The organism is Mycobacterium sp. NPDC049093 (assembly GCF_040704635.1).
GTDB lineage: Bacteria > Actinomycetota > Actinomycetes > Mycobacteriales > Mycobacteriaceae > Mycobacterium.
The window spans coordinates 1-115,343 of record NZ_JBEZJS010000007.1; the positions used below are offsets into that span (position 1 = coordinate 1).

The window sequence follows — 115,343 nt, forward strand, 5'->3', positions numbered from 1 at the left end:
TTCAGGGTGTGGCGCTCGGTGTTCTGCGGGTGCTTCTCTTTACCCACCGCGGCGGGGGGCCCCCCCCCCCCCCCCCCACCGCTCCATATCAAGTTGTCGGTAGCGCGTATTAGCCGCGCTTGCCGCACACCGGCCACGCGCCGATGCCCTGGCTGCGCAGGACGTTCTCGGCGACCCGGATCTGCTCCGAGCGCGAAGCCTGATGCGGCGAACCGGAACCACCGTTGGCGCGCCAGGTGCCCATGTTGAACTGCAGGCCACCGTAGTACCCGTTACCGGTGTTGATCGCCCAGTTGCCACCCGACTCGCAGGCGGCGACGGCGTCCCAGTTGACGCTGTCCGCATTGGCGGTACCGGCACCCAGTGCCATGGGAGCGACAGCGAGCGCTCCGGCGATGATGCCCAGCCCAAACGTCTTGCGGATGTTCTTCACTTGATTCCTCTCGCCAAGCGCGCACCATCAACACCCGCGCAAGGCGGGTGCGGCAGCCTGAATCCAGGCCGGAAGGGTTGGTTCGCGCCGTCTCGGTCAGGCACGAAAGGGAGGGCCACAGTGCCCGGCCCGGGATCAGACCCAGGCCCCCGCATCGGGCGTAATCGCCACCGCGGCCCCACTCACACGCAGGTTCTTGGTGTTGAAATTATTTGCTCCGTGTCGGAGACGCTTTGGACCGTACAAAGGTCTCGAACAGAAGTCATCTCGATGTAGAAGCGATCGCGGAAATATCACGGACAGATAACGAGACACTGAACGAATCGTTTGTGCAGGTCAGCGCGGGATGGCCGTCGTTACCGTTTCGTGATCGACGCAAACAGAACGTGAGGCAGATCACGCATTTTTTGTGAACTGGCCCACTTGTTTCGGGTCCGACATCGCGAGCAAACAACGCCTGAGACAACAAATGTGCAGGTAGATGCCATCGACGAGTGTCATCCAACGCTTCGCCGAGCGATTCTGTTCGCTGCAGACGCAGAACTCTCACTACCCGGTCGCACGTCGGATCACCCTGGTGCACAAGGGATATCGCGCCCGCATGTCAGCGCAACCGGGCCGAACCGCAGCGCGCCCGAGGGCCGTCCGGATGGTAACTGGTGGGTCAAAACTAATGAACTACAAGACTTTTCGCTGACACCAGCAGAATCGTCAGTCCACTCGGCCAACTCTGGGGCGCGGCCCAGAGTCGGCCGCCTCCGACAAACTGAGCGGTCAGGAGTCTTTTAGTACAAATTTAGACAGACTGAACACATGCCGGAGCGAATAACGGGAGAAGTTTCCGCGCTACGCAGAACGATGGATTCTATTGAACACCAGCAACTTTCGCTCCAGCCTGGCGTTCACCTGCTGATGACGTTTCCTGAATTGACCCGGCCCCTGGAGGCCCGAATACGGTTGAATAACCGGTCAATTATCTCGAAACGGTAAATTGCGTCGAGTTACAGTGCGAATTCGCAATTTGCTGCGCCGTATCCGACCATTAGTTTCAGGCTCCGGCCAGGTCGCCCGCGGTGTTGACATTGGTGAGCGCGCGCTGCGGTGCCATCACGATCTGCTGCGTGTCGACGGACTCGGCCAGCACCCGCATGCTGCGCCGGCCGTCGTGCACCAGGGCGGAGATCTTCGAGGTAAGCGCACTGCGGTAGACCCCCGCCAGGTAGTGAGTCCTGCCGTCCCAGGGCAGCACGATGTCGGCGGGTACCCGCTCGGCGGAGGCGGCCAGGACGTCGATCAGGTCGGTCGTCAGATACGGCATGTCGACCGCGCAGACGAACGCGTGGTCCAGGCCGGCCTCGGCGACGGCCCGCAACCCACGGCCCGTCGCCACCAGCGGTCCGACCCCGCGCACCTCGTCGCGCAACACCTCGGCGCTCAATTCGGGCAGCGGCTGGCCGGGCGCGGCGATCACAAACACCGGTGAACACCGCCTACTCACGGCGGCGATCACATGCTCGACCATCGTCGAGCCGTCGAACGGCAGCGTCGCCTTGTCGCGCCCCATACGGCGCGAAGCCCCGCCCGCCAGAACTACCGCGGCGAGCGGGGCTGTGCTCAGTTCGTGTCGGTCGACGAGGTCAGTCCGATCAGTCGACAGTCCAGGTGTCTTTGCCACGCAGCAAGGATTGCAGAGCTGCGGTGTCATGGGGCTTGGATTCGATGGCCGTGTTGACCTGCTGACGCGCGGCGTCGTCGTAGGTGGGTCGGCTGACCTTCCGGAAGATGCCCATCACCATGTGATCGAGGTTCTGCTCGCTCAAGCGCGACAGTGCGAAAGCGTAAGCGGGATCGTCGATCTCGGCGTTGTGGACCACGATGTCCTCGGCTGCGACCTCGGCCGTCTTGGCGACCTCGAGGCCGTACCCGGACTTGACCACGCAGTACTCGCCATCGGTGCCGAACTTGATCGGCTCACCGTGGCTGACGTTGATCAGCCGCTCCTCGGCGCCTTCCTTGCGCAGCGCGTCGAACGATCCGTCGTTGAAGATCGGGCAATCCTGCATGATCTCCACCAGCGCGGCACCGCGGTGCTCGGCCGCGCCGCGCAGCACCTCGGACAGGCCCTTGCGGTCGGAGTCCAGAGCGCGGCCGACGAACGTGGCCTCGGCGCCCAGTGCCAGCGATACCGGGTTGAACGGGTAGTCCAGGGAGCCCATCGGAGTGGACTTGGTGACCTTGCCGACCTCCGAGGTCGGCGAGTACTGCCCCTTGGTCAAGCCGTAGATCCGGTTGTTGAACAGCAGGATCGTGATGTTGATGTTGCGGCGCAACGCGTGGATCAGGTGGTTACCACCGATCGACAGCGAGTCACCGTCGCCGGTGACGACCCACACCGACAGGTCAGGACGGGCCAGCGCCAGGCCGGTCGCGATGGTCGGGGCGCGCCCGTGGATCGAGTGGAACCCGTAGGTCTCCAGGTAGTACGGGAATCGGCTGGAGCAGCCGATTCCGCTGATGAACGCGATGTTCTCGCGCTTGAGGCCCAACTCCGGCAGGAAGTTGCGGATGGTGTTGAGGATGACGTAGTCACCGCAACCGGGGCACCAGCGGACCTCCTGGTCACTGGTGAAGTCCTTGCCCTTCTGCGGCTGGTCGGTGGTGGGCACCAGGGCGTTCTTGGTCAGAGCATCTGTCAGCCCCAGGTCTGCGCCGATCAGGTCAGTCATGCGTTCGCTCCCACAGCATTCGACTCAGTTGGTTCCTCGATGGTGGCTGCCGCCAGCCTCGCGAACTTGGCCTTGTCCGCTTCCTTCTCACCGAGCGTGCCGTCCAGCGCCGCATCGATGATGCCCTCGACCTCGTCGGCGAGGAAGGCCATGCCCTCCACCTTGGTCACCGACTGGACGTCGACCAGGTACTTGCCGCGCAGCAGCAGCGCCAGCTGACCGAGGTTCATCTCCGGCACCACCACCTTCGGGTAGCGGCGCAGCACCTCCCCGAGATTGGCCGGGAAGGGATTGAGGTGGCGCAGATGGGCCTGGGCCACCTTGATGCCCTTGCGCCGGGCGCGCCGGCACGCCTCACCGATGGGGCCGTAGCTGCTCCCCCAGCCCAGCATCAGCAGTTCGGCGTCCCCCGTGGGGTCGTCGACCTCCAGATCGGGCACCGTGATGCCGGCGATCTTCTCCTGGCGCAACCGCACCATCAGGTCGTGGTTCTTGGGCTCGTAGGAAATGTTGCCCGAACCGTTGGCGGCCTCAAGGCCGCCGATCCGGTGCTCCAGACCGGGGGTACCGGGCACCGCGAACTGGCGGGCCAGGGTCTCGGGGTCGCGGGCGTACGGCGCGAAGGGCTCGCCGGACTTGGCGAAGTTGTGCTCGATCGCCGGGTAGGTGCTGATGTCCGGGATCTGCCAGGGCTCAGAGCCGTTGGCGATCGCACCGTCGGACAGGATGATGACCGGGGTGTGGTAGTCGATCGCGATCCGCGAGGCCTCTACTGCGATGTCGAAGCAGTCCGACGGCGACTTCGGCGCCAAGACCGCGACCGGCGACTCGCCGTTGCGGCCGAACAGCGCCTGCAGCAGGTCGGCCTGCTCGGTCTTGGTCGGCAGTCCCGTCGACGGGCCACCGCGCTGCACATCGACGATGAGCAACGGCAGTTCAGTCATCACAGCCAGGCCGATCGCCTCGGACTTGAGCGAGACGCCCGGGCCCGAGGTGCTGGTGACACCCAGCGCACCGCCGTAGGAGGCGCCGATGGCGGCGCCGATGCCGGCGATCTCGTCCTCGGCCTGGAAGGTCAGGACGTTGAAGTTCTTGTGCTTGGACAGCTCGTGGAGGATGTCCGACGCCGGGGTGATCGGGTAGGTGCCGAGCACCACCTGGATTTCGGCCAGGTGTCCGGCGGCCACGATGCCGTAGGCCAGCGCGGTGTTGCCCGAGATCTGGCGGTATTCACCGGACTTGAGCTTCGCCGGCGACACCTCGTAGGTGGTGGCGAACGCCTCGGTGGTCTCGCCGTAGTTCCAGCCGGCCTTCAGGGCCAGGACGTTGGCCTCGGCCACGTCGGGCTTGCGGGAGAACTTCTCGCGGATGAACCCCTCGCTGTGCTCGAGCTCGCGGCCGTACATCCACGACAGCAGACCGAGGGCGAACATGTTCTTGGCGCGCTGGCCGTCCTTCTTGGTGGCGCCGATCGCCTCGACGGCGCCCAGGGTCAGCGTCGTCATCGCGACGGACGTCACCACGTAGTCCGACAACGTGTCATCCTCTAGCGGATTGCTGTCGTACCCGACCTTGGCGAGGTTGCGCTTGGTGAATTCATCGGAGTTGGCGATGATCAGACCGCCGCGGGGCAGATCCGAGACATTGGCCTTGAGCGCGGCGGGGTTCATGGCCACGAGCACGTCGGGGCGGTCACCGGCGGTGAGGATGTCGTAGTCGGCGATCTGGATCTGGAACGACGACACACCGGGCAGGGTGCCCTGTGGCGCGCGGATCTCGGCCGGGTAATTCGGCTGGGTCGCCAAGTCGTTGCCGAACAGTGCAGCTTCAGAAGTGAAGCGGTCACCGGTCAGCTGCATACCGTCGCCGGAGTCGCCGGCGAAGCGGATGACGACCTTCTCGAGCTTCTGCCGCGGCGCGGCGCCATTGCCGTTGCCGTTCTCACCCACGGCTACCGCCTTTCACACTGCTTTGACCACGTCTTTCCGGGCCGCTGTCTCGTAACCTGCCGCCGGATCGAACGTCCACCGAATTTTGATGTCACTACCAGTACCGATTATTGCACTGCTCTTAGGCTGCGCTTCACCCCGTTGGGCCCCGACACGCGGGTGAGATCCCGACGAAGATGCTGTTCACCGACGTGAACAAGCCCCATTTGAGACAAAACTGTGGTTTTCGTCACGTTTAGGAGAATGTCATTCTCTAAGGAAAAGGCTACTGGCCGGTAGCTCTCCGCTAGCACCGGCAAGCACGAACTTGACACCTGTCGAGTCTAACCCCTGCGGCCAACTACCCACGATCGGCGTGCGCCCGCTTGTCCAACTCCCCCGCCACGAGTGCGCTCGCCGCCTCGGCGGCGCGATGCGGATCGTGCCCCGCCGCGCGGTGTGCGACGTAACAGGCGGTGAACATGTCCCCCGCCCCCGTGGTCTGGACATCCAGCACCCGCCAGGCGGCCGGCACCCGTTGCACGGCGCCGTCGATATAGATGTCACACCCCTCGGAGCCGTAGGTCACCAGGATCTCCGCGACACCGAGTCGTTCTGCGGCCGATTCGTCGAACACCCCGTCGGCGACGATCACCGCCTCGTCCTCGGCGAGTTTGAGGATGTCGACGTTGACGAGCTGGTCTGCGGCAAAGTGACGATCCTCGACCAGCGGCCCCAATCGGTCGGCCCGCACCAGACCTTGCCCGTCATAGGCGACCCGGTGGCCACGTGCCGCCAGGGCAGCGAGCGTCTCGGCCGGGAAATCGGTGCGCAGCAACGGAGCCAGGTGCACCCACGTCGTCGCTGGATCGGCCACCTCGATGTCCGCGGCCGTCCACACCGGCCCGATCGACCGCACGCCCATGTGCCGGTGATCGGTGTCGTCGTAGTCGAGGCTGAACGAACTCGTCTCCTCCGAGGGCAGGATCTGCACCAGCGAGCCGAACCGCGCACGAAGCCCGTCGAACAGGACGTGATCACGTTCCGCACCCATTGCGATGATCCGGCCGGGACCGCCCGCGGCCTGCAGGGCCACTCCGGCGAACGAGGCGCATCCCCCCGGACTCGGCGGTGCCCCGTTGATGATGTCGATCGCGAGGTTGCCGAGCACGGTCACCCCGGCGGCTAGCTCTCGTGGCATGGATGAAGTCTCCCGGTCAGAGCAGTCGCCCCGCTCGTCGGCCCCACCCGGTCCCCGACCCGAGATCGAAATGTGACCCAGGTCTCACCCGCTGATATGGAATGCCCCGCGGCGGATGCGCATTGGAGAACACATAGGCAACCGATGTGACGATGAAGGGTATTGCGAAATGCGCATGGATTCGAGAATCAAGCTTCTCCTCTGTACCGCCGGATTTGCAGCAGTAGCAGCCATGGCCGTAGTCGGCCTCGAAACGACCCAGACCGACACCGCACCCCAAATGTCCGTGCCCGCAGCCGAACCCACCATGCACTTCGGTGAGACCGTCACCCAATCCGTACCGCCATCGGCACCCGACACACCTGCCGCCACCCCTCCGGTCAAGGCCCAACCCGCCCCCACCGCAGAGCCCGGCTGAGCCGGCAGGCTCCACAGCGGCCTACACGGGCCCGGCGCCCGTCTGCCCCGTCTCCTCCCACCCGCCGTCGAGGCGACTCCCGAGGTCGAGATCGGCGGCCACCTCGACGAGCGCCGCGGCCACGATCGAGGCGGGCGCACGGTCGAGCACCACGAGTCCGATCGCCGGGCGCGGACCGTGCTGCACCATCGGCCTCGCGGCGAAACCCGGAGGCACTCCCAGCTGGGGTAACCATGCAGTGGAGGCGATGGTCGCGCGCGGCGAGTTCGTCAGGTGCGCGTACAGCGCGTCGACCGAATCCGCCTCCACCACAGGCCGATACCGCACCCCTTCGGCGGCCATGTTGGCATCGAGGATGCGCCGGTTGCGCATCGTGGTGGTCAGTACGCAGAGCTGCAGACCAGCTGCGTCCGCCCACGCGATCTCCGGCTGACTCATCAACGCATGATCGGCCGGTGCCACCAGGACATAGCACTCCCGGTACATCTCCACCGACCGCGTACCGGGCGGGGCTTCGTCGTCGAGATACGTCAACCCGGCGTCGATCTCGAAATCGGCCAGCCGCCGGGCGATCTCGCGGGATGACAAGGCCTCGAAGCGCACCGACGCCGCCGGATTGCGGCGCAGAAACTCCGTGGTGATGAACGGACCCGTCGGCACCGCCGTCGGTATCGCACCGATCCGGGCCGTGACGGTCAACCGTCCGCGCATCCGGTCGATGTCGGCGAGCATGTCATCGCGTTCCGCGACGATCCGCTGGGCCCACGTCACGACCCGCTGCCCCTCTTCGGTGAACCCTTCGAACCGCTGTCCCCGCTGCACGATGACAATGCCCAGCTCGCGCTCGAGTCGCTGGATCGCCACCGACAGCGTCGGTTGACTCACGTGACATCGTGCGGCCGCCCGGCCGAAATGCCGCTCGGTCGCGAGCGCCAGCAGGTAGTCGAGCTGCTGTAGCAGCACATCGCTCGCCATGGCTCCCCGCATTCTTCGCCGTTCGATAGAAAGCATCTATCACTGCATGTGAAATATCGAATATGGAGGCCCGCCAAGCGGCGGGTCCGGCGGTTTTCGGGGACTAGATTGGGTTCATGACCAGCGCCAGGGACATCGATGCCGATTACGACGAGCACCACGTCATCAGCACCGGCGCCAAAGACGAGGCCGCCGGCGTCAAGGCAGTCCTGGTCAGCATGCAGCGCGGGTTCGAGCAGATGGGTCCGCTGCGCACCGCCGCCGCGTTGACCAAGCTCAATCAGCGTCACGGGTTCGACTGCCCGGGCTGTGCGTGGCCCGAGGAGCACGGTGGCCGCAAGCTGGCCGAGTTCTGCGAGAACGGCGCGAAGGCGGTCGCCGAGGAAGCCACCAAGCGGGTGGTGACGCCGGAGTTTTTCGCCCGGCACACCATCGCCGAACTCGAGACCAAACCCGAGTACTGGCTGTCCCAGCAGGGCCGACTCGCCCAGCCGATGGTGCTCGCGCCCGGCGAGTCGCACTACCGGCCCATCGAGTGGGACGACGCCTACCGGTTGATCGCCGAACATCTCAATGCGCTGGCCACTCCGGACGAGGCGCTGTTCTACACGTCCGGGCGCACCAGCAACGAAGCGGCGTTCCTCTACCAACTGATGGTCCGCAGCTTCGGCACCAACAACCTGCCGGACTGCTCGAACATGTGTCACGAATCCTCGGGCACGGCACTGACCGAGTCGATCGGCATCGGTAAAGGCTCGGTCACGGTCGAGGACGTCACCGAGGCCGATCTGATCCTGATCGCCGGGCAGAATCCCGGCACCAACCACCCCCGCATGCTGTCGGTCCTGGAGAAGGCAAAAGCCAACGGCGCCAAGATCGTTGCGATCAACCCTCTGCCCGAGGCCGGCCTGATCCGGTTCAAGGACCCGCAGAAGGTGCACGGTGTGGTCGGGCACGGAATCCCGATCGCCGACGAATTCGTCCAGATCCGCCTCGGTGGCGACATGGCTCTGTTCGCCGGCCTGGGCCGGTTGCTACTCGAAGCCGAGGAGGCAGCGCCGGGCACGGTGTTGGACCGGGACTTCATCGACGCCCATTGCGCAGGCTTCGACGACTACGCCCGGCAGACCCGCGCGGTCGACCTCGCCACCGTGACCGAGGCCAGCGGTATCGACGAGACTCAACTGCGCCGGGTCGCCGACATGCTGATCGCCTCGCAGCGCACGGTGATCTGCTGGGCGATGGGCCTGACCCAGCACCGCCACGCCGTGGCCACCATCGGTGAGGCCACCAACCTGCTGTTCATGCGGGGCATGATCGGCAAGCCGGGCGCCGGAGTGTGTCCGGTGCGCGGGCACTCCAACGTGCAGGGCGACCGCACCATGGGCATCTGGGAGAAGATGCCCGAGAAGTTTCTGGCTGCGCTGGACGGCAGGTTCGGCATCTGCAGCCCCCGCAAGCCCGGCTACGACACCGTCGATGCGATCCGCGCGATGCGCGACGGCCGCGCCAAGGTGTTCATCGGAATGGGCGGCAACTTCGTCTCGGCCACCCCCGACACCGAGGTCACCGAGGCCGGACTACGCAGTTGCGCTCTGACCGTTCAGATTTCGACGAAGCTGAACCGCAGTCACCTGGTCCACGGCCGCACCGCGCTCATCCTGCCCACGCTGGGCCGCACCGACAAGGATTTCCAGGCCGGCGGAAAACAGATGGTGTCCGTCGAGGATTCGATGTCGATGGTGCACCTGTCCCGCGGCAGCCTGACCCCGCCGAGCGAGCACCTGCGCAGCGAGGTCGCGATCGTCTGTCAGCTGGCCCGCGAACTGCTGGGCCCGGAGCACCCGGTGCCGTGGGAGCAGTTCAACGGCGACTACGACCGCATCCGTGATGCCATCGCCGATGTGGTGCCCGGCTGCGAGGACTACAACCGCAAGGTGCGTCAGCCCGATGGATTCCAGTTGCCCCACCCGCCGCGCGATTCCCGCGAATTCCGCACCACCACAGGTAAAGCCAACTTCTCGGTGCAGCCGCTGGAATGGGTGCAGGTACCGCAGGGCCGCCTGGTGTTGCAGACCCTGCGCAGCCACGACCAGTACAACACCACCATCTACGGCCTGGACGACCGCTACCGCGGTGTGAAGGGTGGCCGCCGGGTGGTGTTCGTCAACCCCGCCGACCTCCAGGCCATGGGCTTGGCCGCCGGAAACCGGGTGGATCTCGTGTCGGAGTTCGACGGGCAGGAGCGCCGCGCGAAGGACTTCCTGATCATCGAGTACTCCACCCCGAGGGGCAACGCCGCCGCCTACTACCCGGAGACCAATCCCCTGGTCCCGCTTGATCACACGGCCGAGAAATCGAACACACCGGTATCGAAGGCCGTCGTCATCCGGTTGGAGAAGGTCTAGTGGGCCGGGTGACCGCCCGGCGTCGCGCCCACCACGTCACCGGCGCGACGGCCGAAGCCCGGCCGGAAACCCTGGTGGTCGAGGAACCGCTGGAGATCCGGGTCGACGGCACTCCCATCACCGTCACGATGCGGACACCCGGCGCCGATGTCGAATTGGCCCAAGGGTTTCTGCTGACCGAGGGGTTGATCCGACAGCGCGAGGACCTGGTGTCGGTGCGCTACTGCCGGGGTGCCGACGAAGACGGGGTCAATACCTACAACGTCTTGGACGCGACCTTGGCCCAGGATGTGCCCAAGCCCGAGGTCGACGTGACCCGCAACTTCTACACCACCTCGTCATGCGGGGTGTGCGGCAAGGCATCGCTGGAGGCGGTGCGGCTGAGCAGCAGGCACTGCCCGGGTGATGACCCGTCCACAGTCCCTGCGCCGGTGCTCTCGGCGATGCCCGCGACACTGCGCGAGGCCCAGAAGGTGTTCGCCAGCACCGGCGGCCTGCACGCGGCGGCGCTGTTCACCGTCGACGGCACCATGCTCGTCGTCCGTGAGGACATCGGCAGACACAACGCCGTCGACAAGGTCATCGGTTGGGCGCTGGAGCACAACCGGGTTCCGTCAAGCGGCACAGTGCTTCTGGTGAGTGGACGGGCCTCGTTCGAGCTCACCCAGAAGGCGGTGATGGCGGGCATCCCGATCCTGGCCGCCGTCTCGGCGCCGTCCTCGCTCGCGGTCGATCTGGCCAGCCAATCGGGGCTGACCCTGGTGGCCTTCCTGCGCGGCGACTCGATGAACGTCTACACCCGCCCCGATCGCGTCACCCGCTGAGAACTCCTCGAAAATGCACTCAGGGTCGTGATCCGGCTGGGATCACGACCCTGAGTGCTATCTCGACGAAGGGACTTATGCGGTCTTGTCGCGGCGCTCCGAACGCGACGGCTTACGCGGCACGATGGTCGGCAGCACGTTGTCCTGCACGGTCTCCTTCGTGACGACCACCTTGGCGACGTCGTCGCGGCTGGGGATGTCGTACATCACCGGCAGCAGGACTTCCTCCATGATGGCGCGCAGGCCGCGGGCACCGGTGCCGCGGTGGATGGCCTGATCGGCGATGGCCTCCAAGGCCTCGTCGGTGAACTCCAGCTCGACGCCGTCCATCTCGAACAAGCGGACATACTGCTTGACCAGCGCGTTCTTGGGCTCCGAGAGGATCTTGACCAGGGATTCCTTGTCCAGGTTGGTCACCGAGGCGACGACCGGCAGACGGCCGATGAACTCGGGGATCAGACCGAACTTGATCAGGTCCTCGGGCATGACCTCGGCGAAGTGGTCCTGGGTGTCGATCTCGGCCTTGGACCGCACCTCGGCACCGAAGCCCAAGCCGCGCTTGCCGACACGGTCGGACACGATCTTCTCCAGGCCGGCGAACGCACCCGCAACGATGAACAACACGTTGGTGGTGTCGATCTGGATGAATTCCTGGTGCGGATGCTTACGCCCGCCCTGCGGCGGAACCGAGGCCTGGGTGCCCTCCAGGATCTTCAGCAGGGCCTGCTGCACGCCTTCCCCGGAGACATCGCGGGTGATCGACGGGTTCTCGCTCTTACGGGCGATCTTGTCGACCTCGTCGATGTAGATGATGCCGGTCTCGGCGCGCTTGACGTCGTAGTCGGCGGCCTGAATCAGCTTGAGCAGAATGTTCTCGACATCCTCGCCCACATACCCGGCTTCGGTCAGCGCGGTGGCGTCGGCGATGGCGAACGGCACGTTGAGCATCTTGGCCAGCGTCTGGGCCAGGTAGGTCTTACCGCAACCGGTGGGACCCAGCATCAGGATGTTGGACTTGGTCAGCTCGACGGGCTCGGACCGGGAGTCACGGGACTTCTCCTGCGCCTGGATCCGCTTGTAGTGGTTGTAGACGGCCACGGCCAGCGTGCGCTTCGCCGTGTCCTGACCGATGACGTAGCCCTCGAGGAAGTCCCGGATCTCAGCCGGTTTGGGCAGCTCGTCGAGCTTGACGTCGTCAGCGTCGGCGAGTTCCTCCTCGATGATCTCGTTGCACAGGTCTATGCACTCGTCGCAGATGTACACGCCCGGACCCGCAATGAGCTTTTTGACTTGCTTCTGGCTCTTGCCGCAGAACGAGCACTTCAGCAGGTCACCGCCGTCTCCGATGCGCGCCATATGGGGAGGTCCTACTTCCTGTTCGCAGGTCGGTCGTCACGCCACTTGCTCGGTTACCTCGGGCGTAAACCCGACGCTACCCGTTCGTTCCGTCGCGGTGCGACCGATAAGGCCGAATCGCTCCGGTGGTATTTGTTCGTGTGCAGGAGAACATATCTCTCCTGGCCGCTCGTCACCCGTCGGCGCGCTGACCGTGTCCCTGGCGTGTCGTTGGGGAACACCGACGAATAGTCCAGCGCCGCGGTCCTAGCCCGGCATTTATCGTGGTCAACGATACCGGGCGCCTCTCGGAGGCCGGCGTAAACGCAGGTCAACACGGTTCCCGCCGCTGCCCTGACGACGCACGCCCCGCACCGGAGTGACCGGGCAGGGCGTGTGTCGTCAGGCGGGACGTTGTCACCGAAAGGGTGGCGCTAGGCCTGCGCGGACAGCTTGCGGTACTCCAGCACGGTGTCGATGATCCCGTATTCCTTGGCCTGCTCGGCGGTGAGGATCTTGTCCCGGTCGGTGTCCTTGCGGACCTGCTCGGGATCCTTGCCGGTGTGGCGGGCCAGGGTGGTCTCCATCAGGGTGCGCATCCGCTCGATCTCTGCGGCCTGGATCTCCAGGTCCGAGAACTGCCCCTGGATCACCCCGCCCAGCGACGGCTGGTGGATCAGCACCCGGGCGTTGGGCAGGGCCAGACGCTTACCCGGGGTACCCGCGGCCAGCAGCACCGCGGCGGCCGAGGCGGCCTGACCGAGGCACACCGTCTGGATGTCGGCACGCACGTACTGCATGGTGTCGTAGATCGCCATCAACGAGGTGAACGAGCCACCGGGCGAGTTGATGTACATCGTGATGTCACGGTCGGGATCCAGCGACTCCAGCACGAGCAGCTGGGCCATGATGTCGTTGGCCGACGCGTCGTCCACCTGCACGCCGAGGAAGATGATGCGTTCCTCGAACAGCTTGTTGTACGGGTTGGATTCCTTGACACCGAAGCTGCTGTGCTCGATGAACGACGGCAGGATGTAGCGAGCCTGCGGCTGCACGCGGGGGTCCAATGACGGATGAATGCGATCGGTCACTTGTCCAGTCCTGCCGTCGGGCCCGAACCATTGAGGTTGGCGCTGGTGATGATGTGGTCGACGAAGCCGTACTCCAGAGCCTCCTGCGCGGTGAACCAGCGGTCACGGTCGGAGTCGGCCTCGATCTGCTCGACGGACTTGCCGGTGAACTCCGCGTTGAGCCGGAACATTTCCTTCTTGATGACGTGGAACTGCTCGGCCTGGATGGCGATGTCCGCGGCACTGCCGGTGACGCCACCGAGTGGCTGGTGCATCAGGACCCGGGCGTGCGGCAGGGCGTGACGCTTGCCCTTGGTGCCCGCGGCGAGCAGGAATTCACCCATCGAGGCCGCCATGCCCATCGCGTAGGTGGCGACATCGCAGGGGGCCAGGACCATCGTGTCGTAGATGGCCATCCCGGCGCTGATCGAGCCGCCCGGCGAGTTGATGTAGAGGTGGATGTCCTTGGTCGGATCCTCCGCCGACAGCAACAGGATCTGCGCGCACAGCTTGTTGGCGATGTCGTCGTCCACTTGGGAACCCAGGAAGATGATGCGCTCGGCAAGCAAGCGCTCATAGACGGAGTCGACGAGGCTGAACCCGCTCCCGTTCGAACGCATGTCAGTCACGACTGGATACCTGCTTTCTCTCACGCGTTGGTACTGACGACACTAACGAAACTGGGGCATCACGCACTCCCGTACGGGGGCGCGTTCGCTCACAGCGTCATTCAGCGGCGTCAGTGTCGGTTTCGGCGGACTCAGCGGCCGACTCGTCGTCCTGCTCGCCCTCGGCCTGTGCAGCCTCGGCCGGGCCGAAGAACTCCGTGGTGTCGATCACGGTGCCGTCGGTGTCGGTCACGGTGGCGGCGTGCACCACAGCGGCGATGGTCAGGCCGCGACGCACGTCGGCGAACATGGCCGGCAGCTGGTTGTTCTGCTGCAGGATCTGGATCAGCTGCTGGGGCTCGATGCCGTACTGACGTGACATCAGCACCAGACGCTCGGTGAGGTCGTTCTGGCCGACCTGGATGTCGAGCTTGTCGGCGACGGCGTCCATCAAAAGCTGGGTCTTGACGGCCTTTTCGGCGTTCGTCTTGTTGTCGGCGTCGAATTCCTCACGGCTGCTGCCCTGTTCGGTCAGCTGCTCGGCGAACTTGTCCTCGTCGTGGTCGAGACCGTGGATCGCGTTGTGCAGCGCGTCGTCGATCTGGGCCTGAACGATCTTCTCCGGCAACGGAACCTCGGTCTGCTCAAGCAGCGCCTCGATCGCCTTGTCGCGGATCTGCTCGGCCTGCTGCACGCTCTTGACCCGCTTGACCTGGTCGGTGAGGCTCTCCTTGAGCTCGCCGATGGTGTCGAATTCGCTTGCCAGCTGGGCGAAGTCGTCGTCGGCCTCGGGCAGCTCACGCTCCTTGACCGACTTCACGGTCACCGTCACGTCGGCGTCCTGGCCGGCGTACTCACCGGCGGCCAGCTTGGTGGTGAAGACCTTGGACTCGCCGACCTTCAGACCGGTGATCGCATCGTCGAGGCCCTCGATCAGCTGACCGGAACCGACCTCGTGCGACAGGCCCTCGGTGGCGGCCTCGGGCACCTCGGTGCCGTCGACGGTGGCCGACAGGTCGATCGAGACGAAGTCGCCTTCCTGCGCACCACGCTCGACGCCGGTCAGGGTGCCGAAACGGGCCCGCAGCGACTGCAGCTCGGCGTCGACCTCGTCGTCCTCGACCTGGATCGGGTCGACGGTGATCTTGAGCGCGTCGAACTCGGGCAGGGTGATCTCGGGACGCACGTCGACCTCAGCGGTGAACGCCAGTTCCTGGCCGTCTTCCAACTTGGTCACCTCGATCTCGGGCTGACCCAGCGGCTTGACGTCGGAGGCCGTGACGGCCTCGCTGTAGCGGCTCGGCAGCGCGTCGTTGACGACCTGCTCCAGCACCGCGCCGCGGCCGACACGGGCCTCCAGCAACTTGCGCGGGGCCTTGCCCGGACGGAATCCGGGCAGGCGGACCTGCTGGGCCAGCGCCTTGAACGCGCGATCGAAATCGGGCTCAAGCTCGGTGAAGGGCACCTCCACATTGATGCGCACCCGGGTGGGGCTCAACTGCTCAACCGTGCTCTTCACTCTTGTGCTCCTAGATATCTTTCTCTGGATGTCTTTGTCGTACCGGCGGTCGCGTCGGGGAGACAGGATGTGGTCTCTCGAACGACGCCCGTAGTTCGCGACCAGGGTAGTTGACTCGGCGCAACCCCCAGTAATCGGCATCCTTCCTCGTTACCGTCGTTACCGTCCAGGGGTACGGCCGGTTTACGGCCGGTGGTCCGGAAGCCACCGACGGCCAGGACGGTCAGCGCGACCGCGAGCAGTGCGTACACCACCACGTCGAGCCCGGTCAGCCGCTCACCGAGCACCAATGCCACCCCGAAGAGCAGCACCGGTTCGACGTAGGTCAACAGCCCGAAGACCGGCATGCTCAGCAGGGTCGAGGCGGCGACGTACGCCGCCATCGCCACCGTTCCCGCGAGCCCTACCGCCGCCACGGCCGCGTAACCGCTCCACGAGGACGCACCGCGGCAGACGACGATGAGCAGCACCGACACCGGAACCGTCAGCGCAACCTCGAGACCGAACGCAGCGGAGCTGTCCAGGCCCAGGCGGCGCCGCACCCCGAAGTACAGCGCGTACCCGATGCACACCGCGAACGTGACCCACGAAACCGCGCTGGTGGCAACCACTTTCAACGCCACCGCGGCCAGCGCCAGGGCGGCCGCCATCCACTGCAAACCCGACACCGACTCCTTGAAGCCGAACCGACCCACAAGTACGAGAACGATCGGCAACAGCAGGTAGCCCAGTGACGCGTCGAGGGCATGCCCGTGCACGGGAGCCCAGCTGAACAGCCACATCTGCGCGGAAACCAGGAAGCTCGTCGTGGCGAAGATCATCGGCATCCACCAGGCCCGGGTGAGGGTGCGCCACACCTCGGCGAGTGAGCGGCGGCCGGCCGGGCTGATCAGCACGAGGCCGTAGCAGGCCGTCATGGTGAGCATGCGCCAGCCGAACACCGCCTCCGGCGAGGCGTCGACCACGCCCGAGAGGTAGAAGATCACTCCGAACAGCCCGCTGGCCAGCAAGGAATAGCCGACACCGCGGGCCGGAGGCCCGCCCGAGCCGGGCATCTACATCACCGCCACGGCAGGCAGGGCTGACACTGAATCACTCGATTGCTTGGGATCGGATCGGGAGCCGAGGTCAGGCTCTTGCCGGATGGTCGGGGTGACAGGATTTGAACCTGCGGCCTTCCGCTCCCAAAGCGGATGCGCTACCAAGCTGCGCTACACCCCGTAATGCGTGGTCGATCCGCGGGCGACAACCTGCAAAAGGACCACGCGAGATACTACGGCCTCGACACGGGAAGCCTCCAATTGGATTTGATCGGGGGCACCCCGGTACAGTGCTGATGCTGCACATGCGGGCGTAGCTCAATGGTAGAGCCCTAGTCTTCCAAACTAGCTACGCGGGTTCGATTCCCGTCGCCCGCTCCATTGAACCGCCCCGATGGGGCGGTTTTTTGTTTGTGGGAGCACCGGTCACGGTGCCTCGATCGGTGTCAGCGATATCGGCAGCCGATGGGTACCTGGTCCCTCACCGGGGCAACCGGGTCCCTCGGTGATGAGGGTGCGTTCTCCGAAGAAACTGCCGTCCGGGTTCGGGATCCAGTGATCCGAGCGCCGGGCCTGCACTGCGCTGTTCGGGTCACTGCGATCGCAGAAGTAGGGATACTCACCGCTCGTCTCCCAGCGGTTGCCGTTCCAGCGGTACTCATATGCCACCGGGGCACCCGGGTTGCGAGCGTGATCGTCCGAATTGTCCATGCGCGCAACGCATCCGTTCACGTCGCAGTCGGTGGTGAATTCGACGGGCACCGTCATCGGATTCATCGGTGTCGACATACCGTTGAACGTCTGCTTCGAGAAGTCGATGAACAGGTTGTAGTGCCCGTACAGCGGCGGTGGTTCGACTCGATCCGCATGAGCGACCGGATACCCGATCGCTACAGCCCCGGCCGCGAACGCACCGACGAGGGCCATCCTCACGGCGCTAGTCGTCTTTGTCGTCATCACGGTGCGCAGCCTCGATCACTTCGGGTGGCACGGGCTTGGCGAGCCAGGCACGAATCCGCAGCAACCCACCGGCGACGGCCCCGATGGCGAACACCGCGGCAAGCACCCAGAGCGCAACGGACACGAGGCCGATTATCGCGCGGTCATAGCGGTCTACGTGCGGTTTCGGACCCGACGGGCCCGACCGGTTTACCGACGGGTAGGCGACTGCTGGGTATCGACTACATCTCGGCGCGGGCCGACAACCGAATTTCGGAGGACAGTGGTGTACATCACACCGACGAAAAGGAAGTCGGCTTGAACGAAAGGCAGCGAGATGATCGGAGCAATTATCAGCGCAATCGTCGTCGGCGCGATTATCGGCGTCCTTGCGCGACTCATCATGCCCGGTAGGCAGAACTTGAGCACACTCATGACCGTTTTGCTCGGGATCGCCGGAGCCCTGCTCGGCTCCTGGATCACTTCGGCCTTCGGATACAGCAACGCGAACGGCGGGTTCCAGATCATCCCGTTCGTCGTGGGCGTCGTGGTGGCCATCGTGCTGATCGCGGTCTACACCGGCCTTTCGGGCCGACGTGGCACGCCCGTCGGTCACTGAAGCAGGGCACCTGGGCTCCGCCGATCCCTCCCAGGATCGGCGGAGCCTCCTTTTGCGTAAAGGTCACCTGGCGCGGGACGAGTTCGCCCCGGCGCCTGTTTAGATTCTGTTGACTGACTCGGGTTTACGAGCGACGGAGAAGCGAATGAACTACCGCGCGCTAGCCCGTCGGGAACGTGAGGAATTCGCCGATCTGCTGGAAGGTTTGGCCCCGCACGAATGGAAAGCTGCGACGTTGTGCGCAGGCTGGACTGTCCGCGACGTCGCCGCCCACACCGTCGCCTATCTCGGGCAGACCCGGCTGGGACTCACCGCCGCGATGCTGGCCGCACGAGGTCAGGTGGACCGGATCAACGACCGCGCCCTGCGGGCCGGGGCGGGGCTCGGACCTGACGAACTGTGCACCCTGATGCGGGCCGGCGCGGATCCGTCGGGCGTGGGCGCCCTCTACGGCTGCCGGGTGGCGCTCATCGAGTGCCTCGTCCACCAGCAGGACATCCGGCGCCCGCTCGGACGGCCCCGCACCATCCCAGCCGCCGCGCTGCTGGCATCCCTGACGTTTGCCCGTCACAGCCCGGTCATCGGCGGGGCCCGGCGGACCCGCGGTCTGCGGCTGATCGCCACCGACGTCGACTGGTCGGCCGGCCGCGGGACCGAGATCCACGGACCGGGCGAGGCCCTGCTGCTGGCGATGACGGGACGGGTCGGTGCGGTCGCTGCCGAGTTACAAGGTCCGGGCCTGGCGTACCTGCGCAGACGATGACACCCAGCCAGAACTTCCCCTCGTCGATTTCCACCTGAGGGTCGTCACCACGCGCAATCTGCGACCCTGGGGTAGAAATCGGCGCGCAGCGGCTCGCAGGGTCGAGAAGCGGCACCGACCATCACGACCCCGTCTCGAACGGCTTGCGATCTGTGCCGCAGGGATGCTCCAAGGTTGCCATCCGCCTACCGTGAGTAACAGGTGCGGACCGTCGACCGATCTTGAAGATGGCAGCGCAAGCAGACAACCACGCGCACCGCTGCCGTAAAAGCCACCGCACTTGTGCAGGAGACGAATGCCCGCTACGACCCTGATCGCAGGCACCTGCGCACCGGAATTCGCCCGGGTGCGCGATGCCTTCGCGGACAACTTCGCCCACCACAATGAGGTCGGCGCCGCTGTCGCGGTCTGGGTTGAGGGCGATCTGGTGGTCAACCTGTGGGGCGGATCGGCCGATGCCGCAGGCAGCCGGCCATGGCAGCAGGACACCCTGGCCAGCGTGTACTCGGGATCCAAGGGGTTGTTGAGCACCTGCATCCACCTGTTGGCCGACCGCGGTGAGATCGATCTGGATGCACCGATCGCGCGGTACTGGCCCGAGTTCGGCCAGGCCGGAAAGCAGAACATCACCGTCGCGATGGTGCTGGGCCATCGCTCGGGTGTGATCGGTCCGCGCGAACCGATGGACTGGCGGCAGGTGACCGACTGGGACGCGGTGTGCGCCCGGATCGCGGCCGCGACTCCGTGGTGGCCGCCGGGCAGCGCGCAGGGCTATCAGGTGGTGACGTTCGGGTTCATCCTCGGCGAGGTGGTGCGCCGGGTAACCGGCCGCACCATCGGTCAGTACCTGCGCACCGAGGTCGCCGAACCGTTGGGCGCCGATATCCACATCGGTTTGCCCGCCTGGCAGCATCACCGGTGCGCCGAGATGGTGAACAAGCCGTCGGTACGCAGCCTGCTGGCCGACAACCACGTCGACGGACCGCCGGCCTCGCTTGCCGACCATCCGATGGCCGGCTGGGCGGTGTCGATGGACTTCGTGCCCGATGACGAACTGGGCGTGCAAGCTCTGGACGCGTGGCGCGCAGCGGAATTCCCGAGCACCAACGCACACGTCTCGGCACTCGGCATGGCGACCGTCTACAACGCACTGGCCCAGGAGAAGTTGCTCACCCGGGAGCACATGGAGCGCTGCCGGGTCTCGCAGGGCGGTTTCGACGCCGACGTGGTGTTGGGTGCGCGGGTCGCCGATCACGGCTGGGGTCTGGGTTACATGCTCAACCAGCGCGGGGTCGCCGGACCCAACACCGGCATCTTCGGGCACGGCGGGTCGGGCGGTTCGTTCGCCTTCGTCGACCTGGAGCACCGGATCGGATACGCGTACGTGATGAACTATTTCGACGCCACCAAGTGCAATGCCGACCCTCGTACGGTCGCCCTGTCGAACGAGGTTTACTCCGCTCTCGGCGTAATTTGAGTTCCCTTCGAGAACCCGGAAGCACTGGTTCCCGTCGGTACGCTGGACGCCATGAACAGCGTTTTGCTGGTACTCATCGTCCTGGTCATCGCTGCGATCGCGTTCGCTGTCTACAGCTCGTCGCAGGCCAACGGTCGCCGCTCCGCGGAGTCACTGGCCGACGCCAAGGCTGACGCCCGCCGGCTGATCGAGCGTCTCGGCGGGCAGGTGCTCAACCTGACCGGCTCCGACGACGCATCCAAGCAGGCGCTGGCCGACGCCTCGGAGCGCTACACCGCGGCGTCCTCCCAGATCGATCAGGCCACCACCACCAAACAGGCCGCGCTGGCCAAGGAGAGCGCCATCGAGGGGCTCTACTACGTGCGCGCGGCCCGCACCGCGATGGGCATGGATCCGGGTCCGGAGCTGGAGTCGTTGACCGGGCAGCGCTCGGCCGGCGAGGTCACCGAGGACCGCCGGGTCAACTTCGAGGGTCGTGAGATCGAGGCCTCCCCCACCCCGTCGCAGCGCACCCCGAACTACTACCCCGGCGGCCGCGTGGCCGGACGCCCGGTGCCCGCCGGCTGGTATTCCGAGCCGTGGTGGAAGCCGGCGCTGGTGGCCGGTGCCTGGGGCCTGGGCTCGGTGCTGCTTTTCGACGCGATGTTCTCGGGTATGCACGGAGTCGGCTACGGCGCTCAGGGCTTCGAAAGTGGTTACGGTGACGGCTATTCCGATGGTTTCGCCGCGGGCCAGGACGGTGGCGGCTTCGACGGTGGCGATACCGGCGGAGCCGACGGCGGCGGCGACTGGGGCGGCACCGATGCCAGCGGCTGGGACAGCGGCGGTTTCGATGGTGGCGGCTTCGGCGACTTCGGTGGTGATTTCGGGGGCTTCTGACCCGCGGAACCCCTTAGAGGCGGCTCTCCAGACGCGCCGAGACACCGGCCTCCTGCAGATCCAGGCGCTCGAGCATGGCCCGCACCGCTTCGTCCTCGATCCGGCCCTCGTCGCGCTCGGTGATGAGCGCCCCGCGTTGTGCCGCAAGCACATCGCGGTACAGACTCGAGAACACCGTGGCCCGTTTGGTGAGCGCCTCGGGGTCCGGCATCTCGTCGGCGTCCTGTGAATGCCGGGCGATCACCGCCCGAATCTCGGTCACCAGATGGGGATCCAGTCCGTCGGGCGGGTCTGCCTCGAACGCGTCGAGCACGTCGTCGGCCGCGTCGTGCACCACCCGTTCGGCCTTGATTTCCTCTTCCCGGTCGGCGGCATGGTCGTCGCAGAACCGGGACAGGTTGAGCCGGCGGATCAGCAGCGGCAGGGTCCAGCCCTGGATCAGCAGGGTGCCCACGCTCACCACGAACGCGATGGCCTGGATGGTGGCGCGTTCCGGAAACGGCTCGCCGGTGGCCGTGGTGGCCGGGATTGCGGCGGCCGCGGCCAAGGTCACCACACCGCGCATCCCGGTCCAAGACACCACGAGGTTCTCCCGCCAACTCAGCGAGCGGCGGTCGATCATTCTGCGCCAGCGCGCCTTGGGCTTTCGTCTGCGCACGCCGAGTGCGCCGCGGGAGCCGTCGGGAACCGGCACGCTGAACTTGCTCTCGACGTGCCGGGACAGCTTGTTGCGGCCGAACATCAGGAACACCGACAGCGGGCGGATGAACAGCACGATCACCAACACGATGATCGAGGCGATCGCCACCTCGGCCAGCGACTCGTGGGCCTCGTTCAGATGTTCCAGGACGAACCGCAGATGCAGCCCGATATAGGCGAACACGAACGCCTCGAGCAGCACATCCAACGAGTTCCAGACGTACCGCTCCTGCAGGCGGGTCTGGTACCCGGCGCCCATCGCACCGTTGCCGACGACGAAGCCGGCGACCACCACCGCCAACACCCCGGAGGCGTGCAGTTCCTCGGCGGTGATGAACGCCGCGAACGGGACCACCAGGCCCTGCACGGTTTCCAGGCCCGGATTGTCCAGATGCTTGCGAATCCACAGCGTCAGATATCCGAGCAGCGCCCCGACCAGCGGGCCGATGGTGGCGCTGTAGCCGAACAGCAGGAACGGGTTCTCGATGAAGGTGTGGCTTCCGGCCACCTGCGCCACCGCGATGGAGAACAGGGTGAGCGCAGCCGCGTCGTTGATCAGGCTCTCGCCGGTGAGGATCGCCATCACCCGTTTGGGCAGACCGAGCTTGCGCCCGACCGCGACGGCGGTCACCGCGTCGGGTGGCGCGACGATCGCACCGAGCACCAGCGCCAGCCCGAAGGTCAACGGCACCAACACCAGCCAGGACGACACCGCTGCCACGGCGAAGGCCGTCACCACGACGAGCCCGACACCGAGGCCCAGGATCGGGCGGATGTTGCGGAAGAACGTCGGGAACGAGAAGTCCAGCGCGGCTGAATACAGCAGCGGAGGCAGCACCACCGTCAGCAGGATGTGGGAATCGAGTTCGGGAGGTTCGAAGCCGGGGAGGAACGAGACCAGGCTGCCGATGACAACGATGATCAGGGCGGGTTCCTGGCCACGCCGATGCGCGGCTGCGGTGACGAGAATGGCTCCGACGACGACGAGGATCAATTCCACCGGGAGATTGTCCCGTGTCCGTGACGCCGGCGCGCACTCACACCTGGCAGTCGGGGCACCAGAACAGGTTGCGGGCCTCCAGTTCTGCGGTGCGCACTGCTCCGCCGCACACGCGGCACGCCTCCCCTGCCCGGCGATACACGTAGGTGCGGGGCCGCCCGGGACCGTAGGACGGCGCCCCGTGATCGTGCTCGGGGCGGACGACGACGATCTTGCCGCGGCGCACGCCGACCTTCATCAGCTCGACGAGATCGGTCCACATGTCGTTGAATTCGGTCTGGCTCAGGTGGGTGCCCGGCCGGTACGGGTCGATGTGATGACGGAACAGCAACTCGCTGCGATATACGTTTCCGACGCCGGCGATCACCGACTGGTCCATCAGCAGCGCACCAATTGACCTGCGCGACTTACTGATCCGCTTCCAGGCCAACGAAGGGTCGGCATCTTTGCGCAGCGGGTCGGGACCGAGCCGCGCGACCACGTCGGCGATCTCGGGCTCGGCGATCACCTCACACACCGTGGGGCCGCGCAGATCGGTGCCGTACTCGGTGCCGACGATCCGCATCCGGACCTGGCCGACCGGCAGTCCCAGCGGAATCGGTGCCTCGGTGAACGTCCCGTACAGGCCGAGGTGGATGTGCACGACGTGCCCACCGGCGTAGTGGTGGAACAGGTGCTTGCCCCAGGCGTCGGCTTGCTTGAACACCTGGCCGTTGACCGCGGCCGCACCGTCGGCGAAGCGGCCCTGCGGGCTGGACACCACCACCGGCGCCCGGCCGAACCGCTTCTGGTGCAGCCGGGCCAACCGGTGCAGGGTGTGCCCTTCGGGCATGGGTCAGGCAGGTGCGCCGGGAACCGGCGGGGCCACGTGGTCCTTCTCGTACTCGGCCAGGATGTCGATGCGGCGCTGGTGGCGCTCGGCTTCCGACCACGGCGTCGACAGGAACGCGTCGACGATGGCCAACGCCTCCTCCTCGCTGTGCATGCGACCGCCCAGGCCCATCAACTGCGCGTTGTTGTGCTCGCGGGCCAGCTTGGCGGTCTCGACGCTCCAGGCCAGGGCACAGCGGGCGCCGGGCACCTTGTTCGCGGCGATCTGCTCACCGTTGCCCGAGCCGCCCAGCACGATGCCCAGGCTGCCGGGATCGGCGACAGTCTTGACCGCGGCGTCAATGCAGAACGCCGGGTAGTCGTCATCGGCGTCGTAGGTGTAGGCACCGCAGTCGATCGGCTCGTGGCCGGTCTTCTTGAGGTGCTCGATGATGGTCTGCTTGAACTCGAATCCGGCGTGGTCGGCACCGATGTAGACGCGCATGCCGGTAACCCTAACGGGTCATCGCCCCTCGACAGCACCAGCTCGGATACCTGCCAGGAGCAGATCGAGCATTCGCTGCGCCTGCTCCGGTGATCCGCCGGCCAGGAAGATCCCGAGCAGGCTCGCCACCACGTCCTCGGCCCGCACATCAGCACGCAGGCTGCCATCGGCGACGCCGGCATCGAGGAGGGTCTGGACCGCAGCGGTGATGCTCGCCTTGGTGTCGCGGTGGTCGACCGCGCCGGATTCGAAGATGGTGCGCAGCGATTCGGCCATGCCCTTCTTGGCGGCGACGAACGTGGCGTAGCGGTCCATCCAGCGGCGCAGTGCGACCGGCGGTTGGTACCGGCTGGACAGCTCGGCCGCGGACGCGGAGACCTCGGCCAGTTCGGCACGGTAGACGGCCTCGGTGAGGGCCTCGCGGCTGGGGAAGTGACGGTAGAGCGTCCCGATGCCGACACCGGCGTCGCGGGCGATGGCCTCCAGCGACACGGCACCGTCCGATGCGGCGAACGCTGCCGCGGCGGCCGCGAGCAGGCGTTCCCTGTTGCGTCGCGCGTCGGCCCGTTCAGCCATAGCGGAGGCTCCTCCGTTTTGCTAGCGTGGTGAAACGGAGGTCCCTCCGCATCACTTCCGAGTATCGCATCCCAGGAGCGCACCATGACCACATCGCACCCCGGCGGCACCGGCACGATCGGCGGACACTTTGTCGGGCGGATCGGCTACGGCGCCATGGGGCTCGGACGCGAGCTCCCCCAGGCCGACGCCACCGCCGTGCTGCACCGTGCCGTCGAGCTCGGCGTCAACCACATCGATACGGCGTCCTTCTACGACGACGGTGTGGTGAACAGCCGTATCCGCGACGCGCTGGCCCCGTACCGGGACGATCTGCTCATCGTGAGCAAGGTCGGCGCCCGGCCGGCCACCGGACCGATACCTCTCGCACTCGCCCAGCATCCGGCCGACCTGCGCCACGCCGTCGAGCTGGACCTGGCCGGCCTCGGCCTGGACCAGATTCCGGTGGTGAACCTGCGGCGCGCCGACATCGGCCCCGGGTTGGTCGCCGAGGGCGATCAGATCGTTGATCTGGACGATCAGTTGGCGGAGATGATCGCGCTGCGCGACGAAGGCAAGATCGGCGCGATCGGGATCAGCAACATCGACCTGGAGACCCTGCGCCGGGCGCTGCCCGCCGGGATCGTGTGCGTGCAGAACGCCTACAGCCTGATCAACCGCAGCCATGAGGACGAACTGGCGCTGTGCGTCGAACAGGGCATCGCCTGGGTGCCGTTCTTCCCGCTCGGCTCGGCATTCCCGGGCTTTCCGAAGGTCGCCGAAAACGCTGTGGTGCAACGGATCGCCGCGGACCTCGGCGTCAGCGGCGCACAGGTCGGGCTGGCATGGTTACTCGCGCACGCGCCCAATACCCTGCTCATCGCCGGGACGACGTCGATCGCCCACCTGGAGGAGAACCTGGCGGCCGGCGACCTCGTGCTCAACGAGCAGCAACTGGCCGATCTCGATGCCGTCGATGCCGCGCTACCCGATGGTGATGGCGTCCAGGCGTTCCTTGATGAAGGCCGATGACGTCACGGGCTCCAGACCCGCGACCTTGCCGATGGGCGGCTCCAGCGGGGTGACGAGCGCGTCGTGGTTGGCCTCGTAGAAGTAGATCAGCGACACCAGGTCCTCCTCGGGGGCGTGCGACTGGGGCGGCAGCACGCGGTGCCGGCCCGACGGCCACCGCCGGCCGCTCCAATACTCCAGCAGGTCACCGATGTTGACCGTGAGCGATCCCGGCTCCCACGGCGCGTTCTCCCAACCCTCCTGCTCGGAGTACACCTGCAGCCCGCCGGCACCGGGTTCGCGGTCCAGGATCGTCACGGTGCCGAAGTCGGTGTGCGGTCCGATCCGGAACTGTCCGGGCTCGGGCTCCCCGACCACGCTGACCGGCGGGTAGTGGTTGATGTTCATCGTCCACGTCGGCCGGTCAGCCAGTGCGACAAAGGGATTGCCCGTCAGTCCGAGGGCGTGCGCGAACAGCGCCAGCAGGTCGTCGGAGACCATGCGCATCGCGGCGGTGTACTCGTCGACCAATCTCTGCAGCGCGGGCACCTCGGCCGGCCACACGTTGGGGGCGAACCAGATCCTGTCCACCTCGGGGTCGCCGGTCGCGGTTTCGGCGCCCAGGCTGTAACTCTCCTTGAGATCGGGCGGGGTCTCGGTGCCCTCGGCGTAACCGTTGGCCTCGGCCCCGGGCCCGATCCAGCCGTGCCCGCCGACCGGTACCGAGTAGCGCTGTTTGACCTCGTCGGGCAGGGCGAAGAACTCGCGACTCGCCGCGCGCACCTTGCTGGCCAGGTCGGTGTCGACGCCGTGTCCGGTGACCACGATGAACCCGGCGCGCTGCAGGCCGGCGTCGACCTCGGCGGCAACCGCGTCGGCTTCTGCCCCACCGGCATACCAGCGAGACATGTCCACAGTTGCGATGGCACTCATTCGCCGATGTCCTCCGCCCACAGATCCGGCCGCTCGGCGATGAAGTCCTCCATCATCGCCACGCAACGTTCGTCGTCGAGCAGGGTGACCGCGACGCCGTGCTCGGCCAGCCAGTCGTGCCCGCCGGTGAAGGTCCGGCTCTCCCCGATCACCAGGGCGCCGATGTTGAACTGACGCACCAGCCCGCTGCAGTACCAGCAGGGCGAGAGGGTGGTCACCATGATGGTGGACCGGTAGCCGCGTTGGCGCCCAGCGGCCCGGAAGGCGTCGGTCTCGGCATGGATCGACGGATCGTCGTTCTGCACGCGCCGGTTGTGCCCGGCGCCCAGCAGTGTTCCGTCCGAACCGAACAGTGCCGCGCCGATCGGAATGCCGCCTTCGGCCAACCCTTTTCGCGCCTCCTCGACAGCGACGTCGAGCATCTGCTCCGGGGTCATGCCGGCACCTTCCGTTCCGCGGTGAGCTTGGACCGGCACAACAGAAGATAGCTTGCCCCGGCGATGAGGAAGCCGACGAAGAACGTGATGTCACCCAACTGCGGAACCTCCCGCGCGATGTACCCGACGAACTTCGTCTGGTTGCAGAACAGTGTCACGGACACCACCAGGCCGAGCAGGAACGACACCAGGCCGGCCCAGTTGGTGTAGGACCGGTCGTAGAGGAAGTGCGCCACGGGCTGGTCACCACGCAGGTACTCGTCGGCGAACATCACACCGAGCCACGGTCCGATCCAGTACGCGATGATCAGCAGGAACGCCTCGTAGCTCGCCGCCGCGTCGGCCAGTGCCCACCAGGCGATGAGAAATCCGACGATCCCGAAGAATGCGGTCGCCAGGGCCCGCGCGATGTGATGCGGCAGTTTGATCCCGATTGTCACGAAAGCCATTGCGCCCGAATAGATGTTGATCGCGTTGGCGGCAATCGCCCCGATGGCGATGGCCAGCAGGGTCAGGCTGGCCAGCCACGGCGCCAGCTCTGCGGTGAACGCGGACGTGGGATTGTCCGAGATGGCGGGACCGATGGTCACCGACGCGGCACCCACCGTCTGCAGCAGCATGCAGGACACGAACAGTCCTGCCGCAGCGAAGAATCCGGTGCGTGGGCCGGCCTCGGACCGCGGGAGGTAGCGCGTGTAGTCGGCGGCATAGGGCGCCCACCCCGCGACGTAGCCGAACGCGGTGCCCACGGTGAGCAGGAAACCTCCCATGCCGCCGACACCGCCCGTGACCGCCGGTGCGCCCAGGTCCGCTTTGCTCAGGATCACCACCGAGGTGATGGCGAAGATGACGGCGAGTACCGGGAACGCCCAGCGTTCGAAGGCCTGCACCAGGTTGTGCCCGAACACTGCCAGCGCGGTCTGCACCACGACCACGAGAACCAGGGCGAGCACCGGCGCGATGCCGAACAGTGTGGACAACGCGAATGCGCCGCTGACGCTGTTCGTGGCGAACCAGCCGATGCCCGCGGTCACCGTCATCAGCAGCGACGGCACGGCATTGCCCCGGAAGCCGAATGCCAGCCGGCCCAGCACCATCTGCGGAACACCGTGCAGTGGCCCGCGTTTGGACAGGAAGTAATGCGCAAGCGCGCCGAGTCCGGTGCCGACCGCCAGGCCGGCCACCGCCTGCCAGAACGTCATGCCGTAGACGGAGACCGCCAGCACACCCAGGAAGATGGTGGCGAATTCCAGGTTCGGCGACGTCCAGGTCCAGAACAACTGGCTGGGTTTTCCGTGCCGGTCGGCGTCGGCGATGTGCTCGTTGCCGCCCGGTTCCACGGCGGCGATTCGGTCCCGGTACGAGCCGTCGGTGCTGGGCTCAGCCGCTGTCATCCGTACACCGTGGCGTGAGCCACGGTGTTACGCAACCGGAATCGCGATTTTGGGTGAAGTTCACCCTCACTCGAACTGCGGCGCCTCGGTACGCGACCGCTTGAGCTCCCAGAAATGCGGGTAGGACGCGAACGTCACCGATGCGTCCCAGAGCTTGCCGGCCTCTTCGCCGCGCGGGATCTTGGAGAGCACCGGGCCGAAGAACGCGACGCCGTTGACGTGGATGGTCGGGGTGCCGACGTCGTCACCGACGGCGTCCATGCCGGCGTGGTGGCTCTTGCGCAACGCCTCGTCGTACTTGTCGGTGTCGGCAGCCTCGGCCAGCTCGGCGGGCAGGCCGACTTCCTCGAGTGCCTGCGCGATGACGGTGTCGAGGTCCTTGTTGTCCTGGTTGTGGATCCGGAAGCCCATCGCGGTGTAGAGCGGGCCGAGGATCTCCGGCCCCTTGAGCTGCTCGGCGGCGATGGCGACCCGAACCGGGCCCCACGCCTTCTTCATCAGTTCCTGATAGTTCTCGGGCAGGTCGCGGCCCTCGTTGAGCACGGCGAGGCTCATGACGTGGAACTGCACGTCGATATCGCGGACCTTCTCGACTTCGAGGATCCAGCGCGAGGTGATCCAGCACCACGGGCACAGCGGGTCGAACCAGAAGCCGGCGGTGTCCTTGTGGCCTGAGGCCTTCTGATCTTGGGGAGCCATCTACGCGTTCCTCTCGGTGTGGTTCAAGGCACAGCTGCGTTCAACACAACTGTGCCCCCGTATTGAGATGTTCCCGATGCGAGTAACTATCCGGGGACCGTTTACGACAACAATGGTGACTGACCGCTCGACAAGCATGTCGACGTCACGGCAGTGGCACAGGAAACGCATAGTGCACGAACTTTTATCGAAACGTGTTGTTCCTGTGACCCTGGTAAACCACTGTTGCCCAAGTGAGCAGAGCGATCTAAGGGTTCTGCGTGACAGCTGAGGAGCTGAATATGGCCGCTCGCGCCCTCCTGACCGCCGTAGGTGTTGTTTCCGTCGCTCTCGCGGTGGCCGTCCCGGCACAGGCCGATCCGGCCCCGGCCCCGGTCCCGGACCCGACGACCGACAGCTCGTTCCTGAACGCCCTGAACAACGCCGGGGTGGGCTACGGCGACCCCGGCGCGGCCGTCCAGATGGGCCAGGAGGTCTGTCCGATGTTGGTCGAGCCCGGCAAGGACTTCGCGTCGGTGGCCTCCCAGATGCGCGGTGACGGCGGCATGTCGCCCCAGATGGCGTCGTTCTTCACGGGCATCGCCATCCAGATGTACTGCCCGCAGATGATGTCGTCGATCGGCGACGGCTCGATCCTGAACAACCTCGGCGCGCTCAACGGACTCGCCGGGATCGCCGGCTTCCCCCAGTAGGCCGACTCCAGCCGACGTCCAGCCACTAGGTTGGACGCGTGGCACTTCCGAATCTCACCCGCGATCAGGCCGTAGAGCGCGCAGCTCTGGTGACGGTCGACAACTACCACGTCGTCCTCGACCTCACCGACGGCAATGGCAAACCCGGCGAACGCACCTTCCGGTCCACCACCACCGTGAAGTTCGATGCCCTCGCCGGCGCCGACACCTTCATCGACCTGGCGGCCGATACCGTCCACAGCGCGACGCTCAACGGCACCGCGCTCGATGTGTCGGGCTACGACGAATCCACCGGCATCGCGCTCACCGGGCTGGCCGCGAACAACGTCCTGGTGGTCGAAGCCGACTGCCTGTACTCCAACACCGGCGAGGGCCTGCACCGGTTCGTCGACCCTGTCGACAACGAGGTCTACCTGTACTCGCAGTTCGAGACCGCCGACGCCAAGCGGATGTTCGCCTGCTTCGACCAGCCCGACCTGAAGGCCACGTTCGACGTTCAGGTCACCGCACCGTCGCACTGGCAGGTGATCTCCAACGGCGCGACCGCCACCGCCGAACCCAACGGCTCGGGCACCGTGCACACCTTCGCCACCACGCCGAAGATGAGCACCTATCTGGCGGCGCTGATCGCCGGACCGTACGCGGTGTGGCGCGACTCGTATTCCGATGAGCACGGCGAGATCCCGCTGGGCATCTTCTGCCGGGCCTCGCTGGCCGAGTTCATGGACGCCGAGCGGCTTTTCACCGAGACCAAGCAGGGCTTCGGTTTCTACCACGCCAACTTCGGCACGCCGTACGCCTTCGGCAAGTACGACCAGCTTTTCGTGCCCGAGTTCAACGCGGGTGCCATGGAGAATGCCGGCGCGGTGACGTTCCTGGAGGACTACGTCTTCCGGTCGAAGGTCACCCGGGCCTCCTACGAGCGGCGCGCCGAGACCGTCCTGCACGAGATGGCACACATGTGGTTCGGCGACCTGGTCACCATGCAGTGGTGGGATGACCTGTGGCTCAACGAGTCCTTCGCGACGTTCGCGTCGGTGCTGTGCCAGGCCGAGGCCACCGAGTACGACACCGCCTGGACCACCTTCGCCAACGTCGAGAAGTCCTGGGCCTACCGCCAGGATCAGCTGCCCTCGACCCACCCGGTCGCCGCCGACATCCCTGATCTGGCCGCCGTGGAGGTCAACTTCGACGGCATCACCTACGCCAAGGGCGCCTCGGTGCTCAAGCAGCTGGTGGCCTACGTCGGGCTCGAGCAGTTCCTGGCCGGATTGCGCGACTACTTCCGGGACCACGCCTTCGCCAACGCCACGTTCGGCGACCTGTTGGGCGCTCTCGAGAAGTCCTCTGGCCGTGACCTGTCCGGCTGGGGCCAACAGTGGCTCAAGACAACGGGTTTGAACACGCTGAGGGCCGACTTCGACGTGGACGATTCGGGTGCATTCACCCGGTTCGCCGTCGCACAGTCGGGGGCCGCCCCGGGCGCCGGGGAAACTCGCGTGCACCGCCTGGCCGTCGGCATCTACGACGACGACCCGGCCGGCTCGGGCAAGCTCGTCCGCGTACACCGCGAGGAACTCGACGTCGACGGACCGATCACGGATGTCCCTGCCCTGGTGGGCATTTCGCGCGGAAAGCTGATCCTGGTCAACGACGATGACCTGACCTACTGCTCCCTGCGGCTCGATCCGGCGTCACTGTCGACCGTGGTGTCACGGATCGCCGACATCGCCGATCCCCTCCCCCGGACGCTGGCCTGGTCGGCAGCCTGGGAGATGACCCGCGAAGCCGAGATGAAAGCCCGCGACTTCGTCGCGCTGGTGATGAGCGGCATCCACGCCGAAACCGAGGTCGGCGTCGCGCAGCGACTGCTGATGCAGGCCCAGACCGCGCTGAGCTCCTACGCCGATCCGGGCTGGGCCACCGAGATCGGCTGGCCCGCATTCGGCGATGCTCTGCTCGATCGGGCGCGCGAGTCCGCCCCCGGTTCTGATCATCAGCTCGCCTTCGTGAACGCGCTGTGCACCTCGGTGCTGTCGTCCAACCACGTCGCCGTGCTGTCGACCCTGCTCGACAACGAACCCGCCGCGGTGAACATGGCAGGCCTGGTGATCGACACCGATCTGCGCTGGCGGATCGTCACCGCGCTGGCCCGCAACGGGCAGATCGACGCGGACGGCCCCGAAACGCCGTTCATCGACGCCGAGGCCGAGGCCGACCCGACCGCGGCCGGTAAGCGTCACGCCGCCGCGGCCTCGGCGGCCCGCCCGCAGGACGAGGTGAAGTCCGCGGCCTGGGAGCAGGTCATCGAGGACGACACGATCGCCAACATCACCACCCGCGCGATCGTCGGCGGTTTCGTGCAGCCCGGCCAATCCGAGTTGCTGGCGCCGTTCACGACGCGCTACTTCGCCGCGATCTCCGGGGTCTGGGAGCGGCGGTCCAGCGAGGTCGCGCAGACCGTGGTGATCGGCCTGTATCCGTCGTGGGACATCAGCCGCAACGGGCTCGACGCGGCGGACGCGTTCCTGTCCGATCCCGAGGTGCCGCCGGCGCTACGCCGTCTGGTGATCGAGGGACGCGCCGGTGTGGAGCGCTCCCTCCGCGCCCGCGCCTTCGACGTCAGCTGATTCGTACCGCGAGCGTGCGCGTCTGCACCCCGACACGCCGTGTCAGAGCAGCACTCTGCGCACGCTCGCGGGCCTCATACCCTTGATCGGTGGCCGTCAGCAGAACCCGCGCAGCGCGGGCCGCCCGCAAGCGCAAGCGTCGGATGGATCTCGTCGTGCACGACCTCACCGACGAGCAGTGGGATGCCATCAAGACGGCATGGGGCGGGTGCGCCTACTGCGGCAGCACCGGTGGACCGTTCCAGAAGGACTGCGTGATGGCCATCTCGCGCGGCGGGCGCTACACCGTGGACAACGTGGTGCCGGCCTGCGCCTCGTGCAACGCCAGCAAGTGCAACTTCGAGGTCAGCACCTGGATGCGACGCAAACGGTTCGACGAGCGGATGTTCTTGACCCGCTATGTGGAGATCCGCCGAGAACTGACGGGTTAGCGGCGCCCACAAAAGCAACGAGCGTGCGTGGCCGTCGGCCGACAGCCACGCACGCTCGCAGTGCGTAAGTAGAAACGATCAGGCAGGAGAAACGCCGGCCGACAGCACGCGTACGGCGCTGATCAGACCGTCGATCAAGTTGCCTTCCTTGAAGGAGGCGGCGGCCGCCGAGACGCCCAGCGGGGCAGCCTCTTCGATGCCACGGCCCTTGACGTCGGCGCCGTAGACCACCTCGATGGCGTGCTGGTCGGGTGAGACCGCGAGCAGCACCGCGTTGTCGGGGGTCGGCACCTTGGCCAGGATCGTGCGGGCCGTGGCCGCGGTGTCCGCGCCCAGGTCGCCGATGTAGATCGCGAACCGGGCCTTGGCCGCGCGCGAACCGTACTTCAGCGCGTCGTCGAGGACGACGAGGTCCATCGTCGGGAACGGGTAGTGCACCGACAGCTCACCGGGCTCGGTGACGCCCGAGATCCGACCGCTGTACGTCAGGGCGTAGCCGTAGGGCAGGTCCAGGTCCTGCGTGGCAGTCGCCAGTTCACCACTTGCCACTTGCGCCGCCTCCGATCGTCACGCCGTGTGAATCATGCCCGCCGTGCCCGTGATCCTGTGGCTCCTCGGCGGCCCACAGGATGGGCTCGTGGGTCCACGGCTCGGACATCTTGTAGGTAGCCGGGTGCGGTCCCTTGCGGGTCATGAAGATCAACGCCAGGACCACGAACAACAACAGCGGAACCCCTCCGAGGAGGGAATGGGTAAGTGCTGTGCTCACGCGCAAACCGTATCAGCCGCGATGCGCCGGCGCGCCGAGTGTGCCCAGCAAGTCGGGCATCATGCCGCTCCCTCGCCGAGATAGCGCACCCAGGCCGGGTCCAGCTCCTTGATCGTCGACAGCAAGCGCCAGTGCTGCCCCTTCGGCGGCATCGGCACGCACCGCAGTGACCAGCCCAGTTCAGCCAGCAGCCGGTCGGCCTTACGGTGGTTGCACGGTCCACAGGCCGCCACACAGTTCTCCCACGAGTGCTCGCCACCGCGGCTGCGCGGGATCACGTGGTCGACCGTGTCGGCCCGCCCACCGCAGTACGCGCAGCGGAAGCGGTCGCGGTGCATGAGCGCCGCGCGGGTCATCGGGATGCGGGCCCGGTACGGCACCCGGACGAAGGTGCGCAGCCGGATCACCGAGGGCACCACGATCGTGCGGGTGGCCGAGTGGATGACGGGCCCCGCCGGGTCGTCGTGCACGACGTCGGCTTTGCCGCACATCACCATGATCACCGCGCGCCGCAGCGGAAGTGCGGTGAGCGGTTCATAGGTGGAGTTGAGGAGCAGGACGCGACGGCGGCCCCACAAGGACGCATCGGGCGCGGCGGTCGGAAGGATCTCGACGCTGTGGAGGGGGCGATTTGGCACATGGGGTCCCGATGGGCCGGGAATGTGGCCGGTCCGTCGTATATGGCCTTTTTTGCTGTGCGCCATGGAGCCTCCGAGGAGACAGTCCACCACGGATCCCGGCAATACGCACGAAAATTCTTCGGGTGTTCGCAGGTCAGTCCAATGAACATGAGGTGACCAGACCTCCGTGACCGGCCCCGACGGCCTCTCGGGTCACAATGGACCACAATGAGTGACGTGACGCAGGTGCAGCGATCTTTCTACGACGAAGTCGGGGGCCACGAGACATTCGCAGCGATCGTGTCGCGGTTCTACCAACTGGTGCGCGAGGACGAGATCCTGCTGCCGCTGTATCCCGAGGACGACATCGACGGCGCCGAGGAGCGGCTGCGGATGTTCCTTGAGCAGTACTGGGGCGGGCCCAGGACGTACTCCGACCAGCGCGGCCACCCCCGGCTGCGGATGCGGCACGCCCCGTTCCGGATCGGGTACCTCGAGCGGGACGCCTGGCTGCGCTGCATGCACACCGCGGTGGCCTCCATCGATTCGGAGACGCTCGACGACCCGCACCGCCGTGCGCTGCTGGACTACCTGAACATGGCCGCAGACTCGATGGTCAATTCGGCGTTCTGACGTGCGCCGGTGGTGGGCGGACGCGGTTTTCTACCAGGTCTATCCCCGCTCGTTCGCCGACAGCAACGGCGACGGGGTCGGCGATCTCGACGGGGTGACCGCCAGGCTCGACTACCTCGCGGCACTCGGCGTCGACGCCCTGTGGCTCAACCCGGTCATGGTCTCGCCGATGGCCGACCATGGCTACGACGTCGCCGACCCGCGTGATGTCGACCCGCTGTTCGGTGGTCTCGATGCGCTGGACCGTTTGATCGGCGCGGCACACTCCCGGAACATCAAGGTCACCATGGACCTGGTGCCCAACCACACCAGTTCGGCGCACCCGTGGTTCGTCGAGGCGCTGGCGGATCCGCGACGGCGCGACCGCTACATCTTCCGCGACGGCCGCGGCCCCCGCGGTGACGCACCACCCAACAACTGGGTGTCGGTGTTCGGCGGGCCGGCCTGGACGCGTGTCACCGAGCCCGACGGCACACCGGGCCAGTGGTACCTGCACCTGTTCGACCCGGCCCAGCCCGACCTGAACTGGAACCACCCTGAGGTGTTCGAGGATCTGGAGAAGACCCTGCGGTTCTGGCTCGACCGCGGAGTCGACGGGTTCCGCATCGATGTGGCCCACGGCATGGCCAAGCCACCCGAACTGCCCGACATGGCGGTCACCGACACTGCGCTGCTGCGCAACAGCGAGGACGACCCGCGATTCGACAACGACAGCGTGCACGACATCCACCGGTTCATCCGCACGGTGTTGGACGACTATCCCGACGCCGTGGCCGTCGGCGAGGTGTGGGTGCACGGCAACGAACGCTTCGCCAGGTATCTGCGCCCCGATGAGTTGCACCTGGGCTTCAATTTCCGTCTGGTGCAAGCCGATTTCGACGCCGGCGACGTTCACGACGCGATCGACAACGCTATGGCAGCGGCCGACCTCGCCGGGGCGACACCGACGTGGACGCTGTCCAACCACGACGTCGAACGCGAGGTCAGCCGATACGGCGGCGGTGTCCGAGGGTTGGCGCGGGCCCGGGCGATGGCCCTGGTGATGCTGGCCCTGCCGGGCGCGGTGTTCGTCTACAACGGCGAGGAACTCGGGCTGCCCAATGTCGAACTGCCCGATGACGTGCTCCAGGATCCGGTGTGGGAGCGCTCGGGGCACACCGAACGCGGGCGTGACGGGTGCCGGGTGCCGATGCCGTGGTCGGGTGACACACCGCCGTTCGGGTTCTCCACCAGCGCCGACACCTGGCTGCCGATGCCAGCCGAGTGGGCATCGTTGACGGTGCAGCGCCAGCAGACCGATCCGGCGTCGACGCTTGAGTTCTACCGGCGGGCCATCCAGTTACGCTCCAGCCGTACGGAATTCACCGACGGAATCGAACTGGTCACCTCCGATGGACTACTGGCGTTGCGGCGTGAAGGTGGCCTGCTGTGCGTGCTCAACGCGGGCACCGCTGCGGCGCCGTTGCCGCCTGGTGAAGTTCTGCTGACCAGCGCAGAGTTGATCGCTGGCAGTCTGCCGCCGGACGCCGCCGCCTGGCTTACCGGGAGCTGACCGAAAGTCGAGTAGCGAACTACTCATGTGCAGCGCCGCGTCGGCATCGCAGTATCGAGACAGTCACAGAACCGAACTCGATACCACCGGAGGACGACATGGTCGATGCGAACTACGCCAAAATGCTGTGGCTGCAGGCGAACACGGTGCGGGACCACGACGGTGCCGACGAAATTCAGGTCAGCAGGGCTGACGGGGTCATCTTCGAACGGCTCCGGATGAGGCCCGGTGATGTCTATTCGTTCGACGATGACCGCCTGCTGCCATTCAACGGATCCCAAGCTCCCATCGACATCGAATTGTTCGAGGTGGATGAGACCGGGCCGGACGACCGCAGAATCGGGGCGGCGAGGATCACCGCTGCCGAGCTCGGCCGTGGCGAGCGCACCCAGCGAATCGCCGGCGCCGGATCCGTGTACTCCCTCACCTACAAGGTGATCTGACCTCCGGTGAACGACCGGATCCGTTTCAAAACACAAGTACAACAGAAGGATTCATCATGCCTTTGCTCTCGCTGTATTCCAACGACCTTCCCGATTTCTACATCGTCGAACGGAGCGGGCTCGCCGATATCGCCAAGATAGAGACCGACACCGACCGCGGCGACGCCACCTTCGAATGGACCGGGGCCCACCTGCGTATCGGCGAAACCGGCCAACTGCGCCGCGCCGCTGCACCACTCGGCTTCGTCCTGCAGATCGCGACGTTCGACAACTACCGCATTCACGGCAAGTACTTCGACGGCATCATCGACCCCGATGTCAAAGAAGAGGTTCGGGAGGAATCGACCTTCGTCCTGGAGAAGGGCGTCATCGATCCCAACCAGTTCTCGTTCCGGTCGGTGAAGTTCCCGGACCTGTACATCCGGCACCAGAACTTCCAACTCTTCGCGACACCTGTCAACGCCCCGGCCGAACTGCAGGCCGCGACGTTCCGGCCCGCGGCACCCTTGCAACCGGCCAACCCCTAGGGGCACGCTCAGCCCAGGATCAGGGCGGCGCTCTCGCGGCGGCGGTACACCGAACCGAACCGGGCATCGATGCGCAGCCACGACGGGTGTGCGCGGACCCGGACGATCTCCTCTTCGCTCACCTCGTTGCCGGTCTGCGGCAGAAAACCCATGGCGGTCAATGCGAATACACATCGCATGGGCACCCCGACAGCCTCGTCGCCCGAGCTCACCGCGATGACCTCCTGGTCCATCAGAGACGCCGGCGGCCCGTGGGCACTGCCGTGTTCGCGGGCCAGTGCACCGCCCTGCTGAGCCAGGTCGAGCATCACCCGGGCCGGGACGTCGTCGAGATGGACGAATCCGTCCTCGGGCGGCAGACCACCGCGCCAGGCCGAGTCCATCGGGAAGCCGGGGTCGACGTATCCGTCTGCGGCAGAGGACAACCCGGACATCAGGGCGTCGGCTCCCGCGGACAGGTCCGACGGGCGCACCTGACCGGTCACCACTCGGCTGGCCAGCACCTCCAACCCGGTGGCCACCCAGGCCACGGCCGCAGGGGTCCCGGCCCGCTCCCGCAGCCGCACCACCGCGGCGTCGTCCAACCGCAGCGCACGGTCGAGGAACGTCGCGAGATCCTCGCGGTCACGCGGATCGTCGATCCACAGACCGCGCTCGGGTGTGGTCATCGCAGGTGGCTCTCCAGATAGCTGCGCTGCTCGGGTGTCAGGCGTTCCAGCCGTTGCTCGGCGATGTGCACGGCGGCCAGCTGGGTCTCGCCGATCACCGACGGCTTGGAGTCGGGGGCGGCGTGCAGCGAACGCACCTCGTAGCCGATGGTGAAATCCACGGCCCGCACCCGCTTGGACCACATGGTCACCTGCAGCGGTGAGTCCACGAGCCGCAACTGCCCCTTGTAGGCGATGCTGACGTCGGCGATCAGCAGGCCGATGGTCTCGATCGTGGCTCCGAACGGTTCACGCAGAAACGGAATCCGGGCCTCTTCGAGCAGCGTCACCATCGTGGCGTGATTGATGTGCTGGTACATGTCGATGTCCGACCAGCGCACGTGCACCGGCGTTGTAAAACTCACGCAGTCGTTCCCGTTCCACTCGTTCGTGTCATGCTGCGGATCTGCCGCGCCGCCACAGACAGCGTCGCCAGGTCCTGCTCACCATCTTCGTATATCTCGGCCAGCGTGCGGCGAGCGCGGGTCACCCGGGAGCTGTTGGTCAACTCCCACTCGGCGATCTTCTCCTCACCGGTCTCGTTGGGTTCGCCGACGGCGAGCACATCGAAACACAGGGCCCGCAGCGAACCGTAGATGTCGTCACGAATAGCCAGCCGCGCCAACGAATGCCAGCGATCGTCGCGGCTCAGCCGGGAGACCGCAGTGAGCAGCCCGTCAGAGCTGAGGTGGTCCATCAACGCGAAGTAGGCGTCGGCCACTTCGGTGGGCTCACGGTCCACGATGTCGGAGATGTCGATCACGTCGAGCAGGCTGTACTGGTAGAGCCCGGTCGCCACCGCATAGGCCAGGTCGTTGGGCACACCCTGTGCGGCGAACTCCCCGGCTTCTTTGGCCACGATCGCCTTGTCATCCCCGCGCAGCCACTGCGCCATGTCGGGGCGCAGGGCGGCCACCTTCGCGGCGAACCGGTTGATCTCGGCGCCGACGGCCAACGGCTGCGGCCGGTAGTTGAGCAGCCAGCGCCCGGCCCGGTCGACCAGGCGGCGCAGATCGAGGGTCATCCGGTCGGTGACGGACACCGGCACCCCGGCTTCTCCGGCAGCCTGGATCTGGCGCCACACGGCGCCGATCCCGAAGATGGCGTCGGTGGCGACATAACTGCGCACCGCGTCGACCGGACCGACGCCGACGTCCTCGGTGATGCGGTAGGCGTAGCTGATCCCGCTCGTGTCGACGAGATCGTTGACCAGCATGGTGGTGGTGATCTCCCGGCGCAACTGGTGCGACCGGATCTCGCCGGGGAATTGTTCGCGCAGCTTCTCCGGGAAGTACTGCGGTAGCCGGGCGGCGAACACCTCCTGATCGGGCAGATCACTGGCCAGCACGTCGGCTTTGAGCTCGAGCTTGACGTGGGCCATCAGCGTGGCCAATTCCGGTGAGGTCAAACCGATTCCGGCGTCGGCTCGGCGTCGGATCTCCTTCTCCGAGGGCAACGCCTCCAGCTCGCGGTTGAGCCCGCGGTTGGCCACAAATTCTTTGATCATCCGGGCGTGCACCGAAAGCATGCTCGCGGCGTTGGCCCGGCTGGTGCCCATCAGATCGTTCTGGTGCTTGTTGTCGGTCAGCACCAGCGCGCCGACCTCGTCGGTCATCGACAGCAACAGACCCGTTCGTTCCTGCGCGCTGACTTTCTCGGCGGTCACCAGTGAGTCGATCAGGATCTTGATGTTGACCTCGTGGTCCGAGCAGTCGACGCCCGCGGAGTTGTCCAACGCATCGGTGTTGATCCGTCCGCCGGCCAGGTCGAATTCGATCCGCCCCAGCGATGTCACGCCGAGGTTGCCGCCCTCGCCGATCACCTTGGCGCGCACCTCGTTACCGCACACCCGGATCTGGTCGTTGGCGCGATCGCCGACGTCGGCCTCGGTCTCGGCCTTCACGTACGTGCCGATGCCGCCGTTCCACAGCAGGTCCACGGGAGCCTTGAGGATGGACTTCATCAGCGCCGGCGGCGTGAGTTCCTCGATGTCGTCGTCGATCCCGAGTGCCGCCCGGGCCTGCGGGCTGATCGGGATGGACTTCTGCTGACGGCTGTAGACGCCGCCGCCCTCGCTGATCAGCGTGGCGTCGTAGTCTTCCCAACTGGACCGTGGCAGCTCGAACAGGCGCTTGCGTTCCACCCACGATGCGGCGGCGTCGGGGTTGGGATCGACGAAGATGTGCCGATGGTCGAAGGCCGCGATCAGCCGGATGTGCTTGGAGAGCAACATGCCGTTGCCGAACACGTCGCCGCTCATGTCGCCGACGCCGACGACGGTGAAGTCCTGGCTCTGGGTGTCCACCCCCATCTCGCGGAAGTGCCGTTTCACCGACTCCCAGGCGCCCTTGGCGGTGATGCCCATGGCCTTGTGGTCGTACCCGATGGAACCGCCGGAGGCGAACGCGTCACCCAGCCAGAACCCGTAGGACTTGGCGACTTCGTTGGCGATGTCGGAGAACGTGGCCGTGCCCTTGTCGGCCGCGACCACCAGATAGGCATCCTCCCCGTCACGGCGCACCACCTGCGGTGGCGTGACGACGGCGCCGGTCCCCTTGTCGACATTGTCGGTCACGTCGAGCAACCCGGAGATGAAAAGTTGGTAGCAGGCAACGCCTTCGGCGCGGGTGGCATCCCGGTCGACGGCAGCGTCGCCGGTCGGCTCAGGCGGCCGTTTGACCACGAACCCACCCTTGGCGCCGACCGGCACGATGACGGCGTTCTTCACGGCCTGCGCCTTGACCAGACCGAGGATCTCGGTGCGGAAATCTTCGCGACGGTCCGACCAGCGCAACCCGCCGCGGGCCACGAACCCGAACCGCAGGTGCACGCCCTCCACCCGGGGCGAGTACACGAAGATCTCAAACTTTGGCCGCGGCAGCGGCAGCTCGTTGATCAGGCCGGGGTTGAGCTTCATCGCCACGACACCGCGTTGCCGCGCTGAATTCGGGTCCTGCACAAAATAGTTGGTGCGCAGCGTGGCCTGGATCAGGGTGGCGAAGGCACGCAGTACCCGGTCGGTGTCCAGACTCACCAGGGCGTCGATGTCTTCGGCCACCGCCGCGGCGGCTCCCTGTGCGTCGCGGGTCCCCGAGGTGTCCTCGGACGGATCGAACAGCGCCTCGAACAGCTGCAGCAGCGACTGTGTGGTGTGCGGATTCTCGTTGACCACCGATTCGATGTGCGACTGACTGTACGGAAAACCGGCCTGGCGCAGGTATTTCGCGTAGGCGCGCAGGATCACGACCTGCTGCCAGGTCAGGCCCGCGCGCAACACCAGTTCGTTGAACCGGTCCACCTCGACCCAGCCGTTCCAGATCGCGGTCACCGCATCGGCGAATCGCTGGGCCGTGGCCTCACGCGAGGCCGCATCGGGCGGCGCGGGCAGACTGCGCTGTCGGGCGACCTTGAACTGGTAGATCCAGACCGGCAGACCGTCGGCCCGGGTCACCGAGTAGGGACGTTCTTCGAGGACCACGACGCCCATCGACTGCAGCATCGGCAGGAGCTCGCTCAGCGAGGCCGACTGACCGCCCAGGTACCAGGTGAGCTGGGCGAGGCCGTCGTCCCCACCTTCCTTGAACACCAGCTTGACTGAATTATCCTGCAGCGCTTCGATGATCGCGATGTCAGCGATGGCATCCGCCGGAGCAACGGCTTGCTTGTAGTCCTCCGGAAAGGCCGAGGCATAGTGCTCGACGGCGGCCGGGGTGAGCGCCGCGTGTGCCGCGGCGCTGGTCATGCGGTCACCCCAGTTGCGGGTGGCCTCGGTCAGTAGGTTCTGGATGCGGTTCTCGTTCTCGGTGGAGGTGTCCACAGCGTGCGAGACCGCACCGTCGGGCAGGCGCACGATGAAATGAACTACCGCCCAAGGTGATTCACTGACACGAGCCGAGTAGTCGATGCTCTCCCCGCCGAGTTCGCGCACCAGGATGTCCTGCATCTCCAGCCGCACCCCGGTGGTGTAGCGGTCGCGCGGCAGGTACACCAGGCAGGACACGAAGTGCGCCAACTGATCCGCGCGCAGGAACAGCAGGGTACGGCGGCGCGACCCGAGGTCGACCACGGTCAGCGCCATGTCCAACAGCTGTTTGGAACTCAACGCGAACAGTTCGGGGCGCGGGATGGTCTGGACGATGTCACGCAGCAGCTGCGCCGGGTGGCTGGGGTCGCGCCGGGCCATGGCCAGCGCCTCCTCGACACGCCGCGAGATCAACGGGATATCCAGCACATTGGCGTTCAACGCGGCCATGGTGAAGAGGCCGACAAAGCGATGCTCTGTAGCAATGACATCACTCCGCCCGCCGGAGCTCTCGCGGACGACGACGATGTACGGATTGGCCCCATAGCGCACATAGCTCGGCATGGTCGCCTGCGCCAGGACCATCAGGTCCTCGTCGGCGGTCAGCGGCGGGAGCACATCCTCGCGCAGCTTGAGCACACCGAGCCGGCTGGCCGGATCGACCGAGGCCCGCCCGTCGCTGATCGCACACTGCTGGTAGCCCAGCAGCACGAAATGTCCGTCGGACAGCCAGCGCAGGAGTGCGGCGACGTCCCTGCGGTCGGCATTGGGGAACCGGCCATCGACGTCGGTGGCCACATCGTTTGCCAGGGCATGCAGTGCGGCGCCCATCGCCGCGGAGTCCAGCCCGATCTGGCGGGCGTCGGCGAGTACCCCGGGCAGCAACCGGACCACCTCGGTGAGCGCGGGCCCGTCGGCCGCCCCGATCACGGGGACCAGGATCCAGCACTCGTCGACGCCGTCACCTCCGGTGGCCTCGGCCGCAGGCTGGAAGTCCAGCAACGCGCCGTCGGCATCGCGGCGCACCCGAAAGACCGGGTTCATGATGGCCGGGTACGCGATGCCGTTGCGGTGCAACAGCACTGTCACCGAGTCCACCAACATCGCCGCCTGATCGGTGACGATCTGCAGGGCCGGGCCCGTATCGGCATCACCCGGATACACCTCGACCTTCGTCTCCCCCGGTGCGCGGCGGCTACCCAGCGCGTACTGGGCAGCCACTACAGCATCGGGGAAGCCGTCGGAGACCAGACGCTCGGCAATGCCGGCGGCCTGCGGACCGGTGGCGGCGATTCCAGGTGCATCGACCTGAGGAGCCCGGTAGGTGGACAGGAAAGCCAGCGCGAGGCGGTGGATCACCTCGGGCGGCGTCTGCACGTCCGCCAACCCGCTAATCCCCTGCCCTGAACCAGCTCCCGGTTCGGTCGCCATACGGATCACTCCTGACTCGCGCCCACACACCGGCATCGGTGCGTAGCTGCGACACTAGTAGCGTCACCGAACCTGCAACGAGGTTTATCCCGTCACGGGTCAGTCCCGGGTCAGTCTCCGGTGGGTCACCCGGTGCGGACGTGCCGCTTCGGCACCGAGACGTTGGATCTTGTTCTCCTCGTAGGCACCGAAGTTGCCCTCGAACCAGAACCACTTGGCCTCGTTGTCGTCGTCGCCCTCCCACGCCAGGATGTGCGTGCAGGTGCGATCCAGGAACCAACGGTCGTGGCTGATCACCACGGCGCAGCCGGGGAACTGCTCCAGCGCGTTCTCCAGTGAGGACAACGTCTCGACGTCGAGGTCGTTGGTCGGCTCGTCGAGCAGGATCAGGTTGCCGCCCTCTTTGAGGGTCAGAGCGAGGTTGAGCCGGTTGCGCTCACCGCCGGACAGCACACCTGCGGGCTTCTGCTGATCCGGGCCCTTGAACCCGAACGCCGACACGTAGGCGCGCGACGGGATCTCGTTCTGCCCGACCTCGATGTAGTCGAGCTTGTCCGAGACCACTTCCCAGACCGACTTCTTGGGGTCGATGCCGGCACGGCTCTGGTCGACGTAGGACAGCTTGACCGTGTCGCCGACCTTGACGGTGCCGCTGTCGGGCTGTTCCAACCCGACGATGGTCTTGAACAGTGTGGTCTTGCCGACGCCGTTGGGGCCGATGACGCCGACGATGCCGTTGCGCGGCAGCGTGAAGGACAGGTCCTTGATCAGCGTGCGACCCTCGAAGCCCTTGTCCAGGTGCTCGACCTCGACCACGACGTTGCCCAGCCGCGGCGGCGTTGGGATCTGGATCTCCTCGAAGTCGAGCTTCCGCGTCTTCTCGGCTTCGGCGACCATCTCCTCGTACCGGCCGAGGCGGGCCTTGTTCTTCGCCTGACGGGCCTTGGCGCCCGAGCGGACCCAGGCCAGCTCGTCCTTGAGCCGCTTCTGCAGCTTCTGGTCCTTCTTGCCCTGGACTTCGAGGCGCTCGGCCTTCTTCTCCAGGTAGGTCGAGTAGTTGCCCTCGTACGGGTAGGCCCGGCCGCGGTCGAGCTCGAGGATCCACTCGGCAACGTTGTCCAGGAAGTACCGGTCGTGGGTGACGGCCAGGATGGCGCCCTTGTAGCCGGCCAGGTGCTGCTCGAGCCACAGCACACTCTCGGCGTCGAGATGGTTGGTGGGCTCGTCGAGCAGCAGCAGGTCCGGCTTGGACAGCAGCAGCTTGCACAGGGCCACGCGGCGACGCTCACCACCGGAGAGGTGGGTGACCGGCTCGTCGGGCGGCGGGCAGCGCAGCGCGTCCATGGCCTGCTCGAGCTGGGAGTCGATGTCCCAGGCGTCGGCGGCGTCGAGCTCTTCCTGCAGGTGGCCCATCTCTTCCATGAGCTCATCGGTGTAATCGGTGGCCATCAGCTCGGCGACCTCGTTGTACCGGTTGAGCTTGGCCTTGACGGCCACACCGGCCTCGACGTTCTCACGGACCGTCTTGGTTTCGTCGAGTTGCGGCTCCTGCATCAAGATGCCGACGGAGGCGCCGGGCGCGAGCAGCGCATCGCCGTTGTTGGCGTGGTCGATGCCGGCCATGATCTTCAGCACACTCGACTTACCAGCCCCGTTGGGACCGACGACGCCGATCTTCGCGCCGGGCAGGAAGTTCAGGCTGACGTCGTCAAGGATGACCTTGTCGCCGTGCGCCTTGCGAACCTTGCGCATCGTGTAGATGAATTCGGCCATGCCGTGATGTGCCTTTCTGAAACTCTTCGGGGATATCGGATGGGCGCTTGCGCGGAGGGTGCGTCAAGCCCAACTCACTCGCGCCCATCCTATGCGTGACCGAAACCCGCTAAGCCGACAGTGGCAGCTCACCCTCGTCGGGCTCGGTTTCCCCGTCGTGGGCGTCGACGGGTTCGGGCTCGAGTACCGGTCCGACCGCCGGTTTCGGCAACGGCGCCACCCTGGCCGTGCAACGCGACAGATCGGGCCCGACCGCGGTGGCGCGCACCTCGATCGAGGACCGGCGCACACCCTCTTTGTCCTCGTACTCATCGGTGTGGACATGCCCGACCACGATCACGGCGTCGCCCTTCATCAGCGAGGCGCTGGTGCCCGTGGCGAGATTTCCCCAGCAGTTGACCGTGACGTAGAGCGAGTTGCCGTGCTCCCAGTTGCCGTCAGGCATGCGGCGCCGCGAATTGCTGGCCACCCGGAACTTGTACAGCTCCTGGTCGCCGAATCGCCGCCGGACCGGGTCGGTGATGATGTTGCCCACGATGGTGAACGGGGTCTCGAACATTTTTCTGGTTCCTTTCGCTTCATCGATGCCGGTGGCCGGCGCCGCAGCGTCGACCGCCTGACACAGCCATTGACCGTCGGCACCCCGACAGGAGACACGCAGAGGCACCGCCGGGGGCCGTCGGCTGTGGATGAAACGCAGGCTGGGGATGAATCCCCGGAAGTCCTATCCGGACGGGTGGTCACGGCGCGCCATCTCGGCGAGCATGGCGTTGTAGGCCGCCAGATCGGCGTCGTCATCGCGGTCCGCGGCCCGGTCCAACCGCTTGGCGGTGCGTTGATCGCTGCGCCGCCACTGGATCAGCAGCGCCAGCATCACGATCACCAGCGGGACTTCCCCGGCCGCCCAGGCGATGCCGCCGCCGAGGTGCTGGTCGCCGATCAGGTCGGTATGCCACGGCAATTGCAGTGACCGGTAGAAGCTTTCGCCCAGCACGGTCTGCATGCCCATCATCACCACACCGAAGAAGGCGTGCAGCGGCAGCGAGGCGAACACCATCCCGATCTTGACCAGGTGCGGGACCGGCCTCGGGGTGGGGTCCACACCGATGACCACCCAGTAGAAGAGGTAACCCGACAGCAGGAAGTGCACGTTCATCAGGATGTGCGCGGCGTGGTTGCTGACCGCGGCGTCGAATATGCCGCCGAAGTACAGACCGTAGAAACCGGCCACGAACAGCACGGTCGCGACGACGGGCTGGGTCAGGAACTGTGACACCTTGGAATGCAGAGCCGCGAGCAGCCATTCCCGCGGGCCGGGCGGCGATCCGCGGCCCACAGCGGGTAGCGCCCGCAGTGCCAGGGTCACCGGGGCGCCGAGCACCAGCAGAACGGGTACCAGCATCGACAGCAGCATGTGGGCGATCATGTGCATGCTGAACATCGCCGGCATGTAGCGGCCGAGCCCCGACGAGGTGGTGAACAGCAGCGCCGCGCAGCCCAGCAGCCAGGCGAACGTTCGGCCCACCGGCCAGGCGTCACCGCGTCGCCGCAGCCGGTACACCGCGGCCAGGTATGCCACCGCCGCGATGATCGCCGCCGTCCCGAACAGCAGGTCAAACCGCCAGTCGAACAGCACCCGCGCGACCGTCGGCGGCCCGGCGAAGTCGTATCCGATCGCGACCTCGGTGGGGCTGGGAATTCTCGGCTCGGGCGGCGGCGGGGTACGGCCCAGGCCGACGGCGATACCGAACGTGACCCCGAACAGCGCGGCCTCGGTCAGCGCCAACCGGATCAGCGGTGTGCGTGCGCCGGGATCGGTGGCCAGGGCGGTCAGACTGACCCGGCGCTGTCGCCAGCCCAACACACCGAGGAGACTCAGCGCGACGATCTTGCCCACCAGCAGCCAGCCGTAGTTGGTGCGCACCAGATCGGGGAGCTGGATCCGCACCAGCGCGTTGAGCACGCCGCTGATGGCCATCGCGACGAAACACCACAGCGCCAGCGCCGAGAAGCGTCGCGCGGCCAGGGCGGTGTTGCAGCCGTCAGAGGCGGCCCCGCCCCCGGCCCGGATGGCGTGGGCCAACAATGCCAGCAGACCGCCGGCCCACAGCGCGGCCGCCACCAGGTGGATGAACAGGCTGTTGGTGGCCAGATCGTGGGCGCCGCCGGCCGACGAGTGCCCGGTCAGGACCAGCGGCATCAGCGTGAGCAGGGATCCGGCCAGCAGCACCGGTGTCCAACCCCACCGCAGCACCGGCAGGCTTGCGATGGTGACACCGGCGGCCAGGATCGCCGTCCAGCGCCAGGCTGCGGAGACGTCGACCAGACTCGCGGCCGACCATACGTCCACCGGGCCGAGGTGATCGAGCAATGGCTGGCCGGACACGTCGGAGACGGTCAGCGGAACCAGCAGCGCGGCGCACACCGTCCACACGCCCGAGGCGGCCGTACCGAGCCGCAGCGCCCGGTATCCGGCCACGTCGAGCACGCCGTTGGTCTGGGGTGCCACCAGGAACGCGGCGAACAGGAAGGACCCGACCGCGACGACGGCGGCAATCTCGCCGGCGGCCCGGACGAAGGGCAGTCCGTAGGTGGTGACGGGGCCGGGATCGGGCAGGCCGGTGGCGGTCAGGGCGTCGGCGAGCGACAGCGCCCCGATGCCTGCGGCCACTGCCCCGGCCAGCAGCCCCACGCCGACCAGCACAGGCCACACCACGCTGCTGCGCACGCTGGATGCGGTCACCTGGCCGGCAGAAGTCATGGTCCAAGGGTATGGCGTGGGTGCCACCACACCTCCGTCGCCAGACGAAACGTGACTCCGGCGGCTAGTCCGACGGGTCCGACTCGGCGCGCCGTTGCTTGTCCCGGTAGTAGAACTGCTCACGGGCGATCTCGTCGACCTTGTCCATATCGGTGACGATCCCGCGTAGTTCATCGCGGAACGCGTTGCGGCGTTCTTGCAGATCCGGACCGCTGGCCAGCAGGTTCTGATCGGCTGCCACCTGCCGCGCCGTGGCGAACAGCAACGCCGACACGGACTCGTTGCTGCCGACCCGACCTTGGGCGACGTACTGCCGTCCCACACCCAGCGCGCGCTTGGTCAGATCCCGCTCACCGATCTCGGCCGGTGCGTCGCGCAGCACGTCGGCGACGATCCCGTAGGCCTCGAAGAACGGACGCAGCATGGCGCCCACCAACAGCGGTCGCTTGCTGCGCAACATCTGATAGATCTCGTCACCCCCGGCGGAGACCTTCGCTTCCCAGCCTCCGGCCGCCTGCCCTTCGGGCGTGCGGTCGTACCACGACAGCTCCTCGGCGACGTTGTCGCGGAACGCCGCCGAATCGGCGAAGTAGAAGTCGAACTTGAGCAGGTCACGCAGCCGCATCACCTGGTCCCAGAACGCCTGCAGCGGATCGGTCGCCGCACGGGCCGAGTACGCCAGGGCCAGCTCCACGATCGAGGTCTCCTGGAAGGCATGGATCAGGGAGTTGCGGTAGAACGCCGCCTCCAGTTCGTCCTCGGGGGCGATCCGCCACACCGGCTCGCGCCCGCTGTCCACCAGCGTCACCGGATGCCCGCCGGAGAGCGCATCGACGGCCGAACGCACGCCCTCGGCGGTCCGTAGCCGCAGCGCACTGTTGGTCATCGGGGTGTTCTTACGTTCCAGGTAATCCAGTGAGTCCTGCAGCGTGTGGTGCAGTTGATCGAGGGTCAGGGCGACACCACGGGCGCCCAGCAGCAGCGCCGAGACCAGGTTGGTCGCGTTGACGGGGGTGACCCGCAGAATCCGCCAGGCCACTTCGAAGGCCATCTTCTGCATGGCCAGGCGTTTGGCTGCCTCGTCGTGGGCCATCTCACCGTTCGGCTCACCGAGGTGTTCGCGCATGGAAACCGCCTCGGGGAAGCGGACATAGATCTTGCCGTAGTTGCGTTCGCCCTGCGCCTTGATGAAGTTGTACAGCCAGCTCAGACCCTCGGGGGTCTTCTCGCCACCCCGGGCGTATGCGGCGTACTCGGCGGTCTCGTGCAGCTGGTCGAAACTGATCGACACCGGTTGCAGCAGGATGTCCTCACTGCGGCCGTCGAGATAGGCGTTGGCGACGTAGGCGAGCAGTCCGAGCTTGGGCGGCAACATCTTTCCGGTTCGGGACCGGGTGCCCTCGATGGACCAGTTCAGGTTGAACCGCTTCTCCACGATGTAGCCGACGTACTGCCGCAGCACGTACTTGTACAGCGGGTCGTCGAGCTTGCGACGCAGGAAGATGACACCGGAATGCCGGAACAACGGACCCATCAGGCCGAACGAGAGGTTTATCCCGGCGAACGTGTACACCGGGGGAAGCCGGTTCTCCTGCATGGCCACCGGGACGATGACTCCGTCGAGATACGACCGGTGGGAGAACAGCAACACCGCCGGATGCTGTTCCAGGGCATGGCGCATCGACTCGATCTCGGAACGGTCGTAGTCGATACGAGGATCGAAGCCACGACTGAAGATGGCCCGGCCCATTGTCGGGATCAGGTCCACCGAGAACCGGCTCCACCCCGTGGAGAGCTCGTCGAGCATCTCCCCGGCCTTCTCCACCGTCGCCCCCGGAATCTGCTCCAGGCCTTGACGGAATCGCGCCGAGTCCAGCATCTCCGGCTTGACCAGACGCGGCGACTTGTACTCGGGGCCGAGCAGCCGAAGCTCCACCCGCTCGATCGCCAGTACCGCCCGCCGAAGGACGAATCGGGCGAATTCCCTGGGGTTTTCGGCGACCGTGGTCTCGCTCCACTGCTTGCGCAGTTCCGATACCTTGGCCGGTTCACCGGCGACGATCCGGGCGCGCGACGGGTCCTTGCGCAGGATGCGCCGCTGCAGTACCTCCGGCGGCCGGTAGGTGTCGCGGCCGGAGATCAACCCCACCACCTTCAACCGGGTGGGTAACCCGCCGGGCACCCAGAACACCCGGACCGGAACCACCAGCCGGTCCTCGTCCGATTCCAGCTCCTCGACCAAGCGGGCCACCGCCCCGGGGGCGGGTTCGTCGGTGGCCGGCAGCTGCAGTACCTCGACGGTCGTGTCGGGATGTTCACGCCGCTGTGTCTTGAGCCAGTCGTTGAGCAGTTCGAGCTCGGCCGGTGACGACGCCGATGCGAGCACCAGCGCGTCGTCGGTGGTGCTGAAGCTGGGGTAATCGTCGATACCCGTGGTCACGGTCGGCCCTTGGGAGTCGACCGTGAGGACGAGCCGGAGGGTGAGGTATCCGGTTCGGGGGCAGCCTTTTTCGCGGACGCTTTCTTCGCGGGAGCTTTCTTCGCCGGTGCCTTCTTGGCCGCCCGGCGTGGAGCGGCCTTCGCCACCGGCGTCCGGGTGTAGATGTCGAAGGTGGGCAGCTCGTCGTCCGGCCAGGATCTCAGGGTGTCGAGATAGATCTCGCGGACCTCGGCGATGCGGTCGGAGATGTTCTCGACGGTCCAGTCGTCCACCGAGATCGGCGGATACACCGCGACGTCCACCTTGCCCGGGTTGAATGTGCTGGAATCGCGGGCCGCGATCACCTCGGCGTTGCGGATCACGATCGGCACGATGGGCACACCCGCGGCCATGGCGATGCGGAACGGCCCCTTCTTGAACGGTCCCACCTCGGTGGTGTCCAGCCGGGTGCCCTCGGGGGCGATCAGGATCGAGAGACCCTTGCGGGCAAGCTCTTCCACGCGGTGCAGGCTTTCGACGGCCTTCTCCGGGTCGTCGCGGTCGATGAATGCCGCATCCATGACCTTCCCGAGTGGACCCATCAGCGGGTTGCGCTCGAGCTCCTTCTTCCCGACGCCGGTGAAGTCCACGCCGACCAGCCGGCCCGCGATCATCGGGTCGGCCTGATTGCGGTGGTTGAAGATGAAGACCGCGGGGCGTTGCGCGGTCAGATTCTCCTCGCCGAGGACGTTGAGCTCGATGCCCGTGGTGAGCATGAGCAGCTTGCTCCAGTTCGAGGTGAAGAAGTTGACCCCGGTGCGCTTGTTGCGGGTCAACAACCCGAGTCCGATCGCGCCGGCGGCGACAGTCGGGATGGTGGCCAGGCTGGCGAGCGTCCGCAGTTGCGAGACCGGGCTGCTGCCGCTGCGGCTGCTGAACTTCAGCACCGGCCAGCCACGCTTGGCGGCGACGGCGGCCAGCTTGCCTGCCGGATTCGTCGGCCGCGGATGGCCCACCAGATACATCAGGGCGACGTCCTCGTCGCCGTCGGCGTAGAAGTAACTCTTGGTCAGGTCCACTCCGTTGGCGGACGAGAAGTTCTGCACCGCGCGGGCTTTGCCGGCACCCCAGATGACCGGTCTCTCGACTTCGCCGGTGATCAGGCCGTCCTCGTCGGTCTCGAACTTGTTGCACAGCACGTTGTCGATGCCGAGAAAGCGGGCCACCGGCTCCACTTGAACCGTCAGCGCCGAGGAACTCAGCACCACGGTGTGGCCACGGGCCATGTGCGCACGCACCATGGCCCGCATCTCCGGGTACATGCGTCCCTGCACATGCTGGACGAACAACCGCTCGCCCAGCTCGTCGAGATCGCTGAGCGAGTTGCCCCGCAGCATCCGGGCGCCCTTACCGATCAGGTCCTCGAACTCGGAACGCCCGAGCTGGTGGTTGAGCCCGGCCTGCACCATCCCGATGAACTCACCGACGCCCATCTGACCGCGGCGCAACCGGTCCCGGGTCATGATCACTCCGGTGAAGCCGGCCACCAGCGTCCCGTCCAGGTCGAAGAACGCGCCGATCTCCGGACCCTCGGGGCTGCCCTCGATCTCGGCCAGGGTGCCGGGCAGCCGCATCTGCTTGGTAACGCGGGGCTCCGGGGACGGGTCTTTCGAAGTCACTGTGCCGCACTCCCGTTCGTCGCCGAAGTGTCATCACTGAACGAGGCCGGCTCCGCGCGGCCGTCGCCGCCGAGCGCCAGCACCTCGTCGAATCCCGCGAGCAGGCACCGGGCGAACAGCTGGTCGTCGGTGATGGCGGCGCGGTCGTAGCGGGCGGTGACCGTGATGTACCCGGACCTCGAGATCAGCACCACCATCATCGCGACGCCGGGCAGCGGGCCTATTCCGTAGTGGCGCAGGATCTTTGCCCCGGCGATGAAGGTGTCCCCCGGCCAGACCGGGACATTGCTGGCCTGCACGTCGGAGTTCACGACCGAACCGGCCACCGTCTCCAGTACGGCATCGGGCAGCAGGCTCAGCACGGGTGCGACCGCGCCGACCACGTCGATGGCGCGCTCCTCGCGCTTGCTCGTCATCTGCGACCGGACCGCCTTGATCCGGGTCTCCGGGTCGACGATTCCGACAGGCGCGGCGAGGTTGATCCCGGCGAAGCGGTTGCCGCCCGCCGGGTCGTCCTGCGAGCGCAGGTTGACCGGTACGGCCATGGGCAGCGTCTCGATCGAGATGCCTTTGGCGTCGTGATAGAGCCTCAGTGCGCCGCACAGCCCGGCCAGGTAGGCATCGTTGATCGAACCGCCGGCGGCCTTGGCTGCCCGGTGCAGGTCGGAGAACGGAATGTCGATCGCCTCCGTGCGCGACGACAGGCTTCGGCGGCGCAGCAGCGGCGAGGGGTGTGCGGCCGGCCCCATCACCCGAGTGCCGGACATCGCGTAGTCGACCACCCCACTGACCGCCGAGACCGGGTCGCGCACCACCTTGGTCACCGTCCGGGCCGCCTGTCCGAGCACGCCGAGCACGCCGCCGGCGATCGATCCGGGGAGCCGGTTGATGCCCTCCCGCATCAGGTCGTTGGGCGACAGGTCCTGCGGGATGGGTAACGGTGCAGCGGCGGCCGGTTCGGGATCACGCTCGAGGTCGTAGATGTTGGCGAACATCTCGACCATCCCGACACCGTCGGACACCGCGTGGCTCAGATGGAGAATGGTCGCCGCCCGGCCATCGGGCAGCCCTTCGACCAAGGTGGCGTTCCACAACGGCCGGTTGATGTCCATCGGCGACTGCAGCGCAACCTCGGCCAGATCGAACACGTCGCGCAACGTGCCGGGAGCAGGGACCCGCACCCGTCGCACGTGGTAGTCGAGATTGAAGTCGGGGTCGACGACCCAGCGCGGAGCGGCCGTCGGCAGGGTGGGCATGACGACCTTCTGGCGCAGCCGCAGAACCTTGCGCGACGCGTGATCCAGACGGGCCCGGAAACGGTCCCAATCCGGTGTGGTGTCGAGGATCTCGACGCCGAGGATCCCGGACCGGGTGCGCGGGTTTGCCTCTCCCCGATGCAACAGCTGATCGACTGCGCTCAGTTCTTCGGGCAGTCCCGCCGCGTCCAACTCCGGCACGTCGCTCATCGCGTGGTCCCTCTCCCCTCCCCATGGCGGCCAATGCAGCGTCCACGCTAGTCCGCCACCGGCCCCGTGGGTCCGCTTTGCCGGGCGTCCGTGGCGCGTCACCGCCCCTTCACGCCGAAGTACGGGTTTCGCCGATCGGCGGGAGGCGTTTGTCCGGTAGGTCACGAAACGAGGCGGCCGTCAGAATCCGTTTCTGCTGACCGTTCTTGGTCGGCGTGATCCGGAGATTGACGGAGACGCCGTGATCGGTGGGCCGGATGTAGTAGCACTCGTCGGGGTCCGGGCAGTAGATGCAGATGAGGTCGATCGCGTCCTTGTCGATCGGCGTGCTGTGCGCGCCACGGCGATCGGCCCAGGTGGACCGGAAGTTGAGTCTGACCGGAACAGCACGTAAAAACCCATGCCAACCAGGTCGGCGTGCGCCTTGGCGACGCCGAGGTCGCCTTTGTCTTTGGTGTGATGTCGACCCACTTACTCGCCCGTTTCATCGGTTGCGGTTCGAGCAGCCCACGTGGTGCATATCCGTTTCGGTAACGACACCCAACGCGGTGTAAATTGTGGTGGTCCGACTTGCCCCCGTGGCGCAACGGATAGCGCATCCGGTTTCTACCCGGTCGGTTGCAGGTTCGAATCCTGTCGGGGGTGCCACGTCTCGTTCGTTTGACGTGTGCTTCTCATTCTTGAGCGCACGATACCCCGCACATCCGACAACTCCATGTCGGTCGAGTGCTCGCTCAATACAACTCGCTCGATACAAAAGGCGAGCCTGAATCTCACGCAGCTCGTCTGATTAGCGGACGCGCTCGGCAGCATGCTCGCTTCGACGCAGGGGCCTTCAACGTTGCCGCCTACTCGGCGGATATGACCGAGAACCACTTTCCATCTGTGTGACGTCGGCTGATGGTTGACACTTGTCTCGGTTGATCCTTGACGCGGCACGAAGCCCAATCTCCACAAGCTGAAGATTGACGTGCATTAAGGTCTGTCTGTCCTGGTACCCGACAGTTCGGAGACGACATGAGCACCTATCGGACGATCGTTGTCGGGACCGACGGCTCCGACTCGTCGCTACGTGCGGTCCACCGCGCCGCCGAGATCGCCACGCAGGAGAACGCGAAGCTGATCATCGCGAGCGCTCATCAGCCCGTGGCCGAAAAGGGCGGCTGGTCGCGACCACCGTCGCCCGATCATGTGGTCGATACCCGTGCGGAGGACAGCCTCAAGAGCGAGGGCTACCGGATGCACGGCGCTGCCCCGGTCTACGAGATCCTCCAGGTGGCGCGCGACCGGGCCAAGGCCGCCGGTGCCGGGGACATCGTCGAGCGGGCGGTCGAGGGTGCGCCGGTCGACGCCCTGGTGAGACTCGCCAAAGATGTCGACGCGGATCTGATCGTCGTCGGCGACATCGGGCTGGACTCGGTCGCCGGGCGCCTGTTGGGCTCGGTGCCTGCGACCATTGCTCGTCGAGTGAAGATCGACATTCTCATCGTCCACACCGCGAACTAGGACTCCTCGCCTACATCGCCACCCACATCAGCTGGTCGTCGTCGGCGACGACGGTGCCTGCGGTCGGGGCGGCGAAGTGGGTGCCGAGCAGCAGGGCCTGTTCGCCGGCGACGCTCTGCAGTAGCCGGGCGCGGGTCACCGCAGCCGCGTCCGGATCGTCGTCGGGCAGCGCCTGTACGTCCGGATGCGTGATCTGCAGCGGATGGTGGATGACGTCCCCACTGATCACCGCCACCTCGCCGCCGGATTCGAGCCGCACCGCGGTGTGCCCCGGGGTGTGACCGGGCGTCGCGATCAGCCGGATCTCGTCGGTGATGGCGTGGTCCATCTCGGTGAGCCGCAGGACATCGTGTGCGACAAGCGGTTCGACGGTCTCGTCGGCCGCGCGGTTCGGCGCCGAGGAATGGCGCCACGACGTGTACTCGTCGGCGGTGAGGAGGTAGGTCGCGTTCGGATAGGTGGGGATCCAGGCGCCGTCGTGCCGGGTCGTGTGGCGTCCGGCATGGTCGAGGTGCAGATGGGTGCAGACGACGGTGGTCACGTCGTCGGGGGTGAATCCGACTGTGGCCAGCGACTGTCGGTACTGGTCGGGGTCGATGGGGATTTGGTAGGGCAGGTCGTGGCCTTCGCCGAAGCAGCAGTCGACCACGACGAGATCCTCACCAGATTCGATGAAGAACGACTGGATGGCCACCAGCAGATTGCCGGCGTCGTCGACGTAGTGGGGATGTAACCAGCGCGGGAGTTCCGCCGGCAGCCCGCGAAACACCCGGTCAGGCCGGGTCGGCACCACCGTCTCCAGGACGGAATGAACTGTCAGCGTGCCGATGGTCCACTTCTGCATGGCTCACCGTATGAGACAAATCATTTGGATACAAGGCTCGGCGTGGCCGCCTGAACGGTCGGTCATCTGGCACACTCGGATGCGTGGCGCAGCCAAACGTCCGGTTCCAGCGACTCGCCGAACAGGTCGCCGACCAGTTGCGGCGCCAGATCCTCACCGGGGAACTACCCGACGGCAGCATCCTGCCCAAGGAGGACGAACTTCTGGTCGAGTACCCGATCAGCAAGCCGTCCCTACGCGAGGCGATGCGCATCCTCGAGGCCGAGGGGCTGCTGACGGTACGACGCGGCAAGCTCGGCGGTGCCGTGGTTCACCGGCCCGATTCCGCAAACCTGGCCTACACCATGGGGCTGGTGCTGGGCGCCGGGCAGGTCGGGCTCGCCGATGTGGGTACCGCGCTGCTGCAGGTCGAGCCGGCCTGCGCCGCACTCTGCGCCCAACGCGCCGACCGGAAACGCACCGTCGTCCCGATTCTCCGTGAGCTACACGAAGAATCGGTCAGGTCCGTGTCAGATCTGCTGCAGGCCACCTCGGCGAGTCGGCGTTATCACGAGGCGCTGGTGCGCCACTGCGGCAACGAGACGATGATCATCCTGGCGGGCGCCTTGGAGGCTTTGTGGTCCGCCCATGAGCAAAACTGGTCGGCCCAGGTGACGGATCACTCGACGGTGCCGGTCGAGGAACGCAGAGCGGTCCTGGAAGATCACCGTCAGGTGATCGACGCGATCGATGTGGGCGACGCGCAACGGGCCCGCGATCTGGCCGCGGCGCATCTGGTCAGTGCCCAGCAGTACCCGGGTGTCGACGGCATCGTCGATCCGACGATGGTGCGCACCTGGGCGCAGTCGAGTCCGCGGCGACCGTGAGCGGGGCCGCCCCGTGCGACCGTTGACAGCGGTTCTTATTTTCATATGATTTGGTGATGAAGGCTGGCGACGCCGCGCATGCTGCCGACGCAGCCCACTACCGCACGGCCGGATGGTGGTCGGACCGCACACTCTCGCAGACCGTGCGCGAACACGCCCTCGCCCATCCCGACAAGCCGGCCTATGTCGACTACCCCAACACCACGTTCACCTGGCGCGAATTCGACCGTGCCGCATCGCTACTCGCTGCCCAACTGGCCGGCCTTGGCGTCACGCTCGGTGATCGCGTCGCGGTCTGGCACGGCGACACCGCAGCCATCCATGTGTTGTTCGTGGCGATCGAACGGTGCGGCGCCGTCGTGGTCGGGATCGGCGCCCGCGCCGGGACCCGCGAGGCCACCCAGATCCTGCGGACCACCCAGCCGCGTCTGCTGATCAGTGACGCGGCGCGGCACCCGTCGGCCCAAACCACCGTGTCCGGACTGACCGACGAGATCAGCGCGCTGGTGTTGGACGGTTTGTCCCTCGCCACTGACACCCCGTCGCGACCACCGGCCGCGGGTGTCGGCGCCGACGAGGTATTCCTGATCAACTCCACCTCGGGGACAACGGGCCTACCCAAATGCGTTGTGCATACCCAGAACCGGTGGCACTACTTTCACCAGCGGGCGGTCGCCAACGGCGCGCTGACGTCGGATGACATCTTCCTGCCCGTCATCCCAGCACCGTTCGGGTTCGGCATCTGGACCGCCCACACCACCCCGATCTACCTCGGTGCCACCACGATCCTGCTGGAAAAGTTCGACGCGAAGGCCGCATGTGAGGCGATCGCACGCCACCGGGTCAGCGTGTTGTGCTGTGTCAGTACCCAATTGATGATGATCATGGCCGACCGGGCGTCACGCGAGAACGACCTGAGCTCGCTGCGCGTGGTCTTCACCGGCGGCGAGGCTCTGCCGTACCGGCGCGCCGCCGACTTCGAGGAACTCACCGGCGCCACCATCCTGCAGTTCTACGGCTCCAACGAAACCGGTCTGCTGAGCGGGACGACACTGCAGGATTCCCGGGAACGCAGGCTGCGCACCGCCGGCCGACTGGTGCCGGAGATGGCGGTGCGCCTGTTCGATGGTGATGACGACGTGACTTCGACCGGGCGTGGACAACCGGCCTGCCGTGGGCCGGCCACCAGCCTCGGTTATCTCGGCGGGGTCGACCACGACAAGCTCTACACCCCGGACGGCTGGATGCGGATGGGCGACATCTGTGAGGTCGACGCCGAGGGCTATCTGTCGGTCACCGGCCGCACCTCGGATTTCATCGTGCGCGGCGGCAAGAACATCAGTGCGGGTGAGGTCGAGGATGCGGTGACGACGCATCCGGCCGTGGCCGTCGCGGCCGCGGTGGCCATGCCCGACCCGGTCTTCGGCGAGAAGGTCTGCATCTACGTAGAACCTGCCAATGGGCAGGCGATCGATCTCCCTGGGCTCGTCGAGCACCTCCTGGCCGAGGGCATGTCGAAGGAACTGCTTCCCGAGCAGCTCATCGTGCTCGATGAGCTGCCCCGGTCATCGGGCGGAAAGATCGCCAAAGGACAACTCCGCGAAGATATCCGGACGCGGTTGGGAGACAGCTATGAGCGTCGGTGAGATGCGCGAGGGCGGGCTGAAAGTGTGGTCTCCGTCGGTGACCCCGCCGATCGGGGTCGACCTGACCGAGGAGCAGACGCTGGCCGTGGCGTTCCGGCACCTTGCCGGTATCGGATTCGCCGAGAACATGGCCGGCCACATCACCTGGCAGCCCGAAGGCCGCACCGAGATGCTGGTCAATCCGTGGGGCCTGTGGTGGCAGGAGCTCACCGCATCCGACATCTGCGTCGTCGACGAGGATGCGCACGTGGTGCGGGGACGCTGGGATGTCACCCCGGCCATCCACATCCACACCGAACTGCACCGCAGGCGCGCCGACGCCCGCGTCGTGATCCACAACCATCCCTATTACGTGAGCCTCATCGCGGCGCTGGGAAAGCTGCCGGACCTGGTGCATCAGACCGGGTCGCTGTTCCTCGACGACATGTGTCTGGTCGAAACCTATGACGGTGAGGTCGATTCGGCGCCGCGGGCCAGTGAACTCGCCGAGCGGATCGGCAGTGCGAATCTCACCATCCTGGCCAATCACGGCGTCATCACCACCGGAGGCACCGTGGCCGAGGCGGTGTACCGGGCCGCATCGATCGACCGGGTGTGCAAGCTGGCCTACCAGGTGATGCTGACCGGCCGCGAGCCCACCGCGATGAATCGGTCCGACATGTACGGCATGAAGGCCTCGCTCATCGAGCGGGCCGCCGATGTGTACTGGGCCGGAGCGGCCCGCATGACCATGAAGGCCGACCCTGAAGTTCTGACCTGAGACAGCAAGGAGATTCAGCCCATGAAGTCCATCGACGAACTCGCCGGCAATCTCGACTTCACCACCGCGCAGAAGGGGTCGGAACGCACGGTCACGTTTCTGCCGGAACCCGAACGGGCCGAACGCCTCTACACCGTGATCTCCGTCGACGATCACATCGTCGAGCCGCCCGACACCTTCACCGGCCGCGTGCCCCGCAAGTTCGCCGACCGTGCCCCGAAGGTGGTCGATACCGAGAACGGCGGGCAGACCTGGATGTACGACGGGCAGTCGCTGCCCAACGTGGGATTCAACGCCGTTGTGGGACGGCCCGTGGACGAGTATGGTTTCGAGCCCGCCCGTTTCGACGAGATGCGCCGCGGCGCCTGGGACATTCACGAGCGCGTCAGGGACATGGACCTCAACGGCGTGTACGCCTCGCTCAACTTCCCGTCGTTCCTGCCCGGGTTCGCCGGCCAACGGCTGCAGCAGGTGACCAAGGACCGGGACCTGGCGATGGCGGCCGTGCGGGCCTGGAACGACTGGCACCTCGAAGCGTGGGCCGGGGCCTACCCCGATCGGATCATCCCGTGCCAGCTGCCATGGCTGCTCGACCCCGAGGTCGGCGCGCAGATGATCTACGAAAACGCCGAACGCGGCTTCCACGCCGTGACGTTCAGCGAGAACCCGGCCATGCTCGGGCTGCCGACCATCCACTCCGGGTACTGGGAACCGATGATGGCGGCGTGCGCCGAGACAGGCACCGTGGTCAACCTGCACATCGGCTCCTCCGGTTCGGCGCCGTCCACCACCGACGACGCACCACCGGACGTGCAGGGTGTGCTGTTCTTCGCCTACGCCATCACCGCCGCGGTGGACTGGCTGTACTCGGGTCTGCCCAGCCGGTACCCCGATCTCAAGATCTGCCTGTCGGAGGGCGGAATCGGTTGGGTCGCAGGGCTACTCGACCGGCTCGACCACATGCTCAGCTACCACCAGATGTACGGAACCTGGAAGGCGTTGGGCGAAACCCTCTCCCCCGCCGAGGTGTTCACCAGGAACTTCTGGTTCTGCGCGGTCGAGGACCAGTCGTCGTTCATCCAGCACGAGCGCATCGGCACCGGCAACATCCTGCTCGAAGCCGACTACCCCCACTGCGATTCAACCTGGCCGCACACCCAGCGCATCATCCACGAACAGATCCAGGGCCTGCCCGCCGAGGTGATCCGGAAGATCACCTGGGAGAACGCCTCCCGGCTCTACCAGCATCCGGTGCCGCCGGCCGTGCAGAACGACCCGAACGCCTACTGAGCGATGACCGAACCGCTGCGCATCGCCGTCCTCGACGACTACCAGGGCATCGCCGACACCGTCGACTGGTCACCGATCCCCCGCCCGGTGCAGATCACCGCCCTCAGGAAACACGTCACGCCCGGCCCGGCATTGGTCGAGACCCTGGCCGACCATGAGGTCGTCGTCGCGATGCGGGAACGTACCCCGCTCGACGGAGCACTGCTCGCCGAGCTGCCCGCGCTCAAACTGCTCGTGACGACCGGGCCTTTCAACGCCGCGATCGACGTCGCCGCGGCAGGGCGCCTCGGCATCACGGTCTCGGGCACCGGCGGTGCCGTCACCCCGACCGTCGAACACACCTGGGCACTCATCCTGGGGCTGCAGCGCCACCTGACCACCGAGGATCAGCGCATCCGCGACGGGCTGTGGCAGAGCACCATCGGCACCGACCTGCACGGGGCGACCCTCGGCCTGGTCGGGGTGGGCCGGATCGGCAGCCGGGTCGCCGCCATCGGCAAGGCCTTCGGCATGGAGGTCATCGCATGGAGCCCCAACCTCACCGACGAGCGCGCTGCCAAGGCCGGTGTCGCACGGGTGGACCGCGACACCCTGTTCGCAGACGCCGACGTGGTGTCGCTGCACATGGTGCTGGCCGATTCGACCCGTGGACTGGTGGGCCGCGCCGAGCTGGCCGCGATGAAGCCGACCGCGATCCTGGTGAACACCTCGCGAGGCGGCCTCATCGATGAGCCGGCCCTCGTCGAAGCCCTGCACAGCAACCAGATTCGCGGTGCAGCGCTCGACGTCTACCAGCACGAGCCGCTACCGGCGGGCAACCCACTGACGTCCTTGCCCAACACGCTGCTGACGCCGCACCTCGGCTACGTCACCCACACCGTCATGTCCATCTTCTACCGCGACATCGTCGAGGACATTGCCGCCTACTGTGCCGGCGCCCCTGTGCGACTGCTGACCGCGTAGGGGCGTCACAGGTCCGAGGCGGCTCTCGATTGCGGCGGCAAACCGCGAACAGTGTCGACGGGCTTCCTAGGCCGTCCACTTCGACGCCCAATCTTGTTCGCTGGAGCCAGATCCCGGAGGCCGTGTGCGCTGCACACTCCCTCGTGGGGGGCTAAAAATTCCGTTTGGGAAGTAACTGTGAGGAAGATCAAAATTCCTTAATGGAACGTTGTCGATCCACTAAGGGCCTGTTACGTTCAGCCGATCAAAACGCGGTCGGATGGGGTTTTCCGTCGGCATGCGCCGAACCGGAGAGGTGGATTTTGCCGTGGCTACGCTATTTCGGCTCGCCAAACGCTTCTGGATTCCCTTGGTGTTGGTGGCAGCGCTTGCCGTCAGCGGCTTCGCGATGAACCGGATGCACGGCATCTTCGGGACCCACATCAACACCGATCCCGGTCAGTCGGCCGGGGACGACATCGTCGAGTTCAACCCCAAGCGCGTCGTCTATGAGATCGAGGGCCCGAGCGGGACCAGCGGGCACGTCAGCTTCCTGGATGCCGACGCCCAACCGCACACCGAGAGTTTCAGCACGCTGCCCTGGCGGCACGAGGTGGTCACCACCTTGCCGACAGTGTTCGCGAATGTGGTTGCACAAGGAGATAGCAACGTGATCACCTGCCGGATCATCGTCAACGGCGACGTGCGTGACGAGCAGACCGTGAACCAGCACGACGCCCAGGCCTTCTGCTTGGACAAGGCCGCATGAGCAACCACGCCGCCACCCCTGAACACAAGGGCATCGCCCGCGTCATCCGCGTGGCCGCGATCCCGATCATCCTGGCGTGGGTCATCCTCGTCGTCGTCCTGAACGCGCTGGTCCCCCAGCTCGAGGTCGTCGGACACGAGCACGCCGTGTCGCTGTCGCCACAGGACGCACCGGCGTTGGTGGCGATGAAGAAGATCGGCGAGCGCTTCGACCAATTCGACTCGGACACCATCGCGATGGTGGTGCTGGAGGGCGACCAGCCGCTGGGCACCGAAGCCCATCACTACTACGACGAACTGGTTCGCACGCTTCAGGCCGATACCGAACACGTTCAGCACGTACAGAACTACTGGGGCGACCTGATCACCGCTGCCGGTTCGCAGAGCACCGACGGCAAGGCCGCCTACGTACAGGTCAACCTCGCCGGCAACCAGGGCGAGACGCTGGCCAACGAATCGGTCGCCGCAGTACGCAAGATCATCGACGACTCGCACCCGCCTGCCGGCGTGAAAGCCTATGTCACCGGCCAAGGTCCGCTCACCACGGACATGAACGAGGCCGGCGACAAGAGCATGGTCAAGATCACCTTCGTCACGATCGCGGTGATCGCGGTGATGCTGATCGTCGTCTACCGGTCGTTCGCCACCATGCTGCTGATGCTGATCGTGGTGCTGTTGGAGATGTCGGCCTCGCGTGGTGTGGTGGCCGCGATCGGCCACGCCGGGATGCTCGGTTTGTCGACATTCTCGGTGAGCTTGCTGACCTCGTTGGCCATCGCGGCCGGCACCGACTACGCCATCTTCCTCGTCGGCCGGTATCAGGAGGCCAGACAAAAGGGCCAGGAGCGAGAAGAGGCCTATTACACCGCATTTCACGGTGTCGGCCACGTCATCCTCGGTTCCGGTCTCACCGTTGCCGGCGCCATGCTCTGCCTGCACTTCACCCGCTTGAACTACTTCAGCTCCATGGGTGTCCCCAGCGCCATCGGCATGTCCGTGGTGGTGCTGGCCTCTCTCACGCTCGCACCGGCGATGCTGGTGGTCGGCAGCCGGTTCGGCTTGCTCGACGCCAAGCGCGAGATCCGCTCGCGGGGTTGGCGCAGGCTCGGCACTTCGGTGGTGCGCTGGCCGGTGCCGATTCTGGCCGCCGCCATCGCCGTGGCGCTCGTCGGACTGCTGGCGCTGCCCGGCTACAAGACGTCCTACAACGAGCGGCTCTACATCCCCAAGGATCTGCCGTCCAACGTCGGATATGCCGCCGCTGAACGACATTTCACGTCCGCCCGGATGAATCCAGATCTGCTGCTCGTGGATGCGGGCCGGGATCTGCGCAACCCGGCCGACATGATCGTGCTGGACAAGATCGCTCGTGAGCTGATCCGCGTTCCCGGCATCGCCCGCGTGCAGAGCATCACCCGACCGCTGGGCCGTCCCATCGCGCACAGCTCGGTGCCCTTCCAGGTGAGCATGCAATCGGTGTCGATGACCGAGAACCTGCAGTTCCTCCGTGAGCGCATGGGCGACATGAACACGCTGACCGATGATCTCGGCCGAATGATCGTGATCATGGAGAACATGCTGGGTCTGATGAACCGGATGACCGGCATCACCCACGAACTCACTGCAAGCATGAACGACATGCAGGCCAGCACCAACGAAATGCGGGATCACATGGCTGATTTCGACGATTTCATGCGGCCGATGCGGAACTACCTGTACTGGGAACCGCACTGCTACGACATCCCGATGTGCCAATCCATGCGCTCACTGTTCGACGGGCTCGACGGCATCGACACCATGACCGAAACCCTCGCGGAATCGGTGAAGAACATGAACGAGATGGACCAGCTGATGCCGCAGCTGGTGGCGCAACTACCGCCGATGATCGCCATCTCGAAGTCCATGCAGGGCACCATGAAGACGATGTTCAGCACGTTCAACGGGCTGGTCGACCAGATTGGCAAGATGACCGACACGGCATCGGTGATGGGTCAGGCATTCGACGACGCCCGCAATGACGATTCGTTCTACCTGCCGCCCGAAGCATTCGACAACCCGGACTTCAAGCGCGGGCTTGACCTGATGGTCTCGCCAGACGGCCAGGCCGCGCAGTTCATCATCACCCACGACGTGGATCCGGCTACCTCCGAAGGCATTTCGCACGTCGACCCGCTCCTGAAGACGGCGCGCGAAGCGATCAAGACGACGCCGCTGGCCGACGCCAAGATCTACCTCGGCGGCACCGCGGCCACCTACAAGGACATCCAGGTCGGCGCGCAGTGGGATCTGCTGATCTCGGCCTGCGGCGCGATCACGTTGATCTTCATCGTCATGCTGTTGATCACCCGCGCCCTGATCGCATCGTTCGTGATCGTCGGCACCGTGATCCTGTCCCTGGCAGCGTCGTTCGGCCTGTCGGTGCTGGTGTGGCAGTACCTGCTCGGAATCGATCTGCACTGGATGACGCTGGCGTTCTCGGTCATCATCCTGCTGGCGGTCGGATCCGACTACAACCTGCTGGTGGTCTCCCGGATGAAGGAAGAGGTCAGCGCGGGCATCAACACCGGCATCATCCGGGCCATGGGCGCCACGGGCGGCGTGGTGACCGCCGCCGGCCTCGTGTTCGCCTTCACGATGGCTTCGATGGCCACCAGTGATCTGATCGCGATCGGCCAGGGCGGCACCACCATCGGCCTGGGCCTGCTGTTCGACACCCTCGTCGTTCGCTCGCTGATGACTCCCACGATTGCCGCGATCCTCGGCCGCTGGTTCTGGTGGCCGCTGCCGATACGCCAGCGGCCGGCGCGTTTCCTCTCCGATCGGACCACACCGATACCGGTGACGAGAATGTCGTGACCCGCGTCGATACCATCGACGCATGAGCACAGGCGAGCTCTCGGCCACCCAGGCGCGCACCCGTGGTGCGATCATCGAGGCCGCCGCCGCAGTCCTAGCTGACGACCGGACCGCGACGTTGCCCGATATCGCCAAGGCGGCCGGGGTCGGCCGCACCACGGTGCACCGCTACTTTCCCGACCGGGAATGCCTGATCAACGCGACGATTCTCGACTCGGTACAGGTCGTGACCAGCGCCGTGGCCGCTGCCGCACCCGAGGATGGCTGCGCGGTCGACGCCATGCGACGCGTCATCAACGCGATGATCTCGGTCGGTAACCGGCTGCTGTTCCTGTTCGACGACCCGAACGTTCTGCGCGGACTGCCACCCGAGGCGGTACCGGACAACAGCTATCTGACCAGCCTGATCGAACGCGGCCAGGCCGAGGGTGTGTTCGATCCGGAGTCGAGCACCCAGTGGCTCGAACACGCGCTCTACGGTCTGGTGATGTGGGCCTGTCAGGACTCCAAGGACGGCCTCATGCCGCAGCATGCGGCCGCACCCGCCGTCATCCGCACCTTCGAGCGCGGCGTGCGTTGCCGCGACTGACTCAGTGCGCCCCTCGCTGCGCCCCGAACTCCTCGGCGAGGAACGCCAGCAGCACGTCGTTGAACTCTCCGGCATGGCTGATCGGGATCCCGTGGGGTCCACCGGCGATGACGTGAAGGCGGCTGTCGCGCAACGTCTCGTGAGTGCGTAGCCCGGACCCCTCGAACGGCACAGTTGTGTCGGCATCTCCGTGAATCACCAGACTGGGCACCGTGACTCGAGGCAGGTCCTCGCGGAAGTCGGTATTGCCGAAGGCGGTGAGACAGGCGAGTGCGGCGTGCTTGTTGGCCTGGCCGCACATCGCCAGTGTCTGCCGGCGTTGATCCTCGTCGATCACCAATTGTCCGTTGACCGAGAAGACGTCGGTCATCAACTGGTCGTAGAAGGCATCCTGGTTCTTCGTCAGCGACATCGCCATCTGGGCCGCCTCCGCCTTACCCAGCGGTCCGTCGGGATTGTCGCGAGAATGCAGCATGTAGGGAGTCACCGACGACGCAAACACCGCACTGCGCACCCGTGCGGTGCCCTTGCGGGCGCAATAGCTGGCCACTTCTCCCCCACCCATCGAGAAGCCGACCAGTGTCGCATCGTGCAGATCCATTTCCTCCATCAGTACCGACAGGTCATCTGACAGGGATTCGTAGGTGTATCCCACCAACGACGTATCGCTGCGACCAAAGCCTCGGCGGTCATAGGTGATCACCCGGTAGCCGGCCGCCGCCAGCGCCTCGACCTGTGGAGCCCAGGACTCCCCGGTGAGCGGCCAGCCATGGATCAACACCACAGGCCGCCCGTCACCGCCGGTGTCCTCGACGTGCAGATCGATCGATCGAAGCAGACCGCGATATGCGGTGATCGCCGTCATGGGCAGCATCCCTCCAGCCGTCTCGGTATCCGGTCAGCTCAGTGCATTACCCGGTCGCCTCCGGCCGAAACCTCCGTCGCAACAGGCTCACGCCCGGTCGGCCACGCCCGGCTTGTCGCTGTCTGCCAGTTCGCGGAACGCCGCGGTGAAGACTGTCGCGCCGCGGAGAAGGTCGTCGCGCTCACGGCGCCCGATTGCCGCGGTCACGTCCCGGAAGAGCGCGACACGATGAGCGACGAGATCCTGCAGGATGGCTCGGCCGTCGTCGGTCAGGTCCAGCCGGGTGGCCCGGCGGTTCTGCGGGGAGACGCCCCGGCTGATCAGCCCGGCCTCGGCCAGCCGGTCGGCGAGACGGCTTGCCGTCGACACGGCCACCTGGAGATCTTGAGCCAGCTCGCTGACCAGGCACGGACCGATCCGTCCCAACGACTGCAGAGCTCGCAGCGAGGACAGTCCGATGCGTTTCTCGAAATGCTCAAGGGCCATGACGTTGACCGCGAGAAGGCCGCGCGTGGCGCGTTCGAGCCGCACGGCGTAGTCGTCGGCGTCGTCCACCCCGTGGGGGTCGGTCATCGAGGAGTCGGCTTTCACTATTCGCACAGCTTACTTGCAGTTCGCAAATTATGCGGCTCGCATAACTTGCCGGTTTGGACCACCGCGGCAATGGAAACCCTTGCGCTATCCCCCACCCAATACTCGAAGCGGAGGGCAATGTCTCGAGATCGTCGCAGTGCAACAGCCGACGTGGGACGGCTGCGCCGGGTGAGCCTGAATCCGTCGCACTGGCGTCAGGCGCGGTGGATGTTGCGCGGTGAGGCCGTACCTGCGATCGCCATCGGAATCGCCGGACTGGTCGACACTTACCTCGGACCGTCCTGGCTTCCGCTGACCCCCGCGTTGAGCGGGACCCTGCTCGCCATCGGGGTCGCGGCGGCGATCGCATCGGCGTGGCGACGCGTTGCCGTGTACTTCACCGCAGCACTCGCCACCGCGTCGTTGTTCTTGGTGATCATCTCGGCGGTCGCGGCCGCCCACCACCAACCCGGCCCGCTGGCCCTCACCAACGCCGCCATCCTGCTGTGGGCACTGCTGTTCTGCTATCACGTCGCGGTCGGAATGTGGCTGGTACCAGACCGCATCGGCGGACCGGCCTGGGTTCCGCGGCGGAACGCATCCCGCACTCCACGCGGCGCCTCTGGATACCGACCATGACCGGGCGAATCTACGAACCGCACGTGTTGCGGGAGTACGCATTGTTGGCCGACGGGCACCGCGGAGCGCTGATCGGACCCAGTGGCGACGTGTGCTGGATGTGCGCCCCCGGATGGGACGACGACGCGGTGTTCGCGTCCCTGATCGGCGGACGAAGCGTTTTCGCGATAACTCCCAGCGAGCAGTTCGTCTGGGGTGGGCATTACGAGGAAGGCAGTCTGATCTGGCGATCCCGCTGGGTCACCCGCGACAGCATCATCGAGTGCCGCGAAGCCCTCGCCTTTCCTGGTGACGTGCGGCGAGCGGTTCTGCTGCGCAGGCTCACGGCGGTTCGCGGGGACGCCCGTGCCGAGGCGGTGTTCTCACCGGCGGCCCGCTTCGGGCAGCGGGCCATGACGCACGTCGCCCGCGACCACGAGGACCGCTGGCATGCCATGGTCGGAGAGTTGCAGATGCGGCTGACGGGACTGCCGCACGCCGCGGTGTCCCGTGATCGCGGGGTCTCCCTGAACGCCGAACTCCACGTTCCTGAAGGCGCGTTCGTCGACCTCATCGTGGAACTGTCGGTCCCGGGCCCTGCCGGTCCGCCCCCTGACCCCGACGTGCTGTGGGCACGCACCGAAACCCACTGGCGCGCAGAAGTTCCCGCGCTGAGCATGAGCATCGCGCCCCGGGACGCCCGGCACTCCTACGCGGTGCTGCGAGGCATGACGCCTCCCGGCGGGGGAACTGTGGCGGCGGCGACGATGAGCCTGCCCGAACGCGCCGATGCCGGCCGCAACTACGACTACCGCTACGTGTGGATCCGCGATCAGTGCTACGTCGGACAGGCTGCGGCCGTCGATGCCGCGCATCCCCTGCTCGATGATGCGGTGGGCTTCATCGCCCGGCAGTTGCTCGCCGACGGCGCGGATCTCAAACCGGTGTACACGGTCAACGGTGGGCCCGTCCCCGACGAACGCTCGCTGCGGCTGCCCGGATACCCAGGCGGTTCCGACGTTCTCGGAAACCGCGCCCACAGTCAGTTCCAGTTGGACATCTTCGGTGAGGCGCTGTTGTTGTTCGCTGCATCGGCCCGCCACGGCCACATCGACGGGCCGTTGCTCCGCGCCGTCAGTGCAGCCATCGACGCCATCGGATCGCGATGGCGTGAACCGGATGCCGGTATCTGGGAAATCGAGACCCAGCGGTGGGCGCACTCACGGCTGATGTGCGTGGCCGGGCTACGGGCGATCGCGCCGTACGTCCGGGGATCCGAAGCCGCCTCGGTCGAGTCGCTGGCCGATGCCATTCTCGCCAGCTGTGCGGACTGCCATCACCCGAGCGGCCGCTGGCAACGCGCACCCGACGACCCGCGGGTAGACGCGGCGCTGCTGATCGCCGCGATCCGCGGCGCGATACCGGTGGACGACCCGCGCAGCATCGGCACGCTGCGCGCGATCGCCTCCGAACTCACCGATGACGGCTTCGTCTACCGGTTCCGCCACGACGATCGTCCATTGTCCGCCACCGAGGGTGCATTTGTGTTGTGCGGCTTCTGGTCTGCCGTGGCCAACCACCAGCTGGGCAATGCGGTGATCGCCGGACGCTACTTCGAACGCAACCGCGCGGCCTGTGGGCCCCCGGCGCTGCTCTGCGAAGAGTACGACGTGATCGAACACCAGCTTCGAGGCAACATCCCGCAGGCATTCGCCCACGCACAGCTCATCGAAACGTCGCTCCGGCTGGGCGGGGAGCCCGCCGTCCACGGAGAGGAGTCACCGTGTCCACCAGATCATCTCGATCGCATCGCACCGTCGTGATCACCGGGGCCAGCGCCGGCGTCGGCCGCGCAGCGGCCCGGGCATTCGGGGCTCGCGGCGACCGCGTCGCGCTCCTGGCACGCGGCGAGGCCGGCCTGACGGCCGGCGCCGAGGAAGTCGAAAAGTCCGGCGGGAAAGCCATTCCCATCGTCACCGACGTGTCCGACCCGGATCAGGTCGACGCGGCGGCGGCCAGAGCCGAGGACGCTTTCGGGCCCATCGATGTCTGGGTCAACTCCGCGTTCTGTTCGGTCTTCGCTCCATTCGTCACCATCACCCCCGAGGAGTTCCGGCGGGTCACCGAGGTCACCTACCTCGGATTCGTATACGGGACCATGGCCGCACTGGCTCGCATGCGTCCCCGCGATGCGGGGACGATCGTCCAAGTCGGCTCGGCCCTCAGTGTTCGGTCTATTCCGCTGCAGTCGGCATACTGCGGCGCCAAGCACGGCATCAACGGTTTCACCGAGTCACTGCGCACCGAACTGCTGCACGAGCACAGCAACGTTCACGTCACCGTGGTGCAGATGCCCGCCTTGAACACTCCGCAGTTCTCCTGGGTTCGGTCGCGGCTTCCCAACCGGCCACAGCCGGTCCCACCCATCTATCAGCCCGAAATCGCCGCAAAAGCAATTGTTTTCGCGGCCGACCATCCGAAACGGAAAGAATACTGGCCCGGAATCAGTACCGCCGCGACCATCATGGGCCAACGGCTGATGCCGGCCCTGCTGGACAGATACCTGGCCAGAACGGGTTACGACAGCCAACAGACCGACGAACCAGCAGACGACCAGCGGCCGGACAACCTGTTCTCCCCGCTGGACGATGCGGCCGGAACCGACCACGGCGCGCACGGAACTTTCGACAGCCGGGCGCACCGACGCTCACCGCAGCAGTGGCTCACCCAGCACGTGCGCCCGGTCGGGGCTGTGGCTGCCGGTGCGGCCGCGATGGCCGCGGCCGGCTGGAACCTACGACACCTCAACGAATCCGATCAAGGGAGTGCTCATGTCTGACACAGTCGGCGACGTCCTGCTGGCCCGCTTGCGCGAGTGGGGGGTATCGCAGGTCTTCGGTTATCCAGGTGACGGGATCAACGGCCTCCTCGCGGCGTGGCAACGCGCGGAGAACCGGCCGCAGTTCGTGCAGGCCCGCCACGAGGAGATGGCCGCATTCGAAGCAGTCGGGTTCGCCAAATTCTCCGGCCAGGTGGGAGTGTGTGTCGCGACCAGCGGCCCGGGCGCCGTCCACCTGCTCAATGGTCTGTACGACGCCAAACTCGACCACGTTCCGGTAGTGGCCATCGTGGGGCAGACCGAGCGCTCCGCCATGGGCGGCTCCTACCAGCAGGAAATCGATCTGCTCAGCCTCTACAAGGACGTGTGCAGTGATTACATCCAGATGTACACCGTTCCACAACAATTGCCGAATCTGATCGACCGTGCCATCCGTATTGCCCTCAGCGCCAAATCTCCGACCGGCATCATCGTGCCCTCCGACGTGTTCGACCTCGAATACCAGCCGCCCGCGCATGCCTTCAAGCAAGTTCCGTCCAGCATGGGCATGTCAGCGTCGCGAGTCACTCCCGACGAGGACGCGGTGCGCCAAGCCGCCGACCTGCTCAACTCGGGCAGCAAGGCGGCGATGTTGGTGGGTCAGGGCGCACGGGGTTGCGAGGCCGAACTCACCGAGGTGGCCGACCTGTTGGGCGCGGGCGCCGCAAAAGCACTGTTGGGGAAGGATGTTCTTCCTGACGATCTTCCGTGGGTCACAGGCTCCATCGGCCTGCTGGGAACCACGGCCAGCTGGTATCTGATGTCGCACTGCGACACCCTGCTCACCGTGGGATCCAACTTTCCCTACACCCAGTTCCTGCCCGATCTGGACCAGGCGCGCGCGGTCCAGATCGACCGCTCCGGTGCATGGATCGGCATGCGCTATCCCTACGAGCTCAACCTCGTCGGCGACGCCAAGGCAACACTGCAGGCCTTGATTCCGTTGCTGCGCCGCCAATCCGACCGCTCATGGCGCGAGCGCATCGAGGACCACGTCTCCAGCTGGTGGACCACGGTGCAACGTACCGCGATGACGAGTGCCGACCCGGTCAACCCCATGCGGATCTTCTGGGAGTTCTCCCAGCGCATTCCTTCCGATGCCATCGTCACGGCGGATTCCGGTTCGGCGGCGAACTGGTATGCCCGGCACGTCAAATTCCCGGCCGGAGTTCGCGGTTCGCTCTCGGGCACGCTGGCCACCATGGGGCCGGGGGTGCCCTATGCCATCGGTGCGAAGTGGGCCCACCCCGAGCGGCCTTCCATCGCGTTCGTCGGCGACGGAGCCATGCAGATGAACGGTATGGCCGAGCTGATCACCATCGCCAAGTACTGGCACCAGTGGGCAGATCCCCGCTTGGTCATCGCAGTGCTGCACAACAACGATCTCAACCAGGTCACCTGGGAGATGCGGGCCATGCAGAACTCCCCCAAGTTCCCGCAATCGCAGGATCTTCCGGACGTGGACTACGCCGCCTTCGCCCGCAGCCTCGGACTGCACGGCACCAACATCGACGATCCCGACGCACTCGGAGGAGCCTGGGACCAGGCCCTCGGCGCCGATCGCCCCACCGTGCTCGACGTGCGGTGCGATCCCGACGTGCCACCGATCCCGCCGCACGCCACCTATGACCAGGCCAAGTCTCTGGTCGAGGCGGTCATCGGCGGCGACGAAGATGCCAAGGGTTTCATCAAGCAGGGCGTCAAGCAGAAACTGCAGCAGTACCTTCCGCATGAGAAGCGGGACCGGCCATGAACCCCGTCGCGGCCGCCCTGCGGGCGGTTCGGACCGGCCGCTTCGAGCGCACGTTGTCGATGCTCACCGCCGCAGGCGCTGCCATCACCACCGCCGAGATCTACCTGTCTCACGATGCGGCGAGCTTCGGCAACCGGATGATGTACTGGCCGGTGTTCATCGTGCCGACCGCCGTGCCGGCCGGGGTGGCGTCGTTCTTCTCCGCCCGCGCCGCGCACACCGTGCTTCCCGCCGCCAGCGCCCTGATCGTCGCCAACGGTCTGCAGGGGACGTATCTGCATCTGCGGGGAGTCCGGCAGCGCCCAGGCGGGGTGACGCGTTACAACCTGGAATCCGGTCCTCCGACGTTCGCTCCCCTGTTGGCGTCGCTGGTCGGTGGTATGGGACTGCTGGCCGCGGTGCTGCGTCGTGAGCAGATCCCGGGCGACGGGGGTTGAGGCCCATGCGGTTTCGCACTCCGGACCGCCACGGCATCACACCTCAAGGCCGCGGCAGGTTCGCCGACTTCGACGTGTTGGCCCGAGCCGACGACTGGGATCAGGTGACGGCCGGCGCGGTGCTGTCCCGACTGGCGCTTCCCGCGGGCCTGGCCTTCTTCACCCCGGCCGAGGTCGCGGTGGCCAAGCCGATGCTGGACCTGCTGCTGGCCCAGGACGACGAACCGCGCGTCCCGGTGCTGGCCATGATCGACGCCCGGTTGGCCACCGACGAAACCGACGGTTGGCACTACGACGACATGCCTGAGGACGGGCAGGCCTGGCGGGACAGTCTGGCCTGTCTGGATGCCGACGCCTGCGGGCACTACGGGGCGGGTTTCGCCGAACTGGACCGTCACCGTCAGGCCCGGCTGCTGCAGGATGTCCAAGACCTGGCCACGCGCGGTGATCGGTGGCACAAAACATCGGCGTCCCATGTCTGGAGTCTGTGGACTCGCTTCGCCTGCACCGCGTTCTACTCGCATCCATGGGCCTGGAACGAGATCGGCTTCCCCGGTCCGGCCTACCCGCGCGGATATCTCAACCCCGGCATCAACGCCCGCGAACGATTCGAGGTGGGTGATCACCACCCAGCCGACCCGGTTCCGTTCGCCGGCCGCGTCGAGCGCGCCCGCCGTCTCGACGACGATCTGCCCGACCGGAGCTCAGATGGATAGCCTGAGCGAGGTCCGCCACCGCAATGCCTCAGCCTGGCTCATCCCCAACGACGGGTCCCGCACCAATCACCGGCTGAGAGCCGATATGCGCCGCTACGGCACCGACGACGAGGTCGACGTGGTGATCGTCGGCGCCGGCGCCGGGGGCGCGACTCTGGGCCAACGGCTGGCACGGGCCGGCTGGACCGTGGTGCTGATCGACGCCGGCCCGTTTTGGAACCCCGATACGGACTGGGTCAGTGACGAACGAGGATCCCACGGGCTGTATTGGACAGACCCGCGCCAGATCGGTGGCGCGAATCCGGTTCCCTTGGGCTCGAACAATTCTGGACGCGGCGTGGGCGGTTCGATGGTGCACTACGCCGGCTACACGCCCCGCTTCCATCCGTCTGACTTCCGCACCCACAGTCTTGACGGGGTCGGTGCAGACTGGCCGATCGGCTACGGGGATCTCCGTCGCTACTACGAGCAGATCGAGGCCGAACTTCCGGTCGCGGGACAGGACTGGCCGTGGGGTGACCCCCACGCGTACCCGCACAGCCCGCACCCGGTGAGCGGCAATGGACTGGTGGCCCTCCGCGGAGCGCGCAGCCTCGGAATCGAGATGCGGGTCGGGCCCGTGGCGATTCCCAACGGGCGCTTCGGTAACCGGCCGCACTGTATCTACCGCGGCTTCTGCATCCAGGGCTGCAAGGTCAATGCCAAGGCCAGTCCGTTGATCACCCACATCCCCGATGCCCTGGCCCACGGGGCCGAAGTCCGGCCCGACAGCCATGTCACCCGAGTCCTGGTGGACGACCGGCAGAGACGGGCCACCGGCGTCGAGTACCTGCACGACGGAACCCTGCACCGGCAATGTGCGCACGCTGTCGTGGTCGCGGGGTACGCCATCGAAACCCCTCGACTGCTGATGCTTTCGGCCACCGACGGCTATCCGGAAGGACTCGGCAATGAGAACGACCAGCTCGGGCGGAACGTCATGGTGCAGGGAGCCCCACAGGTGGCCGGGCGCTTCGACGACGAGATCCGGATGTACAAGGCACCGCCGCCGGAAGCCAGCACCGAACAGTTCTACGAAACCGATCCGACGAAGCCGTACCGACGCGGGTTCTCTGTCCAGAACGTCAGTCCCTTGCCAATCACCTGGTCTGAACATGTTGCAGCCCAGGGACACTGGGGAAAGACACTTCGCGAGTACATGCGTGACTACATCCACTGGGCGACCTTGGGCGCCCTGTGCGAACTGCTCCCCCAGCCGGACAACCGGGTGACTCTGTCAGACGAGAAGGACCGCCACGGACTGCCGGTGGCGCATTTCAGCTACAGCCAGTGTGACAACGACAAGTCACTCATCGCCGCTGCCTCCGAGGTGATGTCCAACATGCTGCGCGCCGCCGGCGCAGAGGAAGTGATCGCCATCGAACGCTATGCCCACCTGGTGGGCGGTGCGCGGATGGCAGCCCGGCCCGAGGACGGTGTGATCGACAGTGAGCACAGGGTCTTCGGTGTGAACCAGCTCTACGTGGTGGACGGCAGTGTGATGCCCACCCAAGGCGCGGCAAACCCCGCCTTGACCATCATGGCTCTGGCCGCCCGCGCGGCTGATCTCATGGCCGGACACGCCGCGCGAACCTGAACCTGCTTCCGTAAAAGGTCGGCACACCAATGAATTCCACTTCGATCACCCGCCTCGATGTCACCACCTACAACGTCCCCACGCCCGGCCCGGAGTCAGATGGGACCCTGACTTGGGACGCCACCTGCGCGGTCGTCGTGCACGCCGGCGCCGCGGGCGCCACCGGAACCGGTTGGACCTACAGTTCTCCTGCCGCTGCCACTGTCATCGCGCACCACCTTCGCGACATCGTGCTCGGGCAGCGTCCCGACGACATTGCTGCCGTCTGGGGTGCCATGCACCGAGCGTGCCGCAACTACGGCACGCGTGGTCTGGTCATGCAGGCGCTCAGTGCCGTCGACATCGCGCTGTGGGACCTCAAGGCCCGGCTCTACGGCCGGTCGCTGAGCAACCTGATGGGCGGGGTGCGTTCCGCCGTGCCCGTCTACGGGTCCGGCGGATTCACCAACCTCGACCACGACCAGCTCGGCAAACAGATCGAACAATGGCAGGCTGCCGGATGCACCGCGATGAAGATCAAGATCGGCGAGGACTGGGGCGCTGACACCGCTCGCGACCTGTCCCGCATCGAAGACCTCCGGAATCTTGCCGGCGCCGGTGTGGAGCTCATGGTGGATGCCAACGGCGCCTACACACCGGCTCAGGCCCGGCGGATCGGCCACCGGTTGGACGATCTCGGTGTCACCTGGTTCGAGGAGCCGGTCAGCAGCGATGACACCGATTCACTCGGTCTGTTGCGCCACACGCTGCACTGCGATGTCGCGGCAGGCGAATACATCTCAGATCGTTACGATGCCCGGCGACTGGCCCCGGCAGTCGACTGCCTGCAACTGGATGTCACCCGATGCGGGGGTTACACCGGGTGGCTGGCCGCAGCCGCGGTCGGGGCCGCGCACAATCTTCAGATATCCGCGCACTGCGCTCCCGCGCTGCATCTGCCGGTAGCAGCGGCCAGCGCGCATGTACGCCATGTCGAATACTTCATCGACCATGTCCGACTGGACGAGATCTTGTTCGACGGCGTTCCGGCGGCCACGGACGGACACCTGCATGTCGACAGTTCGGTGTCCGGCCATGGCATGACAGTGTCCGAGCGCGCGTCGGACTACCTGCTTGGCTGAGCGGTCACCTCCGCCAGAACAGATGATGGGTGACCGCGCCACCGGGGCTCGGCACCACGTCGTGGTGGAACCGGTCGTCCAGCTCATCGGGCGATTCCCAGAGCCGAGACCCGCTGCCCAACTCAGTCGGGGCCACCGCCACATGCAGGGTGTCGACCAGGTCGGCGTCGAGGAACTCGCGGATGGTGCTCGCTCCCCCACCCAACCGGACGTCCTTGCCCTGAGCGGCAGTCCGCGCCTGCTCCAGAACCGTCGCCGGATCGGCGTTGACGAAGTGGAACGTGGTGTCGGACAAGGTCAACGACGGCCGCTCATGATGGGTCATGACAAACACCGGCGTGTGAAACGGCGGCTCCTCGCCCCACCAGCCCTGCCAGTCGGCATGATCCTCCCACGGGCCGCGGTACGGACTGAACTTGTTGCGGCCCATGATCTCGGCACCGATGTTGTGGTGGAAGTCCCGGGTGAGGTAGTCGTCGAGACCGCGACTCCCGCCCGGCTCCGCCCGGTTGGGCCAGCTTGCCGTGTCACCGGCCCAGGCGAACATCTCGCCCGGCTCGGCATGACCGAACGGTCGCTCGAAACTCTGGTTCTCGCCGGCGCCGAACCCGTCGCCGGAGACGTTGAAGTTCTGGACTTTGAGCAGCTGGGCCACGCGTTCTCTCCCGTTCAGTCAACAATGGATGCTGATTGGACTCGAGAAGAGGGTAGAACTCATCGCACCCGGCGGGCACTACCTCGTGGCCTCCAGTTGACGACGGACTTCGAGTCGACGCAGTTTTCCCGACGAGGTGCGGGGCAACGACCCCGGTGACATCAACACCACATCGGCGGGCGTGACACCACACACGGACACCACGCGGCGGATCACGGCACTGCGAGTGGTGTCCTGTTCGGTCCCGATGAACTCCGCTGCCACCAGCAGACGCGATTGCGCGGCGCCGGATTCCGTGCCGACGGCGACGACCGCCCCTTCGCGGACACCGTCTACCTCGCCGACGACCTGTTCGATCTCGGTCGGGAAAATGTTGCGTCCGGCGATCGTGATGACCTCCTTGGAGCGCCCACAGATGACCAATGCGCCGTCTACGAGATAGCCGATGTCGCCGGTCGGGAACCACTGGCCACTGCTCCCGGCATCGACCGGCGTGTTCCCCAGATAGGACGCCATCATCGACGAACCACGGATCTCCACCTCGCCCGATGCGCCGGACTCATCGTGCGCAGACGGGACGATACGGATCTCCATGCCCGGCACCGGGCGCCCCAGCAACGCGTAGCGCCGGCCGGTGTCCTGCGCGTCTGGAATGTCGATCCGCAGGCCTTCTCCAGGCGCGGGAATGGTCACCGCACAGGTTGACTCGGCCATCCCGTACGCGGGCGCCATGGCTCGCGCGTCGAATCCGAACCTGCTCATTCCGACGGCAAACCGATCGACACCGGCACAGTCGACGGGCTCACCACCGTTGATCGCGATGCGCACCGCGCCGAGGTCGACGTCGGAGACGCGGTTGGCGAAACGGCCGAGCACCGAGTAGCCGAAGTTCGGCCCGGCCGTGAACGTCGCAGACGATTCGGACAGCCATTCTGCCCACCGCAGTGGCGCAGCCGAGAAGGCGCCCGTGGGCGCCAGCCACAGCGGCATACCCGACATCGTCGACGCCAGAACCATCGCCAGGCCCATGTCGTGATAGACCGGTAGCCAGGAGCAGCCGACATCGTTGCGGCTCAATGACAATCGCTGTGTGACAGCCAAAATGTTGTTGAGTACCGCCTCGGGTGCCAGCACCGCAGTCCGCGGCGTCCCGGTGGACCCGGCTGTGCCCTGCAGAATCGCCACATCCGCGTTATCGGGATACCGAAGCTGTGTCGATGTCGATGTCCGTGCAGCATCTGCGACATCGCACACGGTCAGTGGTGAGCCGGCATCCCGCAACAGCTGCAGGGTGGTGCCGTAGCTGAACACCGTCGTCACGCCGATGCTGCTGAACCGGGACATCGTGGCGCGCGCCCACTCCGACGGTTCGGCGCCACGCTGAGGACGGGGCAGCAGCGACACACCCGAACCTGCCAGCCACGAGCCCTGAATGGCGGCAATCAATTCCACCGTCGGTTCGCCCACCAGACCGACCGCGCCCGGCTGGTCACGGCCCAACAGGTAGGCCGCAATGTGCTCGGCGAGCCCGTGTACTTCGGGCCAGGGGCGGCGCTGCCAGGTATCGGTGTCGCGATCCAGGACCACCAGATCATGCGGAGAGCCGACCATCGCCTCCCGCAGAGCACCTGCGAGCGGGTTCATGCCGCACTCCTCTGGCCGATCACCGACTGCAGATCGCCCACGGTGCTGCAGGTGATGAGATCCTCCTCGCTGAGCTGCACACCGAACTTCTCCTCGATGGTGACCAGCCCCACTGCGAAAGAAACCGAATCCATGCCGAGGTCATCGACGAGACGCGTACTGGCACTGAGTGATTGACATGGGAGTTCGAGATCGTCGCGCAGAATCGAGACCAGCCCGTCGGATACAGCGGGTGATGTGGATGAATCGGTAGTGGTCATATGTGAATATCCGGCTGGTCGGCGGGACCCAGCCTCACCTTTCGTTTGCTTCTGTTGTTGGATCGCAACCGGCCGTCGTCAGCCGGGTTGAGGAAGGGGCTCAGGGCATCCATTTCCGGGCGGTGTCCCGGTCGAGTTGGTAGAGCGCCATCCTGCGGTTGGACATCTCGTGTTCGCCGAGGAACCGACAACCGGCGAACTCGCACAACCCACGCACGGTGGTGTTGCGGTGGTCGGGGTCGAACATGATCCGCTCACAACCGGGATCGGCGGCCAAGACACTCGCGACGATCTTGGGCAGCAACATCGGGCCGAGGCCCCGGTTGACCAGCTCTTCGTCGGCTATCGCCCCGTGCAAGCCGAGGTCGTGCGGTTCACTGTCATATCGGTCGGCAATGGAATCCTTGGCAGCGCGGTAGATTTCGAGGTAGCCGCGATCTACCCCACCGATACTCAAGACCAGTGGCAGCGAGTAGTTGCCATCCACCTGAGCTTTCAGATGCCTACGCCAACGCTCGACCGGCCAGTCATACTCCCAAGCCTTGGCCAGATGGGGGCGATTCATCCACTCGGCGATCATCACGGCGTCCTGGTCGGTGGCCACCCGAATCTTGCTCGGTCGCATCAGTTGTGGAATCGGAGGACGCGAGGTACTCCGCACCGCCTCGGAAACATTCTTGAGTTCCCTTGGCAGCACCGGGTAGTCATCCAGCCGCGACGCGTTAGTCACGCCGTTCGCCGTGGCCGAGTCAATGAAATCCCAGTTGCGCTGTGCTGCAGCACTTCATCACACGTCAAAGCCCATCCCCCTGTCTCGGGCGCAGGTCGGGGGCGCCACGTCAGTGGGGCGCCACGCTCAAACCCGCAGCCTCCTTCGATCAGCGAGGGGAGCCTAACCAATGAATTTCCTATGATGGGGCCTCCCTTTTCCGGAGCGTGCGCCCGCTCATCGGCCGCCTGAAACGACCGTCAATATTTGACGCGAACTTCAAAAGTGCCGAGCAACAGCATTTTTCGCACTCTCAGCAACCGCGGCACCGCCTCCACACACGGCGAGTAATCTGACGCTGACGATACGGGCCGCTGCGACGCGGTCTGACCATCACGGCGAACAGTGGTGCGACGTGGCCGGGGTGGTTGTGGTCGACTTTCCTCATCGCCGGGCTCATCACAGCCAAGTCTGCGCAACGCCTGCTGGCACCGAACACAGCCGAAGTCCAGAAAGCAATCGTTGCGGGCCCGTTCGGTGGCGGCGGTCAGCCCCAGATCGCCTGCAGCATCATGATGGTGTCCAGTGTCTCGACGACGTCGTGAACCCGGATGACATCGACGCCGGCGGCCCAGGCGGGTGCGACCACGGCCAGCGAGCCGGCCAGCCGATGATCGACTTCGCGGCCGGTGACGTGGCCGATGAATGATTTTCGGCTGACACCGAGCAGCACCGGAAATCCGTGGGTGCACAGTTCAGGAAGCCGCCGTAGCAACTCCAGGTTATGCTCGGTCGATTTCCCGAATCCGATGCCCGGGTCGATCCACACCGGCCCGGCGCCACCGGCGGTGGCCGATTGTGCGACCCCGGTGACCAGGCTCGCCACCTCAGTGACCACATCCTCATATTCGGGGAACACTCCGGCGAGGACGGGCACCGTGTGCGAGTGCATGCTCACGTACCCGACACCGAGCCTCCCCGCGAGGTCATAGAGTTTGCCCGAGACGTCATTGATGATGCCCGCCCCGGCCCGAACCGCCGCCTCGGCCACCTCCCGGTTGCGGGTGTCCACTGACACCGCGCCCAGGTGCGCCAGACCGGCGACAACGGGGAGCACGCGATCCAGTTCCTGGTCTACCGATACCGGCACGGCACCCGGTCGCGTGGATTCGCCACCGACGTCCACCGCCCACGCCCCGGCCTCGAACATGCGTTGTCCGGCCACGACTGCCAGCGCAGTGACGTCGAATCTGCTGTCAGCCCAAAAGGAATCGGGGGTGGCATTCAGGACACCCATCACCCGCATCTGAGTGGGATTGGACCGTACCGGCACCAGGCCACGTAGACGGTCGTTCATCGCGGTCCGATCAGGGCACCTGATCCGGTGACCAATAGGCCAACATCTCGGCGAACGCCTCGAAAGCTGGCCGCGAAACACCGTACGGAGCTTCGAAATGAAGGCTCAGCGGATAACCGAGGCCGCCCACCTCGTCAATGACCCGCTTGTAGAGGTCGACCAGTTGACGTCGCTTGACGGCGGGTTCGGCGGCGGCCAGGGTTTTCACGAAGGCCTGTTCCCGTGCAACAGCGTCATTTCCGGGATCCTGGATCAGCCAGTCGATGAGGCCGATCTCAGTCTCCACCTTGGGCACGAAACCGAACGACAAGAGAACCTCTGGCCGGTGGTCGCTGTCTCTGGCGAAGTCACGCAAGAATCCGACCACTGCGTCCGAGTACAGCAGTTGTGTCATGGCGAAAGTGGTGCCCTTGTCGCATTTGACGGAAAACCGGCTCTGTTCGTCGGCGCGGGTCGGGATCAGGATCACTCCGCGGTTGGCCACCAAGCCGTCGAACTTGGCCAGGGCATCAGTGGGCGCGATACCCGAGCCGTCCCCGTCGCTCATGGTGCGCGGCACGCCGACAAAGATGACCCCGTCGAATCCGGACTCTCCGAGGGCGGTCAGCCGTTGGCGCAAGGATGTCTCGTCGGAGAACGAGGTGACCTGCGTGCACAACCCACGCACGCCCGGCAGTTCGGGTTTCAGGATGGACCAGTAAGGGAGAACGTCCATCTTCGGCTTCATCTCTATGGGACGGTCGCCATCCTCGGCGATCATCGCCGGGATCATGACGTGCCCGAGACGTTCGCCGATGCCGCATTCCACGGAAAGCCGTGCCACCTTCTGGGCTTCCGCCACGGCAGTGCCTTCTCCGCGATCGAGATTGGGTGGCACCAGCTCGAGCGCCACGGTACTCATTGCCACAAGTACCTACTGACCGACGACGACAAGGAGGTCGCCGCCTTCGACTTGCGCGGTCCGGGCGACCGCGATTCTGGTGACGGTGCCGGATTGCGGAGCCGTGATGGCCGCTTCCATCTTCATCGCCTCGATGGTCGCGATGGACTGACCTGCCTCGATGACATCTCCTTCGGCGACATTGACCGTGACCACACCGGCGAAGGGAGCACCGATGTGCGCCGAGTTGGTCCGGTCAGCCTTCTCGGCCGCCGGGACCTCACTGGCAATACTCCGGTCCCGCACCACGATCGGGCGCAACTGCCCGTTGAGGATGCACATCACCGTGCGCATTCCCCGCTCGTCGGGCTCGGAGATCGCCTCCAGGCCGATCAGTAGTTCGACACCGGGTTCGAGTTTGACCCGGTGCTCCTCACCGTGACGCAGACCGTAGAAGAACTGGTTCGCGCTGAGTCGCGAGGTATCGCCGTACTCGTCGCGATGCGCCTCGAACTCCGCTGTGGGCCCGGGGAACAGCAGCCGGTTCAGGGTCGCCTGACGCTTCGGTCCCGGCGCGGCCAACACGGTTTCGTCCTCAGCGGACAATTCCTGGATCGGCTTGGCCGGACCCCTGCCGTCGAGAGCCCTGGTGCGCAACGGTTCCGGCCAACCACCCGGAGGATCCCCCAGTTCGCCACGCAAGAACCCGATCACACTGTCGGGGATGTCGTACCGATCCGGGTTGGCCGCGAAGTCATCGGCATCTATCCCCGCTCCGACCAGCGCCAGTGCCAGATCCCCCACCACCTTGCTCGACGGGGTGACCTTCACCAACCGGCCCAACATGCGGTCGGCGGCAGCGTAGTTCACTTCGATGTCCTCGAAACGACCACCAAGACCGAGCGCGATGGCCTGCTGACGCAGATTGCTCAGCTGACCGCCCGGGATCTCGTGGGTGTACACCCGACCCGTCGGAGAAGGAGGACCCGATGCCGCAACATCAAAGGGCGCATAGACCTTTCGCAGGGCTTCCCAGTACGGCTCAAGGTCACACACCGCGTCTAGCGACAGCCCGGTGTCGTACTCGGTGTGCGCGGCTGCCGCCACGATCGAGGACAGCGCCGGCTGACTTGTCGTGCCCGCCAACGGAGCTGCGGCGCCGTCAACAGCGTCGGCACCGGCCATCCATGCCGCCACATAGGTGGCCAGCTGCCCACCCGGAGTGTCATGGGTGTGCACGTGCACCGGGAGGTCGAACCGTGACTTCAAGGCAGACACCAGCATCGCAGCCGCGGGTGCCCGCAGCAGGCCGGCCATATCCTTGATCGCGAGCACGTGAGCGCCGGCCTCGACGATCTGCTCGGCCAGCCGCAGGTAGTAGTCCAGCGTGTAGAGCGACTCAGCCGGATCGGACAGGTCACCCGTGTACGACATCGCGACTTCCGCGACCGTCGTACCGGTGTGGCGGACTGCCTCGATCGCCGGGCGCATCGACTCCACATTGTTCAGTGCGTCGAAGATCCGGAAGATGTCCACCCCGGTGGCAGCAGCCTCCTCGACGAACGCGTGTGTCACCGACTCCGGATACGGCGTGTAGCCCACCGTGTTTCGCCCCCGCAATAACATCTGCAGGCAGATGTTGGGCAGTGCTTCGCGCAACGCCGCCAACCGTTCCCACGGATCCTGCTTGAGGAACCGCAACGAGACGTCGTAGGTGGCGCCGCCCCAGCACTCGACGGACAACAGCTGCGGCATCGTCCGGGCGATGTAGGGCGCGACCCGCAGCAGCCCGCTGGTGCGCACGCGGGTGGCCAGCAGCGATTGATGTGCGTCGCGAAAGGTGGTGTCGGTGATGCCGATAGCGCTGCTGTCGCGCAGCCAGGCGGCGAACCCTTCCGGCCCCAGCTCGGTCAGGCGCTGCTTGGACCCCGGCGGCGGGGCCACGCTCAAATCGCACACGGGGAGCTTGTCGCGGGGATACACGGCCGACGGCCGTGGCCCGTGGGGCTGGTTGACGGTGACATCAGCCAGGTAGTTGAGAATCCTGGTGCCCCGGTCAGCGCTGCCGCGTGCGGTGAGCAGCTCGGGTCGTTCCTCGATGAATGAGGTCGTCACCCGCCCGGCGACGAAGTCGGGATCCTCCAGGACCGCGGCCAGGAACGGGATGTTGGTCGATACTCCACGGATCCGGAATTCCGCCACGGCTCGCCGCGCCCGCGCCACTGCCGTCGAGAAGTCACGGCCGCGGCAGGTCAGCTTGACCAGCATCGAATCGAAATGCGCAGCCACCTCGGCACCCAGATTGGTGCCGCCGTCCAACCGGACGCCGGCACCGCCCGGTGACCGATATCCGGTGATGCGTCCGGTGTCGGGACGGAAACCGTTCGAGGGGTCCTCGGTGGTGATCCGGCACTGTAGGGCAGCACCGCGAATCTTCACCGCGTCCTGGACGAGTCCGAGATCTGACAGTGATTCCCCGTCCGCGATGCGCAGCTGACTCGACACCAGGTCGACGTCGGTGATTTCCTCGGTCACCGTGTGCTCGACCTGAATCCGGGGATTGCACTCGATGAAGACATGTTGGCCCCGCTCATCGAGCAGAAACTCGATGGTGCCCGCGCAGGAGTAACCGATCTGGCGAGCGAACGCGACGGCATCGGCGCAGATCCGTTCCCGCAGAGCGGGAGCCAGATTGGGCGCGGGTGCCAGCTCGATCACCTTCTGGTGTCGTCGCTGCAGGCTGCAGTCACGCTCGAAAAGATGGATCACGTTGCCCTGGGTATCAGCCAGGATCTGCACCTCGATATGACGGGGGTTGATCACCGCCTGTTCAAGGAAAACGGTGGGATCACCGAAGGCGGACTGAGCTTCGCGGCTGGCGGCCTCGATCGCCTCCTTCAAGTCGGTCGGCTCGTTGACCCGCCGCATGCCCCGACCACCGCCACCAGCAACGGCTTTGACGAACACCGGGAAGGTCATCGATTGGGCGGCTGACACCAGTTCGGAGACCGAGCTCGACGGGGCAGACGATGCCAGCACCGGGAGTCCGGCCTTGCGGGCCTCGGCGATGGCGCGGGCCTTGTTGCCGGTCAACTCCAGCACGTCGGCCGACGGCCCCACAAACGCGATACCGGCCTGATCGCATGCCCGGGCCAGCTCAGGGTTCTCGGAGAGAAACCCATAGCCGGGATAGATCGCATCCGCGCCCGCATGGAGAGCGACCCGGATGATCTCATCGACCGAAAGATAGGCCCGGACCGGATGTCCTTTCTCACCTATCTGATACGACTCGTCGGCTTTCAGCCGGTGCTGAGAATTGCGGTCCTCGTACGGATAGACCGCGACCGTCGCAAGACCGAGTTCATAGGCCGCGCGAAACGCGCGGATGGCGATCTCTCCCCGGTTGGCGACCAGAACCTTGTCGACCACTGTTTCCCTTTCCTATCCCGCGAGCTGTCCCCCGCAAGCGGGAGGGGCCCCAGCTTGGGTACCCGTCCGGGGTGTTTTCCGGGTACCTGTACGTCTGCTCGTCGGAAAAACACGCAGGCTACGCGAGCGCCCGTTGCGGCTGTCCGCTGTATTCGCTGAGTGGCCGGATGAGCGCGTTGGAGCCCGCCTGTTCCATGATGTGGGCCGTCCAACCGGTGATCCGGCTCATCACGAAAAGCGGTGTGAAGCTGGGGATGTCAAATCCCATGAGGTAATACGCCGGCCCGGTCGGGAAGTCCAGATTGGGCTTGATTCCCGTGGCGGCGAGCATATTCTGCTCCAGGCGCTCGTAGAGGTCCAGCCACCGTTGACCGTCGCGCACAGCCGCAACTTCTTGCAGAGCGGCCTTCATGGTGGGCACCCGGGAATCGCCGTTCTTGTAGACCCGGTGGCCGAATCCCATCACCTTGTCCTTGCGGGATAGCTTGCCGTGCAACCACTCCGCGGCGTTCTCGGCGCTGCCGATTTCGAGCATGTCGTGCATGACGGCCTCGTTGGCACCACCGTGCAAAGAGCCCTTGAGCGCACCGATCGCCGCCGTCACGGCGCTGTAGATGTCGGACTGCGTCGAGGTGACCACCCGCGCGGCGAACGTGGAGGCATTGAAGCTGTGCTCGGCGTAGAGGATCATCGACTGCTCGAACGCCTTGACGATCACCGGGTCCGGCAGCTCACCGAAGCACATGTTCAGGAAATTTTCGGCGTACCCCATGTGACTGTGCGGGGCAATCGGTTCCAGCCCCCGACGCCGGCGCATGTCGGCGGCGACGATGGTCGGCAGCACTGCGAACATCCGCAACGATTTGGCGAAATTGGCCGACGGGGTGCTGTCGTCCTCCTCCGGATCTTCGGCCCCGAGGTAGCTGATCGCAGTCCGGACCACATCCATCGGATGGCAGTTGTCGGGAATCTTGGCCAGCAGGGACTGCATCGAGCGGTCGATGCGGCGCGACGCCCGCTCGCGCTGGGTGAACAGGGCCAGCTCCTGGTCGGTCGGCAGCTCACCGTGCCACAGCAGGTAGGCGACCTGCTCGAAGCTGCAGTGCGCGGCCAGGTCCTGCACTGCGTAACCCCGGTACGTCAGCGAATTGGTTTCCGGTACCACCTTCGAGATGGCGGTGGTGTCGACCACCACCCCCGCCAGACCCTTGTGGATGCTCGGCTTACCTGTGTCGTTCGCGGTAACGGTCATCGCGTCGCCCCTTGCAGCGAGAAATTGTAGATATCCGAGTCGAACTGGTTGTAGTCGTTGTAGCGCAGGAGCTCGTAGAGCCGACTCCGGTGTTGCATCTGGTCGAGCAGCCCGGATTGTGTTCCTGCCGAGGCGATCTCGCGTAGGCCGAGCTCGACGGCGTACATCGCCAGACGCAGCGTGGTCACCGGGTAGATCACCATGTTGTAGCCGATCTCGGATAACTGCTGTGCCGTGAGCAGTTCCGACTTTCCGAACTCGGTCATGTTGGCCAGCAGTGGGACGTCCACTGCCTCGCGGAACTGTTCGAAATCCGCCGGGGTGTGCAGAGCCTCGGTGAAGATCAGGTCGGCCCCGGCGTCGGCGTAGGCCTTGGCCCGGTCGATCGCCGCGGAGATTCCCTCGATCCCCGCCGCATCCGTACGGGCGCAGATGATGAAGTTGGGATCCCGCCGTGCCGAGACAGCAGCACGCAACCGCTTGACCATCTCCGAGGTCTCGACGACGGCTTTGCCGTCGAGGTGTCCGCACCGCTTCGGGTTCACCTGGTCTTCCAGATGCAGCCCGGCCAGCCCCGCGTCTTCGAGCAGTGTCACGGTGCGGGCCGCGCTCATCGGCTCCCCGAAGCCGGTGTCGGCATCGATGAGGGTCGGAAGATCGGTGGCCGAAGCAATCTGGGCACCACGGCCGGTCACCTCGGTCAGCGTCGTCAGGCCGATGTCGGGCAGACCCAAGTCTGCGGACAAGACAGCGCCGGAGACATAGACGCCATCGAAGCCGATCTCGGCGACGAGCTTGGCCACCAGCGGCGAGAATGCCCCCGGAAAGCGCAGCAGCCGACCAGATTCCAACCCGCGGCGAAACTTCCGGCGCTTCTCGGAAGCCGGGGTGGCAGCACCGAGCAACCCGCTCATCGGAAAATTCCAGAGGGAATCGTCGGCGCCTTGTCCAACACCCGCGGATCGACGCGGACATTGAGGGCACCGAGTCCACCGGACTTGGCCGCCGAGACATTCTCGACGGCAGACAGGAAACGCTTCTGCTCTTCGGCTTCGACGACACCTTCGGCCAGCTGGGCGAACTTGGCGACGTACTGTTCGCGCTCGAACGGCCGGGCACCGAGCGGGTGGGCATCGGCGACCGCCAGCTCGTCGACGATCGTCTCGCCGCTCTTGAGAGTGATGACGGCCTTGGCGCCGAATGCCTTTTCGGTCGGATCATTCGAGTGGTAGCGCCGAGTCCACTCCGGATCCTCGACGGTGGAGATCTTGCGCCACAGCTCGATGGTGTCCGGCCGGTGCGCCCGCTCGGGCGCGTACGACCGCTCGTGGTGCCAGGTGCCGTCCTGCAATGCGACGGCGAAGATATACATCACCGAGTGATCGAGGGTTTCGCGGGACGCGTCCGGATCGAACTTCTGCGGATCATTGGACCCGGTGCCGATCACGACGTGAGTGTGATTGCTGGTGTGCAGCACGACCGTGGCGATCTGATCGAGATCACCGATACGCTCGCGCATCCGGCGAGCCAGGTCGATCGGCGCCTGACTCTGATACTCGGCCGAATGTTCCTTGGTGTAGGTGTCCAGGATGGCGCGCTTGGGTTCGCCCGGTCCCGGCAACGGAACCCGGTAGGTGTGCTCGGGACCGGCGAGCATCCAGGCGATCACCCCGTCCTCACCCTCCCAGATCGGGGCGGGCGATCCCTCGCCGCGCATCGCACGGTCGACGGCCTCGATCGCGACCTTGCCTGCCCACGCCGGGGCGAACGCTTTCCAGCTGGAGATGAGCCCCTTGCGCGACTGGCGGGTGGCGGTGGTCAGGTGCAGGGCCTGACCGATTGCGGCGTAGATGGTTTCGGGGTCGAGCCGCAGCATGGTGCCCAGGCCGGCGGCGACCGACGGTCCCAGGTGGGCGACGTGGTCGATCTTGTGCTTGTGCAGGCAGATTCCCTTGACCAGGTCCACCTGCACCTCGTACGCGGTGGCGATACCCCGGATCAGGTCGGCGCCGTTCACCCCGAGCTGCTGGGCCACGGCGACCAGCGCGGGAATGTTGTCACCCGGGTGGGAGTACTCGGCGGCCAGGAAGGTGTCGTGGAAATCCAGTTCCCGCACCGCCACGCCGTTGGCCCACGCGGCCCATTCCGGTGAGACCGTGCCCTCGACGCCGAACACTCCTGCGCCCCTCGGTGTCTTGTGCGCGAGCGCCTGCGTACGGGCCACCGTCACCGGCCGGCGAACCACCGACGCGGCCGACACCGCGGCGTTGTCGATGATCCGGTTGATCACCATCGCCTCGGTCTCGGGCGGCACCGCTACCGGGTCGGCCGCGATCTCGGCGATCTTCCAGGCCAGGTGTTCGCTCCGCGGGAAGTCCTCGGCGCTGCGCCGCGTTCTGACGTCATGTTCAAGCATGATCCGCACGGTACGCAGCTCCATCCACCAGGGAAATACCCTGTAAATGCGTATTTTTGTGTCCTTTGACGGCCATTTTTGCGAATGTTGCGAAACCCGATCGGGGTAGCCTCGGCAGCGGTGACGAAGACATTCGCCGGCGCCCGTCTGCGACGGCTACGCGACGAGAGAGGCCTCACGCAGGTCGCGCTGGCGCGTGCGCTGGGACTGTCCACGAGCTACGTCAACCAACTGGAGAACGATCAGCGTCCGATCACGGTCCCGGTGTTGCTCGCCCTGGCTGACCGCTTCGACCTGCCGACTCAGTACTTCACCCCCGATGCCGATGCCCGGCTGGTGTCGGATCTGCGCGAGATTCTGGCCGACGGCCCGACCACCTCGACTCAGATCGAAGAGCTCGTCGCACGCATGCCCGAGGTCGGCCAGGCAATGGTCACCATGCACCGCCGGTTGCACGACGCCACTGCCGAGCTGGAGGCCGTCCACGGCCGTACCAACCTGGATGCACAAGCCGGCACCCAGCAGCCGATGCCGTTCGAAGAGGTACGTGATTTCTTCTACGACCGGCGCAATTACATCGATGCGCTCGACCGCGCCGCCGAGGACCTGTTCACCCGTCACCGTCTCCAGATCGGCGGCCTCGACCGCCAACTGGCCGATCTGTTGTCCACCGAGTTCGGCATCTCGGTGATCGTGGACAACGGAGATGTCCTGGGGTCCAACGTCAAACGCCGCTACCAGCCCGAGGCCGGCACACTCCACGTGGCGCGATGGCTGCTGCCCGGCCAGCGCGCATTCCAGCTCGCCACCCAGATTGCCCTGCTGCTGCACTCTGAGCTGATCAACTCCATCGTGGCCACCGATGACCAGTTGAGCTCGGAGGCAAGGGATGTCGCACGGATCGGCCTGGCCAATTACTTCGCCGGCGCGCTGTTACTCCCCTACCGGATGTTCCTGTCCGCCGCCGAGGATCTGCGCTACGACATCGACCAGCTCGCCCGGCGGTTCGAGATGGGATTCGAGACGATCTGTCATCGGCTGTCCACCCTGCAACGGCCGGACGCGCGTGGCGTGCCGTTCATCTTCGTTCGCACCGACAGCGCGGGAAACATCTCGAAGCGACAGTCCGCCACCGCGTTTCACTTCTCCCGGGTGGGCGGAAACTGCCCGCTCTGGGTGGTGCACCACGCGTTCTCCCGTCCCGGCGAGTTCTTGACCCAGGTCGCTCAGATGCCTGACGGCCGGAACTATTTCTGGATCGCGAGAACGTCGGCGTCGGCACCGAGCCGATATCTGGGTACACCCAAGAGTTTCGCCGTCGGGCTCGGCTGCGATCTGAGCCATGCCCACAAGCTCGTCTATTCGGCGGGCATCGATCTGAGCGATCCCGAAGCCACGGTGCCCATCGGCGCGGGCTGCCGGATCTGTGACCGACCGGCCTGCCCGCAACGGGCCTTCCCGTACGTGGGCAGACCGGTCCACGTCGACCCGCAGACCAGCAGCAATCTGCCCTACTCACCGACAGCCTGAGCAGATGTGCAATCACCGAGGTCAATGCGGGAGAATGGCCCGGTGGACTGTGTGGTGGCACGAGAGGCGCTTTCGGCGCGCCTCGATGGGGAGCGTGAGCCGGTCCCCTCTGCGCGTGTCGACGAGCATCTGCGTGACTGCCAGGAGTGTGCCGACTGGTACGACCGGGCCGGAGCGCTGGGCCTGCAATTGCGCGACCTGGCCGACACCGGATTGATCGGCGCTGTCAGTGGACGGCCGAACCGCAGGGCCAGTGCGCTGAGCGGACTCTGGCACCGGCTGAGCCCACACCTGTTGACCGTCGCAATCATCACCATCGGGATCGTTCAGGTGGGTTTGGCGGTCGCGCAGGCGGTAGGCATCAATTTCGGGATGGTTGCCGCCCATCACAGCTCGGCCAGCGGAGCCCATTTGCTGAACGAGTCCACGGCGTGGTCGGCCGCGCTGGGAATCGCGACGATTGCGATGGCCTTCCGCCGTCGAATCGCGCCCGGTCTGGCCTGGGTGCTGGTGATCTACTGCGGATTCCTCACCTATTACGTGGTATCGGATGCGCTGGCGGGACTCGTCACCCCGGTCCGGGTCCTGAGTCATGTCCCGGTGGCGCTGGCGGCGATCGTCTCGATCTGGGCGTCGCGCACCAAGCGACCGAATGACCCTTCGCCCAGGGCGCACGGTGAGGACGACGTATCGGGCCGGGCTGCACCGACCCGTCGTCACCTCCGCGCCGCGGATGACCCAGCCGCCTGAGCCGTTACACCATCACGCCGAACATGATCGCCATACCGGCGGCCATCATTGCCCGGCATAACGTGCCGAAATGCGAGAACGGCGAAGTGTCGGACTGCTGACGTGCCGCGAAGTAGCGGTACAGCCACCCGGCGGCGGCGATCACGAAACCGATGATCAACAGCCAGTTGACGGCAGGGATCCAGAGCGGCGGCTGCGCCGCGACGTGTTCCATGGCCATCGCCGTGCCGCCATGGTGTCCGGCCATGTGCATGGCATGCATGTCCTGACCGCCTGCGGCGACCGTTTCGGTATGGCGCCCAAACACATTGCCGTTCATGGCGGCGTACATCCAGGCCATCGCCAGCATCATCGCGGCGTGATAGCCGTCGACCACCCGCCCGTGGGTCGTCGCGGACCTCAGCACGCCGGCCAGGAACCAGACCGCGGCGCCCACGAAGAAAAACATCGGGCCGAGTGTGGGCAGTTCGGTCCCTCGCGGCCAGGCCATCACCATCATTGCGATGGCCATCGCCATATGCAGCAGCTGGCTCATCACAACGCTCGGCCTGCCACGCGAGCCCACCAGCGCGTAGGCGCACTCGACCGCACTCAACGCGAACAACCCCGTCACAACCCAGCGGAGTGCAAGATCGGCGATCATTCCGGGTCCTGTCTACAAGAGTGTCGGGGGTCTTCGTCTCTTGGTCGCAGACGAGAGTGCCAGAGTTCCCGCACTCACCAGCACTACGACACGTTGTCGTAGAATCGCATGGCCGCGACGTTTGGTTCGTTTGCGCGGCGGAAGGCCGGTTCGACTATGGCGCGTGTGCGCATGTCCACTGCGGCCGGGGTGTGGCGGGGACGCCTGACACTGCTCGGCATCGTCGCAGGTTGCACTGTGGTGTTGTCCATGAGTGGTGCGCACCTGGGCGCGCAGCGGCTGGCCGCTGCAGGCATCGCTGACCCGGGAACGGCCACCAGCGCAGCTCGGCTGCTCGGGCACTGGGCCGGCACTTTGGCGGCTGTGCTGTGCGTAGGGGCACTCGTCTGGATTGTGACGACCGCGACACCTCGCGACGACGGACGGATCGACGCGGCAACCTTTCCGGTGCATCTGCTTGTCGAACGCATCGCCATCGTCTGGGCTTGCTGCGCCACCGCGATGATCGTCATCTCGGCGTCCGCCGACGCGGGGATTCCCGTCGGCCGGCTTGTCTCCGGGCCCGGCCTCGGTAGCACCATCGCGGCCTCAGAGGTCGCCCGCGGCTGGTGCGTGACAGCGATATGCGCGCTGGTGTTGGCGGTCGGCGTGCGGTTCACGCTCCGCTGGATCGGTCATTGTGTGGCACTGCTGCCTGCGTTGATCGGCGTGATCGCGGTACCGGTGACCGGGAACGCCGGGCAGGGACCGGATCACGACATCGCCACGAGCGCCGTCATCGTGTTCTCGGTGGCGATGGCGGTGTGGGCCGGAACGAAGATCGTCTCCGCGGTACTACAGGACGCCGTGTTCCGACGCCGGATCCAGGCATTGCAGGTGACGTGCGGTGCGGTCGCCCTCGTCTACGGCGCACTCCTGGCCACACTGATGTTGGGCGGTTTGCCGATCCTGGGGTCGGCCTACGGGCAGGCCGTGGTGGTCGCCGGGGTGCTGCTCGCACTGGTGTGGGTCGGCGACGGCGTACTCCTGTTGGCGCGGCGCACCCCGTCGCGACTGGTCGACAGTGTGTCCGCGGCGGCGATGATCGTCGTCACCGCCGCAGTGGCGCTCGCCGCGAACAGTGTGCCTCCCCGATTCACGGTCCACGAGTTCACCACGTGGGACGTCTTTTTGGGCTACCAGCTCGATGCGCCGCCGAGTCCGGTCAGCCTGATGACCGAGTGGCGGTTCGACCCCCTGATCGGGACCGCAGCCATCGTGCTTGCACTCGGCTACCTCGTCGCGGTGGTTCGGCTGCGGCGACGAGGTGACCAGTGGCCGGTGGGACGCACGATCGCCTGGACTCTGGGTTGCGCCGCCTTGCTGATCACCACGAGCTCCGGAGTACGGGCCTACGGATCAGCGATGTTCAGCGTGCACATGGGCGAACACATGGCACTGAACATGTTCGTCCCGGTACTCCTGGTGCTCGGCGCACCTGTCACGCTCGCGCTGCGGGTGCTGCCCTCCGCGCCGAAAGACGAAACGCCTGGTCCCCGCGAGTGGCTGGTGTGGTTCGTGCACGCCCCGGTGACGCGGTTCCTGTCTCACCCAGTGACCGCGTTCCTCTTGTTCGTCGGATCGCTGTACCTCGTGTACTTCACGCCCCTGTTCGACACCTTGATCCGGTATCACTGGGGCCACGAGTTCATGAGCGTGCATTTCCTGCTGACCGGCTACCTGTATTACTGGGGAATCATCGGCATCGACCCAGGTCCGCGGCGACTCCCCTTCCTGGGGCGGCTCGGGCTCCTGTTCGCGGTGATGCCGTTCCATGCCTTCTTCGGCATCGCCACGATGACGATGACCTCGTCTCTGGGCGAGAGCTTCTACCGGTCCGTCAATCTACCTTGGTTGCAGAGCATTTCGGATGACCAACATCTGGGCGGCGCCATCGCGTGGGGCTCGAGCGAGCTGCCGGTGATCATCGTGGTGATAGCCCTGGTCGCCCAGTGGGCACGTCAGGACCGCCGGGCGGGTGCACGCGAGGACCGCCACAGCGATCGCGGGTACGACGACGAACTCGACGCCTACAACGCCATGCTCAGCGAGCTCGCTCGCAACCGGCGTTGACTCCTAGGTCATTCGGCAGCGTCGGAACCGCACGTGCAGTTGCTCCCGCAGGTGCAGTTTTCACACGTACAGTTCGGGTTGTCGCACTTGGCCGACTCCGCGGTTTCATTGCTGGTCATGCATATGAGGTTACGCCCAAGGGTTGCCGATCAGGCCACAACGGAACTAATCACGTCGTGCTCCCGACCAATCAGCAGGGCCATCGAGAACCGCAGTGCGCAACTGCCTCTCGTGCCCGCACTGAAGGCGTAGCTACGAGCCGTGGGGGGAACCACAACCATGCAGCAGTCGCATCGATTGCCCGCGCCCCGGGTGGAACTGTGGGAGTGGCAGCGGCTGGGACGGTGCCGAGATTCCGGGCAGGCGATCTTCTTCTTCGGCCCGGACGGGGAAGATCGGCGCACCCGGAACCGAAGGGTTCAGCAGGCCAAGCGGGTGTGCGCAGACTGCCCGGTACAGTCGACATGTCGTGACCATGCGCTCGCCGCAGCCGAGCAGCACGGTATCTGGGGCGGCCTGACCCCAAGCGAACGCGACGCGATTCTCGAGGATTCGCCGCCCCGCCACGCCCCTATGGTCCAGGCCAGGTAGTCAAACACATTGATGAGCGAGGTATCTCGGTGACGACGAGGCAGACAAGCGACGCGATCGAGACCGAACTACGGGCGATCGAGCGCCGGGTCTTCGAAGACGTCTGGATCAGCACCACGCGCGCCCGCGCTCTGGCCGCACTTGCCACCGCTCTGACGGTGAGCGCCGTGGCACTACAGGCGACCGGCGCGGCACCTGCCGGCGGTACGCGCAACGGGCACTGGATATCCCTGGTGGCGTTCTCCCTGTTCGCCTTCGCGGCATCGGGATCGGCATTCGCTCTGCTGCGCCGCCGATTTCGATGGTGCTGTATGGCGATGTGCGCGTCGGCTGTCGCCACCGTGGTCGGCGCCGGGGCGTTCTGGTGGCATCACACCACACATACCGCTTCCTGGATTCCGGCAGCACTGGGCACGCTCACCGTTGCGGCACTGACCGCAGCATGGCTGGGTGTGTGTCTGGCCCCGCTGGCCTCGTCTCAGCCGGATATGCGCGCTGCCGGCAACTGAGCGTCACCGAACGTATTCGGTTGCATCGTGCCGTAATTGCGCAACCGCAGGCTGTTCGAGACCACCAGGAAAGACGACACCGCCATCGCCGCACCGGCGATCAACGGGTTCAGCAGGCCGGCCGCGGCGATCGGGATGGCCGCGATGTTGTACCCGAAGGCCCAGATCATGTTGACCCGAATGGTCCGCATCGTCGCCCGGGCCAGGCCCAATGCCTGCGGCACCGAATCGAGGTTGTCGCGAACCAGGATGATGTCGGCCGCGCCGATGGCCACGTCAGTCCCGCGGCCGATGGCCAGGCCCAGGTCTGCACAGGCCAACGCGGGACCGTCGTTGATCCCGTCGCCGACCATGGCCACCACCCGGCCCTGGTCGCGCAGCTTCTCGATCGCGCCGACCTTGTCCTCCGGCAGCACCTCGGCGACGACATCGTCGATGCCCACGGCCGCGCCGATCGCGGCGGCCGTGGCGGCGTTGTCCCCCGTCAGCAGCATGGTCTTCATGCCCTCGGCGTGGAGCTGAGCGATCGCACCGGCCGCCGAATCCTTGACGGCGTCGGCGACACAGATGGCACCGCGGACGGCATCGCCGCAGGCGACGAACACCACCGTCTGCCCCCGTGACTCGCCGAGCTTGCGGGCGGCCGCCAGATCGGCGGGCACCACCCGGTCCCGGGTCACCCAGGCCGGACGCCCGACCGCCACGGCGACCCCATCCACCGAACCGGTCACACCGTGGCCGGCGAACGCCTGGAAGTCCTCCACTGCGGCGATGTCCCGACCCGCACGGGCGGTGACGATCGCATGGGCCACCGGATGCTCGGATGCCGACTCGACCGCCGCCGCATATGCGAGAACGTCGTCCTCGTCCCATCCGTCGCCCGCTGCGACGACGACGGTGATGACCTGGGGCTGTCCGGTGGTCAGGGTGCCGGTCTTGTCGAAGACGACCGTGTCGACGGCGCGGATGGCCTCCAGTGCGCGATGGCCCTTGAGGAAGATGCCGAGTTGAGCGCCCCGCCCCGAGGCCACCATCATCGCCGTCGGGGTCGCCAACCCCAGCGCGCACGGGCAGGCGATCACCAGGACCGCCAGGGCAGCCGATACAGCTCGGTTGACATCTCCATCGGCCAGCAGCCAACCGATCGCGGTTGCCGCGGCGATCACGAGCACACAGGGCACGAATACCGCGGCGATGCGGTCAGCCAGTCTCTGCGCGTCGGCCTTCTGTGCCTGCGCCTGCTCCACGAGGCGGACCATCCCGGCGAACCGGGTATCGGGTCCCACCGCGGCGGCCTCCACGACCAGGCGACCGTCGAGGACGACGGTGCCACCCACGACACTCGAACCTTCGTGGGTCTGGACCGGTTTCGATTCTCCGGTCATGGCGCTGACGTCGACCGCGGCCGCCCCGCTCACCACGAGACCGTCGGCCGCGATGGCCTCACCAGGACGGACGACGAACCGCTGCCCCTCTTTGAGCTCGTCCGCGGGCAACACCAGTTCGCCGCCATCGGCAAGCAGCACCGTCACCGACTTGGCGCCCAGTGCGGCAAGTGCGCGCAGCGCTCCTCCCGCGCGCGAGCGTGCCCGGGCTTCGAAGTAGCGGCCGGCGAGTACGAAAACCGTTACGCCCGCGGCGACCTCGAGGTAGATCGCATCGCTGCCGAGCAGCGCCTGCCAGATCCCCGCAGCGTGGTAGGTCTGGTGATCGAAGAAGATCGTGTACATCGACCACACGGTGGCCGCGGTCACGCCGATGGAGATCAAGGTCTCCATGGTCGAGGTGCCGTGCCGGGCGTTGCGCAGCGCAGTGCGGTGGAACGGCCATGCCGCCCACGTCACGATCGGTGCCGCCAACGCGGTGAGCACCCACTGCCATCCGGCGAAACGGGTGTCGGGCACCACGGCAAACATCACCGACAGATCGGCGAGGGGAATGAACAACACGGCGGCGATCGCGAGGCGCCGGAGCAGGCTGTGGGCATGGTCGGCATCGGGGTCGACGTCGGTCGTCGAGCGCTCGGTGCGGGGGGCCGCCTGGTAACCGGCCCGCTCGATGACCGAACACAGCTGCTCGACACCGATGTCCGGGGCGGCTTCCACCGTGGCGACGCGTGTGGCGAAGTTCACTGACGCCCGTACCCCGTCGACCTTGTTGAGTTTGTTCTCCACGCGGGCAGCGCAGGCCCCGCACGACATTCCTGTGACGTCGAGCGCAATGCGCTGAGTCACCTCTTTGTCGGGGACAGTTGCTGTTGTCACCACCACTCCCAATTGCTCACTCATCACGTCGGTGGCCTACAACACCGACTGACGTCACCGATTACATAGTCGGTCCAGCCCGATGCCGAGTTCCCGGGCGTCATCGAATAATGTCGATGGCTGTGACTACCGAACGCAGCGAGGATCACGTTACGCGGCTGGCCTTCGCCGCCGGCCGCGGTGATTCGGCGGCGCTCGAGCAATTCATCCGGGCCACCCAGACCGACGTCTGGCGAACGGTCGCCTACCTGGGCGATTCCGGGTCTGCCGACGACCTGACCCAAGAGACGTTCATGCGCGCCATCACCGCGCTGCCCCGCTTCAGCGGCCGGTCATCGGCTCGCACCTGGCTGCTGTCGATCGCTCGGCGGGTCGTGGTCGACCAGATTCGGCACAAGCAGAGCCGGCCGCGGACACAGCACGGAGTGGACGTCGAGCAGGTTCTCGAGAGCTACCGCCCGGTGGGTGGTTTCGAGAAGATGGTCGAGATTCGCCTTCTGTTGGACGGACTCGATCCCGACCGGCGGCACGCGCTGTTGCTGACCCAGGTCCTCGGCTTGTCCTACGCGGAAGCGGCCGAGGTGTGCGGCTGCCCGGTCGGCACCATCCGTTCACGGGTCGCCCGCGCCCGCGAAGACCTGATCGCGGCGGCCGAACGGGACGATCTGACCGGCTAGCGTTGCCGGCGGTGCTGTCGCCATCCCGCAACGACGTCCACGGCCACGAACACCACCAGGCTGACACCCAGCAACGGGATGAACCAGCCGACGGCGGCGGCCAGAAGGACCACCGCGACCGCCGCGCCGGGCGGTAGGCCGGTGAGGACACCGCGACGCGGTGCACCACCCACCAGGGCGCGGCCGGCGGTGGGCCGGCGGTGCCACCACAGCAGGTAACCGCGCACGATCACGGTGACCAACGCGACCGCAAGGCCAAACAACACGAGCTGGTTGGCGACCCCGAACAGCAGTCCCATATGCAGCTGGATGCCCCATGCGGAAAGCTTTGCCGCCAAGGGCCAGTCGGCGAACCACGAGATGTCGGTCACCTTTGCGGAGGTTCCGTCGATCGCCACTGCGTTGTTCGACATCACCCAGGGCTGCCGGGTCTGCGCCACGGTGAACGCGGTGTGCGGGTCGGCGGGAATCCCGACCTCGACATTGCCGCCGACCCCGGCCTCGCGCGCGGCCTTCAGCACCCTGTCGATGTCGCCCACCAGCGACGCGTCGGCCGCGTGCGCGGTGGCGGGGGCCGCAACACCGTGATGCCCCTCGTGACCGGACATGGGGCCGGGCACATCTGCGGGTGCGCCGCCGAGCGTCGTCGACACGGTGGGCGTCGTCCACGACAGCGCGGCACGCAGAGCGGTCACGTTGTCGCCGGCGAACCGTGACCAGGTGAGGCCCGTGGCCGACAGGAACAGCAATCCGACGGCGATCCAGATCCCCACCGCCCCATGCCAGTTCAACGCGCGTGCTCGACCTCGGAGGGCGCCGTCGAGCGTCAACAGCCTGGGCTTCGGGCCACCGCGCCGCGACATCCGCCGGTATCTGCCCCACCACAGGAACACCCCGGCCAGTGCGATCAGCCACAGCCACGACGCGGCGAGTTCGCTGTACATGCGGCCCGGCTCGCCGAGATGCAGGCTGCGGTGCATCTGATCGATCCAGGTCCGCAGTGGCAGTGCGCCGCTGCTCCCGTACACCGTGAGTTCCCCGTGCGAGGCGCCCGTCACCGGGTCGATGAAAACGGCATGCCGTTCGGACTCACCCAAAGACGGATCGTCGAACATGACGCGCGTGGTCTCACCCGGCCCGGTTGCCGGACGAACCGCGGTGACCGCGAGATCGGGCCGCGCGGCCTGGGCGGTGCGGATCTGTTCGGCGACCGGCAGCATGTCACCGCTGTTGTGGGTTTGAAGTTGATCCCGGTAGACGAACTGCTCGATGGTGGGTGCGATCGCGTACAGGCCGCCACTGATCGCCGCGATCAGCAGGAAGGGCCCGACGAAGATCCCGGCATAGAAGTGCAGACGCAGCAGGAACGCGCGGTAATGCGTGGTCCCGGCCGGTATCGAGATCGGTGGTTCCGGTGTCGTGGTCTCATCAGTGGCTGTCGACGGGTTCTCGCCCATGGCTCCTCAGCGGTCGAACGGTTCCTCGATAAGAGTGGTCGTTCGCGCCGCTTCGACAGTTCCCGACAGAAATTCAGCCGCCCATGTGCCCGACGGTCACCCAGCGGACGGCCCTCGAGACCAAGGAGCGTTTCGGGGACGGCTCCTCGAGTGCGGATTCGGGAGCGGTGCGCTCTTCGGCGTGGTAGCCGGCCTGCTCAACGGCATCGCAGAGGTCGGCCACACTGATGTCGGGGCCGGCATCGATGGTCGCGATCTTGGTGGAGATGGCGACCGAGGCCTGCACCCCGTCGATCTTGTTCAGCGCGTTCTCGACTCGGCGCGAACACGCTCCGCAGGACATTCCTGTCACGTCGAGTCGGATCCGTCGGGTACCTGATGTCTCGGTACGGTGTGCGGCCACGTCTGTCACTGCCATCCCTCACTGTCTAACGGCGTCTGGTTGATAAGTCGTTGCGCAAGCGGGTTGAGTTCCCGAGCATCCCTGGGTGAGCAGTGCCCGCACCGACGGCGGTACCGCCACGAGCTCGCCGACGAATCGCACATCCAGCGGCAGAGCCGGATACGCGGAGAGGTACTCCGCATAGGTGCGTCCATCGAGCTGCTGGCCCAACTCGATCCACGCGTCGATCACCGACCAACGCCGCGGATTGGCTCTTGCCCAATCGCTTTCGTCCAGCCGGCGCTTCCACTCGTGACTGTCGACCTCTTCGGAGGCAATCGTGCCGAGCAACTGCCGGTAGGCCACCGTCTGCCCGCGCATCACCTCGATCCCGGAACCCAGCTCGTCCGGCCCACCGAACTCGGGCAATCTGCGAAGTATGCTCTCCGCCGCCGCGCGGCCGGTCGTCACTTCCTCGATCAACTCCAGCACCGGATAGGCCTGTAGCGCACGGCAGGCATCGGCAACGGCCACCAGGATGTCGGCGGACCCGCGCACTTGCTCGGCTGTTCCCAGAACCCGGGGCAGGCGCACAATGGTGAAGTCGAGGTCTCGACCGGCCCCGACCACTGCCAGTTCCGCGAGGGCCTTGGAGGCCGCGTAGGGGTACGGAGCCCGACGCGGGTCGACGACTTGTGGCGAGGAGACGTCCGCATTGACGACATAGGACGACAGGTGCACCAGCCGGGCACCGGTCGCCGCACACGAATCGGTCATCGTCGCCACCAATTCCACATTGGCCGTACGGAGTTCGCGGTAGGGAACCACGACGTTGGTGTTCCCAATGCAGTTGACGACGGTCTGGGCACCGGTCTCGCGGATCAGCGCCTCCAACTCGAGCGGACCGAAACCGTGGACGAGGGGCTCGATGCGGGCGCCTGGCGTGCCGCGAAGCGCTGGCCAGACCTCGTTGTCGGGTAGGGCCGATCTCATGGCCAGCACCACGTCGGGGCGCGGCGCAGCCGACCGGGTGAGCTCCAGAATCGCCTCGGCGAATCCGGTGCCCAGCACTCCGGACGCACCCACCACCAGGACGGGCTCCGCACCATGGGCTGATGGTCGCCGCGGTTTCGGTGCCGCAAGGGCGCCCCGCGTCGACAGAGCGGTGAAGTCGCGCTCGATCTCTGTCGCCGTGTCGGCGTCCATCCAGTCGCCGATGACCGACATGTCGTCCACCAGGTTCGCCGCGGAATCGGCACTGATGAGGTCCAGAATCGACACCTGCCGACCGAGATACGTGCGGGTATCGGGCAGGATCCGCACGAGATCCAGCGACCCGATGCCTTCCCGCAAGAGCGACGCATGCGGTGTGATCGACCGCTCGAGGCGGGCGCTCCAGAGGGTGGCGAGACCAGTTGCCAGTTCGCCGTGTTCATCGACGTGGGTTCCCGAGCCGGGTGCAACAGATCTCGGCAGCCTCGCGGTGTCGATCTTTCCGCCGGGCTTTCGCGGAATGCTCGCGACGCTGGACACAGAGAACGACGGCACCCGCGAATCCACCAGGATGTTCCTGATACGCGCTGCCGCAGCGAGGTCTTCATCACCGTCGCGGGTTCGCTGGGTTTCGAACCAGACCCCCAGACCGCCGTTGTGAAGCTCGACGGCAACGTCGACCACGGTCGGGTCGGCACCGATGCGTCGGGTGATCTCGGCGGTGTCGACGCGCTTGCCCGCGATCTTGACGATCGCGTCCTTACGCCCCGCGAACATCGGGTATCCGTCGCCGTCGATCGTCACCCGGTCCGCAGTCGAAAAGGCCCGCTGCCGCCGGCCGTCGGGCGTCACGACCCAGCCAAAACTGGCACTGTCCACACCGAGGTAGCCGCCGGCCACCATCTCCCCCATCACCACGACTTCGCCGAACGCGATCACCACCGCATTCGGAACGAGTGGTCGGCCCAGGCGACGGCGTGCACCGTACGAGATCACCTGGCCGCCTTCGATGATCGGCAAGTAGGTCACCACAACGGTGGTCTCTGTCGGGCCATAGCTCGACACCAGCGACACATTCTCGGCGCCCGCCGTGTTGATCCACTTGTCGACGGCGGTCGGACGCACCGGCTCGCCGCCGATCACAATCTGTCGGAGTCGAGAGCCACCGACTCCGGCGATCGCCTCGACATCCTCACCCCACAGCTGCCACAACGCGGTGGGCAGATCGACGATGGTGGCTCCACTTTTCACCAGATCATCGGTAAGAGCCTGCAGATCAGCGCCTTTCACTGCGGCTGAACGAACGACACTCGCCCCGGCCAGCGCGGTACCGAACACTTCTTCGACGCTGATATCCGATGTCAGCGGCGCACATTGGAGGACTGTGTCATCCGGTCCCCAGCCATATGCCCGGGTCGCACCGACGCAGAACGCCGCGAGTGCACCGTGGCTGACGTGCACGAGTTTGGGTTCCCCGGTCGATCCCGACGTCGGCATGACGTAGGCGGTCCTGGTAGCGAGGTTCGGGTCCATCGCCGTCTGTTCGACACGATCCTCGACCAGGCGGCGATGGTCCCCGTCCGGGCGCGGCAGGGTGATCGCCGACGCGACATCGACGATGTGCGCCGAGATCCCGTTGCCGGATTGGTTGATTCGTTCGGCCCGCGATTCCAGCTGATCATCGCGGTCGCAGACGCTGTACCCGCAGCCCGCCAAGTGACACCCGATCAAGAGGCCGATGGTCTTGTCGGTGCCGTCGTCGGTGAACACCACCACATCGCCCGGCGCCGCGCCGATTTCGAGCAACCAGGCGATCGAGGAATCGACGTGGGCGTGGCGTCGACGACATTCAGCGACGATCTCGGGACGGTCGAGAAACCACGCGGGTACCGGCGGTGCCGCAGGCTCAGATTCTTGCGAAACCGGGCACAGTGACCCGTCCCTCGCGAGCGGCCGCCATGCGTCGACCGTCATCGCGATCGGGGAATCCCACATTGCCGACATCGATTTCAGGGCGGCCGCGATCCGGGTCGCGACATTCGAGGCATTCCGCCGGGGTGGATCAGGCCGATTCCAGATGTTGACGGTGAGTGTGCGTCGTGCCTCGTCGAGCACAGCCGCCACGGTGATGCCCTCTACCGGTCCGATAGCCGACGTCACCGGTGCGTCCGACAAGAACGGCGCCAGTTCAGGCGCACAGGGCTCACGCAGAAAATTGAGCGTCAACGTCTCCACGGAGGTGGTCCGATTGATCGCCAGATACATTCGGCGGTAGTGCTCTTCGCGCAGCCATCGGCGCCGGCCGGCCTTGACATAGCCCCGGTCCACACCGCGCACCACGTCGGCCACCGAAGCGTACGGCGAAAATCGGACCGGCTGCGCCATCGAGTTGACCAGGCACGTCGCGACATCGAGGTCAGGATCACCGAATCGGTTGTCGACCGCGTGTACCAGCAGGCTCTCGGTGGTGTGACGAAGGCTCGCGTCCACTGCCGTTCCCGCCGTCGCCACGAGCATGTTGAGCGGGATGTTCTCCCGGGCGGCCAGATCGACGATCTGGTCGTAGTCTTCGCCGCGAATCACCGCAGTTTCGACGAGTATCCCTCTGGCCGCGGTGACGGGGTCGTCGCCGGCCGCACGTCCGTGGCGACCCTCCTCGGCGGCCGCGGAGAGCTCCCGCTGCACAACGGAGGTGAGCCGCGCGAGAGATTCGTCGATCCGGGTCGCCTCTCGGCGGTGAGCGGTGGCGATACCGGTCAGACCGGCACGGACACAGGCGGGGTCACCAGGGTGGGCACCGGAAAGGAAGCGCCCCAGGTCGGCTTCGATGATGCCGATCGCTCCCCCATCGAGCAGGAGGTGATGTGCGTGGGCAGAAAGGCCGGTCACCAGGCCACTGGCGCCGAGATGCACGGTATAGCGCGCCAATGGCGTTGCGAAGATGCCCGATTCCCACTCGTGCGGCAGCGCGGGGAAGGCGTCACTGCCGGACACGCGCACGATATCGTCGGCGTCGAGCCGGGGCACGAGCTCGGGATAGCCGCCGGGATCGGATGGCTCCGCCAGCACACACAACTGAACCGGGTTGGCGAGGATGGAGTTCCGTAGAGCGGCCAGGAACTCCGTCTGCGGTATCGGATGCAACCGGTAGTGCCTTCCGATCAGGTACAGATGCGGATCAGCGTCCTGCAGCACCCCGTTGTAGATGTTCTGCTGTGATCGGCTCAGCGGAATGCCTTGCGGATGATGCCCTTCAGACAGGTTCACCCAGCTTCTCCAACTCCTGGACCCATCCCGCGAGCGACAGGTTGTCCGCCAGCCGCCGCGGAACATCCGATTCCCGATCGATGCCGAGATGCTTCATCAACAGCACGAAGCGAACCGAGTCCAGCCCGAGATCTCGTAGGTCGGTGGCGTCACCGTCGATGAGATCTGACTCGTCGACGTAGAGCACCTCAGCGAACGCAGCGAGGATTCTGCTTCGCGACGTCTCACCCACCGGCGACCACGCCCAAGGCCGCCCGCCTGATCTTGCCGGACCGGGTGCGTGGAATCTCCTGCACGAACCGGATCGTCGACGGCCTGGCCATCGGCTCCGATTCCTCCCGGAAGCGGGCCGCAATGGCGTGTTTGAGCTTCCTGGCGCCGGAATCGTCGATGTCCATCGACGTGACCACGGCCAGCCCCACCAGCGCGCCGAACTCGTCGTCGGGGATCTCGAAGCAGGCTGCCTCCTCGACGCCCGCTACCCCCTCGGCGATTCGATCGACCTCATCGGGCGCGATGTTGACTCCTCCCGAGATGATCATCTCCGATGACCGCCCCCTGATGTAGAAGAAGCCGTCGTCGTGACGATCGAGAAGGTCTCCGGTGTTCACCCACCCGTCGACCAGAGCTTCGGCGGTGCGCTCGGCGTCTTCCCAGTACCCCAACATGTTCGCCGGGGACTTGATCCACAGCGTGCCCGAAGATGCCGAACCGGAGGAGGATCTGGTGGGCGGACCGCTGCCGTCACCGTCCAGGTGGACCTCCACGCCGGGATACGGCCGCCCGACCGCTCCAGCTTCGATCCTGGCGATCGACCCGTCCTCGGCGGGAAGACACAGTGCGGTGCAGCCTGTTTCGCTGAGTCCGTAGACCTGAGCGGTATGAACCCCGGCAGCTTCGACAAAGCTGACATCGGAGGCAACCGCACGGGATCCGCCGTAACCCACCATGCGCAGTGCCGGCGGGAGCGGTTTTCCGGCGGCCCGCAGTTCGGCCACGAGGCGGGTCAGGAGCGTAGGCACCAGGCACGTCGTTGCGACGTCGTTCGCGGTGAGGATCTCGGCGATCGACGCGGAAGTCTCACCGCCGGTGAGGCAGAGGCCGCCCTGCATCAGGCAATTGAGGATCCACCAGAGACCGCCGATGTGTGTCGCGGGCAACGGTGAGTAGGTCGTTTCGCCGACGACCCAGTCAACCCAGGTCAATTGCTCTCGCTGCAGGATGTCGGCGATGGAGTAGAAAGTGCGGTTGGGCAACAACACGGCTTTCGGCGCACCGGTGGTGCCGCTGGTGAAGATCATCGCCAGCGGGTGATCCGCTCCGTCAACAAGGTTGCCGGACGGATCTGACACGGGCTTGTCAGCGCGGACTGGCGCGCCGGCGACGATGGTGGCGTCGAAGGCAGGGATTTCCCGGAGAGAACTCGAGAGATCAGACGCCTGCAGCCGGCAACCCGGTGCGATCAGAATCGCAGCGGGGTTGGTGATCTCGCCGAAGCGGTCAACGGTTGCCGGAGGTAGTCCGCCGTCCACCATGACCGCGATGGCGCCCACTGCCGCACAGGCCAGCACCGACAGGTAGGTCTCGGGTCCATTGTCCGAGACGACGAACACTCGGTGTCCCCGGGCGACCGATCGGGAGGCGAGATCGGCTGCCAGCCTGTCCACTTCGGCCATCAGCTCCCGGTACCGAATCGAGCTGGTTCCGTCGCAGCGACGGAGGGCGATCGCCTCGGGACGTTGTCGCGCCCGCTCAGCGATGCGTTCCAGCACCGTGGATGGTGGGGGTGTCATAGCCATCTTGCTCTCGTAGAAGGTCAGGGGATGTTGAGTGCGGCCAGTTCAACTTCACCGGATGCGGCGCCCCCGTCCTCATCCCAGAATTCCACCGTGCACGGAATCTTGAGATAGCGAATCGTCCGGTCGACCACCTCGAAGTCCTTGCACAGCAACCGCGCCGAGAACCTCTGGGACTTGATCGGACGCTTGAACCGCGATTTGGTCGTCTTGATCAACATGCTGGGGAGTTGATAGTTGAAGTAGTCCTCGATCGACCAGCCCCGGAATTCGGGTATCACCTCGTTGAGGATGGCCGGCGCGAACGCACTGTAGGCGAGTTGGTTGAAGCACAGAACCCACTCGGCGGCGTTGAAGTGGCCGGTGTCCCGGATGTATGCGGGCTCTTTGATGCTGAAGTTCCCAGTGGCGGATACCGAGGTCTCGGTGGCCTCGTACTCCGCGTCGAGAAGATACCGGCACCCTTTGTAGGAATAGGGTTCCAACACCTTGACCAGCAGATCCTCGGGGATCGGCGCCATGCGGGTGATGTCGTACCCACTCGTGACCACAGACAGTGTTTCGGCGGTGCTCATGCTCATACCCCATATCCCGGTGTTGTGAGGCCGTCCAGCATGGTCAGCCGATGTGTAGTCAAAGTTCCTGGCGTCGTTCCGTGTTTCGCCCGGTGCATCAGAACCCGGTTGTCCCACAACACGACATCGCCCACTTCGTAGTGCTGGGCATGGATGAACGGCGAGGTGAAATCCGGATCGAGCTGTCCGGTGGCGGTCATGAGTTCCTGCAGCACGGTGGGCTCCAGGACGCGTCCGTTCCGGTCCTCGATCTTCGTGGTGCCCGATGCGCAGATGTAGAGAATTTCCTGCCCGGTCTTCGGGTGTCTGATCACCGTCGGCCAGGCGATCGGAGGAGTGGTCTTGGAGATCTCATCCCACACCTCGCCGATCGGCTTGTACACGTCATGCGGGCGAATCTTGATGTGCCGCCGAGGATCATGGGTGGCGAAGGTGCCACGGACCGGGTCGCGCACAGCATCAGGCAGAGACTCCCACACCTTGTTGAGGTCGATGAAGTAGGTTCCGCGGTCAGTCCCCGGCACGGCCAGTGGCACCACCATCGAGAACGCGAACGGCTCGGGCATGAACATGTAGTCGATGTGCCAGAACGCGCCGGTCCTCGGGACGCCGTTCCCCTCCTCGGTGGAGGAAACGAAGATCTCCGGGTGGTCTTTGTGGTGATAGATCGGCTCGTAGTACGTGACGACGTCGCCGACGATGCGGCCCAACCGCAGGAATTCCTCGGGAGTCGGATGAACGTCTTTCAGGATCACCAGCTTGTTCTGATAGACGACCTCCCGGATCTCTTCCCTGGTGATGTCGTCGAGATTCTTGGGGTCGATTCCCGTGACTTGCGCCCCGAGCCCCTCCCCCAACACATTCAGCGTCAACTCTTCTCCTCGTTCGGCACCGTGGAGCGCCGGTGGTGCGACTATCGGATTGGTCGAATCAAACTCGTTGAAAGTTCCGGCTATTCGCGATTTTTCTGTGAACTACCTGTCCAGGTGGCCGGCAGCATGGGCATGGATTCTCCGGAACTGTCAGACCGAACCATCCCCGCCGCGGGTGCACTCGTGGCGACCGCAGCGGCCCCGGAGAACCCGAGAGGGGTTACCCCCTGCGTGCTGGAGATCAGTGACGCGGGCCGGCCGCCATCGGGGACCTCCGCTGCCTCGGTGTCCTCCAGAAATTCGTAGCGGTAGCTGCGGGCGCGGTCTCGGTTGCGACGTGCCTGCTTTCGACGGGTGCGCGCGACGACCGCTGCCCTGGCCGCCGCGACGGTGGTCAAGGTATCCGCCATTTCTCCAGGGGATTTCGCGCCAACCCTCGGGCCTGCCGCCACCGCCGGTGGATCCAGACCCGGTAGGGCGTAGCCGACAAAGGATGGGCCTGCCGGCCCGCCCGCCGCACCAGGACTGCTCGGGGCGGGTACACCTGACCCCGCACCGGTCGGCGGAACTGCTGTTGACCCCGTGGACAGGGGCGGCGGCATGCCGACATCAACCGACCCGCCGGCGCGATGGCCTGCGTGGACTTCGGCGGGTCCCGGCATCGGCCCAGGCGCCGGAACCCGGTTCTGCAGCAGCGTCAGTGCGCTCAGCGCGCCGAGGGCACTGAGCGCCGGCGCGAAGAACGGTAGGAGCAGTAGCGAATACGAGGCGTAGTACGGATACCAGAGCATGTCGTAGAGCACCAGCGCGATGGCGGCGAGGATGGCGGTCTCGGCCGGGTTGAAACCCAGTTGCCCGAAGAACTGTTGGAACGTTTCAAGGAGCTGTTGGGGATTTCCGGCTCCCGAAATGAGGTCCGAGATCAGCTTCCAGATGTCGCTCAGTTGCAGGTCACCGGAGGTTGCGCTCGACGTGTTCTGCTGCTCGCTTCGTGCTTCACCCCCCGGCGCCAGGATCGACGGAGCCGGCCGGGTCGGCGGAACCGCCGAATACGCGCTCGCGGCCACCGCGTCATAGGTGGCCATCGATTCGGCCGCCTGCAACCACATCCGCACGTAATCGGCCTCGTTGAGTGCGATCGGGATGGTGTTGATACCGAAGAAGTTGGTGGCCAGCAGCACACCGTGGGTGACGTGGTTGACGGCGAGTTCCGCCAGGGTCGGCATGGTTGCCAGGGCGCTGCTGTACGCCGCAGCGACCGTCTGATGCTGCGCGGCGGTGACGGCGCTGTCGGCTGAGGCCTGCTCCAGCCATGCCAGGTAAGGGCCGTGGGCTGCCACATACTGTGCAGCGCTCGGTCCTTCCCAACTGCCGACCTGCACAGCGGCCAGGATTTGCGTGAGTTCTACCGCCGCTGCGCTGTATTGCGCGCTCAAGTCCTGCCACTGGGCAGCCGCGGCCACCAGCGAGCCTGGGCCCGGCCCGGCGGTCAACAAAGCCGAATGCACCTCTGGAGGCACCGCAAACCAGAGCGGTGCGGTCACGTCATCACCTCCTCGCATGAGCGTTGATTGCGACCACACAGCCCGGTACGCGTTGCCTCGTAATTCAGCTAGTCGGGCCCGAACGCCGGAAAGTTCCCGAGTTGTCGGTATTGACCGGTCAACCGGGGCAATGACTCTCGACGGCGCGACACGTGTGCGGCTGCTGGTGCGTTCACGGGTACGGTCGGCGCATGCCAGTCATCGACGCTCGTCACCTGACCGCGATCTCAGAGACCGCGCTACTGACACTGCACCAGAGAGCAGCCGAGGCAGCCCGCCCCGACGGCATCATCGAGGACCCGCTGGCGATCGCCCTGCGTGACAGCCTCGGGTACGACTACCAGCATTTCGGCCGTACCCACCAGGCCACCGCCCTGCGGGCCGTCGCGTTCGACAACGCCACGCGCCGCTATCTGCAGGTGCGGCCGCGCGCCACCGTGGTGGCCCTGGCCGAGGGGCTGCAGACCAGCTTCTGGCGCCTCGACAACGGCGAGATGAGTTGGCTCTCTGTGGATCTGGAGCCCATTGTGCAGCTTCGTCGGCAACTACTTCCGCCCTCGGGCAGACTCCGCCACCTGGCACAGTCCGCGTTCGACTATTCCTGGATGGATCAGGTCGACCCCACCAACGGTGTGCTCATCACCGCCGAGGGGTTGTTCCAATACCTGGAGCGCGACGCGGTGCTGGATCTCATCGCGACATGTGCCGCCAGGTTCCCCGGAGGACAGCTGATCTTCGACAGCGTCCCGCGATTTCTGAGCTGGTACTCGCAGCGACGCGGCATCAAACTCAGCAAGGAGTACACCGCGCCGCCGATGCCGTTCTCATTCACCGCCGACCGGTATGACGAGCTGCGTGCCATCCCCGGCGTTCGCGCCGTCCACGAACTCGAGATGCCGGCGGGGCGCGGCAAGGTCCTGTCGAGCGCAGCGGCGCTCATCTACCGATCCCGCTCGCTCGAGCGCTTCCGAGCACCGACCAATGTCGTCGAGTTCGGTTGACACGTCGGAGTTGTGAGCCGAACGTGGGCCTACGCGACGCCAATCAGCGCGGCGCGGGCCAATACCTCTTCGGCCTTCTTGACATGAGCGGCGTCAACGAGCACACCCTCGACTCCAACCGCCCCACGACCCGCTGCCTCGGCCTCCCGGTACGCCGCGACGTTGCGGTGCGCCAACGCGATCTCTTCGGCTGACGGGGCGAACACGTCATTGGCGACCGGGACCTGATTCGGATGGATCGCCCACTTTCCGGTGTAGCCGTACAGCGACGATCGACGCGCCTCGGCCTCATAGCCGGCGACGTCCGCATAGTCGGGGTACGGAGAGTCGATGGCGTCGATTCCGGCAATTCGCGCCGCGACCATGATCTTGTTGCGTGCATACGCCCAGAAGTCACCGGTGTACTCACCCATCGGCACGAAATTGGTGTCCACCCGTGCGCCCTGCGACAGAGAGAAGTCGCCGACGCCGAAAATCACCGCGTCCAGTCGGGGGCTCGCCCGTACGATCTCCTCGGCATTGGCGAGTCCTTCGACCTCCTCGATCAATACCTCAAGCCGAATCTTCTTCTCCAAGGAGAGCTTTTCCTCCAACTGGGTGAGCAGCAGGTCGACCCACCACACGTCCTTGGCGGTGCGGGCCTTGGGAATCACGATGGTGTCGAGTTGGGCACCGGCATGAGTGACGACCTCGATGATGTCGTCGTGGCACCACGGGGTGTCGAGGCCGTTGATCCGGATCGCGCGTGCGGTCCGGCCCCAGTCGAGCTCGGTCAGTGCCCGGATGGCCTTGGCCCGCGACTCCACCTTGAGCCCTACCGGAGTCGCGTCCTCCAGATCGAGGAACACCAAGTCGGCACCACAGGTGACGCCCTTGACGAACATGTGGTCGTTGCAGGCAGGCAAGGCGAGCTCAGAACGACGAACCAGATTGGCCATGAGATGTGAATTCCTTTGCATAACTGACTGTTAGAGCACACCAGCGGTGTGCAAGCGATCGACTTCTTCAGCTGCCAGGCCCAACAGCTCGTGGTAGACCTCGGCGTTGTGTTCACCGAGGCGGGGGCCCAGCGAGTCCACCCTCCCGGCGTTCCCCGAGAACCTCGGGACGGGAGCCTGCACCGTCATGGCGCCGAGTTCGTCGTCGGCGACTGATACGAACACCTGTCGATGCTGCAGTTGCTCGTCAGCCACCAGGTCGGCAATCTCGTACACTGGCGCCGCGGCCACTTCGGCTGCGTCGAACACCGCCATCGCCTCCGACAAGGTTTGCGCAGCAACCCATTCCGCCACAACAGCGTCAACTTCCGCAGCGCGCGCCAGCCGGCGCTGCGGATCGGAGAAATCGGCATCGGACACCAGGTCGTCGCGCCCGATGGCGCGGAAGACTCTCAACGCCAGGCTCGGCGAGCTTCCGGACATGGCCAGCCAACGCCCATCGGACGTGCGATAGGTGTTGCGGGGCGCCGATATGTCCCAGCGATTGCCGGCCCGGTGTGGAACGATACCGAGCTGGTCATAGCTCAACAGGTTCTGCTCCAGCAGTCGAGCCAGAGGGTCGACGAGATTGATGTCGATCAATTGACCACCGGCGCCGTGCACGTCGCGGTGATAGAGCGCCATCATCACGGCATAGGCGGCGTTCAGCGACGCCACCCCATCGGCGAGCATGAAAGGAGGCAGAGTCGGTGGACCTTCGGCTTCGCCTGTCACATGGGCGAATCCGCTCATCGCCTCGCCCAGCGTGCCGAACCCGGGGCGCGCACTCTTGGGTCCGGACAGCCCATACCCGGTGATGTGCAGCATCACGATGCGGTCGTTGATCAACCGCAGCGACTGGTAATCCAGGCCCCATTTGGCGAGGGTTTGCGGCCGGGTGTTGACGATGACGACATCCGACTTCTCGACCAGGCGCCGCACCAGATCCTGACCTTCGGTCACGCGCAGATTAGCGGTCACCGATTTCTTGTTGCGGGACACTGACTTCCACATCAACCCGACACCGTCGCGTTGACTACCCCAGGTGCGGATGGGATCGCCCTGGCCGGGCTGTTCGACCTTGATGACCTCTGCGCCGAACTCGCCCAGATACGTCGCGGCGAGCGGGGCTGCGGCCAGTGTCGCCAGGTCGAGCACCCGGATTCCGCTGAGCATGGCCCCCATCTACGACGCCGAACTGGTGAGTGCGCCGGCAGGCCGATCCAGACCCAGGTGGTCACGCAGAGTGGATCCGGTGTATTCGGTACGGAACAATCCCCGATGCTGCAGCTCGGGCACCACCATCCGCACGAAGTCCTCGTAGGATCCCGGTGAATGCGTTGCGGCCATGACGAATCCGTCGCACGCACCGCTGGTGAACCACTCCTCCATCTGGTCTGCCACCTGCTTGCCGGTGCCGACGAAGCGCGGACCTTGCAGCAGAGTCGCGCGGTGCCCGGCCAGGTCACGCACCGTCACCCTGTCCCCACCGATATGGGCCCGCAGATTCTGTACCAGCCCCCGGATGCCCGAGACCGAGGCGATCAGCTCATCGGTCACCGGATCATCGAGGTCATGCTGGGCGAAGTCATAGTTCATGAGCTCCGACAGCAGGGTCAGCGAGGCCATGGGGTCCACCAGGTCGTTGAGGAACATGTCCTCACGTTCCTTGGCATGGGACTCCGTCTCTCCCACCACCGCGTAGGCCATCGGACAGATCCGCACCGAGGCCGGGTCGCGGCCCGCCTCGGCGATCCGTGCTTTCTGATCGCTGTAATGCGAGCGGGCCACGTCAATTCCGGGATCACCGGTGAAGATGAGATCTGCCCAGCGCGAGGCGAACTCGCGTCCGCGGCCTGAGGACCCCGCCTGCAGGATCACCGGACGGCCCTGCGGTGTGCGCGGAACCGTCAGCGGCCCGCGGGTGGAGAAGTAGCGACCGACGTGCCCGAGTTCATGCACTTTGCCGGGGTCGGCATAGAGCCCGGAGACCCGATCGTGCTGGATCGCACCGTCCTCCCAGGTGTCCCAGAGTCCGGCGACAACGTCGAGAAACTCGTCGGCACGGTCGTAGCGTTCGTCGTGACCGAGATGGGTGTCGATCCCGAAATTTTGCGCCTCGCTGTCGTTGACGGAGGTGACCACGTTCCAGGCTGCACGTCCTCGAGACAGGTGGTCGAGCGTTGCGAAGGTCCGAGCGACGTGGAATGGGGCGTAGTACGTGGTCGAGTAGGTCGCGCCCAGTCCGATATGCGAGGTGGTCTGCGCGAGTACTCCGAGGATGACGCTCAAATCGAGCTTGACCGGCCGCGCCCCGTAGCGGACCGCCTCGGCGACGGAACCCCCGTAGATGCCGGGCATCGCCAGCCGGTCGTCGAAGAACATCAGGTCGAAACAACCCTCTTCCAACTGGCGACCGAGCTTCGCGTAGTACGAAGCGTCGAGATAGCCGTGTTCGGTTGCGGGGTGACGCCACGAACCGGCGTACACCGAAGTGCTTCCTGCCTGCATGAACGCCACGAGCGACATCTGATCGGTACGCATTACTGGAATCTAACATCTGATATATCAGATATCAAGGATGATGTTTGGTCGGTCGGTACGCTGCACGGATGACCCCGCTTGATATCTCGGGCACCGTGCGCGAGCGCGCGGCTCGCGAGTTGCGCGACCGGATCATCACCGGCGTGCTCGCGCCCGGGTCACGCATCGACCTCGACGCCATCACCGAAGAGTTCGCGACCAGTCGCACCCCGGTCCGGGAGGCGCTGCTGGAACTGTCCTTCGAAGGCCTGGTGCGTGTCGCGCCCCGCAGCGGGATCACCGTCATCGGCGTCAACTCCGAAGACGTGACCGACAGCTTCACCATCCTCGGTGTCCTCACCGGGCAGGCCGCTGCCTGGGCCGCCCACCGGGTCACACCCGACGAACTGGCTCGGCTACGCGAGTTGGCCGCCGACGTGGCCCGGCGGTCGGGCGAGGACAGCATCGGCGAGGCAAACTGGCTGTTCCACCAGGAGATTCACCGCGCCGCCCACTCCCCTCGCTTGCTGACCCAGATCCGGCAGGCCGCACGGGTGGTGCCGTCCAATTTCCTGACTGTGTTTCCCGAGCATGAGAAGCACTCGCTCGACGAACATGAGCAGCTGCTGGACGCCCTGGAGGCCAAGGACGCCGAGGCTGCCCGCACCATTGCCGAACGCCACGTCCTGGAGGCCGGGCGCTCGTTGGCGGCCTGGCTCAACGCTCAGACCGCCACGAGCTGACCCGGACACCGGGGGCTACCCCGCGCGCACCTTCGCGGTAGCGGTGACCAGATGCTTGAGCGACTCGGTCACCTCATCAGTGGTCCGGGTCTTCAAGCCGCAGTCGGGATTGACCCAGAGCCGCTCGGCCGGAACGGCTTTGAGCGCCTCCCGCAATGATGTGGCGATCTCGTCGACCCCGGGCACCCGGGGCGAGTGGATGTCGTACACACCCGGGCCGACGCTGTTGGAGAAGCCGATGCCGTTGAGGTCATCGAGCACCTCCATATGCGATCGGGCCGCCTCGATCGACGTAACGTCGGCATCCAGGTCGGCGATCGCCCCGATCACCTCACCGAACTCCGAATAGCACAGGTGCGTGTGGATCTGCGTGGAGTCCGCAACCCCGGAGGTGGACAGCCGGAACGCATCGACCGCCCAACTCAGATAGGCCTCCTTGTCCTTGGTGCGCAGCGGCAGCAGTTCGCGTAGGGCGGGCTCGTCGACCTGGATGATCGCGATACCTGCCGACTGCAGGTCCACCGTCTCGTCCCGGATTGCCAGGGCGACCTGAAAAGCGGTGTCGGCCAACGGCTGGTCATCGCGGACGAAAGACCAAGCCAAGATAGTCACCGGCCCGGTGAGCATTCCTTTGACCGGCTTGTCGGTGAGCGACTGCGCGTAGGTAGCCCAGTCAACCGTCATCGGCTGCTGACGAGTGACGTCACCGAACAACACCGGCGGACGTACGCAACGGCTGCCATACGACTGGACCCACCCGTTCTTGGTGGCGAAGAAGCCGTCGAGCTGCTCGGCGAAATACTGCACCATGTCGTTGCGTTCGGGTTCACCGTGCACGAGCACGTCCAACCCGAGCTGCTCCTGCAGCCGGATCACCGATTCGACCTCGGCCTCCATCCGGTAGCGGTACTCGGCCTCGTCGATCTCGCCGGCCACCAGCGCCGCCCGTGCCTTGCGAATGTCGACGGTCTGCGGGAACGAGCCGATTGTGGTGGTCGGCAGAGACGGCAGACTGAGCCGCTCATCCTGCGCCCGGCGACGTTCGGTGGCGGCGCCGCGGCTGATGCCACCCGCCAGGACGGACTGCAGCCGAGCCCGGACGCTGTCATTGTGCAGCCGGGGATCGCCGGCCCGCGACGCGGCCGCAGCGTTGGACGACTCGATCTCGGCGGCGACCTTCTCTTCGCCGTCGCGCAGCGCTACCGCGAGAGTCGCCACCTCGAAGACCTTCTCAGCGCCGAATGCCAGCCAGCTGCGCAGCGCGTCATCGAGACCGTCTTCCGGATCGAGGGTGTAGGGCACATGCAGAGTCGAGCATGACGTCGAAACTG

At 66.0% G+C, this 115,343-nt stretch carries 100 protein-coding genes, 3 tRNA genes and 1 pseudogene (1 of these 104 running past the window's edge); 42 read left to right on the forward strand and 62 right to left on the reverse strand.

What is annotated here, in order from left to right; all coding sequences use genetic code 11:
- Positions 1 to 109: 109 nt before the first annotated feature.
- From AB0876_RS26000 to AB0876_RS26020, 5 genes and pseudogenes are all read right to left on the reverse strand, one after another.
- Positions 110 to 343, reverse strand: a pseudogene (locus AB0876_RS26000) (transglycosylase family protein); the annotation flags it as partial.
- A 1,138-nt stretch (positions 344 to 1,481) separates the two neighbouring features.
- On the reverse strand, positions 1,482 to 2,051 hold the full coding sequence (mobA, locus tag AB0876_RS26005; RefSeq protein WP_526043442.1) for a molybdenum cofactor guanylyltransferase: 570 nt from the start codon (positions 2,049 to 2,051) through the stop codon (positions 1,482 to 1,484).
- Positions 2,052 to 2,079: 28 nt separating this feature from the next.
- The gene (locus AB0876_RS26010) at positions 2,080 to 3,159 is read right to left on the reverse strand and encodes a 2-oxoacid:ferredoxin oxidoreductase subunit beta (RefSeq protein ID WP_055115600.1); all 1,080 of its coding nucleotides are present in this window, start codon (positions 3,157 to 3,159) and stop codon (positions 2,080 to 2,082) included.
- Positions 3,156 to 5,108 carry a 2-oxoacid:acceptor oxidoreductase subunit alpha gene (locus AB0876_RS26015; RefSeq protein ID WP_491841245.1) on the reverse strand — a complete coding sequence of 651 codons (1,953 nt, stop codon included), beginning with the start codon at positions 5,106 to 5,108 and terminating at the stop codon, positions 3,156 to 3,158. The genes AB0876_RS26010 and AB0876_RS26015 overlap by 4 nt, the downstream gene beginning before the upstream one ends.
- Before the next feature lie 340 nt (positions 5,109 to 5,448).
- Positions 5,449 to 6,264, reverse strand: a complete 816-nt coding sequence (locus AB0876_RS26020; RefSeq protein WP_526043443.1) for a PfkB family carbohydrate kinase — start codon at positions 6,262 to 6,264, stop codon at positions 5,449 to 5,451.
- Positions 6,265 to 6,520: 256 nt separating this feature from the next.
- Between AB0876_RS26020 and AB0876_RS26025 the strand changes: the two genes are divergently transcribed.
- Complete coding sequence (locus tag AB0876_RS26025; protein WP_526043289.1) at positions 6,521 to 6,706, forward strand: hypothetical protein; 186 nt, start codon at positions 6,521 to 6,523, stop codon at positions 6,704 to 6,706.
- Positions 6,707 to 6,727: 21 nt separating this feature from the next.
- On the opposite strand, the gene AB0876_RS26030 is transcribed toward AB0876_RS26025, so the two are convergent.
- Positions 6,728 to 7,681, reverse strand: coding sequence for a LysR family transcriptional regulator (locus tag AB0876_RS26030; protein WP_491841243.1), 954 nt, complete (start codon positions 7,679 to 7,681; stop codon positions 6,728 to 6,730).
- A 116-nt stretch (positions 7,682 to 7,797) separates the two neighbouring features.
- On the opposite strand from AB0876_RS26030, the gene AB0876_RS26035 reads away from it, so the two are divergent.
- Both AB0876_RS26035 and fdhD read left to right on the forward strand, forming a co-directional pair.
- On the forward strand, positions 7,798 to 10,089 hold the full coding sequence (locus tag AB0876_RS26035) for an FdhF/YdeP family oxidoreductase (RefSeq protein WP_526043290.1): 2,292 nt from the start codon (positions 7,798 to 7,800) through the stop codon (positions 10,087 to 10,089).
- Positions 10,089 to 10,913 (forward strand): formate dehydrogenase accessory sulfurtransferase FdhD, encoded by an 825-nt coding sequence (gene fdhD / locus AB0876_RS26040; protein WP_526043291.1) that lies wholly within the window; start codon positions 10,089 to 10,091, stop codon positions 10,911 to 10,913. The genes AB0876_RS26035 and fdhD overlap by 1 nt, the downstream gene beginning before the upstream one ends.
- 75 nt (positions 10,914 to 10,988) lie before the next feature.
- Here fdhD and clpX read toward each other — a convergent pair whose 3' ends face one another.
- From clpX to AB0876_RS26070, 6 genes are all read right to left on the reverse strand, one after another.
- Positions 10,989 to 12,269, reverse strand: a complete 1,281-nt coding sequence (gene clpX / locus AB0876_RS26045; protein ID WP_055115613.1) for an ATP-dependent Clp protease ATP-binding subunit ClpX — start codon at positions 12,267 to 12,269, stop codon at positions 10,989 to 10,991.
- A gap of 413 nt (positions 12,270 to 12,682) precedes the next feature.
- Positions 12,683 to 13,315 carry an ATP-dependent CLP protease proteolytic subunit ClpP2 gene (gene clpP2, locus AB0876_RS26050; RefSeq protein WP_491841401.1) on the reverse strand — a complete coding sequence of 211 codons (633 nt, stop codon included), beginning with the start codon at positions 13,313 to 13,315 and terminating at the stop codon, positions 12,683 to 12,685.
- Between the two features lie 20 nt (positions 13,316 to 13,335).
- Positions 13,336 to 13,938 (reverse strand): ATP-dependent Clp protease proteolytic subunit, encoded by a 603-nt coding sequence (locus AB0876_RS26055; protein WP_019345228.1) that lies wholly within the window; start codon positions 13,936 to 13,938, stop codon positions 13,336 to 13,338.
- 106 nt (positions 13,939 to 14,044) lie between these two features.
- The gene (tig, locus tag AB0876_RS26060; RefSeq protein ID WP_491841240.1) at positions 14,045 to 15,445 is read right to left on the reverse strand and encodes a trigger factor; all 1,401 of its coding nucleotides are present in this window, start codon (positions 15,443 to 15,445) and stop codon (positions 14,045 to 14,047) included.
- Positions 15,442 to 16,500 (reverse strand): EamA family transporter, encoded by a 1,059-nt coding sequence (locus AB0876_RS26065; RefSeq protein WP_526043292.1) that lies wholly within the window; start codon positions 16,498 to 16,500, stop codon positions 15,442 to 15,444. The genes tig and AB0876_RS26065 overlap by 4 nt, the downstream gene beginning before the upstream one ends.
- Positions 16,501 to 16,589: 89 nt before the next feature.
- Positions 16,590 to 16,666: transfer RNA gene (locus AB0876_RS26070), tRNA-Pro, on the reverse strand.
- A 126-nt stretch (positions 16,667 to 16,792) separates the two neighbouring features.
- Between AB0876_RS26070 and AB0876_RS26075 the strand changes: the two genes are divergently transcribed.
- Positions 16,793 to 16,866 (forward strand) — tRNA-Gly (locus tag AB0876_RS26075).
- Between the two features lie 45 nt (positions 16,867 to 16,911).
- Here the strand turns inward: AB0876_RS26075 and AB0876_RS26080 are convergent.
- Positions 16,912 to 17,412 carry an MBOE_33420 family protein gene (locus AB0876_RS26080; protein ID WP_526043293.1) on the reverse strand — a complete coding sequence of 167 codons (501 nt, stop codon included), beginning with the start codon at positions 17,410 to 17,412 and terminating at the stop codon, positions 16,912 to 16,914.
- 10 nt (positions 17,413 to 17,422) lie between these two features.
- Positions 17,423 to 17,569, reverse strand: coding sequence for a hypothetical protein (locus tag AB0876_RS26085; RefSeq protein WP_088304406.1), 147 nt, complete (start codon positions 17,567 to 17,569; stop codon positions 17,423 to 17,425).
- 192 nt (positions 17,570 to 17,761) lie between these two features.
- On the opposite strand from AB0876_RS26085, the gene AB0876_RS26090 reads away from it, so the two are divergent.
- The 4 genes from AB0876_RS26090 to AB0876_RS26105 all read left to right on the forward strand — a co-directional run bounded on the left by AB0876_RS26090 (position 17,762) and on the right by AB0876_RS26105 (position 21,162).
- Positions 17,762 to 18,043, forward strand: a complete 282-nt coding sequence (locus AB0876_RS26090) for a GlsB/YeaQ/YmgE family stress response membrane protein (protein ID WP_039380771.1) — start codon at positions 17,762 to 17,764, stop codon at positions 18,041 to 18,043.
- A 145-nt stretch (positions 18,044 to 18,188) separates the two neighbouring features.
- Positions 18,189 to 18,806 (forward strand): maleylpyruvate isomerase family mycothiol-dependent enzyme, encoded by a 618-nt coding sequence (locus tag AB0876_RS26095; RefSeq protein WP_526043294.1) that lies wholly within the window; start codon positions 18,189 to 18,191, stop codon positions 18,804 to 18,806.
- A gap of 295 nt (positions 18,807 to 19,101) precedes the next feature.
- Entirely contained in the window at positions 19,102 to 20,283 is a 1,182-nt protein-coding gene (locus AB0876_RS26100) for a serine hydrolase domain-containing protein (protein WP_526043295.1), read from the forward strand.
- Between the two features lie 51 nt (positions 20,284 to 20,334).
- Positions 20,335 to 21,162 carry a DUF1542 domain-containing protein gene (locus AB0876_RS26105; RefSeq protein ID WP_491841235.1) on the forward strand — a complete coding sequence of 276 codons (828 nt, stop codon included), beginning with the start codon at positions 20,335 to 20,337 and terminating at the stop codon, positions 21,160 to 21,162.
- A 13-nt stretch (positions 21,163 to 21,175) separates the two neighbouring features.
- Here AB0876_RS26105 and AB0876_RS26110 read toward each other — a convergent pair whose 3' ends face one another.
- From AB0876_RS26110 to AB0876_RS26125, 4 genes are read right to left on the reverse strand one after another with little or no spacing between them, the layout of a single operon-like run.
- Positions 21,176 to 22,861: a cation:proton antiporter gene (locus AB0876_RS26110; protein WP_526043296.1), complete on the reverse strand. Its 1,686-nt coding sequence runs from the start codon at positions 22,859 to 22,861 to the stop codon at positions 21,176 to 21,178.
- A gap of 37 nt (positions 22,862 to 22,898) precedes the next feature.
- Complete coding sequence (locus AB0876_RS26115) at positions 22,899 to 23,693, reverse strand: Fpg/Nei family DNA glycosylase (RefSeq protein WP_526043297.1); 795 nt, start codon at positions 23,691 to 23,693, stop codon at positions 22,899 to 22,901.
- Between the two features lie 3 nt (positions 23,694 to 23,696).
- A complete protein-coding gene (locus AB0876_RS26120; RefSeq protein WP_055115633.1) occupies positions 23,697 to 24,176 on the reverse strand; it encodes a ribose-5-phosphate isomerase in 480 nt (159 codons plus the stop codon).
- An 18-nt stretch (positions 24,177 to 24,194) separates the two neighbouring features.
- Positions 24,195 to 24,752 (reverse strand): TetR/AcrR family transcriptional regulator, encoded by a 558-nt coding sequence (locus AB0876_RS26125; RefSeq protein WP_526043298.1) that lies wholly within the window; start codon positions 24,750 to 24,752, stop codon positions 24,195 to 24,197.
- Positions 24,753 to 24,836: 84 nt separating this feature from the next.
- Between AB0876_RS26125 and AB0876_RS26130 the strand changes: the two genes are divergently transcribed.
- Positions 24,837 to 25,763: an aldo/keto reductase gene (locus AB0876_RS26130; RefSeq protein ID WP_526043299.1), complete on the forward strand. Its 927-nt coding sequence runs from the start codon at positions 24,837 to 24,839 to the stop codon at positions 25,761 to 25,763.
- On the opposite strand, the gene AB0876_RS26135 is transcribed toward AB0876_RS26130, so the two are convergent.
- From AB0876_RS26135 to AB0876_RS26150, 4 genes are all read right to left on the reverse strand, one after another.
- Entirely contained in the window at positions 25,716 to 26,675 is a 960-nt protein-coding gene (locus AB0876_RS26135; RefSeq protein WP_526043300.1) for an isopenicillin N synthase family dioxygenase, read from the reverse strand. The two genes, AB0876_RS26130 and AB0876_RS26135, sit on opposite strands and share 48 nt — an antisense overlap.
- Positions 26,672 to 27,112 (reverse strand): nucleoside deaminase, encoded by a 441-nt coding sequence (locus AB0876_RS26140; RefSeq protein ID WP_055115642.1) that lies wholly within the window; start codon positions 27,110 to 27,112, stop codon positions 26,672 to 26,674. The genes AB0876_RS26135 and AB0876_RS26140 overlap by 4 nt, the downstream gene beginning before the upstream one ends.
- Positions 27,109 to 28,506, reverse strand: coding sequence for a purine-cytosine permease family protein (locus tag AB0876_RS26145; RefSeq protein ID WP_491841229.1), 1,398 nt, complete (start codon positions 28,504 to 28,506; stop codon positions 27,109 to 27,111). The genes AB0876_RS26140 and AB0876_RS26145 overlap by 4 nt, the downstream gene beginning before the upstream one ends.
- 66 nt (positions 28,507 to 28,572) lie before the next feature.
- On the reverse strand, positions 28,573 to 29,205 hold the full coding sequence (locus AB0876_RS26150) for a mycothiol-dependent nitroreductase Rv2466c family protein (RefSeq protein ID WP_491841228.1): 633 nt from the start codon (positions 29,203 to 29,205) through the stop codon (positions 28,573 to 28,575).
- 281 nt (positions 29,206 to 29,486) lie between these two features.
- Here AB0876_RS26150 and AB0876_RS26155 point away from each other — a divergent pair, with 281 nt between their 5' ends.
- The 3 genes from AB0876_RS26155 to AB0876_RS26165 all read left to right on the forward strand — a co-directional run bounded on the left by AB0876_RS26155 (position 29,487) and on the right by AB0876_RS26165 (position 32,958).
- Positions 29,487 to 29,897, forward strand: coding sequence for a DUF732 domain-containing protein (locus tag AB0876_RS26155; RefSeq protein WP_491841227.1), 411 nt, complete (start codon positions 29,487 to 29,489; stop codon positions 29,895 to 29,897).
- A gap of 38 nt (positions 29,898 to 29,935) precedes the next feature.
- The gene (gene pepN / locus AB0876_RS26160) at positions 29,936 to 32,527 is read left to right on the forward strand and encodes an aminopeptidase N (RefSeq protein WP_491841226.1); all 2,592 of its coding nucleotides are present in this window, start codon (positions 29,936 to 29,938) and stop codon (positions 32,525 to 32,527) included.
- 89 nt (positions 32,528 to 32,616) lie between these two features.
- Entirely contained in the window at positions 32,617 to 32,958 is a 342-nt protein-coding gene (locus AB0876_RS26165) for an HNH endonuclease (protein WP_491841225.1), read from the forward strand.
- Between the two features lie 78 nt (positions 32,959 to 33,036).
- Here the strand turns inward: AB0876_RS26165 and AB0876_RS26170 are convergent, their stop codons facing one another.
- The 3 genes from AB0876_RS26170 to AB0876_RS26180 are packed head-to-tail and all read right to left on the reverse strand — an operon-like array spanning position 33,037 to position 34,431.
- Positions 33,037 to 33,507, reverse strand: a complete 471-nt coding sequence (locus tag AB0876_RS26170) for a DUF5130 domain-containing protein (protein ID WP_055115660.1) — start codon at positions 33,505 to 33,507, stop codon at positions 33,037 to 33,039.
- The gene (gene ctaJ, locus AB0876_RS26175) at positions 33,494 to 33,727 is read right to left on the reverse strand and encodes an aa3-type cytochrome oxidase subunit CtaJ (RefSeq protein ID WP_055115662.1); all 234 of its coding nucleotides are present in this window, start codon (positions 33,725 to 33,727) and stop codon (positions 33,494 to 33,496) included. The genes AB0876_RS26170 and ctaJ overlap by 14 nt, the downstream gene beginning before the upstream one ends.
- Positions 33,728 to 33,786: 59 nt before the next feature.
- Positions 33,787 to 34,431 carry an HNH endonuclease gene (locus AB0876_RS26180; RefSeq protein WP_491841224.1) on the reverse strand — a complete coding sequence of 215 codons (645 nt, stop codon included), beginning with the start codon at positions 34,429 to 34,431 and terminating at the stop codon, positions 33,787 to 33,789.
- Positions 34,432 to 34,593: 162 nt separating this feature from the next.
- On the opposite strand from AB0876_RS26180, the gene AB0876_RS26185 reads away from it, so the two are divergent.
- The 4 genes from AB0876_RS26185 (at position 34,594) to AB0876_RS26200 (ending at position 37,502) form a co-directional block, all read left to right on the forward strand.
- Positions 34,594 to 34,980 (forward strand): globin, encoded by a 387-nt coding sequence (locus AB0876_RS26185; protein ID WP_526043444.1) that lies wholly within the window; start codon positions 34,594 to 34,596, stop codon positions 34,978 to 34,980.
- A gap of 1 nt (position 34,981) precedes the next feature.
- Positions 34,982 to 36,532 carry a glycoside hydrolase family 13 protein gene (locus tag AB0876_RS26190; protein ID WP_526043301.1) on the forward strand — a complete coding sequence of 517 codons (1,551 nt, stop codon included), beginning with the start codon at positions 34,982 to 34,984 and terminating at the stop codon, positions 36,530 to 36,532.
- A gap of 98 nt (positions 36,533 to 36,630) precedes the next feature.
- Positions 36,631 to 36,975, forward strand: a complete 345-nt coding sequence (locus tag AB0876_RS26195) for a hypothetical protein (RefSeq protein WP_491841221.1) — start codon at positions 36,631 to 36,633, stop codon at positions 36,973 to 36,975.
- 56 nt (positions 36,976 to 37,031) lie between these two features.
- Entirely contained in the window at positions 37,032 to 37,502 is a 471-nt protein-coding gene (locus tag AB0876_RS26200) for an AbfB domain-containing protein (protein WP_526043302.1), read from the forward strand.
- An 8-nt stretch (positions 37,503 to 37,510) separates the two neighbouring features.
- On the opposite strand, the gene AB0876_RS26205 is transcribed toward AB0876_RS26200, so the two are convergent.
- From AB0876_RS26205 to AB0876_RS26250, 10 genes are all read right to left on the reverse strand, one after another.
- Positions 37,511 to 38,170: a DUF8185 domain-containing protein gene (locus AB0876_RS26205; protein WP_526043303.1), complete on the reverse strand. Its 660-nt coding sequence runs from the start codon at positions 38,168 to 38,170 to the stop codon at positions 37,511 to 37,513.
- On the reverse strand, positions 38,167 to 38,574 hold the full coding sequence (locus AB0876_RS26210; RefSeq protein WP_082449025.1) for an acyl-CoA thioesterase: 408 nt from the start codon (positions 38,572 to 38,574) through the stop codon (positions 38,167 to 38,169). The genes AB0876_RS26205 and AB0876_RS26210 overlap by 4 nt, the downstream gene beginning before the upstream one ends.
- The gene (locus AB0876_RS26215) at positions 38,571 to 43,442 is read right to left on the reverse strand and encodes an NAD-glutamate dehydrogenase (protein WP_526043304.1); all 4,872 of its coding nucleotides are present in this window, start codon (positions 43,440 to 43,442) and stop codon (positions 38,571 to 38,573) included. Before AB0876_RS26215 ends, AB0876_RS26210 begins: the two co-directional genes overlap by 4 nt.
- 99 nt (positions 43,443 to 43,541) lie before the next feature.
- Entirely contained in the window at positions 43,542 to 45,215 is a 1,674-nt protein-coding gene (gene ettA, locus AB0876_RS26220) for an energy-dependent translational throttle protein EttA (RefSeq protein ID WP_526043305.1), read from the reverse strand.
- Between the two features lie 109 nt (positions 45,216 to 45,324).
- Positions 45,325 to 45,774 carry a single-stranded DNA-binding protein gene (locus tag AB0876_RS26225; RefSeq protein WP_526043306.1) on the reverse strand — a complete coding sequence of 150 codons (450 nt, stop codon included), beginning with the start codon at positions 45,772 to 45,774 and terminating at the stop codon, positions 45,325 to 45,327.
- Between the two features lie 165 nt (positions 45,775 to 45,939).
- Positions 45,940 to 47,976 carry a bifunctional copper resistance protein CopD/cytochrome c oxidase assembly protein gene (locus AB0876_RS26230; protein WP_526043307.1) on the reverse strand — a complete coding sequence of 679 codons (2,037 nt, stop codon included), beginning with the start codon at positions 47,974 to 47,976 and terminating at the stop codon, positions 45,940 to 45,942.
- A 64-nt stretch (positions 47,977 to 48,040) separates the two neighbouring features.
- Positions 48,041 to 50,416: a glycerol-3-phosphate 1-O-acyltransferase gene (locus AB0876_RS26235; protein WP_526043308.1), complete on the reverse strand. Its 2,376-nt coding sequence runs from the start codon at positions 50,414 to 50,416 to the stop codon at positions 48,041 to 48,043.
- On the reverse strand, positions 50,413 to 52,029 hold the full coding sequence (locus tag AB0876_RS26240; protein ID WP_526043445.1) for an HAD-IB family hydrolase: 1,617 nt from the start codon (positions 52,027 to 52,029) through the stop codon (positions 50,413 to 50,415). Before AB0876_RS26240 ends, AB0876_RS26235 begins: the two co-directional genes overlap by 4 nt.
- Positions 52,030 to 52,070: 41 nt before the next feature.
- Entirely contained in the window at positions 52,071 to 53,540 is a 1,470-nt protein-coding gene (locus AB0876_RS26245) for a wax ester/triacylglycerol synthase family O-acyltransferase (RefSeq protein ID WP_526043309.1), read from the reverse strand.
- A gap of 109 nt (positions 53,541 to 53,649) precedes the next feature.
- Positions 53,650 to 53,862 (reverse strand): group I intron-associated PD-(D/E)XK endonuclease, encoded by a 213-nt coding sequence (locus AB0876_RS26250; RefSeq protein WP_526043446.1) that lies wholly within the window; start codon positions 53,860 to 53,862, stop codon positions 53,650 to 53,652.
- A 250-nt stretch (positions 53,863 to 54,112) separates the two neighbouring features.
- Here AB0876_RS26250 and AB0876_RS26255 point away from each other — a divergent pair.
- Positions 54,113 to 54,188, forward strand: a tRNA-Arg gene (locus AB0876_RS26255).
- Positions 54,189 to 54,557: 369 nt separating this feature from the next.
- Complete coding sequence (locus AB0876_RS26260; RefSeq protein ID WP_491841211.1) at positions 54,558 to 55,046, forward strand: universal stress protein; 489 nt, start codon at positions 54,558 to 54,560, stop codon at positions 55,044 to 55,046.
- A gap of 10 nt (positions 55,047 to 55,056) precedes the next feature.
- Here AB0876_RS26260 and AB0876_RS26265 read toward each other — a convergent pair whose 3' ends face one another.
- Positions 55,057 to 55,890, reverse strand: coding sequence for an MBL fold metallo-hydrolase (locus tag AB0876_RS26265; protein WP_526043310.1), 834 nt, complete (start codon positions 55,888 to 55,890; stop codon positions 55,057 to 55,059).
- Between the two features lie 83 nt (positions 55,891 to 55,973).
- Here AB0876_RS26265 and AB0876_RS26270 point away from each other — a divergent pair, with 83 nt between their 5' ends.
- From AB0876_RS26270 to AB0876_RS26305, 8 genes are all read left to right on the forward strand, one after another.
- Positions 55,974 to 56,756: a FadR/GntR family transcriptional regulator gene (locus AB0876_RS26270; RefSeq protein ID WP_491841209.1), complete on the forward strand. Its 783-nt coding sequence runs from the start codon at positions 55,974 to 55,976 to the stop codon at positions 56,754 to 56,756.
- A gap of 56 nt (positions 56,757 to 56,812) precedes the next feature.
- Complete coding sequence (locus AB0876_RS26275) at positions 56,813 to 58,402, forward strand: class I adenylate-forming enzyme family protein (protein ID WP_526043311.1); 1,590 nt, start codon at positions 56,813 to 56,815, stop codon at positions 58,400 to 58,402.
- Positions 58,389 to 59,162 carry a class II aldolase/adducin family protein gene (locus tag AB0876_RS26280; protein ID WP_526043312.1) on the forward strand — a complete coding sequence of 258 codons (774 nt, stop codon included), beginning with the start codon at positions 58,389 to 58,391 and terminating at the stop codon, positions 59,160 to 59,162. The genes AB0876_RS26275 and AB0876_RS26280 overlap by 14 nt, the downstream gene beginning before the upstream one ends.
- A 21-nt stretch (positions 59,163 to 59,183) precedes the next feature.
- Positions 59,184 to 60,452 carry an amidohydrolase family protein gene (locus AB0876_RS26285; RefSeq protein ID WP_491841206.1) on the forward strand — a complete coding sequence of 423 codons (1,269 nt, stop codon included), beginning with the start codon at positions 59,184 to 59,186 and terminating at the stop codon, positions 60,450 to 60,452.
- Between the two features lie 3 nt (positions 60,453 to 60,455).
- Positions 60,456 to 61,415, forward strand: a complete 960-nt coding sequence (locus tag AB0876_RS26290; RefSeq protein WP_526043313.1) for a D-2-hydroxyacid dehydrogenase family protein — start codon at positions 60,456 to 60,458, stop codon at positions 61,413 to 61,415.
- 277 nt (positions 61,416 to 61,692) lie between these two features.
- Positions 61,693 to 62,163, forward strand: a complete 471-nt coding sequence (locus AB0876_RS26295) for an MmpS family transport accessory protein (protein ID WP_491841204.1) — start codon at positions 61,693 to 61,695, stop codon at positions 62,161 to 62,163.
- Positions 62,160 to 65,018: an MMPL/RND family transporter gene (locus AB0876_RS26300; protein WP_526043314.1), complete on the forward strand. Its 2,859-nt coding sequence runs from the start codon at positions 62,160 to 62,162 to the stop codon at positions 65,016 to 65,018. Before AB0876_RS26295 ends, AB0876_RS26300 begins: the two co-directional genes overlap by 4 nt.
- 22 nt (positions 65,019 to 65,040) lie before the next feature.
- Positions 65,041 to 65,607, forward strand: coding sequence for a TetR/AcrR family transcriptional regulator (locus AB0876_RS26305; RefSeq protein WP_491841202.1), 567 nt, complete (start codon positions 65,041 to 65,043; stop codon positions 65,605 to 65,607).
- Position 65,608: 1 nt separating this feature from the next.
- Here AB0876_RS26305 and AB0876_RS26310 read toward each other — a convergent pair whose 3' ends face one another.
- Positions 65,609 to 66,472 (reverse strand): alpha/beta fold hydrolase, encoded by an 864-nt coding sequence (locus AB0876_RS26310; RefSeq protein WP_526043315.1) that lies wholly within the window; start codon positions 66,470 to 66,472, stop codon positions 65,609 to 65,611.
- Positions 66,473 to 66,559: 87 nt separating this feature from the next.
- Positions 66,560 to 67,045, reverse strand: a complete 486-nt coding sequence (locus AB0876_RS26315; protein WP_526043316.1) for a MarR family winged helix-turn-helix transcriptional regulator — start codon at positions 67,043 to 67,045, stop codon at positions 66,560 to 66,562.
- A gap of 138 nt (positions 67,046 to 67,183) precedes the next feature.
- Here AB0876_RS26315 and AB0876_RS26320 point away from each other — a divergent pair, with 138 nt between their 5' ends.
- From AB0876_RS26320 to AB0876_RS26355, 8 genes are all read left to right on the forward strand, one after another.
- Positions 67,184 to 67,684: a hypothetical protein gene (locus AB0876_RS26320; protein ID WP_526043317.1), complete on the forward strand. Its 501-nt coding sequence runs from the start codon at positions 67,184 to 67,186 to the stop codon at positions 67,682 to 67,684.
- Positions 67,681 to 69,486, forward strand: coding sequence for a glycoside hydrolase family 15 protein (locus AB0876_RS26325; protein WP_526043318.1), 1,806 nt, complete (start codon positions 67,681 to 67,683; stop codon positions 69,484 to 69,486). The genes AB0876_RS26320 and AB0876_RS26325 overlap by 4 nt, the downstream gene beginning before the upstream one ends.
- Positions 69,447 to 70,502 (forward strand): SDR family oxidoreductase, encoded by a 1,056-nt coding sequence (locus AB0876_RS26330; RefSeq protein WP_526043319.1) that lies wholly within the window; start codon positions 69,447 to 69,449, stop codon positions 70,500 to 70,502. Before AB0876_RS26325 ends, AB0876_RS26330 begins: the two co-directional genes overlap by 40 nt.
- The gene (locus AB0876_RS26335) at positions 70,495 to 72,294 is read left to right on the forward strand and encodes a thiamine pyrophosphate-requiring protein (protein ID WP_526043320.1); all 1,800 of its coding nucleotides are present in this window, start codon (positions 70,495 to 70,497) and stop codon (positions 72,292 to 72,294) included. Before AB0876_RS26330 ends, AB0876_RS26335 begins: the two co-directional genes overlap by 8 nt.
- Entirely contained in the window at positions 72,291 to 72,731 is a 441-nt protein-coding gene (locus AB0876_RS26340; protein ID WP_526043321.1) for a hypothetical protein, read from the forward strand. The genes AB0876_RS26335 and AB0876_RS26340 overlap by 4 nt, the downstream gene beginning before the upstream one ends.
- Positions 72,732 to 72,736: 5 nt before the next feature.
- The gene (locus AB0876_RS26345; RefSeq protein ID WP_526043322.1) at positions 72,737 to 73,447 is read left to right on the forward strand and encodes a gluconate 2-dehydrogenase subunit 3 family protein; all 711 of its coding nucleotides are present in this window, start codon (positions 72,737 to 72,739) and stop codon (positions 73,445 to 73,447) included.
- Positions 73,448 to 73,532: 85 nt separating this feature from the next.
- Positions 73,533 to 75,083 (forward strand): GMC family oxidoreductase, encoded by a 1,551-nt coding sequence (locus tag AB0876_RS26350; RefSeq protein ID WP_526043447.1) that lies wholly within the window; start codon positions 73,533 to 73,535, stop codon positions 75,081 to 75,083.
- A 29-nt stretch (positions 75,084 to 75,112) separates the two neighbouring features.
- Positions 75,113 to 76,204, forward strand: coding sequence for an enolase C-terminal domain-like protein (locus AB0876_RS26355; RefSeq protein WP_526043323.1), 1,092 nt, complete (start codon positions 75,113 to 75,115; stop codon positions 76,202 to 76,204).
- Between the two features lie 4 nt (positions 76,205 to 76,208).
- On the opposite strand, the gene AB0876_RS26360 is transcribed toward AB0876_RS26355, so the two are convergent.
- The 10 genes from AB0876_RS26360 to prpD all read right to left on the reverse strand — a co-directional run bounded on the left by AB0876_RS26360 (position 76,209) and on the right by prpD (position 88,806).
- Positions 76,209 to 76,859: a dihydrofolate reductase family protein gene (locus tag AB0876_RS26360; protein ID WP_526043324.1), complete on the reverse strand. Its 651-nt coding sequence runs from the start codon at positions 76,857 to 76,859 to the stop codon at positions 76,209 to 76,211.
- Positions 76,860 to 76,937: 78 nt separating this feature from the next.
- The gene (gene mbtM, locus AB0876_RS26365; RefSeq protein ID WP_526043325.1) at positions 76,938 to 78,503 is read right to left on the reverse strand and encodes a long-chain-fatty acid--ACP ligase MbtM; all 1,566 of its coding nucleotides are present in this window, start codon (positions 78,501 to 78,503) and stop codon (positions 76,938 to 76,940) included.
- Positions 78,500 to 78,826, reverse strand: coding sequence for an acyl carrier protein (locus AB0876_RS26370; protein WP_526043448.1), 327 nt, complete (start codon positions 78,824 to 78,826; stop codon positions 78,500 to 78,502). Before AB0876_RS26370 ends, mbtM begins: the two co-directional genes overlap by 4 nt.
- Positions 78,827 to 78,863: 37 nt before the next feature.
- Positions 78,864 to 79,460: an acetyltransferase gene (locus AB0876_RS26375; protein WP_526043449.1), complete on the reverse strand. Its 597-nt coding sequence runs from the start codon at positions 79,458 to 79,460 to the stop codon at positions 78,864 to 78,866.
- 559 nt (positions 79,461 to 80,019) lie between these two features.
- The gene (folP, locus tag AB0876_RS26380; protein WP_526043326.1) at positions 80,020 to 80,829 is read right to left on the reverse strand and encodes a dihydropteroate synthase; all 810 of its coding nucleotides are present in this window, start codon (positions 80,827 to 80,829) and stop codon (positions 80,020 to 80,022) included.
- A gap of 10 nt (positions 80,830 to 80,839) precedes the next feature.
- Positions 80,840 to 81,730, reverse strand: coding sequence for a mycobacterial-type methylenetetrahydrofolate reductase (locus tag AB0876_RS26385; protein WP_526043327.1), 891 nt, complete (start codon positions 81,728 to 81,730; stop codon positions 80,840 to 80,842).
- A 12-nt stretch (positions 81,731 to 81,742) separates the two neighbouring features.
- Positions 81,743 to 85,138, reverse strand: coding sequence for a pyruvate carboxylase (locus AB0876_RS26390; RefSeq protein WP_526043328.1), 3,396 nt, complete (start codon positions 85,136 to 85,138; stop codon positions 81,743 to 81,745).
- Between the two features lie 118 nt (positions 85,139 to 85,256).
- The gene (locus AB0876_RS26395; protein ID WP_526043329.1) at positions 85,257 to 86,390 is read right to left on the reverse strand and encodes a bifunctional 2-methylcitrate synthase/citrate synthase; all 1,134 of its coding nucleotides are present in this window, start codon (positions 86,388 to 86,390) and stop codon (positions 85,257 to 85,259) included.
- The gene (gene prpB / locus AB0876_RS26400; protein WP_526043330.1) at positions 86,387 to 87,304 is read right to left on the reverse strand and encodes a methylisocitrate lyase; all 918 of its coding nucleotides are present in this window, start codon (positions 87,302 to 87,304) and stop codon (positions 86,387 to 86,389) included. The genes AB0876_RS26395 and prpB overlap by 4 nt, the downstream gene beginning before the upstream one ends.
- Positions 87,301 to 88,806, reverse strand: a complete 1,506-nt coding sequence (gene prpD, locus AB0876_RS26405; protein ID WP_526043331.1) for a 2-methylcitrate dehydratase PrpD — start codon at positions 88,804 to 88,806, stop codon at positions 87,301 to 87,303. Before prpD ends, prpB begins: the two co-directional genes overlap by 4 nt.
- Positions 88,807 to 88,890: 84 nt before the next feature.
- Between prpD and AB0876_RS26410 the strand changes: the two genes are divergently transcribed.
- Together AB0876_RS26410 and AB0876_RS26415 are read left to right on the forward strand one after the other, a co-directional pair.
- Positions 88,891 to 90,336 carry a short-chain fatty acyl-CoA regulator family protein gene (locus tag AB0876_RS26410; protein ID WP_526043332.1) on the forward strand — a complete coding sequence of 482 codons (1,446 nt, stop codon included), beginning with the start codon at positions 88,891 to 88,893 and terminating at the stop codon, positions 90,334 to 90,336.
- Between the two features lie 54 nt (positions 90,337 to 90,390).
- Positions 90,391 to 91,086: a zf-HC2 domain-containing protein gene (locus AB0876_RS26415; RefSeq protein WP_526043333.1), complete on the forward strand. Its 696-nt coding sequence runs from the start codon at positions 90,391 to 90,393 to the stop codon at positions 91,084 to 91,086.
- A 4-nt stretch (positions 91,087 to 91,090) separates the two neighbouring features.
- Here AB0876_RS26415 and AB0876_RS26420 read toward each other — a convergent pair whose 3' ends face one another.
- Positions 91,091 to 91,729, reverse strand: coding sequence for a DUF5134 domain-containing protein (locus AB0876_RS26420; RefSeq protein ID WP_491841182.1), 639 nt, complete (start codon positions 91,727 to 91,729; stop codon positions 91,091 to 91,093).
- 156 nt (positions 91,730 to 91,885) lie between these two features.
- Between AB0876_RS26420 and AB0876_RS26425 the strand changes: the two genes are divergently transcribed.
- The 3 genes from AB0876_RS26425 to AB0876_RS26435 all read left to right on the forward strand — a co-directional run bounded on the left by AB0876_RS26425 (position 91,886) and on the right by AB0876_RS26435 (position 94,941).
- Positions 91,886 to 93,841, forward strand: a complete 1,956-nt coding sequence (locus AB0876_RS26425; protein WP_526043334.1) for a cytochrome c oxidase assembly protein — start codon at positions 91,886 to 91,888, stop codon at positions 93,839 to 93,841.
- Positions 93,842 to 94,120: 279 nt separating this feature from the next.
- Positions 94,121 to 94,432 (forward strand): WhiB family transcriptional regulator, encoded by a 312-nt coding sequence (locus AB0876_RS26430; protein ID WP_491841180.1) that lies wholly within the window; start codon positions 94,121 to 94,123, stop codon positions 94,430 to 94,432.
- A gap of 29 nt (positions 94,433 to 94,461) precedes the next feature.
- Positions 94,462 to 94,941: a hypothetical protein gene (locus tag AB0876_RS26435; protein ID WP_491841179.1), complete on the forward strand. Its 480-nt coding sequence runs from the start codon at positions 94,462 to 94,464 to the stop codon at positions 94,939 to 94,941.
- Here the strand turns inward: AB0876_RS26435 and AB0876_RS26440 are convergent.
- Entirely contained in the window at positions 94,911 to 97,229 is a 2,319-nt protein-coding gene (locus AB0876_RS26440; RefSeq protein WP_526043335.1) for a heavy metal translocating P-type ATPase, read from the reverse strand. The two genes, AB0876_RS26435 and AB0876_RS26440, sit on opposite strands and share 31 nt — an antisense overlap.
- Before the next feature lie 86 nt (positions 97,230 to 97,315).
- On the opposite strand from AB0876_RS26440, the gene sigC reads away from it, so the two are divergent.
- On the forward strand, positions 97,316 to 97,882 hold the full coding sequence (gene sigC / locus AB0876_RS26445; RefSeq protein ID WP_082449030.1) for an RNA polymerase sigma factor SigC: 567 nt from the start codon (positions 97,316 to 97,318) through the stop codon (positions 97,880 to 97,882).
- Here sigC and AB0876_RS26450 read toward each other — a convergent pair.
- The 8 genes from AB0876_RS26450 to AB0876_RS26485 form a co-directional block, all read right to left on the reverse strand.
- Positions 97,879 to 99,339, reverse strand: a complete 1,461-nt coding sequence (locus AB0876_RS26450) for a PepSY domain-containing protein (protein ID WP_526043336.1) — start codon at positions 99,337 to 99,339, stop codon at positions 97,879 to 97,881. The two genes, sigC and AB0876_RS26450, sit on opposite strands and share 4 nt — an antisense overlap.
- A 73-nt stretch (positions 99,340 to 99,412) precedes the next feature.
- Positions 99,413 to 99,757 (reverse strand): heavy-metal-associated domain-containing protein, encoded by a 345-nt coding sequence (locus AB0876_RS26455; RefSeq protein ID WP_491841176.1) that lies wholly within the window; start codon positions 99,755 to 99,757, stop codon positions 99,413 to 99,415.
- 3 nt (positions 99,758 to 99,760) lie between these two features.
- Positions 99,761 to 103,981 (reverse strand): AMP-binding protein, encoded by a 4,221-nt coding sequence (locus AB0876_RS26460; protein WP_526043337.1) that lies wholly within the window; start codon positions 103,979 to 103,981, stop codon positions 99,761 to 99,763.
- Entirely contained in the window at positions 103,968 to 104,213 is a 246-nt protein-coding gene (mmaB, locus tag AB0876_RS26465) for an acyl carrier protein MmaB (RefSeq protein ID WP_526043338.1), read from the reverse strand. The genes AB0876_RS26460 and mmaB overlap by 14 nt, the downstream gene beginning before the upstream one ends.
- Positions 104,206 to 105,780, reverse strand: coding sequence for a fatty acid--CoA ligase FadD10 (gene fadD10 / locus AB0876_RS26470; protein ID WP_526043339.1), 1,575 nt, complete (start codon positions 105,778 to 105,780; stop codon positions 104,206 to 104,208). The genes mmaB and fadD10 overlap by 8 nt, the downstream gene beginning before the upstream one ends.
- Positions 105,781 to 105,797: 17 nt before the next feature.
- Positions 105,798 to 106,352: an FcoT family thioesterase gene (locus AB0876_RS26475; protein WP_491841173.1), complete on the reverse strand. Its 555-nt coding sequence runs from the start codon at positions 106,350 to 106,352 to the stop codon at positions 105,798 to 105,800.
- Between the two features lie 2 nt (positions 106,353 to 106,354).
- Entirely contained in the window at positions 106,355 to 107,224 is an 870-nt protein-coding gene (scoE, locus tag AB0876_RS26480) for a (3R)-3-[(carboxymethyl)amino]fatty acid oxygenase/decarboxylase (RefSeq protein ID WP_491841172.1), read from the reverse strand.
- 80 nt (positions 107,225 to 107,304) lie between these two features.
- Complete coding sequence (locus AB0876_RS26485) at positions 107,305 to 108,768, reverse strand: PPE family protein (protein WP_526043340.1); 1,464 nt, start codon at positions 108,766 to 108,768, stop codon at positions 107,305 to 107,307.
- A 191-nt stretch (positions 108,769 to 108,959) separates the two neighbouring features.
- On the opposite strand from AB0876_RS26485, the gene AB0876_RS26490 reads away from it, so the two are divergent.
- Positions 108,960 to 109,769, forward strand: coding sequence for a class I SAM-dependent methyltransferase (locus AB0876_RS26490; RefSeq protein WP_526043341.1), 810 nt, complete (start codon positions 108,960 to 108,962; stop codon positions 109,767 to 109,769).
- 29 nt (positions 109,770 to 109,798) lie between these two features.
- On the opposite strand, the gene AB0876_RS26495 is transcribed toward AB0876_RS26490, so the two are convergent.
- Genes AB0876_RS26495 through AB0876_RS26505 form a run of 3 tightly spaced genes read right to left on the reverse strand, consistent with a single transcriptional unit; the run spans position 109,799 to position 113,290 of the window.
- Entirely contained in the window at positions 109,799 to 110,707 is a 909-nt protein-coding gene (locus AB0876_RS26495) for an HpcH/HpaI aldolase/citrate lyase family protein (RefSeq protein ID WP_526043342.1), read from the reverse strand.
- Between the two features lie 30 nt (positions 110,708 to 110,737).
- On the reverse strand, positions 110,738 to 111,922 hold the full coding sequence (locus tag AB0876_RS26500) for a CaiB/BaiF CoA transferase family protein (RefSeq protein ID WP_491841168.1): 1,185 nt from the start codon (positions 111,920 to 111,922) through the stop codon (positions 110,738 to 110,740).
- A gap of 9 nt (positions 111,923 to 111,931) precedes the next feature.
- Positions 111,932 to 113,290: an LLM class flavin-dependent oxidoreductase gene (locus AB0876_RS26505; protein ID WP_491841167.1), complete on the reverse strand. Its 1,359-nt coding sequence runs from the start codon at positions 113,288 to 113,290 to the stop codon at positions 111,932 to 111,934.
- A 68-nt stretch (positions 113,291 to 113,358) separates the two neighbouring features.
- Between AB0876_RS26505 and AB0876_RS26510 the strand changes: the two genes are divergently transcribed.
- Positions 113,359 to 114,012, forward strand: a complete 654-nt coding sequence (locus AB0876_RS26510; protein WP_526043343.1) for a GntR family transcriptional regulator — start codon at positions 113,359 to 113,361, stop codon at positions 114,010 to 114,012.
- Between the two features lie 15 nt (positions 114,013 to 114,027).
- Here AB0876_RS26510 and metE read toward each other — a convergent pair whose 3' ends face one another.
- A protein-coding gene (gene metE, locus AB0876_RS26515; RefSeq protein ID WP_526043344.1) for a 5-methyltetrahydropteroyltriglutamate--homocysteine S-methyltransferase crosses the window boundary here: on the reverse strand, positions 114,028 to 115,343 show its 3' portion. 958 nt of this gene lie beyond the right edge of the window; the window shows 1,316 of its 2,274 coding nt (coding positions 959–2,274); its start codon lies beyond the right edge, outside the window; it ends in the stop codon at positions 114,028 to 114,030.

Excerpts from the sequence above, each read along its gene's own strand:
- AB0876_RS26010 (WP_055115600.1), bottom strand. The coding sequence starts at position 3,159 with ATGACTGACCTGATCGGCGCAGACCTGGGGCTGACAGATGCTCTGACC.
- AB0876_RS26025 (WP_526043289.1), top strand. The coding sequence starts at position 6,521 with ATGGCCGTAGTCGGCCTCGAAACGACCCAGACCGACACCGCACCCCAA.
- AB0876_RS26030 (WP_491841243.1), bottom strand. The coding sequence starts at position 7,681 with ATGGCGAGCGATGTGCTGCTACAGCAGCTCGACTACCTGCTGGCGCTC.
- AB0876_RS26035 (WP_526043290.1), top strand. The coding sequence starts at position 7,798 with ATGACCAGCGCCAGGGACATCGATGCCGATTACGACGAGCACCACGTC.
- clpX (WP_055115613.1), bottom strand. The coding sequence starts at position 12,269 with ATGGCGCGCATCGGAGACGGCGGTGACCTGCTGAAGTGCTCGTTCTGC.
- AB0876_RS26055 (WP_019345228.1), bottom strand. The coding sequence starts at position 13,938 with ATGCGTTCGAACGGGAGCGGGTTCAGCCTCGTCGACTCCGTCTATGAG.
- AB0876_RS26065 (WP_526043292.1), bottom strand. The coding sequence starts at position 16,500 with ATGCCCGGCTCGGGCGGGCCTCCGGCCCGCGGTGTCGGCTATTCCTTG.
- AB0876_RS26080 (WP_526043293.1), bottom strand. The coding sequence starts at position 17,412 with ATGGCCCTCGTCGGTGCGTTCGCGGCCGGGGCTGTAGCGATCGGGTAT.
- AB0876_RS26090 (WP_039380771.1), top strand. The coding sequence starts at position 17,762 with ATGATCGGAGCAATTATCAGCGCAATCGTCGTCGGCGCGATTATCGGC.
- AB0876_RS26095 (WP_526043294.1), top strand. The coding sequence starts at position 18,189 with ATGAACTACCGCGCGCTAGCCCGTCGGGAACGTGAGGAATTCGCCGAT.
- AB0876_RS26100 (WP_526043295.1), top strand. The coding sequence starts at position 19,102 with ATGCCCGCTACGACCCTGATCGCAGGCACCTGCGCACCGGAATTCGCC.
- AB0876_RS26105 (WP_491841235.1), top strand. The coding sequence starts at position 20,335 with ATGAACAGCGTTTTGCTGGTACTCATCGTCCTGGTCATCGCTGCGATC.
- AB0876_RS26115 (WP_526043297.1), bottom strand. The coding sequence starts at position 23,693 with ATGCCCGAAGGGCACACCCTGCACCGGTTGGCCCGGCTGCACCAGAAG.
- AB0876_RS26120 (WP_055115633.1), bottom strand. The coding sequence starts at position 24,176 with ATGCGCGTCTACATCGGTGCCGACCACGCCGGATTCGAGTTCAAGCAG.
- AB0876_RS26125 (WP_526043298.1), bottom strand. The coding sequence starts at position 24,752 with ATGGCTGAACGGGCCGACGCGCGACGCAACAGGGAACGCCTGCTCGCG.
- AB0876_RS26130 (WP_526043299.1), top strand. The coding sequence starts at position 24,837 with ATGACCACATCGCACCCCGGCGGCACCGGCACGATCGGCGGACACTTT.
- AB0876_RS26135 (WP_526043300.1), bottom strand. The coding sequence starts at position 26,675 with ATGAGTGCCATCGCAACTGTGGACATGTCTCGCTGGTATGCCGGTGGG.
- AB0876_RS26140 (WP_055115642.1), bottom strand. The coding sequence starts at position 27,112 with ATGACCCCGGAGCAGATGCTCGACGTCGCTGTCGAGGAGGCGCGAAAA.
- AB0876_RS26145 (WP_491841229.1), bottom strand. The coding sequence starts at position 28,506 with ATGACAGCGGCTGAGCCCAGCACCGACGGCTCGTACCGGGACCGAATC.
- AB0876_RS26150 (WP_491841228.1), bottom strand. The coding sequence starts at position 29,205 with ATGGCTCCCCAAGATCAGAAGGCCTCAGGCCACAAGGACACCGCCGGC.
- AB0876_RS26155 (WP_491841227.1), top strand. The coding sequence starts at position 29,487 with ATGGCCGCTCGCGCCCTCCTGACCGCCGTAGGTGTTGTTTCCGTCGCT.
- AB0876_RS26180 (WP_491841224.1), bottom strand. The coding sequence starts at position 34,431 with ATGGCGCACAGCAAAAAAGGCCATATACGACGGACCGGCCACATTCCC.
- AB0876_RS26195 (WP_491841221.1), top strand. The coding sequence starts at position 36,631 with ATGGTCGATGCGAACTACGCCAAAATGCTGTGGCTGCAGGCGAACACG.
- AB0876_RS26200 (WP_526043302.1), top strand. The coding sequence starts at position 37,032 with ATGCCTTTGCTCTCGCTGTATTCCAACGACCTTCCCGATTTCTACATC.
- AB0876_RS26205 (WP_526043303.1), bottom strand. The coding sequence starts at position 38,170 with ATGACCACACCCGAGCGCGGTCTGTGGATCGACGATCCGCGTGACCGC.
- AB0876_RS26215 (WP_526043304.1), bottom strand. The coding sequence starts at position 43,442 with ATGGCGACCGAACCGGGAGCTGGTTCAGGGCAGGGGATTAGCGGGTTG.
- ettA (WP_526043305.1), bottom strand. The coding sequence starts at position 45,215 with ATGGCCGAATTCATCTACACGATGCGCAAGGTTCGCAAGGCGCACGGC.
- AB0876_RS26225 (WP_526043306.1), bottom strand. The coding sequence starts at position 45,774 with ATGTTCGAGACCCCGTTCACCATCGTGGGCAACATCATCACCGACCCG.
- AB0876_RS26230 (WP_526043307.1), bottom strand. The coding sequence starts at position 47,976 with ATGACTTCTGCCGGCCAGGTGACCGCATCCAGCGTGCGCAGCAGCGTG.
- AB0876_RS26240 (WP_526043445.1), bottom strand. The coding sequence starts at position 52,029 with ATGCGGCTGCCCGGCACCCTGGCCGAGATCGAGGGCAGCCCCGAGGGT.
- AB0876_RS26245 (WP_526043309.1), bottom strand. The coding sequence starts at position 53,540 with ATGAGCGACGTGCCGGAGTTGGACGCGGCGGGACTGCCCGAAGAACTG.
- AB0876_RS26260 (WP_491841211.1), top strand. The coding sequence starts at position 54,558 with ATGAGCACCTATCGGACGATCGTTGTCGGGACCGACGGCTCCGACTCG.
- AB0876_RS26265 (WP_526043310.1), bottom strand. The coding sequence starts at position 55,890 with ATGCAGAAGTGGACCATCGGCACGCTGACAGTTCATTCCGTCCTGGAG.
- AB0876_RS26275 (WP_526043311.1), top strand. The coding sequence starts at position 56,813 with ATGAAGGCTGGCGACGCCGCGCATGCTGCCGACGCAGCCCACTACCGC.
- AB0876_RS26280 (WP_526043312.1), top strand. The coding sequence starts at position 58,389 with ATGAGCGTCGGTGAGATGCGCGAGGGCGGGCTGAAAGTGTGGTCTCCG.
- AB0876_RS26285 (WP_491841206.1), top strand. The coding sequence starts at position 59,184 with ATGAAGTCCATCGACGAACTCGCCGGCAATCTCGACTTCACCACCGCG.
- AB0876_RS26290 (WP_526043313.1), top strand. The coding sequence starts at position 60,456 with ATGACCGAACCGCTGCGCATCGCCGTCCTCGACGACTACCAGGGCATC.
- AB0876_RS26295 (WP_491841204.1), top strand. The coding sequence starts at position 61,693 with ATGCGCCGAACCGGAGAGGTGGATTTTGCCGTGGCTACGCTATTTCGG.
- AB0876_RS26300 (WP_526043314.1), top strand. The coding sequence starts at position 62,160 with ATGAGCAACCACGCCGCCACCCCTGAACACAAGGGCATCGCCCGCGTC.
- AB0876_RS26305 (WP_491841202.1), top strand. The coding sequence starts at position 65,041 with ATGAGCACAGGCGAGCTCTCGGCCACCCAGGCGCGCACCCGTGGTGCG.
- AB0876_RS26310 (WP_526043315.1), bottom strand. The coding sequence starts at position 66,472 with ATGACGGCGATCACCGCATATCGCGGTCTGCTTCGATCGATCGATCTG.
- AB0876_RS26315 (WP_526043316.1), bottom strand. The coding sequence starts at position 67,045 with ATGACCGACCCCCACGGGGTGGACGACGCCGACGACTACGCCGTGCGG.
- AB0876_RS26320 (WP_526043317.1), top strand. The coding sequence starts at position 67,184 with ATGTCTCGAGATCGTCGCAGTGCAACAGCCGACGTGGGACGGCTGCGC.
- AB0876_RS26325 (WP_526043318.1), top strand. The coding sequence starts at position 67,681 with ATGACCGGGCGAATCTACGAACCGCACGTGTTGCGGGAGTACGCATTG.
- AB0876_RS26335 (WP_526043320.1), top strand. The coding sequence starts at position 70,495 with ATGTCTGACACAGTCGGCGACGTCCTGCTGGCCCGCTTGCGCGAGTGG.
- AB0876_RS26340 (WP_526043321.1), top strand. The coding sequence starts at position 72,291 with ATGAACCCCGTCGCGGCCGCCCTGCGGGCGGTTCGGACCGGCCGCTTC.
- AB0876_RS26345 (WP_526043322.1), top strand. The coding sequence starts at position 72,737 with ATGCGGTTTCGCACTCCGGACCGCCACGGCATCACACCTCAAGGCCGC.
- AB0876_RS26350 (WP_526043447.1), top strand. The coding sequence starts at position 73,533 with ATGCGCCGCTACGGCACCGACGACGAGGTCGACGTGGTGATCGTCGGC.
- AB0876_RS26355 (WP_526043323.1), top strand. The coding sequence starts at position 75,113 with ATGAATTCCACTTCGATCACCCGCCTCGATGTCACCACCTACAACGTC.
- mbtM (WP_526043325.1), bottom strand. The coding sequence starts at position 78,503 with ATGAACCCGCTCGCAGGTGCTCTGCGGGAGGCGATGGTCGGCTCTCCG.
- folP (WP_526043326.1), bottom strand. The coding sequence starts at position 80,829 with ATGAACGACCGTCTACGTGGCCTGGTGCCGGTACGGTCCAATCCCACT.
- AB0876_RS26385 (WP_526043327.1), bottom strand. The coding sequence starts at position 81,730 with ATGAGTACCGTGGCGCTCGAGCTGGTGCCACCCAATCTCGATCGCGGA.
- AB0876_RS26395 (WP_526043329.1), bottom strand. The coding sequence starts at position 86,390 with ATGACCGTTACCGCGAACGACACAGGTAAGCCGAGCATCCACAAGGGT.
- prpB (WP_526043330.1), bottom strand. The coding sequence starts at position 87,304 with ATGAGCGGGTTGCTCGGTGCTGCCACCCCGGCTTCCGAGAAGCGCCGG.
- prpD (WP_526043331.1), bottom strand. The coding sequence starts at position 88,806 with ATGCTTGAACATGACGTCAGAACGCGGCGCAGCGCCGAGGACTTCCCG.
- AB0876_RS26410 (WP_526043332.1), top strand. The coding sequence starts at position 88,891 with ATGTTGCGAAACCCGATCGGGGTAGCCTCGGCAGCGGTGACGAAGACA.
- AB0876_RS26420 (WP_491841182.1), bottom strand. The coding sequence starts at position 91,729 with ATGATCGCCGATCTTGCACTCCGCTGGGTTGTGACGGGGTTGTTCGCG.
- AB0876_RS26425 (WP_526043334.1), top strand. The coding sequence starts at position 91,886 with ATGGCGCGTGTGCGCATGTCCACTGCGGCCGGGGTGTGGCGGGGACGC.
- AB0876_RS26430 (WP_491841180.1), top strand. The coding sequence starts at position 94,121 with ATGCAGCAGTCGCATCGATTGCCCGCGCCCCGGGTGGAACTGTGGGAG.
- AB0876_RS26440 (WP_526043335.1), bottom strand. The coding sequence starts at position 97,229 with ATGAGTGAGCAATTGGGAGTGGTGGTGACAACAGCAACTGTCCCCGAC.
- sigC (WP_082449030.1), top strand. The coding sequence starts at position 97,316 with ATGTCGATGGCTGTGACTACCGAACGCAGCGAGGATCACGTTACGCGG.
- AB0876_RS26450 (WP_526043336.1), bottom strand. The coding sequence starts at position 99,339 with ATGGGCGAGAACCCGTCGACAGCCACTGATGAGACCACGACACCGGAA.
- AB0876_RS26455 (WP_491841176.1), bottom strand. The coding sequence starts at position 99,757 with ATGGCAGTGACAGACGTGGCCGCACACCGTACCGAGACATCAGGTACC.
- fadD10 (WP_526043339.1), bottom strand. The coding sequence starts at position 105,780 with ATGGCTATGACACCCCCACCATCCACGGTGCTGGAACGCATCGCTGAG.
- AB0876_RS26475 (WP_491841173.1), bottom strand. The coding sequence starts at position 106,352 with ATGAGCACCGCCGAAACACTGTCTGTGGTCACGAGTGGGTACGACATC.
- AB0876_RS26490 (WP_526043341.1), top strand. The coding sequence starts at position 108,960 with ATGCCAGTCATCGACGCTCGTCACCTGACCGCGATCTCAGAGACCGCG.
- AB0876_RS26495 (WP_526043342.1), bottom strand. The coding sequence starts at position 110,707 with ATGGCCAATCTGGTTCGTCGTTCTGAGCTCGCCTTGCCTGCCTGCAAC.
- AB0876_RS26500 (WP_491841168.1), bottom strand. The coding sequence starts at position 111,922 with ATGCTCAGCGGAATCCGGGTGCTCGACCTGGCGACACTGGCCGCAGCC.
- AB0876_RS26505 (WP_491841167.1), bottom strand. The coding sequence starts at position 113,290 with ATGCGTACCGATCAGATGTCGCTCGTGGCGTTCATGCAGGCAGGAAGC.
- AB0876_RS26510 (WP_526043343.1), top strand. The coding sequence starts at position 113,359 with ATGACCCCGCTTGATATCTCGGGCACCGTGCGCGAGCGCGCGGCTCGC.